The organism is Thiomonas intermedia (genome assembly GCF_002028405.1).
In the GTDB taxonomy this organism is placed as follows: Bacteria; Pseudomonadota; Gammaproteobacteria; order Burkholderiales; family Burkholderiaceae_C; genus Thiomonas; species Thiomonas intermedia.
The window spans coordinates 57672-173014 of record NZ_CP020046.1 but is presented as its reverse complement, the minus strand read 5'-3'; the positions used below and the strand labels follow the sequence as shown (position 1 = coordinate 173014).

Annotated in this window: 103 protein-coding genes and 1 pseudogene (2 of these 104 cut by a window edge); 52 read left to right on the top strand and 52 right to left on the bottom strand. The window is 65.7% G+C overall.

Annotated elements, in window-relative coordinates; all coding sequences use genetic code 11:
- Positions 1–13: the beginning of a LysR family transcriptional regulator gene (locus BVH73_RS00800; RefSeq protein WP_079415240.1), read on the bottom strand. It extends 923 nt beyond the left edge of the window; only the first 13 of its 936 coding nucleotides appear in the window; the start codon lies at positions 11–13; its stop codon lies beyond the left edge, outside the window.
- 124 nt (positions 14–137) lie between these two features.
- On the opposite strand from BVH73_RS00800, the gene BVH73_RS00795 reads away from it, so the two are divergent.
- The 3 genes from BVH73_RS00795 to BVH73_RS00785 all read left to right on the top strand — a co-directional run bounded on the left by BVH73_RS00795 (position 138) and on the right by BVH73_RS00785 (position 4689).
- Positions 138–1523 carry a ribulose-bisphosphate carboxylase gene (locus BVH73_RS00795; protein WP_079415238.1) on the top strand — a complete coding sequence of 462 codons (1386 nt, stop codon included), beginning with the start codon at positions 138–140 and terminating at the stop codon, positions 1521–1523.
- A gap of 72 nt (positions 1524–1595) precedes the next feature.
- Positions 1596–2417: a CbbQ/NirQ/NorQ/GpvN family protein gene (locus BVH73_RS00790; protein WP_425444126.1), complete on the top strand. Its 822-nt coding sequence runs from the start codon at positions 1596–1598 to the stop codon at positions 2415–2417.
- A 7-nt stretch (positions 2418–2424) separates the two neighbouring features.
- Entirely contained in the window at positions 2425–4689 is a 2265-nt protein-coding gene (locus BVH73_RS00785; RefSeq protein ID WP_245800373.1) for a nitric oxide reductase activation protein NorD, read from the top strand.
- Positions 4690–4704: 15 nt separating this feature from the next.
- Here the strand turns inward: BVH73_RS00785 and BVH73_RS00780 are convergent, their stop codons facing one another.
- Genes BVH73_RS00780 through BVH73_RS00770 form a run of 3 tightly spaced genes read right to left on the bottom strand, consistent with a single transcriptional unit; the run spans position 4705 to position 9221 of the window.
- Complete coding sequence (locus tag BVH73_RS00780) at positions 4705–5895, bottom strand: acetate/propionate family kinase (protein WP_079415234.1); 1191 nt, start codon at positions 5893–5895, stop codon at positions 4705–4707.
- 21 nt (positions 5896–5916) lie between these two features.
- A complete protein-coding gene (locus BVH73_RS00775; RefSeq protein WP_079415232.1) occupies positions 5917–7374 on the bottom strand; it encodes a bifunctional enoyl-CoA hydratase/phosphate acetyltransferase in 1458 nt (485 codons plus the stop codon).
- A gap of 20 nt (positions 7375–7394) precedes the next feature.
- Positions 7395–9221, bottom strand: a complete 1827-nt coding sequence (locus BVH73_RS00770) for a PHA/PHB synthase family protein (protein ID WP_079415230.1) — start codon at positions 9219–9221, stop codon at positions 7395–7397.
- Positions 9222–9378: 157 nt separating this feature from the next.
- On the opposite strand from BVH73_RS00770, the gene BVH73_RS00765 reads away from it, so the two are divergent.
- The 4 genes from BVH73_RS00765 (at position 9379) to BVH73_RS00750 (ending at position 13148) form a co-directional block, all read left to right on the top strand.
- Positions 9379–10704 (top strand): UDP-glucose dehydrogenase family protein, encoded by a 1326-nt coding sequence (locus tag BVH73_RS00765; RefSeq protein WP_079420201.1) that lies wholly within the window; start codon positions 9379–9381, stop codon positions 10702–10704.
- 284 nt (positions 10705–10988) lie between these two features.
- Positions 10989–11993, top strand: coding sequence for a toll/interleukin-1 receptor domain-containing protein (locus BVH73_RS00760; RefSeq protein WP_079415228.1), 1005 nt, complete (start codon positions 10989–10991; stop codon positions 11991–11993).
- A gap of 81 nt (positions 11994–12074) precedes the next feature.
- A complete protein-coding gene (locus BVH73_RS00755; RefSeq protein WP_079415226.1) occupies positions 12075–12524 on the top strand; it encodes a DUF6998 domain-containing protein in 450 nt (149 codons plus the stop codon).
- A gap of 87 nt (positions 12525–12611) precedes the next feature.
- The gene (locus BVH73_RS00750) at positions 12612–13148 is read left to right on the top strand and encodes a DUF1697 domain-containing protein (RefSeq protein WP_079415224.1); all 537 of its coding nucleotides are present in this window, start codon (positions 12612–12614) and stop codon (positions 13146–13148) included.
- Between the two features lie 153 nt (positions 13149–13301).
- On the opposite strand, the gene BVH73_RS00745 is transcribed toward BVH73_RS00750, so the two are convergent.
- Positions 13302–13685 carry a YccF domain-containing protein gene (locus tag BVH73_RS00745; protein ID WP_079415222.1) on the bottom strand — a complete coding sequence of 128 codons (384 nt, stop codon included), beginning with the start codon at positions 13683–13685 and terminating at the stop codon, positions 13302–13304.
- Positions 13686–13916: 231 nt separating this feature from the next.
- Here BVH73_RS00745 and fliO point away from each other — a divergent pair, with 231 nt between their 5' ends.
- The 15 genes from fliO to BVH73_RS00670 all read left to right on the top strand — a co-directional run bounded on the left by fliO (position 13917) and on the right by BVH73_RS00670 (position 27655).
- Positions 13917–14303, top strand: a complete 387-nt coding sequence (fliO, locus tag BVH73_RS00740) for a flagellar biosynthetic protein FliO (RefSeq protein WP_079415220.1) — start codon at positions 13917–13919, stop codon at positions 14301–14303.
- 8 nt (positions 14304–14311) lie between these two features.
- Complete coding sequence (fliP, locus tag BVH73_RS00735; protein ID WP_179947954.1) at positions 14312–15079, top strand: flagellar type III secretion system pore protein FliP; 768 nt, start codon at positions 14312–14314, stop codon at positions 15077–15079.
- Positions 15080–15092: 13 nt separating this feature from the next.
- Positions 15093–15368 carry a flagellar biosynthesis protein FliQ gene (fliQ, locus tag BVH73_RS00730; protein WP_079415218.1) on the top strand — a complete coding sequence of 92 codons (276 nt, stop codon included), beginning with the start codon at positions 15093–15095 and terminating at the stop codon, positions 15366–15368.
- A gap of 16 nt (positions 15369–15384) precedes the next feature.
- Complete coding sequence (gene fliR, locus BVH73_RS00725; RefSeq protein WP_079415216.1) at positions 15385–16176, top strand: flagellar biosynthetic protein FliR; 792 nt, start codon at positions 15385–15387, stop codon at positions 16174–16176.
- A 24-nt stretch (positions 16177–16200) separates the two neighbouring features.
- On the top strand, positions 16201–17322 hold the full coding sequence (flhB, locus tag BVH73_RS00720; protein WP_079415214.1) for a flagellar biosynthesis protein FlhB: 1122 nt from the start codon (positions 16201–16203) through the stop codon (positions 17320–17322).
- A gap of 6 nt (positions 17323–17328) precedes the next feature.
- Positions 17329–19431, top strand: a complete 2103-nt coding sequence (gene flhA / locus BVH73_RS00715) for a flagellar biosynthesis protein FlhA (RefSeq protein ID WP_079415212.1) — start codon at positions 17329–17331, stop codon at positions 19429–19431.
- Positions 19432–19448: 17 nt separating this feature from the next.
- Complete coding sequence (locus BVH73_RS00710; protein WP_079415210.1) at positions 19449–20957, top strand: flagellar biosynthesis protein FlhF; 1509 nt, start codon at positions 19449–19451, stop codon at positions 20955–20957.
- A gap of 20 nt (positions 20958–20977) precedes the next feature.
- Entirely contained in the window at positions 20978–21826 is an 849-nt protein-coding gene (locus tag BVH73_RS00705; protein WP_079415208.1) for a MinD/ParA family protein, read from the top strand.
- A 34-nt stretch (positions 21827–21860) separates the two neighbouring features.
- Entirely contained in the window at positions 21861–22613 is a 753-nt protein-coding gene (locus tag BVH73_RS00700; protein WP_079415206.1) for a FliA/WhiG family RNA polymerase sigma factor, read from the top strand.
- 27 nt (positions 22614–22640) lie between these two features.
- Complete coding sequence (locus BVH73_RS00695; protein WP_079415204.1) at positions 22641–23384, top strand: flagellar motor protein; 744 nt, start codon at positions 22641–22643, stop codon at positions 23382–23384.
- An 84-nt stretch (positions 23385–23468) separates the two neighbouring features.
- Positions 23469–23687 carry a hypothetical protein gene (locus tag BVH73_RS00690; protein ID WP_079415202.1) on the top strand — a complete coding sequence of 73 codons (219 nt, stop codon included), beginning with the start codon at positions 23469–23471 and terminating at the stop codon, positions 23685–23687.
- Positions 23688–23737: 50 nt separating this feature from the next.
- Positions 23738–24193: a DUF2802 domain-containing protein gene (locus tag BVH73_RS00685; protein ID WP_079415200.1), complete on the top strand. Its 456-nt coding sequence runs from the start codon at positions 23738–23740 to the stop codon at positions 24191–24193.
- Positions 24194–24380: 187 nt separating this feature from the next.
- Positions 24381–25613 carry a flagellar hook-length control protein FliK gene (fliK, locus tag BVH73_RS00680; RefSeq protein WP_079415198.1) on the top strand — a complete coding sequence of 411 codons (1233 nt, stop codon included), beginning with the start codon at positions 24381–24383 and terminating at the stop codon, positions 25611–25613.
- On the top strand, positions 25610–25945 hold the full coding sequence (locus BVH73_RS00675) for an EscU/YscU/HrcU family type III secretion system export apparatus switch protein (RefSeq protein ID WP_079415196.1): 336 nt from the start codon (positions 25610–25612) through the stop codon (positions 25943–25945). Before fliK ends, BVH73_RS00675 begins: the two co-directional genes overlap by 4 nt.
- A gap of 45 nt (positions 25946–25990) precedes the next feature.
- On the top strand, positions 25991–27655 hold the full coding sequence (locus BVH73_RS00670; RefSeq protein WP_079415194.1) for a GGDEF domain-containing protein: 1665 nt from the start codon (positions 25991–25993) through the stop codon (positions 27653–27655).
- A 13-nt stretch (positions 27656–27668) separates the two neighbouring features.
- On the opposite strand, the gene BVH73_RS00665 is transcribed toward BVH73_RS00670, so the two are convergent.
- The 12 genes and pseudogenes from BVH73_RS00665 to BVH73_RS00615 form a co-directional block, all read right to left on the bottom strand.
- Positions 27669–28064, bottom strand: a complete 396-nt coding sequence (locus tag BVH73_RS00665; protein ID WP_154048377.1) for a hypothetical protein — start codon at positions 28062–28064, stop codon at positions 27669–27671.
- Positions 28065–28078: 14 nt separating this feature from the next.
- On the bottom strand, positions 28079–32593 hold the full coding sequence (locus BVH73_RS00660; RefSeq protein WP_079415191.1) for an EAL domain-containing protein: 4515 nt from the start codon (positions 32591–32593) through the stop codon (positions 28079–28081).
- Positions 32594–32720: 127 nt separating this feature from the next.
- Complete coding sequence (locus tag BVH73_RS00655; protein ID WP_079415190.1) at positions 32721–34259, bottom strand: methyl-accepting chemotaxis protein; 1539 nt, start codon at positions 34257–34259, stop codon at positions 32721–32723.
- A gap of 34 nt (positions 34260–34293) precedes the next feature.
- Positions 34294–35259 carry a chemotaxis protein gene (locus BVH73_RS00650; protein ID WP_079415189.1) on the bottom strand — a complete coding sequence of 322 codons (966 nt, stop codon included), beginning with the start codon at positions 35257–35259 and terminating at the stop codon, positions 34294–34296.
- Between the two features lie 41 nt (positions 35260–35300).
- Complete coding sequence (locus tag BVH73_RS00645) at positions 35301–36659, bottom strand: methyl-accepting chemotaxis protein (protein ID WP_245800372.1); 1359 nt, start codon at positions 36657–36659, stop codon at positions 35301–35303.
- Between the two features lie 258 nt (positions 36660–36917).
- Positions 36918–37196: a CZB domain-containing protein gene (locus tag BVH73_RS16145; protein ID WP_245800469.1), complete on the bottom strand. Its 279-nt coding sequence runs from the start codon at positions 37194–37196 to the stop codon at positions 36918–36920.
- A 150-nt stretch (positions 37197–37346) separates the two neighbouring features.
- A pseudogene (locus tag BVH73_RS16140) lies at positions 37347–37688 on the bottom strand (methyl-accepting chemotaxis protein); the annotation flags it as partial.
- A 524-nt stretch (positions 37689–38212) separates the two neighbouring features.
- Positions 38213–38965 carry an oxygen-binding di-iron domain-containing protein gene (locus tag BVH73_RS00635; RefSeq protein WP_079415186.1) on the bottom strand — a complete coding sequence of 251 codons (753 nt, stop codon included), beginning with the start codon at positions 38963–38965 and terminating at the stop codon, positions 38213–38215.
- Positions 38962–39576 (bottom strand): chemotaxis protein, encoded by a 615-nt coding sequence (locus BVH73_RS00630; protein WP_079415184.1) that lies wholly within the window; start codon positions 39574–39576, stop codon positions 38962–38964. Before BVH73_RS00630 ends, BVH73_RS00635 begins: the two co-directional genes overlap by 4 nt.
- 4 nt (positions 39577–39580) lie before the next feature.
- A complete protein-coding gene (locus tag BVH73_RS00625; RefSeq protein WP_079415182.1) occupies positions 39581–41548 on the bottom strand; it encodes a chemotaxis protein CheA in 1968 nt (655 codons plus the stop codon).
- A 17-nt stretch (positions 41549–41565) separates the two neighbouring features.
- A complete protein-coding gene (locus BVH73_RS00620; RefSeq protein ID WP_079415180.1) occupies positions 41566–42138 on the bottom strand; it encodes a protein phosphatase CheZ in 573 nt (190 codons plus the stop codon).
- A gap of 5 nt (positions 42139–42143) precedes the next feature.
- Entirely contained in the window at positions 42144–42515 is a 372-nt protein-coding gene (locus tag BVH73_RS00615; protein ID WP_245800468.1) for a response regulator, read from the bottom strand.
- Positions 42516–42717: 202 nt separating this feature from the next.
- Between BVH73_RS00615 and BVH73_RS00610 the strand changes: the two genes are divergently transcribed.
- The 5 genes from BVH73_RS00610 to fliW all read left to right on the top strand — a co-directional run bounded on the left by BVH73_RS00610 (position 42718) and on the right by fliW (position 46526).
- Positions 42718–44802, top strand: a complete 2085-nt coding sequence (locus BVH73_RS00610; RefSeq protein WP_079415176.1) for an EAL domain-containing protein — start codon at positions 42718–42720, stop codon at positions 44800–44802.
- Positions 44803–44935: 133 nt separating this feature from the next.
- A complete protein-coding gene (flgM, locus tag BVH73_RS00605; protein WP_079415174.1) occupies positions 44936–45292 on the top strand; it encodes a flagellar biosynthesis anti-sigma factor FlgM in 357 nt (118 codons plus the stop codon).
- 10 nt (positions 45293–45302) lie between these two features.
- A complete protein-coding gene (locus BVH73_RS00600; protein ID WP_079415172.1) occupies positions 45303–45722 on the top strand; it encodes a flagella synthesis protein FlgN in 420 nt (139 codons plus the stop codon).
- Positions 45723–45756: 34 nt separating this feature from the next.
- Positions 45757–45996 carry a carbon storage regulator gene (locus tag BVH73_RS00595; RefSeq protein WP_079415170.1) on the top strand — a complete coding sequence of 80 codons (240 nt, stop codon included), beginning with the start codon at positions 45757–45759 and terminating at the stop codon, positions 45994–45996.
- Positions 45960–46526: a flagellar assembly protein FliW gene (fliW, locus tag BVH73_RS00590; protein ID WP_342746329.1), complete on the top strand. Its 567-nt coding sequence runs from the start codon at positions 45960–45962 to the stop codon at positions 46524–46526. The genes BVH73_RS00595 and fliW overlap by 37 nt, the downstream gene beginning before the upstream one ends.
- An 18-nt stretch (positions 46527–46544) precedes the next feature.
- Here the strand turns inward: fliW and BVH73_RS00585 are convergent, their stop codons facing one another.
- From BVH73_RS00585 to flgB, 17 genes are all read right to left on the bottom strand, one after another.
- Positions 46545–47285, bottom strand: coding sequence for a flagellar brake protein (locus BVH73_RS00585; RefSeq protein WP_079415166.1), 741 nt, complete (start codon positions 47283–47285; stop codon positions 46545–46547).
- 173 nt (positions 47286–47458) lie between these two features.
- Entirely contained in the window at positions 47459–48739 is a 1281-nt protein-coding gene (locus BVH73_RS00580; protein WP_079415163.1) for an EAL and HDOD domain-containing protein, read from the bottom strand.
- 100 nt (positions 48740–48839) lie between these two features.
- Positions 48840–53666 (bottom strand): glycosyltransferase, encoded by a 4827-nt coding sequence (locus BVH73_RS00575; RefSeq protein WP_169836728.1) that lies wholly within the window; start codon positions 53664–53666, stop codon positions 48840–48842.
- Positions 53663–54235, bottom strand: a complete 573-nt coding sequence (locus tag BVH73_RS00570; protein ID WP_079415159.1) for an acyltransferase — start codon at positions 54233–54235, stop codon at positions 53663–53665. The genes BVH73_RS00575 and BVH73_RS00570 overlap by 4 nt, the downstream gene beginning before the upstream one ends.
- Before the next feature lie 19 nt (positions 54236–54254).
- The gene (locus BVH73_RS00565; protein WP_079415157.1) at positions 54255–55379 is read right to left on the bottom strand and encodes a DegT/DnrJ/EryC1/StrS family aminotransferase; all 1125 of its coding nucleotides are present in this window, start codon (positions 55377–55379) and stop codon (positions 54255–54257) included.
- 25 nt (positions 55380–55404) lie between these two features.
- A complete protein-coding gene (flgL, locus tag BVH73_RS00560) occupies positions 55405–56658 on the bottom strand; it encodes a flagellar hook-associated protein FlgL (protein WP_079415155.1) in 1254 nt (417 codons plus the stop codon).
- A 19-nt stretch (positions 56659–56677) separates the two neighbouring features.
- Complete coding sequence (gene flgK, locus BVH73_RS00555) at positions 56678–58678, bottom strand: flagellar hook-associated protein FlgK (RefSeq protein ID WP_079415153.1); 2001 nt, start codon at positions 58676–58678, stop codon at positions 56678–56680.
- 42 nt (positions 58679–58720) lie between these two features.
- Positions 58721–59119 carry a hypothetical protein gene (locus tag BVH73_RS00550; RefSeq protein ID WP_079415151.1) on the bottom strand — a complete coding sequence of 133 codons (399 nt, stop codon included), beginning with the start codon at positions 59117–59119 and terminating at the stop codon, positions 58721–58723.
- A 38-nt stretch (positions 59120–59157) separates the two neighbouring features.
- Complete coding sequence (gene flgJ, locus BVH73_RS00545) at positions 59158–60264, bottom strand: flagellar assembly peptidoglycan hydrolase FlgJ (protein WP_079415149.1); 1107 nt, start codon at positions 60262–60264, stop codon at positions 59158–59160.
- A gap of 21 nt (positions 60265–60285) precedes the next feature.
- Entirely contained in the window at positions 60286–61413 is a 1128-nt protein-coding gene (locus tag BVH73_RS00540) for a flagellar basal body P-ring protein FlgI (protein WP_079420198.1), read from the bottom strand.
- 20 nt (positions 61414–61433) lie between these two features.
- Positions 61434–62126: a flagellar basal body L-ring protein FlgH gene (locus BVH73_RS00535; protein WP_079415147.1), complete on the bottom strand. Its 693-nt coding sequence runs from the start codon at positions 62124–62126 to the stop codon at positions 61434–61436.
- Positions 62127–62134: 8 nt separating this feature from the next.
- Complete coding sequence (gene flgG, locus BVH73_RS00530) at positions 62135–62920, bottom strand: flagellar basal-body rod protein FlgG (RefSeq protein WP_079415145.1); 786 nt, start codon at positions 62918–62920, stop codon at positions 62135–62137.
- 45 nt (positions 62921–62965) lie between these two features.
- On the bottom strand, positions 62966–63703 hold the full coding sequence (flgF, locus tag BVH73_RS00525; RefSeq protein ID WP_079415143.1) for a flagellar basal-body rod protein FlgF: 738 nt from the start codon (positions 63701–63703) through the stop codon (positions 62966–62968).
- Between the two features lie 35 nt (positions 63704–63738).
- A complete protein-coding gene (gene flgE, locus BVH73_RS00520) occupies positions 63739–64986 on the bottom strand; it encodes a flagellar hook protein FlgE (RefSeq protein WP_079415141.1) in 1248 nt (415 codons plus the stop codon).
- A gap of 58 nt (positions 64987–65044) precedes the next feature.
- The gene (locus BVH73_RS00515; RefSeq protein WP_079415139.1) at positions 65045–65740 is read right to left on the bottom strand and encodes a flagellar hook assembly protein FlgD; all 696 of its coding nucleotides are present in this window, start codon (positions 65738–65740) and stop codon (positions 65045–65047) included.
- A 41-nt stretch (positions 65741–65781) separates the two neighbouring features.
- The gene (gene flgC, locus BVH73_RS00510) at positions 65782–66198 is read right to left on the bottom strand and encodes a flagellar basal body rod protein FlgC (RefSeq protein ID WP_079415137.1); all 417 of its coding nucleotides are present in this window, start codon (positions 66196–66198) and stop codon (positions 65782–65784) included.
- A gap of 32 nt (positions 66199–66230) precedes the next feature.
- Positions 66231–66683 (bottom strand): flagellar basal body rod protein FlgB, encoded by a 453-nt coding sequence (gene flgB / locus BVH73_RS00505; protein WP_245800371.1) that lies wholly within the window; start codon positions 66681–66683, stop codon positions 66231–66233.
- Between the two features lie 594 nt (positions 66684–67277).
- Between flgB and flgA the strand changes: the two genes are divergently transcribed.
- The 25 genes from flgA to fliN all read left to right on the top strand — a co-directional run bounded on the left by flgA (position 67278) and on the right by fliN (position 93442).
- Positions 67278–68018, top strand: a complete 741-nt coding sequence (gene flgA, locus BVH73_RS00495) for a flagellar basal body P-ring formation chaperone FlgA (RefSeq protein ID WP_245800370.1) — start codon at positions 67278–67280, stop codon at positions 68016–68018.
- Between the two features lie 185 nt (positions 68019–68203).
- Positions 68204–69181 carry a GGDEF domain-containing protein gene (locus tag BVH73_RS00490; RefSeq protein WP_079415129.1) on the top strand — a complete coding sequence of 326 codons (978 nt, stop codon included), beginning with the start codon at positions 68204–68206 and terminating at the stop codon, positions 69179–69181.
- An 89-nt stretch (positions 69182–69270) separates the two neighbouring features.
- Positions 69271–70425 carry a histidine kinase gene (locus BVH73_RS15605; RefSeq protein WP_154048374.1) on the top strand — a complete coding sequence of 385 codons (1155 nt, stop codon included), beginning with the start codon at positions 69271–69273 and terminating at the stop codon, positions 70423–70425.
- A gap of 70 nt (positions 70426–70495) precedes the next feature.
- On the top strand, positions 70496–70993 hold the full coding sequence (locus BVH73_RS00475; RefSeq protein WP_245800369.1) for a chemotaxis protein CheW: 498 nt from the start codon (positions 70496–70498) through the stop codon (positions 70991–70993).
- Entirely contained in the window at positions 70990–72195 is a 1206-nt protein-coding gene (locus tag BVH73_RS00470; RefSeq protein ID WP_079415125.1) for a hypothetical protein, read from the top strand. The genes BVH73_RS00475 and BVH73_RS00470 overlap by 4 nt, the downstream gene beginning before the upstream one ends.
- Positions 72196–72362: 167 nt before the next feature.
- On the top strand, positions 72363–73853 hold the full coding sequence (locus BVH73_RS00465; RefSeq protein ID WP_079415123.1) for a flagellin N-terminal helical domain-containing protein: 1491 nt from the start codon (positions 72363–72365) through the stop codon (positions 73851–73853).
- Positions 73854–74055: 202 nt separating this feature from the next.
- Entirely contained in the window at positions 74056–75531 is a 1476-nt protein-coding gene (locus BVH73_RS00460) for a flagellin N-terminal helical domain-containing protein (RefSeq protein WP_079415121.1), read from the top strand.
- Between the two features lie 114 nt (positions 75532–75645).
- Positions 75646–76059 carry a hypothetical protein gene (locus tag BVH73_RS00455; RefSeq protein WP_079415118.1) on the top strand — a complete coding sequence of 138 codons (414 nt, stop codon included), beginning with the start codon at positions 75646–75648 and terminating at the stop codon, positions 76057–76059.
- Between the two features lie 80 nt (positions 76060–76139).
- A complete protein-coding gene (gene fliD / locus BVH73_RS00450; RefSeq protein ID WP_079415116.1) occupies positions 76140–78107 on the top strand; it encodes a flagellar filament capping protein FliD in 1968 nt (655 codons plus the stop codon).
- 89 nt (positions 78108–78196) lie between these two features.
- Positions 78197–78598, top strand: a complete 402-nt coding sequence (gene fliS, locus BVH73_RS00445) for a flagellar export chaperone FliS (RefSeq protein WP_079415114.1) — start codon at positions 78197–78199, stop codon at positions 78596–78598.
- Between the two features lie 77 nt (positions 78599–78675).
- Positions 78676–79281: a PilZ domain-containing protein gene (locus BVH73_RS00440; protein ID WP_079420192.1), complete on the top strand. Its 606-nt coding sequence runs from the start codon at positions 78676–78678 to the stop codon at positions 79279–79281.
- Positions 79282–79311: 30 nt separating this feature from the next.
- Entirely contained in the window at positions 79312–80172 is an 861-nt protein-coding gene (gene motD, locus BVH73_RS00435; protein ID WP_079415112.1) for a flagellar motor protein MotD, read from the top strand.
- A complete protein-coding gene (locus BVH73_RS00430; protein ID WP_079415110.1) occupies positions 80169–80990 on the top strand; it encodes an SPOR domain-containing protein in 822 nt (273 codons plus the stop codon). The genes motD and BVH73_RS00430 overlap by 4 nt, the downstream gene beginning before the upstream one ends.
- An 84-nt stretch (positions 80991–81074) precedes the next feature.
- On the top strand, positions 81075–82175 hold the full coding sequence (locus BVH73_RS00425) for a sigma-54 interaction domain-containing protein (protein WP_079420190.1): 1101 nt from the start codon (positions 81075–81077) through the stop codon (positions 82173–82175).
- Positions 82176–82309: 134 nt separating this feature from the next.
- Positions 82310–83761 (top strand): sigma-54-dependent transcriptional regulator, encoded by a 1452-nt coding sequence (locus BVH73_RS00420; protein WP_079415108.1) that lies wholly within the window; start codon positions 82310–82312, stop codon positions 83759–83761.
- Positions 83762–83868: 107 nt separating this feature from the next.
- On the top strand, positions 83869–84222 hold the full coding sequence (gene fliE / locus BVH73_RS00415) for a flagellar hook-basal body complex protein FliE (protein ID WP_079415106.1): 354 nt from the start codon (positions 83869–83871) through the stop codon (positions 84220–84222).
- Positions 84223–84282: 60 nt separating this feature from the next.
- Complete coding sequence (gene fliF / locus BVH73_RS00410) at positions 84283–85980, top strand: flagellar basal-body MS-ring/collar protein FliF (RefSeq protein WP_079415104.1); 1698 nt, start codon at positions 84283–84285, stop codon at positions 85978–85980.
- Complete coding sequence (fliG, locus tag BVH73_RS00405) at positions 85970–86986, top strand: flagellar motor switch protein FliG (protein ID WP_079415102.1); 1017 nt, start codon at positions 85970–85972, stop codon at positions 86984–86986. The genes fliF and fliG overlap by 11 nt, the downstream gene beginning before the upstream one ends.
- Positions 86987–87103: 117 nt before the next feature.
- Positions 87104–87838, top strand: coding sequence for a flagellar assembly protein FliH (locus tag BVH73_RS00400; RefSeq protein WP_079415100.1), 735 nt, complete (start codon positions 87104–87106; stop codon positions 87836–87838).
- A complete protein-coding gene (gene fliI / locus BVH73_RS00395; RefSeq protein ID WP_425444132.1) occupies positions 87793–89196 on the top strand; it encodes a flagellar protein export ATPase FliI in 1404 nt (467 codons plus the stop codon). The genes BVH73_RS00400 and fliI overlap by 46 nt, the downstream gene beginning before the upstream one ends.
- A gap of 89 nt (positions 89197–89285) precedes the next feature.
- Entirely contained in the window at positions 89286–89777 is a 492-nt protein-coding gene (locus BVH73_RS00390; protein ID WP_079415096.1) for a flagellar export protein FliJ, read from the top strand.
- A 110-nt stretch (positions 89778–89887) separates the two neighbouring features.
- Positions 89888–91147 carry a flagellar hook-length control protein FliK gene (locus BVH73_RS00385; protein WP_079415094.1) on the top strand — a complete coding sequence of 420 codons (1260 nt, stop codon included), beginning with the start codon at positions 89888–89890 and terminating at the stop codon, positions 91145–91147.
- A 164-nt stretch (positions 91148–91311) separates the two neighbouring features.
- Entirely contained in the window at positions 91312–91878 is a 567-nt protein-coding gene (locus BVH73_RS00380) for a flagellar basal body-associated FliL family protein (RefSeq protein WP_079415092.1), read from the top strand.
- A gap of 83 nt (positions 91879–91961) precedes the next feature.
- Positions 91962–92972 carry a flagellar motor switch protein FliM gene (fliM, locus tag BVH73_RS00375; RefSeq protein WP_079415090.1) on the top strand — a complete coding sequence of 337 codons (1011 nt, stop codon included), beginning with the start codon at positions 91962–91964 and terminating at the stop codon, positions 92970–92972.
- Positions 92973–93001: 29 nt separating this feature from the next.
- A complete protein-coding gene (fliN, locus tag BVH73_RS00370; protein ID WP_079415088.1) occupies positions 93002–93442 on the top strand; it encodes a flagellar motor switch protein FliN in 441 nt (146 codons plus the stop codon).
- Positions 93443–93854: 412 nt separating this feature from the next.
- Here fliN and BVH73_RS00365 read toward each other — a convergent pair whose 3' ends face one another.
- The 18 genes from BVH73_RS00365 to mutL form a co-directional block, all read right to left on the bottom strand.
- The gene (locus tag BVH73_RS00365; protein WP_079415086.1) at positions 93855–95354 is read right to left on the bottom strand and encodes a methyl-accepting chemotaxis protein; all 1500 of its coding nucleotides are present in this window, start codon (positions 95352–95354) and stop codon (positions 93855–93857) included.
- A gap of 95 nt (positions 95355–95449) precedes the next feature.
- Positions 95450–96532: a protein-glutamate methylesterase/protein-glutamine glutaminase gene (locus BVH73_RS00360; protein WP_079415084.1), complete on the bottom strand. Its 1083-nt coding sequence runs from the start codon at positions 96530–96532 to the stop codon at positions 95450–95452.
- A gap of 40 nt (positions 96533–96572) precedes the next feature.
- Complete coding sequence (locus BVH73_RS00355; protein ID WP_218919038.1) at positions 96573–97100, bottom strand: chemotaxis protein CheD; 528 nt, start codon at positions 97098–97100, stop codon at positions 96573–96575.
- Positions 97101–97120: 20 nt separating this feature from the next.
- A complete protein-coding gene (locus BVH73_RS00350) occupies positions 97121–97918 on the bottom strand; it encodes a CheR family methyltransferase (protein WP_079415080.1) in 798 nt (265 codons plus the stop codon).
- Positions 97919–97930: 12 nt separating this feature from the next.
- On the bottom strand, positions 97931–101182 hold the full coding sequence (locus BVH73_RS00345; protein ID WP_169836727.1) for a bifunctional diguanylate cyclase/phosphodiesterase: 3252 nt from the start codon (positions 101180–101182) through the stop codon (positions 97931–97933).
- Positions 101183–101298: 116 nt separating this feature from the next.
- Positions 101299–101838, bottom strand: a complete 540-nt coding sequence (locus BVH73_RS00340) for a chemotaxis protein CheW (RefSeq protein ID WP_079415076.1) — start codon at positions 101836–101838, stop codon at positions 101299–101301.
- Positions 101839–101864: 26 nt separating this feature from the next.
- The gene (locus BVH73_RS00335) at positions 101865–103478 is read right to left on the bottom strand and encodes a methyl-accepting chemotaxis protein (protein WP_079415074.1); all 1614 of its coding nucleotides are present in this window, start codon (positions 103476–103478) and stop codon (positions 101865–101867) included.
- Positions 103479–103603: 125 nt separating this feature from the next.
- The gene (locus BVH73_RS00330; RefSeq protein ID WP_079415072.1) at positions 103604–105973 is read right to left on the bottom strand and encodes a bifunctional diguanylate cyclase/phosphodiesterase; all 2370 of its coding nucleotides are present in this window, start codon (positions 105971–105973) and stop codon (positions 103604–103606) included.
- A 20-nt stretch (positions 105974–105993) separates the two neighbouring features.
- Positions 105994–107607 (bottom strand): methyl-accepting chemotaxis protein, encoded by a 1614-nt coding sequence (locus tag BVH73_RS00325; protein WP_079415070.1) that lies wholly within the window; start codon positions 107605–107607, stop codon positions 105994–105996.
- Between the two features lie 26 nt (positions 107608–107633).
- On the bottom strand, positions 107634–109859 hold the full coding sequence (locus tag BVH73_RS00320; RefSeq protein ID WP_079415068.1) for a chemotaxis protein CheA: 2226 nt from the start codon (positions 109857–109859) through the stop codon (positions 107634–107636).
- Positions 109856–110197 (bottom strand): STAS domain-containing protein, encoded by a 342-nt coding sequence (locus BVH73_RS00315; RefSeq protein WP_079415066.1) that lies wholly within the window; start codon positions 110195–110197, stop codon positions 109856–109858. Before BVH73_RS00315 ends, BVH73_RS00320 begins: the two co-directional genes overlap by 4 nt.
- Positions 110198–110235: 38 nt before the next feature.
- A complete protein-coding gene (locus BVH73_RS00310; RefSeq protein WP_079415064.1) occupies positions 110236–110604 on the bottom strand; it encodes a response regulator in 369 nt (122 codons plus the stop codon).
- Between the two features lie 48 nt (positions 110605–110652).
- Positions 110653–111648, bottom strand: a complete 996-nt coding sequence (locus BVH73_RS00305) for a methyl-accepting chemotaxis protein (protein ID WP_079415062.1) — start codon at positions 111646–111648, stop codon at positions 110653–110655.
- 30 nt (positions 111649–111678) lie between these two features.
- Complete coding sequence (locus BVH73_RS00300; RefSeq protein ID WP_079415060.1) at positions 111679–112056, bottom strand: response regulator; 378 nt, start codon at positions 112054–112056, stop codon at positions 111679–111681.
- Positions 112057–112196: 140 nt separating this feature from the next.
- Positions 112197–112832 (bottom strand): response regulator, encoded by a 636-nt coding sequence (locus tag BVH73_RS00295; protein ID WP_079420188.1) that lies wholly within the window; start codon positions 112830–112832, stop codon positions 112197–112199.
- Positions 112833–112845: 13 nt separating this feature from the next.
- Positions 112846–113946, bottom strand: coding sequence for a sensor histidine kinase (locus BVH73_RS00290; RefSeq protein ID WP_079415058.1), 1101 nt, complete (start codon positions 113944–113946; stop codon positions 112846–112848).
- Between the two features lie 48 nt (positions 113947–113994).
- Entirely contained in the window at positions 113995–114942 is a 948-nt protein-coding gene (gene miaA / locus BVH73_RS00285) for a tRNA (adenosine(37)-N6)-dimethylallyltransferase MiaA (RefSeq protein ID WP_079415056.1), read from the bottom strand.
- 3 nt (positions 114943–114945) lie between these two features.
- Positions 114946–115343 carry the end of a DNA mismatch repair endonuclease MutL gene (mutL, locus tag BVH73_RS00280; protein WP_079420186.1) on the bottom strand. The gene runs 1459 nt beyond the window's last position, so 398 of the gene's 1857 nt are visible here — the last part of the coding sequence; its start codon lies off the right edge, out of view; it ends in the stop codon at positions 114946–114948.

The window sequence follows — 115343 nt, the reverse complement described above, 5'->3', positions numbered from 1 at the left end:
TGATTTTGATCATCACAAAATAATATGAAAAATCTAAAAAAGTCTTAGTTTATCTTATTGAAAATCGCTCCTATAGTGCCGCCCAGTTTGAATCGCATCGGGCCGCGTTGGCCCCCCACTGCACTCTGAGGAACGACATGGCACACGATCAATCCAGCCGCTACGCCAATCTGGATCTGAAGGAAGAAGATCTCATCGCTTGCGGCAAGCACATTCTTGTGGCCTACAAGATGAAGCCCAAGGCGGGCTACGACTACCTGGCCACCGCGGCGCACTTCGCGGCCGAGTCGTCCACGGGCACCAACGTCGAGGTGAGCACCACCGACGACTTCACCAAGGGCGTCGATGCGCTGGTGTATTACATCGACGAAGCCACCGAGGACATGCGCATCGCCTATCCGATCGAGCTGTTCGACCGTAACGTCATCGACGGCCGTTTCATGATCGTCTCTTTCCTCACCCTGGTGATCGGCAACAACCAGGGCATGGGCGATGTGGAATACGGCAAGATGATCGACTTCTACGTGCCCGAGCGTGCGATCCAGATGTTCGACGGCCCGGCCACCGACATCTCCAACCTGTGGCGCATCCTGGGCCGTCCGATCAAGGACGGCGGCTACATCGCCGGCACCATCATCAAGCCCAAGCTGGGTCTGCGCCCCGAGCCCTTCGCCCAGGCGGCGTATCAGTTCTGGCTGGGTGGCGACTTCATCAAGAACGACGAACCCCAGGGCAACCAGGTGTTCGCCCCGGTGAAGAAGGTGATTCCGCTCGTCTACGACGCCATGAAGCGCGCGCAGGACGAGACCGGCGAGGCCAAGCTGTTCTCCATGAACATCACCGCGGACGACTATCACGAGATGTGCGCCCGCGCCGACTTCGCGCTCGAAGTCTTCGGCCCCGACGCCGACAAGCTGGCCTTCCTGGTCGACGGCTACGTGGGCGGCCCGGGCATGGTCACCACCGCCCGCCGTCAGTATCCGAATCAGTATCTGCACTATCACCGTGCCGGTCACGGCGCGATCACCTCGCCCAGCGCCAAGCGCGGCTACTCCGCCTTCGTGCTGGCCAAGATGAGCCGTCTGCAGGGCGCTTCGGGCATCCACGTCGGCACCATGGGCTACGGCAAGATGGAAGGCGAGGGCGACGACCGCAACATCGCCTACATGATCGAGCGCGACGAGTGCCAGGGCCCGGTGTACTTCCAGAAGTGGTACGGCATGAAGCCCACCACGCCCATCATCTCGGGCGGCATGAACGCGCTGCGCCTGCCCGGCTTCTTCGAGAACCTGGGTCACGGCAACGTGATCAATACCGCGGGCGGCGGCTCCTATGGCCACATCGACTCGCCGGCCGCGGGCGCCAAGTCGCTGCGCCAGGCCTATGAGTGCTGGAAGGCGGGCGCCGACCCGATCGAGTACGCCAAGGAGCACAAGGAGTTCGCACGCGCGTTCGAGTCCTTCCCGGGCGATGCCGACAAGCTCTTCCCGGGCTGGCGCGAGAAGCTGGGCGTCCACAAGTAATCCCGCGGCCTGATCCGCGCCCCCGGCAAGCCGGGGGCTTCTTTTTTGATGGGGTGTGCAGCCCCGATCGACATGAAGGCAGACGTCATGACCCGCCAGGCCGACCCATACCGGATCAAGAGCGAGCCCTACTACCAGGCGCAGGGCCGCGAAGTCGCACTGTTCGAGGCGGCCTACCGCAACCGCCTGCCGGTGATGGTCAAGGGCCCGACGGGTTGCGGCAAGTCGCGCTTTGTCGAATACATGGCCTGGAAGCTCGACAAGCCGCTGATCACCGTGGCCTGCAACGAAGACATGACCGCCAGCGACCTCGTCGGGCGCTACCTGCTGGAAGGCGGCGGCACGCGCTGGCTCGACGGCCCGCTCACCACGGCCGCGCGCATCGGCGCCATCTGCTATCTGGACGAGATCGTCGAGGCCCGGCAGGACACCACCGTGGTCATCCATCCGCTGAGCGACCATCGCCGCGTGCTGCCACTGGACAAGAAGGGCGAGCTGATCGAGGCACACCCCGATTTTCAGCTGGTGATCTCGTACAACCCCGGCTACCAGTCGCTGATGAAGGACTTGAAGCAGTCCACCAAGCAGCGTTTCACCGCCTTCGACTTCGATTACCCCGAGGCGGCGCTCGAAACCACCATTCTTTCCCGGGAGGCCGGGCTCGCCCCCGAGATCGCGGCCAAGCTGGTGCAGCTCGGCCAGGCGGCACGCAATCTCAAGGGTCACGGCCTGGACGAAGGCATCTCCACAAGGCTGATGGTGTACGCCGCCAAGCTGATCCAGGACGGCGTCGATCCGGCCGACGCCTGTCGCATGGCCCTGGTGCGCCCCATCACCGACGACGCCGACATTCGCGGCACCCTCGATCACGCCATCGACGCGATCTTCGCCTGAGACGGCAGTGAGCAGCCCGACGTCGGCCCTGGACGACACGATGCACGCCCACCGGGCGCGGCTCGACACCCGGTTCCCCCAGGTGGCCGAGGTGTTCGACGCCTGCATGGCCGACGCGCTCGCCGCGCTGACGCCGGAAGGCGTCGAGGCCTATCTCGAGGCGGCACGTTCGCTCGGCAAACTGGGGCGAGGCGCCGAGCCGCTGCTGGCCTTCCTGGAAGCCTGGCCCTCCACCGCCCGCAGCGTGGGCGAGGGCCTCCTGCCGCAGGTCATGGACTTCGTGCGCCGACTGCAGAAATCGCCCAACGGCAAGGCCATCGCCCCGTTCCTGCAAACGCTGGCCCCGGTGGCGCAACGCCTGCACGCGGGCGAGCAACTGCAGCACTACCTCGCAATCGCCTCCGGGCTGATGGAGCGCACCACCAGCTCCATCCACGGTTTTCATACGACCTATCCCAGCCCAGGTCTGCCGGACTTTTTCGCCCAGGCGCCGATCCTTCTGGCGCAGCTCGACGTCGGCGGACTGCGCAAATGGGTCGACTACGGCGTGCGCAACTACGCGACGCATCCCGAGCGGCAGAAGGACTACTTCAGCCTGCAGTCGGCAGACGCCCGAGCGGTGCTGCAGCGCGAACGGCACGGCACCCTGCTGGTGGACGTGGAACGCCAGCTCGACCTCGATCTGCGCGGCCTGTGGCGCGACGGCGATCTGCTGATCCCGTACTCCATGGGCTTCGACGAGCTGCGCAAACCCGTGCCGTATTTCGATGCGCTCGGCATCCGCCTGCCCGACGTGCAGGACGACGCACGCGGCGTGTCTGGGCTCGACCGCTACCGCGCCACGCTCGCCCACATGGTGGGCCATCGCCGCTGGTCGACGCCGCAGATCGCCGACAACTGGAGCCCCTTTCAGCGCATGGCGGTGGAGTTCTTCGAGGACGGCCGGGTCGAAACCCTGCTCATCCGCGAATTCCCCGGTTTGCGGCGATTGTTTCTTGCGCTGCACCCCAAGCCGGCGGAGGGCGCGTGCGACCCCGAAACCTGCTCCTGCCTGCGCCACCGCCTCGCCATGCTGTCGCGGGCCCTGCTCGACCCGCAGCACGGCTATCACGACGATGACCTCAGCGATTACGTCGCCCGCTTTCACGCGGCGATGGCGCACGGCTTGTCTTCGACCGAGGACATGGCGGCTCTGGCGCTGGCCTACGTGGCCCAAACGCGGCGCCCCAGCGACCAGTTCGCGAAGGTGTATTTCGATGACACGGTGATCGACTACCGCGACGACAACCGTCACCTGTGGCGCTTCATCGAAGAGGGCGACGAGGAGGAGAGCTTCGACCAGGAACGGCGCAGCGACGCGCAGGCCGAGCCCCAGCGACTGCCGCCGCGCCACTATCCCGAGTGGGACCACGCCAGCCACACCTACCGGCCGGACTGGGTGAGCGTGTACGAGGCGCTGCATCCGTCGGGCGAAGCGGCCGTGGTCGACCGCCTGCTGCAAAAACACGCTCCGCTCGCCAAGCGCCTGAAGCGGCTGCTCGACCTGCTCAAGCCGCAGGACAAGGTGCGCATCCGCTATCAGGAGGAGGGCAGCGAGCTCGATCTCGACGTGGCCATCCGCTCGCTGATCGACTTCAAGGCCGGCTCCGCGCCCGACCCGCGCATCAACATGAGCCACCGCACCGACGGGCGCGACATCGCCGTCACCCTGCTGCTCGACCTGTCGGCGTCGCTCAACGACAAGGCGGCGGGCGGCGGGCAGACCATCCTCGAACTCTCGCAGGAGGCCGTGTCGCTGCTGGCCTGGGCCATCGACCGGCTGGGTGATCCGCTGGCCATCGCCGGCTTTCAGTCCAACACCCGCCACGAGGTGCGCTATCTGCACGTCAAGGGCTTTGGCGAGCCGTGGGGCGATGCGGTGAAGGCGCGGCTGGCCGCGATGCAGGCCGGCTATTCCACCCGCATGGGCGCGGCGATGCGCCATGCCGCGCACTATCTGGGCGCGCGGCGGAGCGACAAGAAACTGCTGCTCATCCTCACCGATGGCGAACCGGCCGACGTGGACGTGCAGGACGAGCGCCACCTCATCGAGGACGCCCGCCAGGCGGTGAAGGAGCTCGACCGCGACGGCATCTTCACCTATTGCATCAGCCTGGACCCGCGCGCCGATGCCTATGTCTCCGACATTTTCGGCCGCCGCTACACGGTCATCGACAACATCCAGCGCCTGCCCGAGCGGCTGCCCGAGGTGTTCATGGCGCTGACGAAGTAGCCCGAGCGCCCGGCCTCAGCCCAGCAGGCGCGCGGCCTGCAGGGCCATCACGCCTTCCTCGTCGGTCGGCAGGGCGTAGGCCGGAACGCGGCTGTCGCCGTGGGTGATGCAGGCCTGGCCCGCGGCATTGGCCAGAGGGTCGAGCGAGACGCCAAGCCAGGCCAGCGCGTCGCACACCGCCTGCCGCACCCTGGCGCTGTGGGTGCCGATACCGCCGGTAAACACCAGGGCATCCAGACCGCGCAGGTCGGCGGCGAGCGCGCCGATGTGATGCACCACGCTGGCGACGAACAGGGCGATGGCCTCGTCAGCCTGCGCGGCCGGGCTGGCCTCCAGGGTGCGCAGATCGCCGCTCAGCCCGGAAACGCCCTTGAGGCCGCTGTCGTGATAAAGCATGGCGGTGACCTGCCGCGCATCGAGGCCGTCTTCGGTGATCCAGTGCAGCACCAGGCCCGGGTCGATGGCGCCGCTGCGGGTGGACATCATCAGGCCGTCCAGCGCGGTGAAGCCCATGGTGGTGGACACGCTGCGCAGGCCGCGCAGCCCGCACAGGCTGGCGCCGCCGCCGAGATGCGCGACGACCACGGCGCCTTGCGCCCGCGCGCCGAGCAGAGGGGGCAGCCTGTGGGTGATGGCGTCGTAAGACAGGCCATGGAAGCCGTAGCGCTTGTAGCCGCGGTCATGCCAGTGGCGGGGGATGGCGTAGCGGCGGGACGGCTCGGTTTGCGTCGCGTGGAAGGCCGTGTCGAAGCAGGCGATCTGCGGCACGGCGGGCAGCCTGCCGGTGGCCGCATCCACGCCGGCAAGGCCGGGCCCCTGATGCAGGGGCGCAAGGCTGCGCAGGGCGTCGAGGGCGGCGCGCACCGCCGGGGTGAGGCGCTGTGCCGAGGTGAAGGCCGAGCCGCCATGCACGATCCGGTGGGCCACCGCGGCGACCGGGCCAAAGCCGCCGGGAAGGATGAGCGTATCGAGCAGCGAGTCGATCTCGGCGGCCAGATCGCCCCGCGGGTCGGGCGAGGCGCTGCGGTGAAGGCCGCCGCGCGCGTAGGTCCAGCGCAGCGTGGCCTGGTCATCGTGGCTGTCGATCTCGCCTCGCAGAAGGGCGTTGGGCAGGGTCGGCCCACGGCAGTCACGCTGATCGAACAGCGCAAACTTCAGGCTGGCGGAGCCCGCATTGAGGCAGAGCAGGGTGGGCGTAGTGGACATGGCCGATGGGCTCACACCTGCTCAGGGCTGGGCGCCGGTGGGCGACGGCTCTGCCGCGACGGTGATGTCCGGGGCCATGGCGGTGCGCCGGGCCTGCCGTTGCAGGACGGCCAGCGCGCAGGAGGCCAGGCGGGCTTCCACGCCGTCGGCCCGGCTGGTGAGGATGATGGGCACGCGGGTGCCGATCACCAGCCCGGCAAGGGTGGCGCCGCCGAGGTATTCGAGCTGCTTGGCCAGCATATTGCCCGACTCCAGGTCGGGCGTGAGCAGGATGTCGGCCTGCCCGGCCACGGGCGAGTGGATGCCCTTGGCCTTCGCGGCGGCCAGGGAGATGGCGTTGTCGAAGGCCAGCGGCCCGTCGAGGATGGCGCCGGTGATCTGCCCGCGGTCGGCCATCTTGCACAGCGCGGCGGCGTGCAGCGTGGCGGGCATGCTGGCGTTGACCGTCTCCACGGCGGCGAGCACGGCCATGCGCGGCGTGGCGATGCCCAGGTCTTGCGCCAGATCGATGGCGTTCTGCGCGATGTCGCGCTTGGTGTCGAGATCGGGGTCGATATTGATGGCGGCGTCGGTGATGAACAGCAGACGGTCGGCGGCGGGGGCGTCGATGACGAAGACATGGCTGGCGCGGCGGCCGGTGCGCAGGCCGTTCTGCGCGTCGAAGGCGGCGTGCATCAGCTCGTCGGTGTGCAGCGCGCCCTTCATCAGGGCGCCGACCTGGCCGCTGCGGGCGAGTTGCACCGCGAGCGCGGCGGCGGCATGACTGTGCTCGGTGGGAAATAGGGGCCAGGCCGAGAGATCGATGTTGGCGGCTTCTGCTGCGGCGCGAATGCGCGCCTCTGGTCCGACCCAGACGGGCTCGATCAGCCCGGCGCGTGCCGCATCGACCGCGCCCTGGATGGAGACCGCGTCCACCGGGTGAACCACGGCCACGCGCATGGGATGCTGGCCGACACACCCGGCGCGGGCCCGGTCGACCAGGGCCAGCAGGCGCTGGCCGGGATCGATGAGGTGCAGTTGCGGCAGACGGGTGCGCGGCCGCTGGATCTTCTGCGTGGGCGCCTGCACCAGGGCCTGACCGACCGCGACCTTCTCGCCGCGCTGATTCACGACCAGACAGTCGAACCGGATCTGATGGGTCGGGGCGAATTTCTCGCGCGCGGTCACCGAGGCCGTAACCGTGTCGCCGAGCCTCACCGGCTGCAGGAACGACAGCGACTGCTCGACATAGACCGTGCCCGGTCCGGGCAGATCGGTGCCGAGCAGATTCGACAGCAGCGCGCCGCTCCACATGCCATGCGCCACGACCTGGCGCTGCGGCGTGCCGCGGGCGTACTCATCGTCGATGTGCGTGGGATTGGCATCCCCGGACAGGACGGCGAAGGTGTCGATGTCGGCGCGGGTGAGGGTGCGCTGCAGCGAGGCAGTCTCGCCAGGAACGATGTCGTCGAAAGTGCGATTGCAGAGCGCGTCGGTCATGGGGGGCTCGGTGAAAGGATTCAGCGTTGCAGAACATACTCGCCAGGCGCGGGGCCCAGGGCAGGGTCGTCCACGCTGCCCGGAGCGCGGGCAGCCAGCCGTTGCCCGCTGCCCTTGGCGATCAGCCATTGCGACCAGCGCGGCCACCACGAACCGTCTTCGGCCTGCGCGGCCTGCGCCCAGTGCGCCGGGTCGGTGTAGGGCCGCCCGCCCGGATGCACGGCCCAGCGGTAATGCCGGTGCGGGTGGCCGGGTTCGCTCACGATGCCCGCGTTGTGGCCGCCGCTCGTGAGCACGAAGGTGACTTCCGAGTCGGCCAGCAGGTGAATCTTGTAGACCGAGGGCCATGGCGCGACAGGGTCGGTCTCGGTGCCGACGACGAACCAGGGGGCCGTCACGTTCTCCACGGCGACCGGGTGGCCGTCCACGGGGTAATGCCCTTCGGCCAGGGCATTGCGCAGATAGAGCTTGCGCAGATAGTCGCTGTGCATGCGGTAGGGCAAGCGGGTGGCGTCGGCATTCCAGGCCATGAGGTCGTTCATCGGCGCGCGCTCGCCCAGCAGGTAGTCTCGCATCATGCGAGACCAGATCAGGTCGGACGAGCGCAGCATCTGAAAGGTGCCCGCCATCTGCGTGGTGTCGAGATAGCCCTGCGACCCCATGAGGTCTTCGAGAAAGCTGATCTGGCTCTCGTCGGTGAACAGCGTGAGCTCGCCGGCCTCGGTGAAATCGGTCTGCGCGGCAAACAGGCTGATGCTGGCCAGCGTCTCGTCGCCGCGGCGGGCGAGCGCCGCCGCGGCGATGGCCAGCAGCGTGCCGCCCAGGCAATACCCTGCGGCGTGCACCCGCTGGCCCGGCACGATGGCCCGCACCGCATCGAGCGCGGCGAGGGGGCCGAGGCGCAGGTAGTCGTCCATGCCCAGATCGCGATCTTCGGGGCCGGGGTTTTTCCACGACAGCATGAACACCGTGTGGCCCTGATCGACCAGATACTTCACCAGCGAGTTGCTGGGCGAGAGGTCGAGGATGTAGTACTTCATGATCCAGGCCGGCACGATGAGCACGGGCTCGGCCTGCACTTTGCGCGTCGTCGGGGCGTACTGGATCAGTTCGATCAGGGCGTTGCGCAGCACCACCTTGCCTGGGGTTGCGGCCACGTCATGGCCGGGGCGGAACTGTTCGACCCCAGCCGGAGGGCGCTTGTCGATGGCGCGCTGCACGTCGTCCTGCCAGTTGCGCAGGCCCTGGGCGAGATTGGCGCCGCCGCTGGTCAGGGTGCGTGCCAGGACTTCGGGGTTGGTGCCCAGAAAGTTGCCGGGCGACAGCATGTCCATCCATTGCCGGGCGATGAAGGCCACGACCTGCTCGTGATGGGGCGACACCCCGCGCACGCCGTGCGTGGCGGCATCGAGCCATTGCTGGCGCAGCAGAAAATGCTGCGCCAGCAGGTTGTAGGGAAACTGTCGCCATTCGGGCGAGGCGAAGCGCCGGTCGTTCGTCGGCGGCGTGACGCCATCGGCGCAGGGCGCATCGTCTGCGCGCAGCAAAGAGGCGCCGACGTCGGCTGCATCGCGCAGCCACTGGCGCTGCAGTTGCAGGGCCAGCGCGGCGAGACCGGCCTGCTTTCCAGGAGACGCAGCCAGATGGGCGCCCCAGTCCGCCAGGGCCAGGCCCATGGCCGTGGGAGACAGGCCCAGGCTGAACCTGGCCGCAAGCGCGTGCAGGCCACGGTCGATCAGATCGTAGGGCGCCAGACTGCTGTCGGGCGGCGGCTGCAAAGTGTCGCGGGCTGCGGCTGGCTGCGAACGCGGGTTCGTGCCGTGCCGTGGGCTGGGAGCCGGACTCATCGGACATCTCCTCGATAGATCAGTCTATTTGAATGTGGCGTCGCAGCAAACCCGTTGACATGCGTCAACCCAGGGATGCTGCGGGCACCCGTCACAGAGCCGACAGCGAGCATCCGGCAAAATAGCAGTCCATCATGACATCCAGAGAAAATTGATCATGCGCGTCACAGTCATTGGAGCGGGATATGTCGGTCTGGTGACCGCAGCGTGTTTTGCCGACGTGGGCAATCAGGTCACCTGCATCGAGCGCGATGCAGGCCGCCTGTCCGCGCTGCGCGACCGGGCCGAGGTGCCTTTCTACGAACCGGGCCTGAGCGATCTGGTGCGGCGCAACATCGAGCAGGGCCGCCTCACCCTGAGCCCGAGCATCGCCGAAGGCCTGCCGGGTTCGCAGGTGTGCTTCATCGCCGTGGGCACCCCCTCGCTGCCCAACGGCCAGGCCGATCTGTCGCAGGTGGAGGGCGCGGCCACCGAAATCGGGCGCGCCATGACCGGACCGCTGGTCGTGGTGCAGAAATCCACCGCGCCCGTGGGCACCATCCCCAAGGTGCGCGCCCTGGCCGAATCGGGCCTGGCCGCACGCGGCGTCAACCATCGCCTGGGCGTGGTGAGCAACCCGGAATTCTTGAAGGAGGGCTCGGCCATCGAAGACTTCACGCGCGGCGACCGCATCGTGCTCGGCAGCGACGACCCGCAGGCCATCGCCACCATGCGCGAGCTGTACCGTCCGTTCAACCGCAATCACGAAAAAATCATGGTGATGGACGCCGCCAGCGCCGAGCTCACCAAGTACGCCGCCAACGCCATGCTGGCCACGCGCATCTCGTTCATGAACGAACTGGCGCGCATTGCCGAGGCAGTGGGGGCCGATATCGAGCAGATCCGCAAGGGCATCGGCGTCGATCACCGCATCGGCAGCCATTTTCTGTATGCCGGTGCGGGCTACGGCGGCTCGTGCTTTCCCAAGGACGTGAAGGCCCTGGCGCACACCGCGCGCGAGCATGGCATCGACGCGGCGCTGGTGGAGGCGGTGGAGGTTGTCAACCAACGGCAGAAGCAGCGCCTGTTCGAGAAAATCAGCGACCACTATCAGGGCGCGCTCGCCGGCAAGACCTTCGCCCTGTGGGGGCTCGCGTTCAAACCCAATACCGACGACATGCGCGATGCGCCCAGCCTCGACCTCATCACCGCCCTGCTGCAGGCCGGTGCGAAAGTGCGCGCCTGGGACCCGGTGGCCGTGGAGATGGCGCGGCGTCTGCTGCCCGAGCATCCCGCGCTGACCTTCGCCGCCGATGCCCGCGCCACGCTGGAAGGTGCTGACGCCCTGGCCGTCATCACCGAGTGGCACGCCTTCCGCTCACCCGATTTCGCCGCGCTGTCGTCCACGCTGCGCGACCGCGTGGTGTTCGACGGCCGCAACATCTGGGACCCGGAATTCGTGCGCAGCACTGGCTTACGCTATTACGGCATTGGTCGCGGCTGAATTTTGGGCATTGGGAGTGAGGCGCGTGTTGAAATCAGGCAAGCTTGAGCGGCCCGACTCGCCCCCTGTGGTCTCTGACCTCCCCAGAGCCCCAGCCCTGTGGCGTGACCAGCAGGGTTGCCGAGTTTCTCGGCTTTTTATCCTTGTCTCAAAACCAAGAAGAGGCAAGTAAGCCCATGATTCATTTTGCTTTTCGGGCGAGTGATGCGACCAGAATATCCCACACCGCCCAGCTTATCCAGCATGATGGGTCGGATACATTACGTTATACCTAAGGAGCCACAATGGCCGAAGACCAACTAGACCAGGTAGCGAAGTCAGCAAACCCGCTTGTCTTCATCAGTCACGACACCAGAGACGCAGAGTTTGCTGAGGCATTCAGCAATCTATTGAAAAGCGTAAGCGCTGGCGTATTAAAGTCCTTCAGAACCTCGGATCGCCGAGGAAATCAAGGCATCGAATACGGTGTCGAATGGTATCCAGAAATCATTAAGAACATTCAGGGCGCATCTGATGTCGTATGCCTATTGACGAAGCGAAGCGTTGATAGGCCCTGGATACTGTTTGAAGCAGGAATGGCGAAGGGAAAATTAGACACTCCAATTCTGGGCGTTGCGCTAGGCATAGAGCTGAAGGAAGCGTCGTCCGGGCCCTTCGCCCAGTTCCAGAACTGCGGAGACGATGAAGACTCCCTGACAAAGCTCGTTTTTCAGCTTGTAAATCGAATACCAAATTCAGAACCTGATAAAGACACGATTAAATTCCAGGTGGGTAAATTCCGCCAATCAATTTCAGAAATATTGAAGAAATTGGACGGAACGCCAGCCGAGGGTGGTAAGAAGTCTTCGGCGAATGTTAAGGAAATCGAAAACTCTTCGGCCAAGCTGTTCGAGGAAATAAAGATAATGTTTCAGGATTTGCCCTCCAGAATTGAACGGGCTTCCCCACTGGAAGGACGGAGAAGGAAGCGCAGGTTTCATCCTGGCATGTTTGAAGAGATGATTCACTTTTCGAAAGACCCAAAAATCGGCGTAAAGATGGCTCTCAGCCTGTATCGAGAAAAAATGCCGTGGATTTACGACGAGGGAGTTCAGTTGCTTAGCAAGCTAGAGACTTCGAAGACGCCGGCCACCACCAAGCGCCTGCTCCATGACTTCGAAGAATTGTTGATGCGCAGTACTCGAAATCCATTTGTCGAAGAATTCCTTATCGATGACAAAGAAGAGTTTGTACTCTTTATGGAGTTACCTAGGATCATCCTTCGCAATCTTGAACACTTCGTTCTGTGATTGGTATAACTCATCATTCCACCGGCCTGCGCAAAAAGCCGCGCAGGCCGGTGAATTCAGACGTTATACCTGCTGGGACACATGATTACGTCAGAGCAAATTAGGCTTCTCTACGACAAGTATCTTGAGTTAATCAAACTTGAGGTCGATATATTTGGCGTAAGGCCAACTGAAGTTCGCCATCTGATAGGCAGGCTCGGTGAGTTCTACTGTGCATTAGAAGTAGGCGGCACGCTTGCACACACACCCAACCAGCATGGTTTTGATGTGGTCTGCAAAAATGGCAGAAGAATTAGCGTCAAAACTACGGCGCAGAAAACAGGCTTCGTCCCCATCTCATCAAAAACCGTTCATGTCGTTGACGATTTGATGATTATTCAGTACCTGGACGGAGAGCTTTCAACCGTTTACTACGGCGGTGTCAAAGCGGCCATTGAGGCCGCTCGCTTCTATGAGCAGGTTGGCAACTTTGAACTTGATATTGCAAAGGCAAGAAAACTTGCGCTCACCGAAAATGCATCGCAGGCATAACCCGTCAGTCGAGAGGGATAGCCCAAAGCGGGATGCCCCTCACTTTTACATTGAGCGTCTCATGACATGTGCTCCGGTCCGGCCTGAATGAATATATACTTCGCCTTTTTCCGGGGCATCAATGTCGGTGGCAACAATCCGCTTCCGATGAAGACGCTTGTTGCAGCCCTTGATAGCATCGGGGCGCGGAAGGTGCGGACATATATCCAGAGTGGCAACGCCGTGTTTGAAAGTGCCGAAATGAATTTGGCCCATCTTTCCAGGCAACTTTCCGCTGAGATCAACAAGCGTTGCAGCTTCGAGCCGCATGTTCACATCCTCACTCTCGAAGCACTTTCCAAAGCCATCGTGGAGAATCCATTTCCGGATGCCGTGACCGACCCGAGTAGCTTGCACCTCGGCTTTCTCTCTTCGTCACCAAAGAGTCCCAATCTTGAGAAGCTTGCCACCCTGAAAAAGGTTAGCGAGCGCTTTCTTTTGGTCGAGGGCGTGTTTTACCTCCACGCGCCGGAGGGAGTGGGTCGGTCAAAGCTCGCTGCAAACGCCGAGAGACTCCTGGGTGTTCCCATGACCGATCGCAATTGGAAAACGGTTTGCAAAGTCATGGAAATGGCGGGGTCGTAATGGTGGCGCCTTACCAATCAATCGAGCGGCCTCGCGCATAAAGCCGCGCGAGGCCGCTCATTTCAGACGCCATGCATCTCAAGCAGCCGATTTCTTCGGCTGACCATATCTTTTAATCGGCATCCAGCGATTTGTAGCCCTGGCCCGATGCTGTCAGGAGATTGGCACGATCTCCTTGCCGTAGGGGAAGAAGGCCAGCCCGGCCAGCTTGATGTGCTGCAGGGCGAACGGGATGCCGATGATGGTGATGGCGCACAGCACCGCTGACACCAGATGTCCCAGGGCCAGCCACCAGCCGAACAGGATGGCCCAGATCAGATTGCCCAGGGCGCTGATGCCGCCACCCAGCGTTCCCGCCGGTTTGTCGGCCACCTTGCGCCCGAAGGGCCAGAAGCTGAAGGTGCCGATGCGAAACGCGGCGATGGCCCAGGGCAGGCCGATGATGGTGATGGCGCAGACGAGCGCCGTGAACCACCAGGCCAGGCCCATGACAAAGCCGCCGAGCACGAACCACAGGATGTTGCCGATCAGTCGCATGTTTCAATCCGCGCCCGGCAGCACCAGGCGAAATGACCCGAACACAAAAATCAAACCCTCTTGTGGCTGCATTGTGCGTGAACCCAGTGACCGGCTGGCCCACGGTTTGCAATGACAGGGGCAGAAGTCCTGCCGGATGACGGGTCGAGAGGCAGCAAACAGGGGTTTTTCCCGTGATTGCGTCAATCGCCCGACGGCAGGGGAGCCCAACGTCAGGAAACCGTCGCCATCATGTCGCCCTCAGCCTTGCCCGATCCTTTGAGCTGGACCGAATTGCTGCGTGTCTTCGGCGGTCTGGTGGCGGTCATTGCGGTGTTCGTCGCCGCGCTGTGGCTGCTCAAGCGCCTGCAGCCCGGCATGCGCACGCCGAATGGGCCGATGCGGGTGCTGTCCACCCTCAGTCTGGCCCCGCGCGAGCGTCTGCTGCTGGTGCAGGTCGGGGAACAGCAATTGCTGCTGGGTTCGAGCGCCCAGGGGTTGAACTGCCTGCATGTGCTGAGCACCCCCATCGCCCTGGATCCGCCGCAGACGGGGCAGGGCTTAAGCGCGGCGCTGCCCGCGACCTTCCCTGAATGGTTGCGGCGCGCTGCCGAGCAGCGCGGAAAGGCCAAGCCATGAAGGCCCGCATGAGCCGAGCGGACTTGCGGTCTGTGGCGCGCTGGCTGCCGCGCGGTCTCGCGGGCGCATGGCTGCTCGTGCCGCTGTGGGCGAGCGCGCAGGTGTTGCCCGCTTTTACCTCCACGCCCGCAGCGGGTGGTGGCACCGAATACAGCTTGAGCGTGCAGACCCTGCTGTTCATGACGGCGCTGGTGTTCCTGCCGGCCATGCTGCTGATGATGACGGCGTTCACCCGCATCGTCATCGTGCTGTCGCTGCTCAAGCAGGCGCTGGGCACGACCACGGTGCCGCCCAGCCAGGTCATCGTCGGGCTGTCGCTGTTTCTCACCTTCTTCGTCATGAGCCCGGTGCTCAATCAGGTCAATGACGTGGCGGTCAAGCCGCTGATGGACAACCAGATCTCCATGCAGCAGGCGCTGCAGAGCGGCGCCGCGCCGCTGCGCACTTTCATGCTGGGGCAGACGCGGCAGGAAGACCTGGCGCTGTTCGTCAAGCTCTCGGGCCACAAGGCGCTGGACAAGCCGGAAGACACGCCCATGACGCTGCTGATCCCGGCCTTCGTGACCTCGGAGCTGAAGACGGCCTTCCAGATCGGCTTCGTCATCTTTATTCCCTTTTTGATCATCGACATGGTGGTGGCGGCGGTGCTGATGTCGATGGGGATGATGATGCTGTCGCCCGTCACCGTGTCGTTTCCGCTCAAGCTCATGCTGTTCGTGCTGGTGGGCGGGTGGGAGTTGGTGATCGGCTCCCTGGTGCAGAGTTTCAGCCATTGACCGCGAGGCCGCGATGACCCCCGAATCCATTACCACCCTCGCCCAGCAGGCCCTGTGGGTGACCTTTCTCGTGGCGCTTCCCCTGCTGGGCGTGGCGCTGGTCGTGGGCCTGGTGGTGAGCCTGATCCAGGCGGCGACCCAGCTCAACGAAATGACCCTGAGCTTCGTGCCCAAGGTGCTGGCCATGGGGCTGGCCGGGGTGTTTGCCGGGCCGTGGATGCTGCATGTGATGATGGATTTCACCATCCGTCTGTTCGAGAGCATTCCGCATCTCATCAGCGGCGGTTGACGCTGCCGCATCTGCCATGATCCATTTCACCAGCACCCAGGTCGAGCTGTGGATCGGCGCGTTCTTCTGGCCGTTCGTGCGGGTGCTGGCCATGCTGTCGGCCGCGCCGGTGTTCGGCATGGGCAATATGCCCACGTTGCTGCGCATCGGGCTGGCGGTGCTGATGGCCGTGGCCATCGCGCCGGCGCTTCCGGCCATGCCTCCGGTGCAGTTCGGCACGGCCACGGCGTGGATGCTCCTGCTGCAGCAGATGCTGGTGGGCGGAGCCATCGGGCTGTCGATGACCCTGATCCTCACCGCGGTGCAGTTCGCCGGCGGCGTGATCGGCCTGCAGATGGGCATGGGCTTTGCCACCCTGTTCGATCCGGTTCAGGGCGTGCAGGTCACCAGTCTGATGAGCTTCCTCAACATGATCACCTTGCTGCTGTTCCTCGCGGTCAACGGGCACCTGGTGTTGCTGGCGGTCATCGCCCGCAGTTTCACGCTGCTGCCGGTCGCGCCCAATCTCGGGCTGACGGCGCAGACCTGGTACGCCCTGGCGCAGGGCGGCGGGGCGATTTTCAGCCTGGGGCTGGCCCTGGCGGCGCCGGTCGTCGGGGTGTTGCTCATCGCCAACCTGGGGCTGGGTGTATTGACCAAGCTGGCGCCGCAGCTCAATCTGTTTGCCGTGGGTTTTCCGATGTTCTTCATCATGGGCTTTCTGGCGCTGTATCTGGTCATGCCGGTGATGCAGAACGTGGTGCAGCATCTGGTGGACGTGGGCCTGAGCCTGTCGAGCCAGGTGCTGCAGCAGGGCGGCGCGCGGTAGGAGCACCGAACATGAGAGTCAACCATGGCTGAAGACAGCGCCCAGGACAAAGACTTACCGGCCTCGCAGAAGCGCAAGCAGCAGGCGCGCGAGAAGGGGCAGGTGGCGCGCTCGCGCGATCTCACCTCCAGCCTGCTGCTTTTGGGCATGGCGGCGGTGGTCTATGTCGCGGGCGGCTGGTTTTTCGACATGGGGCGCGAATTGCTGCACACCGGGCTGACGGTGTCGGCGGCGGCTTCGCAAGACCCCACGGCCATGTTGCAGGCGGCGGGCAAGGTGATGGTGATCGGCCTCATGGTCCTGGTGCCCGTGCTGGCCTTCACCTTCGTGGCCAGCGCCGCGGGCGGCGTGGCCATGGGCGGCTGGGTGTTCAGCACGGAGGCGCTGGCGCCGGATTTCAGCCGCCTCGATCCGGTCAGCGGATTGCAGCGCATGTTCTCCATCCACGGTCTGGGCGAACTGGGCAAGGCGCTGCTCAAGGCCGTCGTCATCGCGGTGATCGGGGGCATCGTGCTGTGGAATCAGCGCGGCGCCCTGCTGGGGCTGCTGCAGGTGGAGCCCGACCTGGCGCAGATTCAGCTCGGCCAGATTACGGCGCATGCCTTTCTGTGGATGGCCGCGGGCACGCTGCTGGTGGCCGCGGTGGACGTGCCGTGGCAGCTGTTCCAGATGAACAAGAAGCTCAAGATGAGCCGCCAGGACCTGCAGGATGAAATGCGCGAGAGCGAAGGCAATCCGCAAATCAAGCAGAAGATGCGGGCGCTGCAACGCGAGCGTGCGCGCCAGCGCATGATGGCGGCCGTGCCCAAGGCGGATGTGGTCGTGACCAACCCGACGCACTACGCGGTGGCGCTGGCCTACGAAGAGGGCCGGAACCGCGCCCCCGTGGTGCTGGCCCTGGGCGCCGATCTGGTGGCGGCCCGCATCCGCGAGGTGGCGGCCGAGCACGGCGTGCCGGTCATCGAGGCGCCGCCGCTGGCGCGGGCGCTGTTCCATCACGCCGAACTGGAGCAGGAAATTCCCGTGGCCTTGTACAACGCCGTCGCGCTGCTGCTGGCCTATGTGTTCCAGCTGCGCGCAGCCCCGCAGATCGCTCAGGCGCCGGACGACTGGGCGATTCCCGCAGACTTTGCAGTGAACGAGTAAACCGCCATGGCGACCTCCGCTTCCTCCCAACCTTCCGGCCTGCCCGCCTGGCGCACCTTGCTGCGGCGCATGGACTGGCGCATGCTCACCGCCCCCATTCTGGTGGTGCTCATCCTGATGATGCTGGTGGTGCCCCTGCCCACCTTGCTGCTGGACATGCTGTTCACCTTCAACATCGTGTTGTCGCTGATCATCATGCTGGTCACGCTGTATCTCACCCGGCCGCTGGATTTCTCGGCGTTTCCCACCGCGCTGCTGTTCACCACGCTGCTGCGGCTGTCGCTCAACGTGGCCGCGTCCCGCGTCATCCTGCTGCACGGGCAGAACGGCGAGGGCGCCGCAGGGGCCGTGATCGAGTCGTTCGGCAAGTTCGTGGTGGGCGGCAACTACGCGGTGGGCATCATCGTGTTCGCCATTCTGGTGGTGATCAACTTCGTGGTGATCACCAAGGGGGCAGGGCGCATCGCTGAAGTGAGCGCCCGCTTCACCCTCGACGCCATGCCGGGCAAGCAGATGGCCATCGACGCCGACCTCAACGCCGGCCTGATCGATCAGGAAGAGGCGCGCAAGCGCCGCGCCGACGTGGCCCAGGAAGCCGACTTCTACGGCGCGATGGACGGCGCCAGCAAGTTCGTGCGCGGCGACGCGGTGGCGGCCATTCTCATTCTGTTCATCAACCTGATCGGCGGTCTGATCATCGGCGTCTTCATGCACGGTCTGGGTCTGGGCGAAGCCGCGCAGAACTACACCCTGCTGTCCATCGGCGATGCGCTGGTGTCGCAGATTCCGGCTCTGGTCATTTCCATGGCCGCGGGCATCGTCATCAGCAATGTGTCCACCGGGCAGGACATCGGGCGGCAACTGGTCGGCCAGTTGTTCACCCACCCGCGGGTGCTTGCCATCACCGCGGGCATTCTGGGCCTGATCGGTCTGGTTCCGGGCATGCCCCACCTGGCCTTTCTGGGGGCTGCCGCCGTCTTGGGCGGGGTGCTGTGGTGGCAGCACAAGCGGCAGCAGGCGACCGCCGCGCAGGCCCAGGCCGCGCCGGAGGCGGCGGCGCCGACCGAGCCCGAGGAGGTGAGCTGGGAGCAGATCGAGCCGGTGGACACGCTATCGCTGGACGTGGGCTACCGCCTCATTCCGCTGGTCGACCGCAATCAGGGCGGCGAGCTGCTCGGGCGCATCCGCGGCGTGCGCAAGAAATTCGCGCAGGAGATGGGCTTTCTCGTCGCCTCGGTGCATATCCGCGACAACCTCGAACTGCGGCCCGGCGGCTACCGCATCGCCCTCAAGGGCGTGGATGTGGGCAGCGGCGAAATCTTTCCCGACCTGCTCATGGCCATCAACCCCGGGCAGGTGATGGGCGATCTGCAGGGCACGCCCACCAAGGATCCGGCCTTCGGCCTGCCCGCGGTGTGGATCAACAAGGAGCAGCGCGAGCGGGCGCAGACCCTGGGCTATACCGTGGTCGACCCCAGCACGGTACTGGCCACGCATCTGCACCATCTGTTGCAGACCCATGCCGCCGAGCTTCTGGGGCGCGAGGAAGTCGAGGGGCTGCTGGCGCACCTGTCCAAGCGGTCGCCCAAGCTGGTGGAAGACCTGGTGCCCAAGCTCATCTCCGCCGACCGGCTGCGCAAGGTACTGCAGAACCTGCTGACCGAGGGCGTGCCCATCCGCGACATGCGAACCATTGCCGAAGTGCTGGCCGAGCATGCCGCGCAGGTGAACGACACCGACGAACTCACCGCGCGGGTGCGGCTGGCGCTGGGCGCCTACATCGTGCAGAGCCTGTCGCCGAATGGGCAGGAACTCTCCGCCGCGGTGCTCGACGGCCAGCTGGAACAGATTCTGCTTTCCAGCCTGCGCGCCGACCCGCAGCAGGCCGCGGTCGAACCCGGGCTGGCGCAGCGCCTGATGGACAAGGCGCGCGATCTGATGCAGCGGATGGAAGCGCAGGGCGCGACCGGCGTGCTGCTGGTGAGCGCGCCGCTGCGGCAGTTTCTTGCCCGACTGCTGGCGCGCAGTGCGCCGCGGCTGCGCGTGCTGTCCTATGCTGAAATTCCCGACCAGAAACAGGTCAAGGTCACCGCCACGCTGGGCGCATAAAAGCTGGAGCCTCAATCGTGAAAATCAAACGCTACACCGGAACCCATACCCGCGAAGTGCTGACCCGCATCCGCAACGACCTCGGCGCCGATGCGGTGATCCTGTCGAATCGGGAAATCGTCGGCGGCGTCGAATTAATGGCGGCGGTCGACTTCGATGCCAGCCGGTTTCCGTCGGAGGAGCATGAGCCCGATGCAACCGCGTCGGCCACAGCTCCCCACCCCAACCCTCCCCACAAGTGGGGAGGGAGCGAACCGTCCCCCGCGCAGGACGGCGCTGCCGAATCGCCGACTGGCGAGAAGACCACCTCTCCGATCCACGGAGGACGTCCGGAAGGGCATCCGAAACAAGCGCCAGGCGCAGCTTTCACCTCCCCCACCCGTGGGGGAGGCTGGGAGGGGGAGGACCGTGCCGCCCAAAAGCCGTCCGGCGATCTGCCCTTGCCCGCAGTGGCGCGCGTCGCGGCGCCTGCAGGCGGAAGTCCCGTCGTGAAGGCGGCGCCGATGGCGCCGATCACCCTGGAGCAGAAGGACGCTGCCGCCCTGGCTGTCGCGCCGAGGCTTCCCGCGCAACCTGTCGGCCGAGCCGACGTCCCCCCGTCTCGGCCCGATCGCCACGCCGAGCCGAAAGACGAGCTGGGCGCCATGCGCCACGAATTGCAGGATCTGCGCCAGTGGATGCAGTCTCAGATGTCGGGCCTGGCCGATGCCGGGCCGCTCACCCCGACGGGCGAGCAGTTGCAGGCCCTGGGTTTTTCCACCGCGCGGGCACGGCAACTGGGCAGCCAGGCCTTGAATCTGCGCGGTGCGCTGGCCGCGTATCTCGGCAAGGGCTTGCAGGTGGCGGCCGATCCGGTGTCGGCGGCTGGCATTTATGCCCTGGTCGGTCCGACAGGGGCCGGCAAAACCACCACCATCGCCAAGCTCGCCGCGCGTCTGGTGCTGCGCCACGGCACCGGGGCGGTGGCGCTGATCACCACCGATACCTACCGCATCGGCGGTGTGGAACAACTCAAGATCTACGGCCGCATTCTGGGGGTGCCCGTGGCGGTGGCGCGCGACGGCGAGGAGCTGCAGCAGCATCTGCGCGATTTTGCCGACCGGCGCTATGTGCTGATCGACAGCATCGGCCTGAGCCCGCGCGACGTGCGCATGGCCGAGCAGATGCAGTGGCTGCAGGCGCTGGGCGATGGGGTCACCCGCCTGCTGGTGGTGGGCGCGGGCCTGGCGCCTTCGGCGTATGCCGAGCTCTGGGCGCTTTACCGGCGCCTGCCTGTTGCGGCGGCCATTCTCACCAAGCTCGACGAGAGCCCGAGCTTCGGCGCCGCGCTGCAATGGCTGGTGGAAAGCAGCGTGCCGCTATGGTTCTACACCGACGGGCAGCGCGTGCCGGAAGACCTGCACGTGCCGTCGCTGGCTAAGATCACGGCTTTGCTGGAACACGACCCTGTGACCCGTTTCGACTCCGCCCCCGTCATGCCCGCTGCCGTCGCTGCGGCTTCGGCGGCGGCATCTCCTTCCGCTTGACTCTCATTCCGGACCGCATCATGGATCAAGCCGAAGGACTGCGCCGCCTGCAGCGCCCCCCGACCAAGGTCATCACCGTCGCCAGCGGCAAGGGCGGGGTGGGCAAGACCAATGTGGTCGCCAATCTGGCCATCACCCTGGCGCGTGGCGGCCAGCGGGTGATGGTGTTCGATGCCGACCTGGGGCTGGGCAACATCGACATCCTGCTGGGACTTACGCCGCGCTACAACATCAGCCATGTGCTGTCGGGCGAGAAGCAGCTCAGCGACGTGCTGGTGCGCGGCCCGCAGGACATTCTGGTGCTGCCCGCCTCCAGCGGCGTGGCCGGGATGGCCGCGCTCGACGTGGCCACCCAGTCGCGGCTGATCGACGCGGTCAGCAGCATGGACATTCCGCTCGACTACCTGCTGGTGGACTGTGCCGCCGGCATCGCGGGCGATGTGCTCACGTTCAGCCGCGCCGCGCAGGATCTCATCGTTGTGCTGAACAACGAGCCCGCCTCGGTGGCCGATGCCTACGCGCTCATCAAAGTGCTCAGCAAGCATCACGGGCTCAAGCGCTTTCACCTGCTGCCGAACATGGTGCGCGATGCGCGCGAGGGCCAGGCGCTGTTCGCCAAGATCACCGGCGTGGCCGATCGCTACCTCGACGTCTCGCTCGATCTGCTGGGCAGCATTCCGCTGGACGCGGCGCTGCGCGCGGCGGTGCGCAGCCAGCGCGCCGTGGTCGAATCGGCGCCGCAGAGCGCCGCCGCCGCCGCCTTTGCCGCGCTGGCCGCCCGGGTGAAAAACTGGCCGCTGCCGCAGGGGCCGAGCGGCCGCATCGAATTCTTCATGCAGCAGTGGCTGCGGGCAGAGCAGGCCGCTTGATGCGCGCTGCACCGACAACACGGCCCCCGATCGGATGAAACCCGGCCTCTATCCCGCCCCCGAAACCCGCGAGGAGCGCCTTGCCAAGCATCTGCCCATGGTGCGGCGCATCGCGGGCCAGATGGCGGCGCAACTGCCGGCCTCGGTCGATTTCTCCGATCTGGAACAGGCGGGCATGATCGGCCTCTGGGACGCGCTCGACCGCGGTGAAATGCAGTCGCCCGCGCAGTTTGCCACCTACGCGGCCATCCGCATCCGCGGCGCGATCTACGACGAGCTGCGCAAGCTCGACTGGCTGCCCCGCCGCAGCCGCGCCAAGGAGCGCCAGATCGAGCGCACCGAGGCGCTGCTCACCCAGCGTCTGGGCCGTCACCCCATCGATGCCGAGATCGCTGCGCATCTGGGCTGGGAGCTGGCCGAGTATTACGACGCGCTGGCCGAGACCAGCATGCAGCTGGTCTACCTCGAAGACCTCACCCACGACGACGGCAGCTCCGTGGCCGACCGCAAGGCCGACGAGGCCAGCCTGCTGCCCGAAGACCTGCTGCAGGACGCCGAGCTGGAGCGCGATCTGCAGGCCGCCATCCGCGATCTGCCCGAGCGCGAGAAGCTGGTGCTGTCGTTGTATTACCAGGAAGACCTGCAGCTCAAGGACATCGGGCGCGTGCTCGAAGTGAGCGAGTCTCGGGTCAGTCAGCTCATGAAACAGGCGGTCATGCGGCTGAGGGCGCGGCTGCAGGCGCATCAGGCGCCAGCCGGCGGAGCGAGCCGCCGCGCCGCGCGATAACAAGCCATACAGGGACGGGGAATCTTCATGGATATTCTGAGTGTCATCGGCATCGTGGTTGCGCTGGGCTCCATCCTGCTGGGGCAGATGCTCGAAGGCGGCCACATCAGCTCCATCATCCAGGGCACGGCGTTTCTCATCGTCATGGGAGGGACCACGGGGGCCACCATGCTGCAGTTCCCGCTCAAGGTGTTCATGCGGTCGCTCAAGATGCTGCCTTGGGTGGTGCTGCCGCCGAAGGGTGACCCGCAGGAGACCATCAAGCAGATCCTCGAATGGAGCGACACCGCGCGCAAAAACGGGCTGCTCGCACTCGAAGCCGTGGTCGAGTCGGTGCCCGATCCGTTCGTGAAGAAAGGCCTGCAGATGCTGGTGGACGGCACCGATCCAGAGAAGATCCGCTCCACCCTGGAGCAGGAAATTGGAGCTGTGGAACATCACGACACGCAGGCCGCCAAGGTCTATGAATCGTCGGGCGGCTATTCCCCCACCGTGGGCATTCTCGGTGCCGTGCTCGGCCTGATCCACGTGATGGAAAACCTGGCCGATCCGAGCAAGCTCGGGGGCGGCATCGCCGTGGCCTTCGTCGCCACGGTGTACGGCGTGGGCGCGGCCAATCTGTTTTTTCTGCCGGTGGCCAACAAGCTCAAGGGCATCGTGCACAATCGCGCCAAATTGCAGGAAATGCAGGTGGATGGCCTGGTGGCGATCGCCGAGGGTGAAAACCCGCGCATCATCGAGGGCCGTCTGCAAAGCTATTTCGCGCATTGAGGCAACGCCGAACAGGCGCCCGCCGCGCGGCGGGCGGCAGAGCCCGGCGTGTCATGACCCGGGCCTGCCGGAAGGAGCGTGAAGATGGACGAGGCGACGATCAATCCGGTGGGGGCCTATGACCCGGTTTCCCGGCTGCCCGATGGCGGCGGTCGAGGACGGCAAGATTCGCCCGGGCGCAAACCGGGGCCGGGGCGCACGCCCCCCGAGGATTCCACGCCTTCGAGCCAGCCCGATGCGCCCCCGGCCGCGACGCCCGATCCCGACGCGCCCCGCGGCAGGTACATTGATGACCGCGCCTGAGCCCGGCTCCACCTGAACCTCTTTTCCGTCTGCCCACTTTTCGCGCCATCATGACCCTCATCCTTCTCGTCTTCGCCGCGCTGATCGTGGCCCTGCAGATCGCGCTGACCCTCACCCTCAAGCGCATGCTCGACCTGCTCGCGGCCACGCGCGATCAGGTCCACGGTCTTCAATTGCGCGTCCAGACCCTGGAGCAGGAGCGCGACGCGGCGACGCCGCCGCCTTCGGCGCTGTTCACCTTGGCGCCACGCGCGGAGGCGGCGCCCGAGCCGGTATCGGTTTCGATCCCCGACCCGGTCTCCCCCGCGTCCGCGGTCGAAACCGTCGGGCTCTCCGATTTTCCGGTGCTGCACGAATCGGCCGATCTGCCTTCCGCTGACGAGGTGGGCGCGAAAGTGCGCAACCTGGCCCGCCAAGGCCTGCCCGTGCGTGAAATCGCCGAGCGCTGCGGTCTGAGCGAAGCCGAGGCGGAGCTGATCATCCACCTGCGCCAGGAGCCGGTCTGAGGCCATGAGCGCGCCGGGCCGCCCCAAGCGCTCATCCCGCAGCGCGCAGCGCGGAGGGTCGTCCTGTGAGCGCGCCGGGCCGCCCCAAGCGCTCATCCCGCAGCGCGCAGCACGGAGGTTCGTCCTGTGACCGCGCCGGGCCGCCCCAAGCGCTCATCCCGCAGCGCGCAGCGCGGAGGGCATTGACGTGAGCCTGCCGCCGGTTCTGAGCGGCGTTGCCACGGTTTCCCCCGTTGGATCGACTGGCCCCGCCCGCGCCGAGAGCGGTGCTTTCTCGGCAGCGCCGGGCACCGCCTTCGAGGCCGAAGTCGTGCAGGTTCAGCCGGTGGCTTCAGGGGCCTCGGCGGCAGCGGGCGCCGCAGCCGACGGACGCATGCAGACCCAGGTGATGCTGCGTCTGGGCAACGCGCTGGTCGCCGCGACCCTGCCCGGCACGGCGCCCCAGGTCGGCTCGCGTCTGCCGCTCATCTATCTCGGTTCGCAGAACGGTCAGGCGCAGTTTCTGCTGGCGCCGCAGCAAGGACAGACGGCGGCCGTGCAGGCGCAGTTGTCCGGTCCCGGGCAGTTGCTCGGTCTGTTGCAGCAGATGCAGGCGGCCAGCGTTTCGCAGGCGGGCGCGGGGGCCGCAGGCGCACCCGGCGCGCGTTCTGCAGCCGCGACGCCCGTGTGGCCTGACCCCACGATGCCCACGCCCCAGGCGGCGCAACGGCTCGCAGGCGCGCTGAGCGACAGCGGGCTGTTCTACGAAAGTCATCTGGGCGCGTGGGCGCAGGGCCAGCAGCCGCTGTCGGTGCTGTTGGCGCAGCCGCAGGGCAGGCTCTCGCCTCTGCTGCAGACGACGCCTGCGCCGCAGACCACGGCTTCTCCGTCGGCCACGCCCAACTCACAGCCCAGTGCCTCGACGGCGACTTCGACGGCGAGCCCTGCGCCGCAGATGCCGGACGTTGTGCCGATCCCTCGGCATGCCGCCCTGGCGGCGTACAGCACGGTTCAGAGCGGGCCGCAGGTCGCGAGCGATCCGGCCGCGCTGGCCTCACGCCTGCCCGCCGAGCTGCACGGCGTGGTCCAGCAACAGCTGCAGGCGCTGATGCAGGGGCAGGTGATTTGGGAAGGGCTGCTGTGGCCGGGCCAGACCGCGCGCTGGAGTCTGCGGCCCGATCCGGAAGATCGCGGCAGACCGCAGACGCCCGCCGAACGTCCGTGGAGTACCCAGATCGACCTCGACCTGCCGCAGCTCGGCCCGGTGCAGGCCCGGCTACGGCTGGACGGGCACCGCGTGGATGTGGTGCTTCGCCACGACACCAAGGCGCAGGAGCGTGTCGATGCGGCCTTGCCGCAGTTGCGCAGGGCCTTGCAGACGGCGGGTCTGGAGGTGGGTGTGCTTCAACTGGATCGGTCTTCCGGGGGAGAACCGGCGTGAGCACGCAGCCGCCGCCAGAGAATAGGCCGCGTGCCGAGCGGCGCCAGGCCGTGGCGCTGCGCTACGACGCCGATGCGGCGGGGGCGCCTGAAGTCGTCGCCAAAGGACAGGGCTTGATGGCCGAGGCGATTGTGGCCCGCGCCAGGGAGGCCGGCGTGTATGTGCACGAGTCGCCGCAATTGGTGCAACTGCTCATGGCCGTGGATCTCGACAGCCAGATTCCCCCGGCGCTGTATACCGCCGTGGCCGAGCTGCTGGCCTGGCTTTGGCGGCTCGAGTCCGCGTCGGCGCCCCCGGAGCCTCCGACTTTACATTTGCCTGGATCGACCTGAAATACGATGCCGTAGAAACAAATCTACAAACTAAGAATTCCTCCCATGACCACCATTGCCGATCAGGCGCGCGCCACGCTCAAGCGCTTGCTCGAACTCAAGCTTCAGCCCACCCCGGACAACTATCGGCGAGTCTTCGAGAGCCTCCAGGATGGGGCCTTGCCGCCATCCGAACCCTTGGCGGCGCCGCACTCGGCGCCAAACCCGGAGCCCGCAGACTGGGGCCGCTCCTTGCAGCGGCTGATCGAACAATGGGAGCGTTCGCAGCAGGGGCTGTCGCAACTGCAGAAGCGTCAGCAGCTCGGCCATCTGGGCAGCCTGCCTTCGGCCGATGCGCTCTGGGCCGAATTTGGGCAACTGCTCGATCGCTGGAGCGCGCTGCCCGCACGCAACGGAAGCCCGCCCGCATCCCGCCCGATCGAGCTGCGCGAGGCCGATACCCGGCGCGACGGGAGTGATTGGCGTGCCTTGCTGTTGCAGAGCCTCAAACATGGCGTGCAACCTTTCTGCGATCCCAGCGGTGCCCAGCCTCTGCTGCGGGCGCTGATCGCCGCGGTGGACGATGCGGCCGCGCAGCCCTCCGAGCTGGGAGCGCAGGCGCGCGAGGTCTGGCTGGCCATCGACCGCGAACGGTCCAGCGAAGACGCGGTGCGCAACGGCCTGATCGAGCTGGTCAAGCTGCTGCTCGGGCATCTTGGCGATCTCGTGCCCCAGGCCTGGGTGGGCGTGCAGGCCACGGCCATCAGCGAGCAGTTGCAGCAGCCGCTCGAACCCGAGCGCATCGAGCAGGCGCAGAACGCGGTGCGCGATCTTCTGGTGCGCCACAGCGTGCTGCGCAAGAGCGAAGACGACGCGCACAACACCGCCAAGGCGCTGATCGACCTGCTGGTGCGCAAGCTGGGCGACTATGCGGCAGAAGGGGGCGAGTACAACCAGCGCATGGAAGGTCGGCTGAACCAACTGCAGAGCAGCCGCGAGTGGGACGAAATCCGCGATCTGGTGCAGGACGTGCTCGAAGACAGCCGCAGCATGCAGAAGCGCAGCGGCGAGCTTGGCGTGCATCTGGCCGAGGCCCAGCGTCAGGCCCAGGCGGCGCAGGAGCGCATTCGCTCGCTGGAGGGCGAGCTGGAGCAGGCCAGCCAGCAGTTGCAGGAAGATCCGCTCACCGGCGCGCTCAACCGTCGCGGTCTCGATGCCGAGTTCAGCCGCATGCAGTTGCGCGCCGTGCATCAGCACGCGCCGCTGACGCTGGCGCTGCTCGATCTCGATCATTTCAAGGCGGTGAACGACACCCATGGCCACGATACGGGCGACGAGGTTCTCAAGGCCCTGGTCACGCTGGCCCGCCGCCTGGTCAGACCCAGCGACCGCGTGGCCCGCATGGGAGGCGAAGAGTTCATGCTCATGCTGCCGGACACGCCGGTTCAGCAATCGCTGGTGGTGGTGCAACGCCTGCTGGCCGCGTTCAGCGACCAGACCCTGGTGCACGATGCGGGCGGGCGCCGCATTCCTCTGAGCTTCAGCGCCGGGGTCGGCGAACTGTGCCCCGGAGAAGACTTCGCGGCGGTCTATCAGCGCGTCGACGCGGCCTTGCTGCAGGCCAAGCAGGCGGGGCGCAAACGGGTCGAATTCGCCGTGCCCTGCGACGGTGCCAAGGCAGGTGGAAGCCTGCCCAAAAGCGCGTTGCGCTACTTCACGCTGCGGGGCTGAACGGCCGCCGGGGTCAGCCCCGCGGGTCGCCGCGCCCGCATTCCAGGCGGGAGATGAACACGTCTTTGCCCGCATCTTCCGGTCGCTGGCCCGCATGGCAGGTCTGGACCTCGCAGGTGAAGTGCGCCAGCGTGCCGAGTTCCTCCAGCACCTGCCCCACCGTCAGGCCCATGCCCGGATCGAGGGGAAAGTCGGTCAGCACCACCCAGCGTGGCCCGTCCTGCCCGACTAAAGTGCCTGAACCCAGCACGCGAGCCTCGGGCCAGAAGGTGCGGATGATCACCGGGCGGGGCTGAAACAGGCCGGGACGGGCCAGCCGAGCCCAGTCGGCCTGCTTGAGCAGCGCGTCGACCGGATCGGTCGCATGGCTTCGGAAAACCGCGCTGTCCTCGGAAGGGTTGTGGTTCATGGTGCGGCCTGCGGTCAATGCAGTCGCGAAGGCGGCTGCTGGGTGAGTGGACTCCATTCGGCCCGATGGCGTTCCGCATGGGCACGCACCCAATTCAGCGCCCGCTGGCCCAGCTCGGTCTGCGGCTCCGAGGCCTGGGTGACGCAGAGAAAGGTCCGCAGCCAGCCCGGCACCTCGCTGGCGGGCATCGGCTTGGCCAGCGCATAGCCCTGACCGACATCGGCGCCCAGCACCGCGGCGACTTCCACCAGGGCAGGCGTTTCGAGCCCTTCGACCACGACCTTCAGCCCCAGGGCCTGGGTCATGCGCACCAGGGCGCCAATGAAACCGATCATGCCGTCCGCCTCGGATTGCGCCTCCGAAGGAATCTGACGCACCAGACCCTGATCGATCTTGACCGTGTCGAACGGCAGGGTGCGCAGGCGCAGCAGGCTGCTGTAGCCGCTGCCCAGATCGTCCATCACCAGCCGCACGCCGGTCTGGGCCAGGCTGCGCACGGCGCGGTCACGTTCGGCATCGTTCTGAAAGTCGGCATCTTCCAGGATCTCCAACCTGAGCCGCTCCGGTGCGATGTGCCGGGCGCGCAGGGCGTCGGCCACCCAGCGGGCGCACTCGGGCATGAGCAAAACCTCCAGGGGCAGGTTGACCGAGAGATCGAGCGGGTGATCGGCCGCATCCCACTGGGTCAACTGGTTCAGCGCCTGCTCGAGCCCGAGGGTGAACAGACGGGTGAGTTCGGAGGCGCCAAAGGAGGGCAAAAACTGTCCTGGGCCGATCAGCCGACCGTCGTCGAGACGCAGGCGGGCCAGGGCTTCCATCGCGGTGGGTTTGCCATCGGACAGATTCACCAGGGGCTGGTAGTGCATTTCCAGGCCGCCGCTGAACAGCCGGTGCCGCCAGGCACGGCGGTCACGAACCGGCAGGAGGGCGGTCTCCCGCCGTGTCATGAGCCCGTAGAGCCCGCGTTCGAACAATTGTTCGAGGCCGCGCAGGAAGCTGAGCATGCTCTGGGTGTTGAACATGCCGGGGTAGCGTCCGTACAGACCCATGACCGCGAGCATGCGGCCGCGGCTGTCCTTCACCGGCACGGCGGCCGAGCTGCGAATGCCCACGCTGTGGGCGGCCGCACGCCAGGGGGCCATGCGGGGGTCGGTGACGTAGCTGGCGTTGGTTTCGATCTGTTCGCTGCGCCAGCTGCGCGGGTGCGGGGTCTGGCCGAATTCGCTCCTGGGGTCGATGGCGAGATTGGCCATGTCGACCTGTTCCAGGGCTTGCCAGTAGTCGTCGAACATGCCGGCGGTGAACTCAGGCACGAACTCGCCCTGCGCATCAGGCTTGTAGATGACGGTGGCGGCCATGCCGGGCAGCTCGACGACCGAGTCGAGCACGGTGCGCGCCAGATCGGCCCATTGCGTCAGCTCGGGCTGCATCTGTTCCAGCCCGAACAGCATCTGCTGGTACTGGTCGCGCAGGGTCTGGGCGCCCTCGCTTTGCCATTGAAGTTCGCGCTGCAGCCGCGCGGTGACCAGCTGCCCGAGAAGGGCGCGGTCTTGTCCGCGCGCCGGGGCCTCGGCCATCAGATCATGCAGGCTCTGCAGATAGCTGCCCATGCTGTTGACCAGCGCTCCCGTGTTGAGACCGACCAGGGCGTGAACGCCGCCGGTTCGCCGCGCGTCGTCCTGGTGGGTTTCAGCCGACAGTTCGGGCAGCAGAATCTGACGGAGCCGAAGACTCTGCCGCTCGCTCAACTGAGCCATCTCCTCGGGCGAAAGCGCCGCCAGCAAGGCCGCCGCCTCGGGGTCTTGCCCGAGCGTGGCGTAGAAGCGATCGACGAAGGCCGTGGCCTTGCTCGTGAGCAGGTCGCCGACCAGGCCGAGCAGCCGCGCCGCGCCGTCTCCGTAGGGGTCGATCTGCACCGGCAGGTCGGCCGGCTTGCCCGCGACGTGCTCCACGCTGTCGTTCCAGCGTTGCCACCAGATCGTCCGGTCGCGCTTGTGCGCCTTGCTGGCATAGAGTGCCGCATCGGCATGGCGCAGCAGCACCTCGGCCTGGGCGTCGTCGTCCGGGTAGAGCGTCACACCCAGGCTCATGCCGACCTTGGCCATGACACCGTCGCCCAGATCGAACGGGATTTCGACCGCGCTGTGGATGCGGTCGAGCACGATGGGCAGATCGCCGGCCTGCGCCACGCCTTCGAGCACCAGCACGAACTCGTCGCCGCCCAGCCGGGCCACCAGATCGGTTTCGCGCACCGCGACCCTCAGACGTTCGCCCAGCTGGCGCAGCAGCTGGTCGCCCGCAGCGTGGCCGTGGGTATCGTTGACGGGCTTGAAGTCGTCGAGATCCATCACGCCCACCGCAAGCAGTGTCTTGTGCCGACGGGCTCTGGCCATGGCCAGGGGCAGGTGATGCTCGAGAGCGAGGCGGTTGGGCAGGCCGGTGAGGGCGTCATGGCGGGCCAGATGCCGCTGCTGCGCCTGCTCGGTTTCCAGGTCGGCCTTGAGGTCGATCTCGCCCAGCGCCTGCTCGATCAGGCTGGCCACCCGGCGCAGCAGGGCGTGCAATGCGTCGTCCAGGTCGCCGCCATTGAGCACGACCAGAACCAGCACCGCCCATCGCGTGCCGTTGCGCCGCAGCGGCAAGGCCAGCGCGAGCTGCCGCCACTCTGGCGGCGAGAACTCGCTCCAGGGAGCCAGTAAGGGCGAGGGGTCGTGGCGGTCCTGCTGCTCCTGGCCGGTGCGCCAGGCGCGCGCAAGCGCGTGCGCGGCGTCGGCACTGACGGCCAGCGGCGGCTGGGCGGCGAGAACGTCCAGCGCATGTCCCCCCGCGGCGATGGCCCGGACGATGTCTTGATCGTCGGGCCGGCCCACCCACACGGCGGCAAACAGGCCGGTCTCCAGCAGGCGGGTGCAGGCGTTGTCGAGCACTTCCTGGTCGTGGCGCGCGCTGATCAGAATGTCGATCTGCGCCAGCACCGACCGCACCAGCTCCTGCTGGCGCTCGCGGCTTTCGCGCTCCTTGCGTTCGGCCGCGGCGAGGTCGAGGCGGTCGAGCCCCCGTCCCAGGCTGCGGGCCAGTTCTTCCAGCAGGCCGCGCTGGTCGCGGGTGATGCGCGAGGCGCTGACGCGATAGATGCTGAAGATGGCGTTGAGCTGTCCCTGCCGCAGCACGGGCAGGGCGGCCATGGTGTGCAGGTCGAACCGTTCCATGCGGTCGGCCCAGGGGATGATCAGTAGGTCGGATCGATCACCCTGGATAAACACGGCGCCCGCATCGCGCCAGGCCACACCGAAAGGGCCTTGGCCGCTTTTTTCGGTCGCGTGGATGGAAAGGTGCAGGCCGTCGAGATAGCCCGTCTTGCCCGATGCGGCGAGCACTCGGGCCTGCCCTCCGGCGTCGGGTCGCCCGATCCAGGCCAGCTGCATGCCGCCAGGGTCCACGCTGAGGTCGCAGATGCGCTGGAACAGCGCGGTTTCATCTGTGGCCGCGGCCGCGGCCTGATTGGCCTGCGCGAGGGCGGTGTTGATCTGCACCAGCCGGTGCTGCCGCTCCATGCTGCGGCTGATGAGCACGCCGCCCACGATCTGCAGCAGCAGGAGCAAGCCCCAGCCGACGAGCACCGGCCATGACTGCCGCCACCAGATCACCGTGAGCGCCTCGGTGGGCAGGCTGGTGAAGGCCACGATAGGGTGCTCCTCCAGCCTCTGCCAGGCGCCGAAGGTGCTCGCGCCTCCGACGGCCTGGACCGGCCCGCTGAAGACGCCGAAGCGCTCGGCCGGCTTGGCCGCGATCTCGCGCGCGAGAATGCCGCGTGCCGGGGCGCGGGCCAGATCGCCGCGCGTATGAGGCAGCGGCGGGGGCAGCCGCGCGAGCAGGTAGCCGTCGGCACGCAGCAAACCGACCGCGGGCACCCAGCGACCCTTGCCGTCCAGACTGGTCAGATGGGGATGCAGGCCCAGGAGAGCCTGTTGCAGCCCCATGTTGAACTCCAGCACCACGTTGCGCTGAGGCGAATCCGTCTGCAGTGCGCAATAGACCGGAGAAACCGTCTTCGCAGGTTGGAGAGGATCGGGCATGGCGAGGCCGATCTGAATGTGGCCCGGCGCATTCAAGGCCTGATGGAAGCTTGCCCGTGCGAGCAAGGCGGACGGCGTCTTCAGCGCGAGGGCCCGGCCGGGCACCACCGCGAGCAGGTCGCCATTGGCGGCGACCAGAGACACCCCGGCGATGAAGGGCGCCCGGTCATCGAGATCGCGCAACCACGGCGAAGGGGCCAGCAGCAAGCGGGGATCGCGCTGGAGCTGTCGCTGGGCCAGGGTGCAGGTGGACTGCAACTGGTCGAAACGCTGGTTCGTGGCATCGGCCCAGAAGGCCACTTCGCTCTGCAGAATGCGCTCAATGCCACGGACATTGCGCTCCCAGCCATTCCACAGCACGGCGGCGACGGCTGCGGCCAGCAGCAGGTTGGCGATGATCGCCACGATCAGGATGCGACGGCGATCGCTCGAAAAGCGGTGGTTGTGGGGCATGCGTGACACGATTCGGAGACTGTCATGCATTACAACAGTTGGCGTGCGAGCTGGCGTAAATCTCGTTTCTATTTGTGAGGCATGTGCTGAAAGATTGACATGGTGTCGGGTTTGGCACCTTGGTCAATCAAATGAACGCGAGCCGCACCGCGCCCCAGTGGCGGTCGCCCACCCGGATCGGGCGTGAGAGCTCCTGCATGATCTCGCCGGTATCGCGGGCATAGACCTGCAAGAGGTAGGGGTTGGTGTTGCGCGCGGCGCCCAGGCCCACCGGATCGTTGAACAGCCGCATGGAGCGGTTGCCCGCCAGATCGGTGGCGTAGTCGCCGGTCAGAGGGCGGTCGAACGCGCTGTTGTGCGCGGCCGCATAGCCATTGCGATCCACCAGCAGCACGTAGCGGTATTGCTCGCTGTGCGCCAGCCAGGCGTCTTCGATCGGCTGGATGCGAGATTTGATGAACTCGGTGAAGCGTGTGCGGAATTTCTGCGGCTGGGTGCCGGGCACCGGCTCGTACTGCTCGTCGAAAAGGGCCTGACCGGAGAGCGCGCCGCTGGCCAGGGCCTGCTCCAGAGCACCTTCGATGTCCCTGCAGGCCGCATCGAGATCGCGCATGACCTGGCTGGTCTTCGAGGCCGTGACGAACTGCGTGGCGGCTTCGAACAGCGTCTGGCTGGCATTGAGCGACTGCTGCACCTCGTTGGCAATGCGCTCGCTGGCGGCGATGGTCTGGTTGGCGCTGGTCTGCACCGTGCTGGAAAGCGCCGCGAACTGGCCGTTGACGGCGCGTGCAGTTTCCACCTCGTGGCCCAGTTGGGTGTAGACCTTGTTCACCCCGCCATTCATGGCTTCGATATTGCGGGCGATGTCCTGAAAATTGCTGGACATCGCCGTGGCCAGCGCCTTGCCGCTGTCCATCTGGGTGGCGAACTGGGCGGTCGATTGCGTCACGATCTGCAGACTTCGGCTGACCTCGGCGGCAAACGTGGCGATGCTTTCCACCGATTTCTGCGTGCTCATGGCCAGCTTGCGGATTTCGTCGGCCACGACGGCAAAGCCGCGCCCGGCCTCGCCGACGCGGGCGGCCTCGATATTGGCATTGAGCGCCAGCAGGCTGGTCTTCTGCGCGATGTCCTTGATGACCTGCGTCACCGCGGTGACCTGCGCAAAGCTCTTGCCCAGGGTCTGGATCTCGTTCTGGTTGCTGCCAGTGGCCTGGGCGAGCTGCTCGAACACGCCGCTGGCTTCATGGGCCTCGCGGGCGCCGCGCGTGCTCAGCAGGGTGATGCCCTGCGAGTCGGCGCGCAGGGCCTCGGCCTGCCCCTGCACGGTGACGATGCCGCGGATGAACCGTTCCAGGTTTTCGCCCATGGCGCCGATGCGTTCGGTCTGCGCCTGGGCGTTTTTCTGCGCATCCTGCGTGGCGGTGCGCGCCTCGAAACTGATGCGGGCAATGCCGTAGGCCACGCCGGTCGCGTTGTGCGTGGTGGTGTCCACCAGATGCGTGACCATGGACAGGAAGCCGTCCATCCCGGGACCGCATCCTTCGGGCGCGGCCTGGTTCAGGTCGATCGGGCGTTGCGTGAGCAAATGCTCCAGGAACGCCGCAGGATCGGAGGCTGACGCCGCTGCGTCGACCTTGGCGGCTGGAAGAGAGGCTGCGTCCATCGGTCGGTCCTGGTGAGGGGACAAGGTTGAGCGTTCAGGCGTGCGCCGAAAGCACACGGCGGATGGTCTGGGCCAGTTCGTCGGCGACGAACTTGGCCACATAAGCGTCGGCGCCTACGCTGCGGGCATGGTCTTCATTGGCCGAGCCCGACAGCGAGGAGTGGATGACCACCGGAATGTTCTTGAACCGCTCGTCCTTCTTGATGTGGCGGGTGAGCGTGAAGCCGTCCATCTCGGGCATTTCCAGGTCGGTGAGCACGAGCTGCACCTTGTCTTCCACCCGCTTGCCCTCGGCCTGCGCCTCGGCTGCCAGGGTCTGCAGACGATCCCAGGCCTCCCTGCCGGTCTTGGCGCTGACAAAAGGAGCCTGCAGGGCCTGAAGCGCCTTCTCGATCTGGGAGCGGGCGACGAAGGAGTCGTCAGCGGTGAGAATGACGGCACCGGGTTTGAGCCCCAGGGCCGGGCCCATGTGATGGGTATCCTTGACCTCGTGCACGCGCGAGGGCAGCACGTCGCGCAGCACCTTCTCGACGTCGAGCACCAGCGCCAGCCGGGTGGTCTGATCGTCTTCGAGCCGGGCGATGCTGGTCACCATGCCGCCCACCGCATTGGCTTCGGCCGAGAGCACCTTGCTCCATTCCAGCCGGACGATTTCTTCCACTTCTTCCACCGCGAAGCCCTGCACCGAGCGTTCGTATTCGGTGACCACCAGAATGTTCAGGCCGGTCTTGGGCGTGCAGCCCACGACGGCCGGAAGGTCGATGACCGGAATGATCTGTCCGCGGATGTTCGCCACGCCCAGGACATGCTTGGGCGCGCCCGGCATCACGGTGACCTGCGGCATCACCAGCGCTTCGCGCACCTTGAACACATTGATGCCGAACAGCTCGCGCCGCGACGATTGCGGCTCCTCGCCGAGGCGGAACAGCAGGAGTTCGAATTTATTGGTGCCGGCGAGGTTGGAACGCTCATCGACTTCTTGCAAAACATTGGAGTTCATGGTGTAAGTCCTGTGGGCTTAATCGAGCAATCTGGGGTCGATCAGGGAATCTGGCGCATCAGCGCCTCGAGGCGCTCGGTGATGGTGTCGCTCAGGCTTTCGAGGCGGGCGGCCAGTTCGGTCGTGCGCTGGGTGTTGTCGGTGCGGATGGCTTCCACCAGGGCCTGACCGGTGCGGTGCACGTCCTGGTGGACGGAGTCGACGCCGACAAAGCCGGCATCGCTGCCGAAGTAACCGGCGCCAGCGCCGAAATACCACTTGCCGAAGAAGCAGCCGTGGAAGTTCGACACGTCCATATCGACTTTTTCCTGCTTCTGCGCCGCGGTGAGGAGCTGGCCGATCCATTGGTAGTGCATGGCCAGCGAGACCCGCAGGGTGACGGCGGTGTCGGGCCACTTGGAGACGGCGGTGACGCCGGTCTTGAGCTGCTCGCGCGAGGTGCGGATCAGGCTCATCATGGCTTCGAAGCGCCCCACCAGCACCTGCATTAGTTCGGCGGCCTGTTCGGCGTCGAGCCGCTGGCGGTCGGCGTCGCTGACGAGCTGGCGCATCAGCCCGGTCTGCTCCGCGGTGACGGTGCGCACCTTGCCGAGCATGGCCTTGACTTCGCCCAGCGTGTCGCCGGTATTGGTGACCAGCGCGCCGACGCGCTGCACCCGCTGCACGGAGCGGGCCATGTCGGTACCGACGTCGGACGACTGGTCGCGTAGGCTGTGGGTCAGGGCCTCGATCTCATGCGTGATGCGGGCGGTCTTGCGCGCCAGATTGCGCACCTCGTCGGCGACCACGGCGAAGCCGCGGCCGTGTTCACCGGCCCGTGCGGCCTCGATGGCCGCGTTGAGCGCGAGCAGGTTGGTCTGGGAGGCGATTTCGCTGATGCCGGCGGTGAGCGCCTCGACCGAGCGCACCGCGTCGACGAAGCCGGTGAGCTTGGTCTCGGTACTGGCGATGAAGCGCGAAACATCGGCCACTTCCCCCAGGGTCGTTTCGATGGCCTGGCCGCTGCGTTCGACAGAGGCGGTCGTGGCCTCCACGTTGGTGCGCAGATCGTCGAGCTGGGTCTGGGCTGTGTGGGTGTGCAGCGCGGCGCTCTGCAGTCGCCCAGCCATGTCGCCCACGCGTTGCGACAGACCGTGGATGTCGTGATCGAAGCCCGCGGTGCGGCTTTCGGCAAAGGCCAGCGACTGGGTGGTGGCGCGCAGGGCATCCACGCCGTGCAGCAGCATCTGGCGCACGCCGCCGAGTTTCTCCGCCCAGGCTGCCGCGTCGATGAGGTCGATATTGCGCAGAGCGCCGTCGCCATGGCCGCTGAGCAGGTCGAGTACGGCCTGGAGCACCCGCTCGCGGTCTTCGCGCACCCGTTCGAGCAAGCCACCGGGCGGGATGTTGTTGGCCCCCACGCTCGCGTTCGCTCGCTGCCCCCCGAGGGGGCTGCCCTCGCCTTGAGGTGGCTCTGCGGCGCGGGCGGGCGCCCCCAGGCTCGCGTTCGCTTTCGTCCCCTCACCCCAGCCTTCTCCCACCGGGGGAGAGGGTTGATCTCCTCCCCCATGCAGTGGGGGAGGTTGGGAGGGGGAAGATTCGGCCGCATCTACCAGGGCGGTCATGTCGGGGCGCTCGGGTTCCACTGACGGTCTCCAGTTGTCGTGTCGGGCAGGGCTTCAGCGTGTGGTGCTGCTGGCGTCGATGGCGTCGCTTAGCGCCCTGAGTCGGTCGATGATGAGACTTTCCTGGTCGCTGAGTGAGGCCGAGAGCCGCGCCACCTGATCGCGCTGGCCGCCGTGCACGGCTTCGAGGAGTTGTTTGGCGGTGGCGTGAATCTGCGCGTGCGGTGCCTCGAGCGCGCGGAAGGCCGACAGCCCCCCAAAGGTTGCCTGTCCCTGGCTGTCGTACCAACGGCCGAGTCGGCAGCTGTGGTGATCGCTGACTTCGGTCGGCATCTTGGCCTGCCTGTCCTTGGCGGTCTCGGCCAGGATGTGGTTCACGAAGTCTTTGTGATCTTCCTGGGCCGATTGCAGCATCATGCGCGTGGCGCTGGACTGCATATTGGTGACTTGGTTGTTCATGCGCACGACGACCGACTGCACCAGTTCGAGCTCCTTGCTGGAGCTGGCGCTGGTGACGGCGATGTCTTGCGCCTGTTGGCCGATGGCCGTGGTGTTGGATTCGACTTCGGCGGTGGCCGCCTGCACCCGGCGGGCGAGGTTGCGGACCTCGTCGGCCACCACGGCGAAGCCACGGCCGTGCTCGCCGGCGCGTGCCGCCTCGATCGCGGCGTTGAGGGCGAGCAGATTGGTCTGATAGGAGATCTCGCGGATGTTGCGCACGATGGTGCTGATCGCGTCGACCTGTCCCTGGAGCTGTGACACGGCGGTGCCGTTGCCCTGGATCGCCTGTCCGACGTTGCGGATGGCGGTGTCCACCGAGGTCATGGACTGGCGGATCTCACCCGCTGCCCCGTTGAGGGTGCTTACCACTTCCTTGAGCCGGTCGCTGACGTTGGTCACATCCTTCAGGTGAGAGATGTCGCGCCAACTGGCGTGGAAGGCGATGACCTTGTCGGCCGCATCGCGCACGGCGACCAAGGTCAGCGTGAAAGTGATCTTGCCCAACACCATCTCTTCGGTGTGCTTGGTCATGCCGCCTTCGGCGAGTCGGCGCAGAGTGCCGCGCAGATGCTCAGGATCCCGGTGGAGCGAGGCCAGGGGCCGATGCAGTGCCTGCCGGACATCGCTGCCCAGGAGGTCGGTGAAGGAGGTGTGGAAGCGCTCCAGCGTTTCTCGTGCGGTGCGGTTCATGAAGCACACGGGGTTGTCCAGGCCCGCATCGGCCTCGGCCAGCATTTCGAGGCTGTCGAGCGGTTCGAGCGCTTGTTGCAGATAGTGGAGGGCGGTGGCGTCCATGATGCGTACGGAAGAATCGTTGGGTCGGAGAAAAAGAGGCGGCCTCAGAAGCCTTACTCGATGGCGGAGCCCACTTTGAGGGCGTCGAACCAGTCGATGAATCGCTTGACGTTTTCGCCGGTGTAGATCGCGCCGTGCTGCGGCGCGAGGAAGTCGATGTCCATCTTGGACACGCGTTCGCACCAGTTGCGCTTGGCGGCCATCGAGGGCATCCAGCGTTTGTGGAAGTACTCGGCGGATTTGATGTGTTCATCGAATGCCGCAGGCGTCTCGATGTTGCGGCGGTCGACGAAAGGGGCGTGACCCACCGGGAGAATGGCCGCACCGACATCGCCGCTGAACAGCACCTTGGCGAAGGCGTCGTACACGTGGAAATTCGCCGACGAGTGCAGGTAGTGCGCGGGCACGAACTGCAGGCGTGCCGAGCCCAGGGTCATTTCGCCGCCTTCATCGGGGATGTCGCGCAGGTCGGCGTCGAGCGCCCCGTAGTGGCGGATGAAGCCGCTCCACAGCTTGGGCACGTACCAGGCGATGTCGGGATTGCAGGCATTCCACAGCGGCAGGCTGGAGGCGATGTCGGGGTCTTGATGGCTGACGAAGGCGGCCTTGAGCGATCCGGGCGGGGCGACTTCGACCAGGGCGCTGAACACCTGGGGGAAGATCTCGAATCCACCCGGATCGAGCACCATGGTCTGATCGTCCACGCTGAGCGCGTAGACGTTGGAGTCGATGACGCGGCGCTCGTCCTGGTCGTAGATGATGTGCCAGTGGTGGTTGCCCTGGCTGAAGAATTCCAGCGATTTCATTCGACGATCCTTTCAATTTGTTCGCGGTAGGCACGCAGCAATTCCTGCACGCCGTTGACGGAGCGATCCATTTCCAGAGAAACCTGGGCGAGCGGCGCGTTGACCGCGCCCTTGAGTGCGGCTTCGATGCGGCCGTTCACGACCACGTAGTCGAGTTCGGCGATGACGGACTGGAAGCGGTCGAGAGCCGAGTTCAAGGCCAGCCCGGCGCGGCGGCTGCCGGCGGCGTGGCGATCCTGCATGTCGGCATGGCGGCGCATGCGCTCGGCCAGCGCAGGGCATTGCTCGTTGGCGATGCTGTGAATGCTGCGCAGGCTCTCGATCTGCTGCACGTCGCGCAGCGTTTCCATGAAATGCAGCATCAGCGGGTTGATGAGTTTTTGCACCTGCTCGGCGGCGGTCTGCATGGCCTGCGCACCTTCGCGGAAGGCTTGGGCCACCACGCCGTAGCCCGCGAGTTCCTTGCCGTGGCGCTTGACCAGCACCTGGGCATTGAGGGCCTTGCGGTCGATTTCGCGCAGGCGGCGCTTGAGCGCGCCCTGGAAGGCGTAGGTGGCGTCGGCCACGGCGATGAAGTCGCGGCGCAGGGTTTGAAGCGATTGGTCGTCCATGGCGTCAGCTCTTGCGTTGCACCCGGGCCAGCGCGGCGCCGTCGAGGATCAGCACCACTTCGCCGTTGCCGGAGATCGTGGCGCCCTGGTAGAGGGTGTCGTGGGTGGAGATGTCCAGGGGCTTGACCACCGAGTCTTCCGTACCCATGGCCTCGGAGACGACCAGCAGGCCCTGCTCGATCAGAATGCCCTCGCTCTGATCCTTGCTCAGGTCGATCGGGCGGTTCTGCAGCAGGTGGCCGAGGTCGATGTAAGGCACGACGCGGCTGCCGTCGACCTGCACCATCAGGCGGCCGGAGATGGAATGCACGTGCTCGGGGTCGATGGCCAGCAGGTTCTCGATGGCCGCCACCGGCAGGGCGTAGGTCTCGCGCCGCAGGCGGAAATAGAGCACCGGCAGCACGGCCATCGTCAGCGGCAGTTCCATGGTGATGGTGCTGCCCTTGCCCAGCGCGGTATCGATGTCGATGCGGCCGCGCAGGGAGGTGACGGTGGAGCGCACCACATCCATGCCGACGCCGCGGCCGGAGAGTTCGCTGACCTGCTCCTTGGTCGAGAATCCGGGCAGGAAGATGAGGTCGAGCATTTCACGCTCGGAAAGGCGGGCCCCCTCCTGCGGTGTGATCACGCTCTTGGAGATGGCGTGCTGCAGGATCTTCTGCGCATTCATGCCGCGGCCATCGTCGCCCACGAGAATTTGCACTTTGTCGCCGAGGTGGTGCGCGGCGACGCGCAGCACTGCTTCTTCCGCCTTGCCGGCCTGCTTGCGGCTGGCGGGGTCTTCGATACCGTGATCGAGCGCGTTGCGAACGAGGTGGATGAGCGGACCGGAGAGCGCATCGACCACGGTCTTGTCGATCTCCACATCTTCGCCTTCGAGCTCAAGCCTCACTTTTTTGCCCAGGCTGCGCGAGGCATCGCGCACCACGCGCGGCAGGCTCTGGAACAGGCGTTTGCAAGGCTGCATGCGCAGGCGCATGACGGTGTTCTGCAGATCGTTGACCGCCAGATCGGTCTCGCGAGCCAGACGGGCCAGGGCCTCATCTTCCTGGCCCATGCGGGCCACGGCGGCGCTCAGTCGGTTGCGCAGCAGAACGAGTTCGCCGACCTGATTCATGGCCTGGTCGAGCCGGGTGGAATCGACCCGGATGGAGGTTTCTTCGGCCGCACCGCCGTTGCCCGCCCGCGGGGCCGAGGCTTCGATTTTCTGCGGCGCAGCGGCCGCCGGCGTACTGGCCTGGCCCGGGGCGTGCCCTGGGCCGTGCAAGGCGTCGAGCACGCGCTCGAACTCGTCCTGGGTGATGTCGTCTGCCGAGGCGGCGGGCTTGGCCGGGGCGGGCATGGGGGCAGCGCCCGGGGCCTGGCCCTGGCCGTAAAGATTGTCGAGCACGCGCTCGAATTCGTCCTGGGTGATGGCGTCGCTGTCCGTGGTCTCGGCCGCAGTCGGGTCGCGACGCTCGGCAAAGAGCCCGGTGCTGCCACCGTCGCGCTCGGTCTGCGTGACCCACAGGCCCGGCACTCCGGCGTCGGCCCCACCGCCAACGGCCTGCGGTGAGGGCGTGGCCTGGGCGGGTGCCGCGGAGACTGCGGGCGACTCTCCGCGTGAAAACGCCTGGATGTCCCGCCCCAGACCCGCGGGACCGGCGGGCGGATTTTCGCCCCGGGCCATGTCGTCGAGCATGGAGGTGATGACGTCGGTGGAGCGCAGGATGGCGTCGATCATCGGCGCCGTGGCGCGCAGCTTGCCGCCTCGCATCTTGTCAAACAGATCTTCGAGGTGATGGCACCAGTCCACCATGTTCTGCGCTTCGAGGAATCCGGCGCCGCCCTTGAGGGTATGGAAGGCGCGGAAGATCGCGCTGAGCACCTCCGGGTTGTCGGGCTGGGACTCCAGGCGCAACAGCTGGTCTTGGGCCTGGCTCAGCAGCTCGCGCGATTCGGCGAGGAATTCCAGCAGGATGTCGTTGTCCATGATGGCGGGCGTTGGGTTCAGATGCCGAGGTCGCGCAGCAGGGCGTCCACATCGTCCTGGGCAAAGGTGGGTCCGGCATAGGCAGGAACCCCGTTGAGTGGCGCCGCGCTTTCTGTGGGCGCGGAAGTCTTGGCGCTCGGCTCGGACTCAAGATGCGGGCCGAGTTGTTCCACCGCGTTGCGGATGCGCTGTTCGACGGCCTGCAGAAGATGAATGGTCTTCTTCAGGCGCTGACCCGCCAGATCCTGCCCCTGCTGACTGGCGAGGATGGTGTGGAACTGGAGTTCGAGGCGGTCGAGACGGTCGTCGATGAAGCCGCCGTGCGTGGCCCGGATGGCGGCGATTTCGGAGAAGCCGTTCTCCACGGCTTCCAGCGTGGCCATGGCCTGGGTTTCGGTCAACCGCAGGGCCTCTTCCAGAGGATGGCTGGCTTCGGGCAGATCGCTGGAGGCGGCCATGATGCGGCGCACGCCTTCGTGCAGCAGGGCATCGGCCTCGGTCAGGCTGTGCAGCGCATGGTGGACCACGCCGACGCTGGCTTGCTCCGCGCCGTCGAGGGTGTTGCCGTCGACCGCGGGGCTTGTGCTCATGCGACTCATTGGGCGGCTCCCGCGGCGGCGTTCAGGCGTGCCATGATGGCGTCGAGCTTTTCCTTCAGCGTCTGCGCGGTGAAGGGTTTGACGATGTAGCCGTTGACACCGGCCTGCGCCGCGGCAACGATGTTCTCTTTCTTGGCTTCGGCCGTGACCATCAACACCGGCAAACTGCGGATGGCCGGGTTGTCGCTGGCGCGGATGAGCTTGAGCAGGTCGATACCCTGCATCACCGGCATGTTCCAGTCGGTGACGACGAACTCGATGCCGCCCGCCTGCAGTCGGCGCCAGGCTTCTTCGCCGTTCTCCGCTTCGTCGATATTGCCGGTCACATAGCCGGTCTGCATCAGCAGGCCGCGCACGATGCGGCGCATGGTGGGGAAGTCGTCAACAACCAGGAATTTCAAGGTGGGCCTCGCGAGGGTTCGTCTTTCGTGTGGTGTAACGGCACGAAAGCCGCGAACTTGAATCGGAGGCGGAGCCTTTGCGCATGAAGGATGAGACGGGTTTGCCTCAGGTCAACCCCACCTGTTCCTGTGCTTGCCGGAGGCCGGGCTTGATCAATAGCATGGCGGCATGTATGAAAAGTTGAATGTCTCCAAAGGCTCGGACCCGCCCGAGCAGCAGTCGGCCCTGCGCGCCTTGCTGGTGGCCGTGCAGCCTGAGCTGCAGGGCGTCGTGGAGACCTTCATTCAGCAGTTCTACGAAGAGCTGTTGAGCCAGGCCCGTTTTTCCCGGGTGCTGGGTTTGCTGTCTGAGCCCGAGTTTGCACGTCTGCGCCAGAGTCAGGAGCGGCATCTGCGCAGCCTGTTCGTGCCGCGCAACGAGTCGGCCGCCCGGATTGCCCGGCATGTGGGCCGGGTCCATGCGCTCATCGGTCTGGACGCCTCATGGCTGGTCGAGGCTTACGGGCTCTATACCCGTTTGCTGATCACGCACTTCGCCGGCTGGGTCGAGGCCTCCGAGCGGGTGGCGCTGTTGAGTTATTTCATCGCCCGTCTGCAGGACGAGCTGCAGTGGCAGATGGAAGGGCATGAGGAAATCGGCCGCCAACTCGACGCGGCCCTGGTTCGCATCGATGCGGCCATTCTGAGCGCGCACACCCTGAGCGATCTGCTGCGCTCGGTGCTGGGCGCGCTGGAGAACATCGAAGGCGTCATCGCAGGCACCCTGGGCCGGCCCGACGCGGCGGGCGTGCTGCAGTTCGAGCACGCTTTCGGCAGCCGCTTCAAGTCGCTCTACCTCGACCGGATCGGCACGGATGCCGTGGCGCTCACCACGGTGCGCGGTGATGCGGCAGAGGGGCTTGGCGCCTCGGGCCGCGCCTGGCGCAGCCGCGAAGTGCAGTACACCGCGGCTTATGCCGCCGATCCGGCGATTCAGCCCTGGAGGCAATTGGCCGGCGAGCTGGGGATCCGCAGTGCCGTGTCCATTCCCATACTGGATGTGTCGGGGCAGCCGATGGCCCTGATGGACCTCTACAGCAGCTATCCCGGCTTTTTCACCAGCACGGCCCGCAGGGTCTTCGTCGAGCATCTGCAGAAAGTGCTCGGTCTCGCGTTCGCCCGTTATGCCAGCAGCCCTTCGGGCGTGGTGCCCTATGCGCGACGCCAGTTCTACGTCGATCTTCTCGATCGTGGCGGCCTGCAGATGCTCTATCAGCCGATCATCAACCTCAGCACGGGCACGCCCGAGAAATTCGAGGCTCTGGCCCGGCTGAAGCGGCCGGGTGGCGAGGGCCTTATTTCACCGCTGGAGTTTCTTCCGGTGTTGGGCGCGCAGGATATGTGGCATCTCTTCAGTCGTGGACTGGAGCAGGCTCTGCATGCGCGTCATCGCTGGGCCGCCGAGGGCGTCGATATCGACGTCTCGGTGAACATGCCTCCTGTGGCGCTGAGCGATCCGCGCTACGTCGAGCGGGTGGAGCAGTTGCTGCGCAGTCATCCCATGGACCCGCAGCGCCTCACTCTGGAGTTGCTTGAAAGCAGCGATCTCGACATCTCGGAGCGGCGCGACGCCCTGCTGGCACGATTCCGCGGCACCGGGGTGCGACTGGCGGAAGACGATCTGGGCTCGGGCTACAGCTCCCTGCTGCGGCTCGACAGCTTTCCGTTCGATGAGGTCAAGATCGATCAGGGTCTGCTCGGCGGTCTGGGCAAGGCGCCACGACGGGCGCTCGATTTCATTCAGCATCTCACGCGGCTGGCGCACGATCTGGGCAGCACCGTGGTGGTCGAGGGCCTGGAGTCGGCCGGACTGGTGGAGGCCGCCATCATTCTGCAGGCAGATGCGGGGCAGGGCTATGGTCTGGCCCGACCCATGCCAGCCGATGCGGTGGTGGAGTGGGTTCGCGGCTTCCGTCTGCCCATCGACCGCGATCGCCCGCGCACGGCCCTGGGGATCTACGCCGCCCATCTGCTGTGGGAGCGCCGATTGGCCTATATGAGCCCCTGGCCCGATGTGCTGCCGCTGGCCGCCCGCGCGGCGACAGCGCTGCACCACTATATCGAGCGGGAAGGGCTTGAAGGCGGCCCTTTGCACCTGGCCTATCTCCGTCTGATCAACGCGCTGGCAGATGGCGTGGACATGCCGGCCTTCACCCAGGCGCAGGAGGACATGCGCAGACAGCTCGATCTGCTGGTGAGGGCCGAAATGGGGTGAGCAGGGCAGGTGTTCAGCGGTGCCCTAACATGGTGTCTCCTGCGGTTTGGCGCGATTTGCCAAAAAAGTCACACTTCCCCTAAAGTTCGCCTCAAGCGTGACGTTGAGCTCTCCAACAGGAGAGAATGCCACCATGATTCCCATCCAGAATTCAGCCATTTCCAGTGCTTCGACCGCGACCAGCGGTACCACGGCAGCATCGCGCCGCGCAGGCGCTGCGCCCTCGGGCGCCTCTGGCTCTGGAGAAGCGGGGCAGCTCAACCCCTCAGCCGCACCGTCCACCGAGCAGGTGTCCATCTCGGGTGCCGGGCAGATGCTCAATCTCGCAAGCACGCAGGGCATCACCCCGCCGGCGAGCGATACGCGCATCAACGAACTGCGCAGTGCCATCGAAAGCGGGCAATACGTCGTGGATCCGCAGCGGATTTCCCAGGGTTTGCTGCAGGACAGCCAGGCCCTGATCGGCGCCAGCAAGCCAGCCGCCAACTGAGTTCATCATCATGCCGCAGACTGTCGACGACCTTCTTCGTCACCAACTCGACAGGCTGCAGGCGCTCGACCGTCTTCTGGCGGAAGAACACGCCTGCCTGCTGAAGGCGGCTGCCGATCAGTTGCCAGCCTTGACCGAGCGGAAAAACGCGCTGATGGCCGAGCTCGAAACGCTCGAACGCGAACGCGTGATCGCCTTTGCCGACACGGCAGGGGCGACGACCCGTGCCGCCTGGGCCTCGGTGCAGACGATGGCCAGGCAGGTCGCCGAGGCCAATCAGCGCAACGGCGTCATGATCGCGGCTCTGGTGCGCAGCACCGAGGGCGCGCTGCAGATTCTGCGCGGCGACCCCGACGGGGTCGACCTCTACGGTTCTCATGGACAGGGCCAGTCAGGCAGTGGTTCAGCACGACTGCTGGTCAGCGCCTGAGGCGGCCGTTCGCGCTGATTTGACGGATTGATGCATGCTGATTCTGACGCGCCGCCCCGGCGAAGCCATCCGCATCGGGGACAACATCCGATTGGTCGTGCTCCAGTCCGCGCCCGGCAAGGTCCGGATCGGTATTGAGGGGCCGCTCGATCTGCGCGTGCTGCGCGAAGAGCTCTATGCCCAGATCCTTCAGGGCAACCAGTCGGCGGTCGCGCCCCAAGGACTGTCACTTGAACAATGGGTGAGCACAGCTTCCACGGGAGAGTCACGTTGAACCCAGCCATGCAAGACGCCAACCTGGCGCGGGCAGGTGTGCAATCGCCTCCTGCCCAGACAGCGGGTCCACAGGACGCTGCGCCCCAGGTGGTACAGACGCGTTTCGGACCGCTACCGGTTCAAGCCCATCAAATCTGGCGGAGCACCTCGCCTTTGCCAGGGTTCGAGAGTTTGCAAAGCCATGCGTTGATCGGTCTGGAGAATGAGCGCCCCTTCTTGTGGCTACAGTCGATCGACGATGCCGCCGTCAGTTTCCTGCTGGCGCCAGCGGCGCAGTTCGGTTTGCGCTATGGGCGGGTCAGCGCAGCATCGCTGCCCATGGTGATGGTGCTCTTGCCCGGCCAGGTCGGGCAACCCTTGCGGGCCCATGGGCAAGCTCCCTTGGTGTTCGATGCTCAGACTGGCCAGTTCGCGCAGCACATCATCGAAGCGGCCGAGGTGGAGGGTGACGGTGTGTTTGACCCGCAGGTCGTGGTGCCGCTGCCATCGGGCCTCGCCGCTCGAATGCTTGCATTGGGCACGTCCTGACGCAACACTGAACCAGGCTCAGCGGCGGGCGTCCCTGAGCAGTTCACGGTCGCGCCGTTGCACATAGTGCTGCAGACGCTGTTCGAATGCCGGTGCCATGTTCAGGAACTGGAGGCCGAGTTGGCGTACGGGTTGCCGTGTCTTGGTGTCGCGCAGATGACCCACATAGCGCACCTCGGCTTCGACGGCCAGTTCCACCCCTTCCAGGCTGAAACGCACCAGGGGGATGAACTCACCTGTGGTCAAGGCATAGTCGAGGGCGGAAGGGACAAGTAGCCGCATGCCGTTCACGCTCAGGTCGTGGCATTGGCCGTAAAGCGGTTTGGCGCCTCGACGCTGAATATCCACGGTGCCGAGATCGCCCGGGGCCACGGAGACGCGGAAGAAGTTGCGCCGCTGCAGGTAGTAGATGAGTTCGGGATAGGCAACGCGCAGTGCGCCGTAGCCTTCGTACATGATGCGCTCGATCAGCTTGGACTGAAAACCGACGAACACCCCTTCGTACCGTCCTATGGTGAAGAACGGTGCGCCGTTTTCCAGGCGGCGGTTGCCGGTATCGGGAGTGAGTTCGTCGATGATCAGCCAGTGCTTCGGGCGGTTGATCTCCAGCAGCGTGGAACTGAATTCCTCGGCACGGTCATGCGGCAACACGGCCAGCGGTTCATGTCGCTCGATGATCTTGTGCAGGACGTGATCGGTCTTCTGTTCGGAATTGACCTGATATTCCTCGCGGAACAGCTTGGCGGTGACCTCTTTCATCGCGCGCCTTTTCAGAGCTTGTGAATTTTTTGGGCATGCCCGAAAGGCGCGTCAAAACGCGCCCGATCGAGGCGCAAAGCACAGCCATAGCGCGGGCTATGGCGAGCATTTGCAACGGAGAGCGGGGGTGTTTTGGCGAGCAAGGCGGGCATGGCTGAAAGGTTCACAAGCTCTCAGATGCCGAGTTCTTCCACCCAGGCCAGCGCCGCAAGATGGACAGAACTGACGCGCCAGCCCTGAATGCCCAGCGCCGAAGCCAGGAAATCGAGGTTGTCGAAGTCGCGTTGCTCGACGGCGCGGGTGAGCTGCAGATAGCTGCCGAACAGACCGCTGTTGTCCTTGAGCGCCATGACGATGGGCTCGGACAGGGTGATCTCGGCCAGCGCCTTCTCCATGGGGACGCCCAGCATGACATCGAGCATGGAAAAAATGCCCACGACAAAGGCGTTGTCGCTGTCCTCGTCGGACAGGGTGCCCTTGGCCAGCAGCTCCATCATGCGCCCGCGGGTGATGGCGGTGCGGGCCACGGCGGGCGATGCGGCGCTGCCCGGTACGGTGGCGAGCAGCAGCGCCAACCAGCGAAACAGCTTCTTGTAACCGAGGATGGCCGCGGCATGTCGAAACGACGTGACCTCCGACATCAGCCCGAAGCCTGATGAATTGATGTAGCGAAGCAGCTTGAAGGACAGCGCCGGATCGCGCTTGAGCACCCCTTCGATCTCGTTCAGTTCGGCCTGGCGCATGACCAGATTCATCAGCTGCAGCACATTGGCGTGCGCGGGATTGATGACCTTGGCACTGATGGTCTGCGGCCGGGCGAAGTAATACCCCTGGAAGAAGTGAAATCCGGCGTCGAAATAGATCTTGAACTGCTCAGGCGTTTCCACTTTTTCCGCCACGAGGCGCAGATTGCGATGACTCTCGGCCTTGCGTTGCAGAGCCACGGCCACGTTGGCGGAAATGCCTTGGACGTCGGCCTTGATGTAGCTCAGAAAGGGCAGCCAGGCGGCGTATAGCGAGGCGGCGGCGAAGGGGCCGGCCGCAAGCTGGAATCCGCGTTCCTTCAAGGGCTTGAGCGCCGCGGCGACTTCGGCGATGCCGGTGGCGTCGTCACCGTACACGCGCGGCACCTCGAGCACGATGCGATCCGGGAAGACGATGTCGAGATGTTCGGCCTTCAGGTCTTCGACCACGCAGTTGATGAAGGCGAGCTTCTCGCCAAACAGCTTTTCGGCACCGATATTGGACAGGGCGTTGAACAGCAGCACGCTATCGGTCTCCGCACTGTGCTCGGCCGGCGCGCGATCGGCTGTGCCGCTTTCCCGCGCAAACAACTCGTAGCCGACGATCTGCTGCTTGCGGTCGACGATGGGCTGCCGCGCAATGTGCGCTTGCATGATGGCGCTCTGCTCTTCGGGCGGTGCGTTTTCTGGCGTAGGGGTGGTGCTGGTCATGGGGGGAGACAAGGCCGTTGGCGTTGCTTCGATGCTAGCAGCGGCCCACGGGATGAAGCGGTCGGTGTGGTGTAAAAGTTGTGGCGTTTGCGCAAAGGCCCTAGGGCAGCCAGGCTTTCAGCCAGCTTTCCAGATGATCTTCCATCATCCAGTCGCGTCGCACCGTGGCCCTGAGCGCATCGCCCTGGTCGCGGAGCGCGGCGCGATCAGACACGGCCTCGCGCAAGGCGCGAGTCCAGTCGCGATAGCGGTTGGCCACACGGGTCACCGGAAACGGGCCCTGGTAGGGCGTGAGATCGGAACAGATGACCGGATAGCCGAGGATGCCGTATTCCAGCAGGCGCAGATGACTCTTGGCTTCGTTGAAGGCGTTGTCCTCCAGCGGAGCGACGGCCAGATCGAGGTCGAGCGCCGCCAGCTTGGCAGGGTACTGGTCGAGCGGCACCCCAGTGTGGAACTCCTTGACCAGGGGTTTGAGCGATTCCGGGCACATGCCGAAGAACACCCAGTCGACCTCGGCGGCCGTGTCGCGCACCAGATCGGCAATCAGATCGAGATCGCCCGTATGCCCCACACCCCCGGCCCAGCCGACGCGAGGCTTGCTGCGCTCGGCACGCGCCGGCTGCAGGTGAGCCCAGCGCGCAGCTTCCAGATAGTTCGGCTGCACCACGACCTCATCGGAGAAATGCGCATAGGCCTTGGCCAGCGGCTCGGTGGCCACGACCAGCCGGTTGCACAGGCTAGCCGCCTTGCGGAAACGCTTGGCGATGTCTTTGTGGATGGTGCTCTTGTGCACACTCTTGTGCGGCAGATTGGTGATGAGATCGTCGATCTCGAACACGCGGAACGCGCGGCTGGTGCGCGCGTGGCACTCCAGCGCCTCGATCTGCGGCCACTCCATCTGTCGCTGCACCACCAGGCTGTCGGGCTGCATGCGCTCCATTTCGGCGGGCTCGTACAGGCGCATGGTTTCCCAGCCCTGCGTGAGCCCAGCGCGGTTGAGGGCGCGCATGGGCGCGATGATGCGGTATTCGCCGCAGCCGTCACGATCGGCCGGATGCACCAGCACGCGCGGCCGTGGGCGCCAGGCCGGGCCCCAGCTCAGAGGCGGCTGGTCTTCGAGCAGAAAGTCGGTACTGGCGAGACTGAGGTGGCGGTTGTAGGCCGGGTCGAAAGCGAGCTGGGGCAGCCATTTGGCATACATGGCGTCTTTCTCGGCGGCGAAGCGCTTGAGCTTGGCCTCGTCGGGCTTGCTCTCGGTGCCCCCCTTCTGGCTGGCCGAACCCTCGTGCATCAGCAGTGCATACGGCGTGAACACGATGCGCAGGCCCGCCTCGCGTACCTTCAGGCACAGGTCGATGTCGTTGTAAGACACCTTGAAAGCCTGTTCATCCAGCCCGTCAAGCTGCTCATAAACGCTTTTGCGGATGAGCAGACAGGCGCCGGTCACGGCCGAGAGGTTCTGCGTGAGTTGGGCGCGGCCGAAATAGCCGCGGTCTTCCGGCGGGCGGCCGATGAAGGGATGTTCGGCCGGGCCGCGCATGCCCAGAATGACGCCCGCGTGCTGGATCTTGCCGTCGGGATAGAGCAGCTTGGCGCCGACGATACCGACATCCGGCCGCACGGCGTGGCCCATCATGTCGTCCAGCCAGTCGTCGTGCAGCGCGGCGGTGTCGTTGTTGAGCAGCAGCAGAAAGTCGCCGCGCGCCAGCTTGGCCGCGGCGTTGTTCATCGCGGAGAAGTTGAAGGGGCCAGGCTGGCGAACCACGCGCAGGCGGCCGCCGAGTTCGGCTTCCTTCGTCTCGATGGCGGCCAGATAGTTGCGGGCTTCCGCGGTCTGGCTGTCGTTGTCGATGATCAGGATTTCGTAGGCCGGATACTTGGTCTTTTCGATCACCGATTCCACGCAGCGCTGCAGCAAGGGCAACTGATCGCGCGTGGGGATGAGGATGGATACCAGCGGCTTGATCTCGGGAAGCGGCCAGCGTACCCGGAACGAGGGCGGAAAGGGGCCGGGCTGCACCTGGGCGGCGATGCCCAGGCGCGCGAAATGACGCTCCAGCGCGGCATGGCCCGCGGCGAGAATCTCGGGCACCGATTTCTGCGTATGGCCCGAACCTTGCAGCCGGTGGTAGAGGACTTCGGGCACATGGCCGATGGCGGCTTCCCCGGCGCCGGTCTGCTGCAGATGCTCCCAGGCGCGCAGCAGCAGGTCGTAGTCTTCCGCGCCTTCGGCTTGGCGGTTGAAGCCACCCAGCGCCTCGAACAGATCACGCCGGATCAGCAGCAGCCCGCCGATATAGGGAAGGCTGCGCAGATAGTCGAGGTTGAAGTCGGGCTTGCAATGCGGGTGAAGATGCTGGCCGTCCGGGGTGATCTGATCTTCATCGGTATAGACGAGTTGCCACTGCGGATGCGCTCGAAGGGCCTGACTGACGCGAAACAAGGCGTCAGGGGCGAGCTGGTCGCCAGCGTCCATCAGACCGAGCCAGTCGCCGTCACTGCCGAGCAGCGCCGGGTTGGCGGCAGACAGGAAGGCATCGCCCGGTAGATCAGCGGGCAGTTCGATCAAGGGCTGTGCGGCCAGCCATTGCGCCGCCAGGCTCGCCCGCGAGGGCTGTGGCGGGAAGTCGGCGTTCGCAGCCAGCGCCAAGGCGATTCTGGGCGCGACCTGCCCAGCCTGCCGCCATGCCGTCATGGCCTGCTGTGCCCAATCCTGTTCGCGCGGCGCCCAGCGGTCCTCGGGCAGCCAGGGCAGGTTGAGTCTGGGCGGAGCGGCAAGCGTGGTGCCGGCGGTGTCGCAGACCTCGAACCCGGCCCGCTCCGTGCTGAGCGTGAATAGCCGTTCCACCACGTGGGCCAGGGTGGCATCCGTCTGCCCGGCTTCATCCTCGAAATCCCCGGCTTTCAGATCCAGCGCAAGCAGAGGGTCAAGCGCCTGGGGGCGGCACCAGAACATGGAACCGGCGAAATAGCCATGCCGCGCGAGATCTGGCGCGATGCCCATGCGCTGGGCCACATGAGCCAGACGCGGCACGTTCGCGTCGCCCCGTAGCTCGAGCCAGAATCCGTGGGGACCGATCAGTCCGACTCTGGGGTTTTGTGCGAAGGTGGCGATGACGCGTTGCGGTGAGGCCAGGAGGTCGGCAAGAAGCTCCTGACGCCAGCGATTCCCATCCTTGTGCTGAAGGAAGGGAATGTGAATGTGCTCGATCTCCCTCAGATGCGGCGATTTCTTGCCGTGCAGGAAGAGCAACTGGTCATAGTGCTGCGCGCGCGCCATGCGCAGCAGCGCTAGGCGAGGCGCAATGTCGCGGCCCCGGTTCGGATGGCGGATCACGGTGGCGTCCGGCAGGTCGCGGGCGATGTCGGCGAGCAGGTCTTCCCGTCCTTCGCTCAGCGAGATATAGACATCGAAAGGCTTGGGCAGGGATCTGAGCAAAGGGAGAAATTCGGCCCACAAATCCGGGTAGAACAAGTGAAGCAGGACGGCGGTGCCCGAACCCAGGGGGCGTCCGGATCGAATCAGAGAAGGCTCTGGGCTTGAGTCCGACAAGGCCGGGGTCGGCAGAGGAACTGCTCCCGCTTCGATGGGCGACGGCGGCTGAGGTTGAAGGGCGATGCCCAGACGCGCGCCTTGCTGTCGCAGGTACTGCCAGTTGGCCATGCCGAGCGTGTGCGTCTGTTGTTGCCGCTGTGTTTGAGCGGAATGGATGCGAAGCTTCGCAAGGGGGTCTGCAACGTAGGCGAGATCGCCTCGGGAGAGCATATGCAGCGCCAGACAGACGTCGCCCACGCCGACGCAAAGATGGCCGAACAGGCTCATGACGTTGGGTTCGTCAATCGCCAGCGCGTCGCTACGCCGGAACATCATGCAGGTCGGCTCCCCCAGCAAATTGAGGCCGCGCGCCAGGATGTGGCCAAGCACTTCGGTGCCGCGCAGACGGCCTGTCAACTGCGAGAGCGGCGGTAGCAGCGCCTCGTCAAGGGGCTGGCCAGCCGCATCCATTGGGAGTCGCCGAACTGCGGCGAGCCGCACACCTGGATGGGCACGCCATGCTGCAAGTAGCTGTTCCACCGCGTCCGGAGCAAGCAGATCATCGTCGTATAGAGGCTTGATGAACTCTCCCCGAGCAAGACGAATGCCTTGGGTAAGGTTTTCGGGCTCGCCGAGCGGCTGGGCGTTGCGTCGATAGGTCACTCGCGGGTCGCGTTGTGCGTAGGCCCCGCAGATTCGGGCCACGGCATCGGAGGGGCTGTCGTCGAGGACGAGGATCTCGATTTGATGGTGGGTCTGCGCCAAGGCGCTGTCGAGACAGGCGGCGAGGAAGTCCGCGCGGTACGCCGGGATGACAATGGACACGAGCGGCTGGTCGTCCACGGCATCCGCGGCGCGGACGTATTCCATGATCAGCGTCGATTCAAGGCGGGTTTCCAGTCCGGACAAATGAGGATCGGTGCTCTCATTGAGCTTGACGCGCTGCAGACGCTCAAGGCCTGCCCAGCTCGCCAGACGCGACAGTTCCTCTTCGTCGACGACCCACGCATGTCCCCATTCGCGCAACGACACATTGAGGTATTCAGCGCGGTTCTTGATCCATTGATATCCGTATTTTTCGAGCCACGGCTGACGCCAGTTGTTGTCTGTGAATTGCGTGATGATGGCGTCCAGATCGGGTGTCGCAATTCGTGCCCGCCCTCCCGGTTTGAGAACCCGGCGGCATTCCCGGAGAAAACCCAGGATGTCCTTCTGGCTCAGATGCTCGATGAAATGTTCGCTGTAGATACCGTCGACCGTGGCATCGGCATAGGGAAGCCCCTGCGTCACGTCGCATTGGATGTCCCCTCCTGGTTCCAGATCGATATTGACGAAGCCTGGTAGTTTGACCTTGCCGCAGCCGACATTGAGGTAGAGGGATGAAGTCATGGGTTCTGGGACGTTTGACTGGCGACGTAGCGCGCCTCCAGGTCGAGAAGCGCGCGACTGCGCTCCTTGATGCGTTTGGCGGGGCATCCGGCGTAGATGCCGAACGCTGCGCAATCTTGATTGACCAAAGAGAGGGCGCCTATCGCAGCGCCATCGGCAATGGTGATGCCGGGGAGAATCACGCTGCCACAGCCGACGATGACATGTCGGCCCAGCCAGACCGGTGCGTGGTTGACGTGGGTGAATTCGGCGGGCACTGTGGGGTTAGTGAGACTGGCGCCGGAGTAATCGTCGCTGCTGCTGTAGATGGAGACGCGCGAAGAGAGATTGGCGAAATCCGACACGTTTATCTCCCCCTGCCCAATCAGAGAGCTGAACACCGCGATATGCACATGGTGTCCGATGCGGATGCCGCCCGTACCCGCTGAAAGGACGCAGAAATCGTCGATGCGGACGTGGTCGCCAAGAACGATCCGATGCGCGCCATAGAACCGGACCTGATCCGATATCCGCACGTCCTTGCCCACCTCGGCGAAGCCAATGGCTTCCAGCTCGGAACGAGTCAACATGGTCGTTACCTTTGGGTTGTCATTCCGCAATGATCGCGACAATGTCCTCGACGGTCTGGTGATCGAGCGCCGGGAAGATGGGGAGGCACAGCACCTGCTCGGCCATCTGTGTGGCTACGGGCAGATTGTCGCGGCGAGACGAGGGAAATCCGCGGTACATCGGGAAATCCGAAATCAGTGGATAAAAGTAACGGCGCGCGTGATAGCCACGCGTTTTCAGCTTGTCGTAGAGCGCGTCGCGCGTGAGCGGATACTCGGGCCCCACGAGCACGGGGAAATAGCCGTGATTACGGACCGTTTCTCCGTTGTCGGGCACACAGCGTATGCCGGGTACCGCCGACAGCAGGCTTCGGTATTGCGCGTCCAGGGCGGCTCGCCGCGAAAGGGCCTCGCCGATGTAATTGAGTTGCAGCAGGCCCAGCGCAGCATTGAACTCGCTCATCTTGCCATTGATGCCCGGAGCCACGACCGTCGTTTCATCGACGAAACCGAAATTCTTCAGGTGGTCGATGCGCTGCTTGGTCTTCGCGTCGGGGCAGACGATGGCGCCGCCTTCGAAAGTCGAAAAGGTCTTGGTCGCGTGAAAACTCAGCACGGACAGATCGCCATGCCGCAGGATGCTGCCACCTGCATCCTCAACCCCGAAGGCGTGCGCGGCGTCATAGATCACCTTGAGGTTGTAGATGTCCGCGATGTGCTGGATGGCCTCGACGTCGCAGGGATGGCCGTAGCAGTGAACGGGCAGAATCGCTGTCGTCTGCGGCGTGATGGCGGCTTCGATTTTCGAGGGATCGAGGTTCAGCGTCCTGGGGTCGACGTCTACGAAGATCGGCCGGATGCCGTTCCACAACAGCGAATGCGACGTGGCGACGAAAGAGTAGGGCGTGGTGATCACTTCTCCGGTGATCCGGAGCGCCTGCAGCGCCGTCACGAGCGCCAGCGTGCCATTGGTGAACAGGGCCACATGTTCGACGCCGAGGTGCTCGCACAGCGCACGTTCGAACTGGACATGAAAGGGTCCGCCGTTGGTCAGGATCTTGTTGTCCCAGATCTGCTGGAGGTAGGGCAGAAATTCCTCAAGAGGGGGCAAAAAGGGCTGGGTGACAAAAACCTTGGACTGAGGTTTCACAGGATTGTTGGCCATCAGAGGCGGGTCGATCGAAGCTTGGTTAGAGGTATTGGAACAAGCTTAACCCCTGCGCCTGCGTAAACGCTTTCTGTGCGGCCTGGAGTGCCGTGAGGCTGGACTGGTAGTCGGTGATGACCTGGGGGTAATTGATGCTGGTGAGCTGGGTCTGCTGGGTTTGCAGTTGCAGCGTGAGGCTGGCGTTCTGCGTCTGCACGGCCTGCACCTGCTGCAGGCGGCTGCCGATGCTGGCCTGGGTGCTGAGCAGGCTGGTCTGGTTTTGGTCGAGGCTGGCCAGCGTGTTGCTGATGGACTGCGCGCGCAAGGCGTTCGAGCCCGAGGTCTGTGCCGAAGCCGAGAAGGCCTGCGCCAAGGCGTGGAAGGTCTGGAACAGGCTTTGCGGCGCGGAGGCCCCGATGGTGAAGCTGTCGCCCGCCGCCGGGGTGCCGACGATGGGCACGGTGATGGCCGGGGTGTTGCCTGGGGGCAGGCCGATGCTCATGCCCGCGGTGAAGGCGCCGCTGGCGACCGGGCTTGCGGAGAACGTGCCGCCCGTGCCGCTGGTCACGGCATAGGTCATCGAGCCGCCGCTTCCGCTGAAACTGATCTGGTATTGCGTGCCGTCGACCTGCAGGGTTTGCTGGGCCAGGGCGGTGTTGTTGACGGTGCCGGGGCCCGCCGTGGCGCCGCCCGTATTGCTGCTGGAGGCATTGACGGTGAAGGTACCGTTGCCCGCGCGGGTGTTCATGAACAAGGCGCTGCCCGGATCGCCGATGGCCGTGCTCAGGCTGGGACCGAGCGCGAGCTGGTTCTGTCCGCCATCGCCCTGGTATTGCACCGTGCCGTCGGCCTGGATGATGAAGGGCTGCGAACCGCTTTTGCTGCCAGCGAACAGGTAGTTGCCCTGTCCGTCCTGCGTGTTGGCGTACTGCGCGAGTTGCTGGATGTAGCCCTGCATGGTGGAGGCCGCGTTGCTCAGGTCTTGCGAGCTGACGGTGCCGTTGTTCATCTGCACCGCGAGCTGGCGTACCTGGCTGACCAGGGTGGAGACGCTCTGCACCGTGGCACTCTCGAGCTGCAGGGCGTTCTGCGCGTTCTGGCCGTTCTGGGTGTAGCCGGCCAGCCGGTTGATCTGCCCGGTCAGGCTGACGTTCTGGGCCGCGGCGACGGGCTGGTCGGATGGGTTGACCAAGGTACTGCCCGTGGAGAGCTGCTGGCTCAGGGTATTGAGCGTGTTTTGCTGATTGAGAATGCCCGTGAGACTGGCGGCATAGAACTGTGAGGTGCTGATGCGCATGGCGGCGCTCCTTCTTTCTTTACTGCACGGCCTGCAGCAACGAGGTGAACAGGCTGTTGCCCACCTGAATGGCCTTGGCCGCAGCCTGGTACGCCTGCTGGTACTGGATGAGGTTGGTCGCTTCCTCGTCGAGATTCACGCCGGAGACGGATTGTTGCGCAGCCGTGGCCTGGGCAGCGACCGAGGTTGCCGCACTGAGCGCGCTCTGCGCCTGATTGCCCTGGGTCGCGACCTGACTGACGAGCTGCGAATAGGCGCCTTCGAGCGAGGTGCTGCCCTGGCCCAGCGTCTTGGCCGTCTGCAGTGCGGCCATGGCCTGGGCGTTGCCGCCATTGCCGCCGCTGGCCGCGCTGAGGGTGAAGGTATCGCCCGAAACGGCGGTGCTTCCCGCCAGGGTGACGTTCCAGTAGCCGCCTGGCGGGTTGTTGGCGTAGGGGATGGACAGCACCTGCCCGCTACCGCCCAGGCTCAGGCTGCCGGTTGCCAAGACGGTGGCCGAACCGGGTTGGGTCACCTGGAAGCCGACGCTGCCGCTCGTGCCGCCGCTCGTCATCGTGATTTGCAGGGCGGTGGGCACGCTCGCCCCGGTGATGAGCGTGGCGCCCGCGCCGCTGGTGGCGCTGTATTGACCGGAGGACAGCGTGAGGTTGCCGAGGTTGGTGTTGACCAGACTGCCCGACTGCATCTGACCGGCGCTGGACACGTAAGGCGAGGCCGCTGCGATTTTCGTGGGATCGGTGAGGGTGGACTGGAAGTTCAGCGCGCCATAGCGGGTCGGCAACACCTCGAAGCTGTTGCCGGCCTGGGCGCCGCTGACGTTGAGCTGCACGCCGTCGAAGTTGAGCGTGGTCGTGGCACCGGACACGCTGGTGCTGAGCGTGGCCGCCTGCCCTGTGGACAGATTGGTGGCGGTCCAGGCGCTGCCATCGAAATTCAGACGATAGTCGGCCGTGGTGAGCGCGTTGGCATCGACCACCGTGCCGCTGATGACCGCGTTGCCGGTATTGCCCGCGTTGCCCAACACCTGTACCGGGCCGGACTGGAACATCGCGGCGCCGAATTGTCCGTTGAGATCGAGCCCCTGAGCCTGCTGGCTGTTCATGGCCGAGGCCAGGCCGTCGGCAATGCGGCCAAGCGCGTTCTGCGCGGGCTGCAGCACCTGGCTGCGGAACTGCAGCAGACCGCCCAGCGTTCCGCCCTGAAGGCCTTGTGACAGGACGGCGCCATTGGCGGCGTAAGCCACCTCCAGCTGCGACGGATCGTAGGCGTTGGGCGTGGTTTTCAGATCGAAGGACTGCGCCCCGGCCACCAGCACCTGTCCGTTGCCGGTGAAGACATTGACCTGATTGCCGTCCTGCGCCAGCACGGTGATGCCGACTTGTGAGGAAAGCTGCGTGATGAGCTGGTCGCGCTGATCGAGCATCGAGTTGGGCGTGCTGCCCGCGCCCGACATCGAGTTGATCTGGACGTTGAGCTGGGCGATCTGCTGCGTGAGGCTGTTGATGGCGGTTACGCTCTGGCCCAGTTGTTGATTGACGCCGTCGGACGCGTTTTGCAATTGCTGCGCGGAAGACTGGACCGACTGCGCGAGGGCCTGCGACTGGCTGATGAGGTTCTGTCGCGATGGAATGTCCGACGGGTTCGCGGCGACCTGGGCCACGCCGCTGGCGAAGAACTGGTTGATCGATGTGCTCAGGCCGGCGTTCGTTCCGGCCAGCAGATTGACGATGGACTGGAGCTGGGTGTTGACGGTGCTGGCGCCGCTGGCGGTTGCGGTCGTGCTCCAGACCTGCGATTGCAGATAGCTGTTGTAGCTGCGGGTGATCGCGTCGATCTGCGTGCCGTTGCCCAGATACTGGCCGCCGTACAGGCTGGGCGTGAGGGTGGACTGCACCGACGTCTCCCGGCTGTAGCCCGGCGTGTTGACGTTGGCGATGTTGTTGCCCGTGACCTGCAGCGCCGATTGCGCCGCCTGCAGGCCGGTCAAGGCGTTGTTGAGAAGTCCGCTGATGCCTGACATGTCCGTTCCTGCGTTTGGGTCTGGGTCTGAGGGCCGCGCCGCTCAGCCGCGGCCAAGGGTCTGGCGCTGCGTGCCGCCGTAGGCCTTGGAGGCACCTGTCGCCGGACCATAGGTGGGCTCGGTCGTTTGCCGCTGCGACTGGGTGATGGCCTGTTGCAGCGCCGCGCTCCAGACCGTGAGCGTGTGTTGCAGCGCCAGGGTTTCGTCGCGCAGCGCGGTGACTTCGGCGGTCAGCTCGGGCGATCGGTCGAGCGCCGGATCGGCCGACCGGCGCCGGTCGGCAAACTGGTCCAGCGCCTGAATCAGCGGCTCCCAGATGGGGGTGACGGGCAGGGCGCCCTCGGTGCCGGTGTTCACCAGCGCCCGGCGCTGCTGGCGCAGCACCTCGGTCAGCGCGGCGACGAGCTGGCGTTCGTCTTGGGGAATCTGGGGCTGGGACATGACGGCAGGAGCGGACGCAGGAGGTACTAGCCTTAACGTCACTGCGTGCTGAAACTTGAGCCTACGCCCAGTTGCGCCAGAGCCTGCTGCATCCGTGGGCTTCGGGCAATGGCCACGATCTTGGCGGCGTAGTCGGGGTCGGTCGCGTAGCCGCTGCGCTGCAGCGCCGATGCGAAGGCCGAAATGTCGTGGCCCTGACCGCGGGCCGACTGGTAGCGCGGGCGCGAAAGCAGCGCGGCGTAGTTGTCCACGCTGTCGGCCACGTTCTGGTAGGCGCGGAAGGCCGCGGCGCCCACGGTCGAGACGCCGTTCTGGAATTCCCGGGTGAGGGTCTGCACGGTATCGCCGGACCAGCTGCCGCCGGCTTTCACGCCGAAGACATTGTTCCCCGGCGTGTGCTGGCCCCAACCGGTTTCGAGCGCGGCCTGCGCCAGAATGGCCACGGGGGCCACGCCGAGCTGTTTCGCCGCGGTCTGCACGCTGGGGAGGATGCTGGCGATGAAGCTGCGCGCCTGCTCGGCCGCAGACTTGTCGCTCTTGCGCTGCGCGGCGGGTGTGGCTGCCGCGGCATTCGGCGCATCGATCGTGCTCATCGAGGGCATTGTTGCGGGCGCCGCGGCAAGGGCGGGCAGGGCATTCTGCCGATAGGTGCTCAAAGGCTCAGGCAACGCGGCGTTGCCGCGGGCGTCCAGGGGCAGCGCGGCGGCGTTGGCATCGGCGGCCCGGGCGCCGGGGACCGTGGCCGCCGCAGATGCAGCCGTAGATGCCGCCGCGGATGGCGTGGCTGCTTGGGCCGTGGCGCCATAGCGGCTGGACAGCTCGCGGGCGATGAAGCTCGCCAGACCGATGCCCTGGCCCTGGCTGAGTGTGGAGGCGAGTTGCTGCGTGAACATCGACTTGAACATCGGCCCCGAGGTGTCGCCCAGCATGTCAGGGCCCAGGCTGGTGGCGTTCATCGCGTTGAGCATCTGCTGCATCAGCAGCGCCTCGAACTGCTGCGCCACCGCCTTGATGGCCTGCGGACTGCGCGGATTGGCCTCGGCGGCGGCCTTGAGCTGGTTCAGCCCCTGGAACGACAGGCTGTTGCTGGCGGCGTTGCCACTGGGGGGCGGGGGCGCGGCGGGAAGGGGGGGCAGGGTCGCCATGGCGGACGGGCTCGGAACGGCTCAGATCACGTCGAGCTGCGCATGCAGCGCACCGGCGGCCTTCATGGCCTGCAGAATGGCGATCAGATCATGCGGCGCGGCGCCCACGGCATTGAGCGCGCGGACCACGGCTTCAAGCGTGACGCCGGGCTTGAACATGAGCAGATTGGCCTTGTCCACCTTGGCTTTCACGTCGGTCTTGGGAACGACGGCCGTCTGGCCCGCGCCCAGCGGGTTGGGTTGGCTGACTTCGTACTGCGTGTTGATGGTTACCGACAGATTGCCGTGCGCCACGGCGCAGGCGCCCAGGGTGACGTTCTGACCGAGCACCACCGTGCCGCTGCGGGCATCGATGACCACCTTGGCCGGCGGGGACTCGGGCGAGACGTCCAGCGCTTCGACCTGGCCGAGAAAGGCCGTGCGGTCTCCCGCGGTCAGCGGCGCCTGCACCTGAATGACGCCGGCGTTCATCGCCGTGGCCGTGCCTGCGCCGAAGCGCTGGTTGATGGCCTCGGCGACCCGGCTGGCGGTGCCGAAGCTGGGCGTGTTGAGCGCGAGCGCCAGCGGGCCGGACTGGTCGAAATTGCTCGCCACGGCACGCTCAACCGTGGCGCCGTTGGCGATCATTCCTGCCGTGAGGAAGTTGACCTGGGTGCTGTTGCCGCCCGAGGATGCACCGAAGCCGCTGACCACCACATTGCCCTGGGCCACGGCATAGGTCTGGCCGTCCGCGCCCTTGAGCGGGGTCATCAGCAGGGTGCCGCCGGCCAGGCTGGAGGCATTGCCCACGGCGGACACGGTGATGTTGATCTGCTGGCCCGGCTGCGAGAACGGCGGCAGGTTGGCGGTGATCATCACGGCGGCCACGTCCTTGGGCTGCAGATTGGAGGCCACGCCCGGCGGCAGGTTGATGCCCAGACGCTGGAACATGGAGAGCAGCGACTGGGTGGTGTAGGGAACCTGCGTGGCCTGGTCGCCGGTGCCGCCCAGGCCGACCACGAGGCCGTAGCCGACGAGCTGGTTGACGCGCACGCCCTGCACGCTGGTGAGATCGCGAATGGCGGCGGCCTGCACGGGTGCCCATGCCGAGACGAGCAACGCCAGCACAGGGGCCAGACGCAGAAGGAGGCGGAGCGGGAGGTAAGGCATGATCGTGGATGAACGCAAGGTCAGAATGGCCACAGCGAGAGGAAGAAGCTCGCCAGCCAGGGTACTTTGGCCGCCGCGTAGACATCGCCCGTGCCGCTGTATTCCACGCGGGCGTTGGCGATCTGGGTGCTCAGCACGGTGTTCTGCGGGCTGACGTCGGCCGCGCGCACCACCCCGGCCACGCGGATGTATTCGTGCCCGCCATTGAGCATGACCTCCTTCTGGCCGGAGACCTGCAGATTGCCGTTGCTCATCACCTGCACCACGGTGGCTTGCAGCGTGGTGGTGAAGGTGTTGCTCTGCGACGTGGCGCCGTTGCCGCCGAACTTGGTCGACGAGGTCATGCCCAGCGAGGGCGAATAGCCCCCGGCGGTAAGCGGCTTGCCGAAAAAGCTCGACAGCCCCGCGCTCACATCGTCGGACTTGTTCACCGTGGTGTTGGTCGATTTGGTGGCGTTGGCGTTTTCCTGGATGAGCACCGTGATCAGATCGCCCACGCGGTGGGCGCGGCTGTCCTCGAACAGCGACACATTGGTGCCGGGCTGCCAGATCGCGCCGTTGGGCGCGTGAGCGTTCATCGCCTCGGGCTGTGCCGGAATGGGCAGTGGCTTGAGCGCCTCGCTGCTCATGTGCTGCTGCGGCATGGCGCAGGCGCCCAGCGCCAGCATGGCGACTGCGGCCAGACCCGAACGGAGACGATGCAGCACCTTCATGGCCGTGCTCACAGATTGTTGTTCACGTACTGCAGCATCTGGTCGGAGGCCTGCACCGCCTTGCTGTTGACTTCATAGGCGCGCTGCGTCGAGATCATGTCCACCAGCTCGGCGACGACGTTGACGTTCGACGATTCCAGATAGCCCTGCTGCACCGAACCCAGGCCGTTGAGCGTGGGCTGGCCGGTGCTGGGCGCGCCGCTGGAGCCGGTCTGCAGGTAGAGGTTGTCGCCCACGCTCTGCAGGCCCGTGGGGTTGACGAAACTGGCCAGCTGCAGCGCACCGACCTGCTGCGGCGCGGCCTGGCCCGGCAGCGTGACCGACACGGTGCCGTCGTTGCCGATGGTCACGGTCTGCGCGCTCGCCGGAATGGTGACCGTGGGCTGCACCAGATAGCCGTTGGCGGTGACGAGCTGGCCCTGATTGTTGAGCTGGAAGGTGCCGTCGCGGGTGTAGGCGATGGTGCCGTCGGGTTTGAGCACCTGGAAAAAGCCCTGACCGTTGATGGCCACGTCCAGCGAGTTGCCGGTCTGCGTGAGGTTGCCCTGGGTCATCAGGCGTTCGGTGGACACCGGGCGCACGCCCGTGCCCAGCTGCAGGCCGCTGGGGTATTGAGTGCTCTGCGAAGACTGCGCACCCGGCTGGGTGAGGTTCTGGTAGAGCAGATCCTGGAACACGGCGCGCGAGCTTTTGAAGCCGCTGGTGTTGACGTTCGCCAGATTGTTGGCGATCACGTCCATCTGGGTCTGTTCGGCCTGGAGCCCGGTGCGGGCGACGTAAAGCGAGCGGATCATGGCGTGGTTCCGGGATGCGGGGTGAATGTTGGAGGTGCAGGCGCGTCAGCTCACATTGAGCAACTGGGTGGAAGCCTGGTGATTCTGGTCGACGGTCTGCATGAGCTTGGTCTGGATTTCAAACGCACGGGTGTTGTCGAGGATCTGGATCATGGCCTGCATCGGGTTGACGTTGCTGCCCTCCAGGGCGCCCACGGCGAGTTGCACGGTGCCATCGGCCGGCGCCGGGCCCTGGGTGTCGCGGAACAGACCATCGGCGCCGCGCTGCATCTGACCGGCCGGCGGGTTGACCAGCTGAATGCGGTTGACCACGACCAGGGCATTGGGCTGGCTGCCCACCGGAACGCCGGAGATCGTGCCGTCCGAGCCGATCTGCACCGACTCCAGCGGCGGCATGGAGATGGGCGCGCCGCTCTGGCCCAGCACCGGCCGACCGTCGCTGGTGGAGAGAATGCCGCTGCTGTTGATCTGCAGATCGCCGTTGCGGGTGTAGGCCGTGTCGCCATTGGGCGCCTGCACCGCGATCCAGCCCTGGCCCTGGACGGCCACGTCGAGATTGCGCCCGGTGTGAACGATCGGCCCTTCCTGCAGATCGGCGCTGTGACCCTGCACCGCGGTGTAGGCGCTGGTCGGCAAGGTGTTGCCGTACACCGGCAAGGCCCGGAACTGGGCCTGCTCGCCGCGGTAGCCGGTGGTGTTCACATTGGCGAGATTGTTGGCCGTCACCGCCTGCTGCTGCAGGACGGCGCGTGCGCCGGTGGCGGCAATCCATAAGGTATCCATGGCTCAGTCTCGGGTGGGGTCGCGGGCGGTTTTGCTTACAGGCTAAGCAAAGTCTGGACCACCTGGTTCTGCGTCTTGATGGTCTGGGCGTTGGCCTGATACGCCTGTTGCGCGACGATCAGATTGACCAGCTGCGACGACAAATCGACGTTGGACTGCTCCACCGCGCTGGCCTGCAGCACGCCCAGCCCGCCGCCGCCGGGCTGCCCGGTGAGCGGCTGCCCCGATTCATAGGTGGGCACGAAGTAATTGCTGCCCAGACGTTGCAGGCCCTGCGGTGCGGTGAAGTTGGTGAGGGTGATCATGCCCAGCGTGGCCGACAGGCCGTTGCTGTAGCGTCCGTAGATGATGCCGCTCGGATCGACCGACAGATTGCTGAGCTGGCCCACGGCCGAGCCGTCGGTGGTCAGCGCATTCACCACCGAAGTGGCGTTGTAGTTGGTCGAGCCGGCAAAGTTCAGCGCGATGTTCGAGGCGGCGGCGCCGTCGGCCCAGGTGATATTGGGGACGGACAGTGTCGCGGTACCGCTGATGGCGCCGGTGGACGTGAACTGAATGGTGGACGGGCCACCGCTGGTGATGCCCCCGGCCGCGCTGGTGCCGTCGACCGAGTAATACACATTCCACGCCTGGCCGCTGGCCGTGGCGCCGGTGGAGGGCAGGGCGTAGTAGGTGGTGAGCAGATGCGCGGAGCCCAGGCTGTCGTAGACGGTGCTGGTCGTCGAGTAGTTGTAGCTGGTGGGGTCGCTGGTGCTGAAGGCGGTGCCGCTGGCGATCGGGGTGACCGAGGCATTCAGGTTGAGCGCCAGGGTGCCGCTGGTCGTGGCCTTGGGGGCCAGCGTGGTGGCCGTGATCTGCAGCGGGCCCGAGCCGCCGGTCAACACGCCGCTGACGGCCGGTGTCCCGACGAGCTGGCCGCCCGAGGCATCGACGATGTAGCCGTTCTTGTCGAGCTGGAACTGGCCGTTGCGGCCATACACGGTGGAGCCGTTGTAGTCGAACTGGAAGAAGCCCTGGCCGTTGATGGCCACATCCAGCGGATTGTCGGTGGACTCGATATTGCCCTGGGAGAACTGCTGCGCCACCGTCGAGACGGTGGTGCCGATGCCCACCTGCCCATACTGCGGCGAGGTGCCGGCGATGGCGGCGGCATAGGTGTCGGCGAACTCGGCGTTCGAGCCCTTGAAGCCGACGGTGCTGGCATTGGCGATGTTGTTGCCCATCACCTGCAGGTCGGTGGAGGCGGCCTTAAGGCCGGACAGGGCGGTTTGAAACGTGCTCATGGAATCCCCCGGAAAAAAGGATGTGGCTGAATGTGTTGAATGGGTGGGGCGGGGCGGTTTACATCACGCCCAACAGGCTCGACAGGGGCACGGTGCCGCTCTGTCCTTCCATCTGGAGTGCGGGTCCGTTGCTGCCGCTCAAATAGACCGACTGCACCTTGCCCGTGCCGAAAGGCACGGCCGCGACAGCCTGGCCGCTGTTGTCGGTGGCCGTGATGTTGAAGCTGTAGTTGCCTGCCGGGGCCTGCTGGCCGTTCGCGGTGGAACCATCCCAGGTGAAGGTCTGCACGCCCGTGGGCAGCGCGCCGAGCTGCAGGGTGTCGACGGTCTGCCCGGCGTTGTTGACCACCTGCACCTGCACGTTCTGCGCCGCCGAGGCCAGGGTGAAGCCGCCGGCCGCGGTGCCGCTGGTGCCCAGGCTGATACTGTTGTTGTCGAACACCACGGTCTGCCCCACCAGATTGGCGGCTTGCAGACCCTGGGTCTGGGCGAGTTGGGCGGTGAGCGTGGCCATGGACTGCTGCATGCTCTGAATGCCGCTGGCCGTGCTGAACTGCGCGAGCTGGGCCGAGAGGTCCTGGTTGCTCATCGGGTTCATCGGGTCCTGGTTGGTGAGCTGGGTCACCAACAGGGTGTAGAAGGTATTGACGTCCGCCAGACCCCCCAGGCCGCTGGTGCTGCTACCGGAGGTGCCACTGCTGCTCGTTTGCAGCGAGGTCAAAAAGGAGTTGGAGCTGATGGGAGAGGTGCTCATGGCGGGGTTCTTTCAGGCAGAGGCGGGGCGTTCGGAAGGGATCATTGGCCCAGCGTGAGGGTCTTCAGCAGCAGGTTCTTGGTGGTGGTCATCACGTTCACGTCGGCCTGATAGGCGCGCGAGGCGGAGATCATGTTGACCATTTCGTCGACCGGATTGACGTTGGGATAGCTGACATAGCCGTCCTTGTTCGCCAGGGGGTTGCCGGGTTCGTAAACGAGTTTGAGCGGGCCGGGCTTCTCCACCACGCCGGCCACCTGAACGCCGTTCACCCCGGCTGGCACGCCCGGACCCGACAGCGGCTGCGCGGCAAACACCACTTCGCGCGCACGGTAGGGCTGGCCGTTGGAGCTGACGGCGGAGTTGGCATTGGCCAGATTGCTGGCCACCACGTTGAGACGGTAGCTCTCGGCATTCAGGCCGGAGTTGGCGACATCGAGGGCGGAGAACAGTGACATGGCGTGGCGCGGTTCGGGCGTGGAAGATGGGCTCAGTTGCCGGTGATGGCCGAGGTCAGGGTCTTGATCTTGCCGGTGAGGAAGGTCAGTTCGGCTTCGTACTGGATGCTGTTTTTCTGGAACGCCGCCTGTTCGCGGTTCATGTCCACCGAATTGCCGTCCAACCGCACCGTGTTGCCAGCCTGATACGCGACGAAGTCCGAACCCGCGGGAGCGACGTTGCCCGCGAGTTGCCTGGCGTGCTCGGTCTTGAGCGGCAGGCCGCCGCCCGTCTGGCCCGAGAGTGCGGACTTGAAGGCGGCCGAAAAGTCCAGATCCACCGCCTTGTAGCCCGGCGTGTTCGCATTGGCGATGTTGGCCGAGAGCAGTTGCTGCCGCTGCGCCCGCAGGTTCAATGCGGTCTGCAGCGGGGCGAATTCACGGTCGAGGGCGGAGGTCATGGCGGGTTCCTGGGTGTTGCTGGCCTGGTTGACTGCAGATTTCATGCCAGGCGGAAAAGGCGGTTTCGTACCCGTATTCGCCTCGGAAGATGCCTTCGCCGCGCTCAGCGGCAAGCGCCCGGCGGCAAGAGTTTGCCGGTCGGCGGAGCTGCCGTTTTGCTCCTCCACAGCCGTGGGGTGGGCCGTGGAAAGAGCCTCCCCCTCCCAACCTCCCCCACGCCGTGGGGGAGGCGTGTTGGCTCCCTCTCCACTTGTGGGGGGGCGGGGTGGGCGTCTCTTCCTCCCAACCTCCCCCACGCTGTGGGGGAGGCGTGTTCCCTCCCTCTCCACTTGTGGGGAGGGTCGGGGTGGGCGTCTCTTCCTCCCAACCTCCCCCACGCCGTGGGGGAGGCGTGTTCCCTCCCTCTCCACTTGTGGGGAGGGTCGGGGTGGGCGTCTCTTCCTCCCAACCTCCCCCACGCCGTGGGGGAGGCGTGTTCCCTCCCTCTCCACTTGTGGGGAGGGTCGGGGTGGGGCGCTGTCGATCCTCAATCCATCGGAGCCGCGCGGCAAGTTGGAACAGGCCCAGTCGCCCGAGCTGGTATGAACCTTGCGGTGCCAGGGCGTCTTTATCGTTTCCTGCCTGATCGGCTTCACGCCATGTTGCGCATTTCAATCCGTATTCGCCAGGCCCGGCCCGGTGCAGTCCTCTGGGCTCTGGGTCTTGTCCTGGCTTGGGGCGGGGTACCGTCGGCCTGGGCGGCTCCGGCCGCGGAAAGCCCGGCCAGTATTCGCGCCGCGGTGGAGGCTTTCGTGCGCGCGGGTCTGCCCGCGGGGGGCGGGAAGGTTCAGGTCGATGTTCAGGGGCCCGCGCCCGGACTGCGCTTTCCACAATGCGCTGAGCTGCGTACCGCGTACTTCGGCAATCCCAATCCCTATGGCTCACAGACGGTGGAAGTGCGCTGCGCCGCGCCTTCGGTGTGGTCGCTCTACCTGCCGGTTCGCGTCGACCGGCCGCAGGGCGTCGTGGTCGTGGCGCGTGCCTTGCAGGCCGGGCATGTGCTGACGGCGGCCGATCTCACCACGGTCGAGCGCGACGCCACGCATCTTCCCCCGGGGGCGGTGAACGACGCCCAGGCGCTGGTCGGTCAGGTGCTGCGTTACAGCGTGGCGGCGGGTCAGCCGCTGGTGCAAAGCATGCTCTCCGGCCCGCAACTGGTCCACTACGGCCAGTCGGTCAGTCTTGTCGCCCAGGGGATGGGGGTGCGACTGGTCGCCCTCGGCCAGGCCATGGCCGATGGCCGGGTGGGGCAGTCGGTGCTGGTGCGCAATGTGCAGTCGGGTCGCGTGGTCAGCGGGGTCGTGGATGCCCAAGGCCAGGTGGTGGTGCCGCTGCAGTGAGGCGAGGGCCACGAAGACCTGGTGTCAAAAAACCGTCTTCCCCAGGTTCCAAGCCAGGAATGAGACCTATTGCTCTTGAAATAGGTTGTTATTTTGGCCATCAGTGGCTCGATCAGTGTCAAAAAATGGCCTAAAAGGGTGGCACCGCGTTTGCTATGCAGGGATCAACCTTGTTGGAGATCCTCATGCGTGCCCTTGCCTTGTTGCCCCTTGCCGAATCGCATTCGCCGTTTGCGCCGCCCTTGAGCGTGCTTGAGGGATGGCGGGCCGAGGCGAGTCCCTCTGGGTTTCAGACGGCCTTTGCCGCCGAGACTTCGGCCTTGCGCCTGGGGCGTCAGATCTACGCCGCCTGGTTGCAGCGCTGTTTGCGCCTGGGCGCCTATCGCAGGAATCCCGGCGCGGTGGCGGCGCTGCCGCGCGCGGCGATCGAACACCAGCTCGATCGGGCGCTCGATGCCTGCGGACCCGATGCCGCCGATCTTCCGCCCCTGCGCGAGGCGCAGCAGCAGCGTCTGGACGAACTCTGTTTGCTGATCAGCGCCCTGGCCGCCACCGACAAGCATCAGGTGCGTGCCGTGCAGACCTGGGACCGCCTGATCGATCTCGGCCTGGAGGTGCTGCAGGGTTTCGCCGATCTTGAGGTGGCTCTGGCCGCCCAGCGCGCGGCGCAGGATCCGCTCACCGGGCTGCCGGGCCGGGCGGCGCTGCAGCAGCGCCTGCAGGGCGAACAGTCCCTGGTCTCGCGACAGGGCCGCATGTGCGCGGTCGTGATGCTCGATGTCGATCATTTCAAGCGTGTCAACGACGAGCACGGCCACCAGACCGGCGACCGCGTGCTCACGGCGCTCGCCCGTCTGATGCGCGGCGCCCTGCGCCCCTACGACGGGGTCTATCGCTATGGCGGCGAGGAGTTCGTGCTCGTGCTGCCAGGTGCCACGGCGGCGCAGGCGGTAGGCATCGTCGACCGCATGCGGCAGGCCATTGCCGACCGCCCCGTGGTGCAGACCCAGACCGGCGGACTGCACATCAGTATTTCCGCCGGCGTGGCGGCGCTGACCGAGCGCGCGATCTCACAGACGCTGCGCTGTGCCGATCTGGCGCTCTACCACGCCAAGGCCGAAGGGCGCGATCAGGTTCATGTCGAACGCGGGACCTGCCGATGAAACCCGCCGCTGGCGCTCCGCGGGCGACCGTCGCTGCCTTACAGGCACGGCGTGGCCCCGTCGACTGAGACGGCTTGAACGCATCCACCATGACCGCGACGTCTCCCGGCCCCCGACCGCCCAGCAGCCTGCGCCTGGCCAGCGCGCAGGAACTGCAGGCGGCCTTTCGCGTGGATGCGGAGGAGTTTCTGCGCCTGTTCGTGGCGGGATTGCAAGCCCAGGCCACACGCGAGGACACCCTGCAAGCCCTGGGCAATGCGGCCGAAGCGCTGCGTGGCATACGCATCGGTGCCGACTTCCTGCAGCTCGAAGCCGTCAGCACGCTATGCCGACGCGGCGAGCAAGACCTGCTGCAGCAGCTGCCCTCGATGGCTGCGGGTGCCGCCTTGCAGTGGGGAGAACTGCAGGCCGTGATTGACGGCCTGCGCCGCCACCTATCGGGTTCCGAGGAGACGATATCGCTGCCTGAGTCGGCCGCACCGGAACCCTTGACGGTCGATGCGGCGCGTGAGCCAGAGCCAGAGCCAGAGCCAGAGCCAGAGCCAGAGCCAGAGCCAGAGCCAGAGCCAGAGCCAGAGCCAGAGCCAGAGCCAGAGCCAGAGCCAGAGCCAGAGCCAGAGCCAGAGCCAGAGCCAGAGCCAGAGCCAGAGCCAGAGCCAGAGCCAGAGCCAGAGCTTGCGCCGCCAGACGCGGGCACTGAGGCAGAACCTGCCGACGATCCACCCGGCCAGACCGTCCCCGCGCTTGCGGCCGCTCTCGAAGCACCCGACGAATCGACCCCGGATGAGCAAGAGGGCGGCCAGATCGTGGCCGTGCAGACGGCCACAGTCGGCCCCTGGGTCGTGGCCGTTCCTGTGGCTTCGACGCCGAGGGCGCTGGCACCCGGCACGCCGCAGTGGTCCGGCCCTGGCGGAACTTTGCTGGTGCTGCACGACGACGAGGCGCTGCCCGCGCTCGATCTTGCCGTGTGCTGGAACCAGCCGGACGTCGCGCCCTCAGACCGCAGTGCCGCGTTGTTGCTGCACCCGCCGACGGGTGAGCCGCCGTTTGCCGTGCGGGTCGATGCCATCGGCCAGGAGCGGGAGCTGATCTTCTGGCCCGTGCCCCCTGCGATGCAGACGGCATGCGGGGTGCAGGCCGCGGCCTGGCAGGGCGCGCCCTGGTCGCTTGATGCCGGGCAGCCCGTGCTGCTCATCGATCTTCCCTGGTTCGGCCGGCAGTTGCGCTCGGGGTTGCGTCCATGACAGCGCCGGGTCGCTTCCCAGAATGCATCCCGATGCGCACCGCGCGGAGGGCCATGCCGTGAGCCAAGGCATGTCCTGGTTGACGTTTCATGTGGGCGGCCAGATGCACGCGCTGGAGGCGGCACCCGTGCGTCAGATTGTGCGGTCGCCCAGGCTGCTCGCGCTGCCTCTGTCGGCGCGTCAACCGCATTGCGCCGGTCTGATGGCGTGGCAGGGCAGGCCGCTGTTGGTGCTCGACCTCGGCGCCTGTCTGCTGCGGCGCTCCAGCCTTGCGGGCGGCGACGCCCGGTTTCTGGTGTGGAGCCAGGCGCGGCAGGCCGGCGTGTTGGCCGTGGACGGTGTGGATGGACTCCTGCGGCTGAGCCCCACCACGCTCACGAGGCACTGGGCGCCAGCCCGACCGGGGCTGCCCGCGCCGTGGAATGCCATTCAGGGCTTGCTTCATGCGGGGAAGGCTGCGAACGAACAGAGCCTCGACCCGACGCTCGCCACGGCAGATCCCATCGCCGTGTTCGACGTCGTCGGCTTGTGGCAAGCCTGCTGGGCAGGCGCGGGGGGCGCGCGATGAAGCGCACCCCGCAACGCAGCCTGCTGTGGCTGAGCCTGCTGGCCCTGATCTGGGGCGCCGGTCTGGTCGCGCTCGTCTGGGTCGATACCGAACCACCACTTCTCTTGACCGCCTGGTGTGCCGGAGCGGCGCTGCTCGTGCTGCTGGCTTTCTACCTGGGATTGCTGTTCCGGCTGGATTTGCTGCAAGTGCAGCAGATCTTGCGCGAAAGCGCGCTCGACCCCGTATCGCCGCCTCGCGACAAAACCCTCGTGTCGGCCCTTTGGCAGCCGCTGATCGACGCGGCGGCGACAACCCGCCCTGCCGTGAACGAGACCCGACGCGACAAGGCGCGTCTCGATGCCCTTGCGCTCGCGCTCGAAGCCGAGCGGGCGCAGGGTCTTGCCTGGCAGCGGCAGGCCGCGCAGGCCGAGTCCCGGCTCGCCGCGCTGCGCGGGCAGGTGCAGGACGCCGCGAAGGCGCTGTCGTCCATCGAGTCCGCCTGGGGGGGCAGGCCGTCATGGCCGACGGCGCCGACCGCGCAGCGCGACGCCGACGCATCTGGCACAGACGCAACAGATCCCCCGGGCGAAGCGGGGCAGGCCTACCTTGCACAGCTTCAGGCGCTGGCTTCGGCTGCTGACGAGACGATGTCGGCGCTGGATGCCCAGGCTGCGGCGATGACCGAGAGGGAGGCTGCGATCCAGACCGATGTCGACACCCGTGCGGCGCGAAGCGCGCAGCAGGCGCTTGAGCAGCACCGCGTCGCCGCACAACTCGCCCAGACCGCCGAGGCGCTGAGCTTGCTGGGGCTGAACCTGCGATTGCAGCTCTCGCATCTTGCCGCCAGCCCCACGGCCGACGGTTCGCGGCTCGAACAGACCGAGGCCGATCTGGACGCTTTGCTCGCGACGCTGGGCTCCACGAACCCGCTCAGTGAGTCCGTGCAGAACGAGGCGCCCCCCGCATCGGCGCCACGGCCGCCCGCGGAAGCGCCAGAGCGCCATGCCGCGCAAGCCCGGCTACTCTCGACGCTGCAGCGCTTCGCCCAGACGATCCAGGCGGCGAAGCTCGACTGTGAACGCCAGCAGCGGTCGCACGAGCAGTGGCGGCAATGGCAGACGGCGGTTCGGCAGCAGGCTGTGGACGAGGCGACGCTGCAGCCCGCCCTGAGGCAGCTCCGCGAGGCGCTGGCGCGGGCGGTCCAAGAGACGATTGATTGATCGGATATGCCGCCCTCACGGCGACTCCGTCTCTCGCCCGCACCATCGCAAAAATTGCTGCAACATCGCCCTTAAGTTTCGTTACATCGTGACGTCAAGCGATTCGTGGACAAGGACGTCCGCGTCCGGCGTGCATGCCGGAACGATCAAGGCAAGGGAGCCGCACCATGGCCATTTCCGGCATCATCAACACCAACGTCAATTCGCTGAACTCGCTCAACGCGCTGAACAATACGTCGAGCAGTCTGAGCACCTACATTCAGCAGCTGTCCACCGGCAAGCAGATCAACGGGCCTGCGGACAACCCTGCGGGCTACGCCATTTCGCAGCGTTTTCAGACCCAGATCAACGGCTTGAACCAGGCCGTGTCCAACGGCAACCAGGCGGTGTCGCTGGTGCAGACCGCCACCGGCGCGCTGCAGAACGAAACCAACCTGCTGCAGCAGATTCGCACCATTGCGGTTCAGTCGGCCAACGGCTCCAACACCTCGCAAGACCGGGCCTCGCTGCAAGGCGTGGTGTCGCAGTTGCTGGCGCAGGTCTCGACCATCGCCACCCAGACCCAGTTCAACGGTCAGAACCTGCTCGACGGCACCTTCAGCGGCCAGCAGTTCCAGGTGGGCGCCAACGCCAACCAGATCATCAACGTCTCGGTCTCCAACGCCAACTCCAACGCCATCGGCAATAACACCATGGCGGCTGTGCCGTTCGGAACCTATTCCATTGCCAACGGCACAGGCGGTGGGGCCACGAACAATGGCTACGACGCCGGCAATGCCTTCAGCATCAGCAGCGGCGCAGGCAACTTCACTTCGGGGTCGGTATCCGTTTCTGGCTATGCGGGGTCGGATTCCTTCGGGGTGACGCAGGATGAATCGGCCGCGAGCATCGCCGCCGCCGTCAATGCCATCGCGCAGAACACCGGGGTGGCCGCCACGGCCAACACCAGCGTGGCCTTCACCGTCACCACCGGCAGCTTCAGCTTCAGCATCGGCAACGGAGGCTCGGGCGGGCAGACCAACGCGGTCAATATCTCGGCCAACGTCACTGACACCACCCCCACCGGTCTGAGCGGCCTGGTTTCGGCCATCAATGGCTCGACCGCCCAGACGGGTATTGCCGCCAGCGTCAATGCCACCGGCAATCTGGTGCTGACCCAGAGCCAGGGGCAGAACATCACGGTGTCGGGTTTTGCCGGCACCGGCACGTTGAAAGCAGGGAACACGACCTTGAGTGCTTCGGCCGGCACGGCGCTGGTGCAGGGCTTCACCCAGTTGCAATCCACCCAGGGCTACTCGCTGGGTAACGGCGGTGCCATTGGTCTGAGCAGCATCAGCTCGCTGTCGGCGGTGTCCACGGTGGACGTGTCGACGGTGCAGGGTGCGAACCAGGCCCTGTCGGTGATTGACCAGGCGATCAACACGCTGAACCAGCAAGGCGGCTCACTCGGCGCGATCCAGAACCGGATCCAGGCTTCGGTGCAGAACGTGCAGACCACGTCGACCAATCTGCAGGCTGCGCAGTCGGTGGTGCAGGATGCGAACATCGCCGATGCGACCACGCAGCTGTCGAAGTATCAGATCCTGCAGCAGGCAGGCATCTCGACCCTGGCCACGGCCAACTCGCTGCAACAGAGCTACCTCAAGCTGCTGCCGTAAGGGATTTTTTCTGGCAGCCGCGGCCCAGCTCCGTCTCGCACGGGCTGGGCCGCGCTGCTTTTCCGCGACGGCCCCGCCGCTGCAGAACAATTTTCACCGGCAAGCCTAAAGTCCCTCGCAGGCGTGCCGTCAAGTGGAGTGCGGACAGGGTTGTCCGTATTCGGCACGGATGCCGGATGTCCCATAGCAAAGGAGCTCCATCATGGCCATTTCCGGCATCATCAACACCAACGTCAATTCGCTGAACTCGCTCAACGCGCTGAACAACACGTCGAGCAGTCTGAGCACCTACATTCAGCAGCTGTCCACCGGCAAGCAGATCAACGGGCCTGCGGACAACCCTGCGGGCTACGCCATTTCGCAGCGTTTTCAGACCCAGATCAACGGCTTGAACCAGGCCGTGTCCAACGGCAACCAGGCGGTGTCGCTGGTGCAGACCGCCACCGGCGCGCTGCAGAACGAAACCAACCTGCTGCAGCAGATTCGCACCATTGCGGTTCAGTCGGCCAACGGCTCCAACACCTCGCAAGACCGGGCCTCGCTGCAAGGCGTAGTGTCGCAGTTGCTGGCGCAGGTCTCGACCATCGCCACCCAGACCCAGTTCAACGGTCAGAACCTGCTCGACGGCACCTTCAGCGGCCAGCAGTTCCAGGTGGGCGCCAACGCCAACCAGATCATCAACGTCTCGGTCTCCAACGCCAACTCCAACGCCATCGGCAATAACACCATGGCGGCCAGCGGCACCATGTACAGCACGACCGGCGCGGCAGGCAGCAATGGTTACGCTGCAGGTCAGGCTTTCACCATTTCGGCCAGCGCAGGTGCCTTCGCGGCAGGCAGCGTCTCGGTATCGGGCTATGCGGGTTCGGACAGCGTGACGGTGGCCGCGACGGATTCCGCCGCCAGCATTGCCGCCGGCATCAATGCCATCAGCCAGAACACGGGTGTGACCGCCACGGCCAACACCAGCGTGGCTTTCACCGTCACCACCGGCAGCTTCAGCTTCAGCATCGGCAACGGTACGACGGGCAGTCAGACCAATGCGGTCAACATCTCGGCCAACGTCACCGATGTGTCGCCTACCGGCCTGAGCGGCCTCGTCTCGGCCATCAATGGCTCGACCGCCCAGACCGGCGTTGCCGCCAGCGTGAACTCCAGCAACCAGCTCGTGCTCACCCAGAGCCAGGGCGACAATATCTCGATCAAGGGCTTTACCGGAGGCGGCACCCTGGCCGCAGGCGGCTCCACGGTGTCGAGCACCAACGCCACGGCGCTGGTGCAGGGCTTCACCCAGTTGCAATCCACCCAGGGCTACTCGCTGGGCAATGGTGCCAACATTGGTCTGAGCAATATCAGCTCGCTGTCGGCGGTGTCCACGGTGGACGTGTCGACGGTGGAAGGTGCGAACCAGGCGCTGTCGGTGATTGACCAGGCGATCAACACGCTGAACCAGCAAGGCGGCTCACTCGGCGCGATCCAGAACCGGATCCAGGCTTCGGTGCAGAACGTGCAGACCACGTCGACCAATCTGCAGGCTGCGCAGTCGGTGGTGCAGGATGCGAACATCGCCGATGCGACCACGCAGCTGTCGAAGTATCAGATCCTGCAGCAAGCGGGCATCTCGACCCTGGCCACGGCCAACTCGCTGCAACAGAGCTACCTCAAGCTGCTGCCGTAAGCACGCCTGAGTTTCTCCAGAGGGTTTCCCCGGGCCGCCGTCAGGTGTCCCGGGGGTTTTGCCATCTGTTTTGTGCGTTTGTATTGGGGCGAATCTGCCTGATATGGGGGCATCATGGACGTTCAAAATTTGGTTGGCCTGTCTGGCTTCGGAAAGCCGCAGACGGTGACGCCGACCCAACCGGGGGCGACTTCGGTGCAAGGTAACAATGCGTTACCGCAAAGTGGCCCCGCTGCAGCGGGCACGGTCACAAAGGCCGCGGCGCCCACGGTGCCGCCCTCCACGCTGGCCCAGGCCGCCGATACGCTGCAAAAACAGGTCAGCCAGCAAGCGCCTTCGGTGGCGCTGAGCGCCGGGCTGGACCCAAGCGGCGATCACCCGGGGCAACTGCTCGTGGAGCTCAAAGACAAGACGACCCAGCAGGTTTTCGTGCGCTACTTCGTGCCCTCGGAGCAGGTGGTCAAGGCGGCAACCCAGAGCCCGGATCAACCGATGCCACCAGGCAGTCTGCTGCAGGAAAAAGCCTGACGCTTGCCGTCCCTTGGCCCTACAGTTCGGGTCGGGTGTGTCGTTAAATCTCACAAGCGGTAACGCGTTCGGAGTCCAGTATGTCGTCGGTATCCATTTCAGGGTTGGTGAGCGGGATCAACGTGCAGTCGTTGATCACATCGCTGTCGGCGGCCTACCAGCAGCCCATCACGCTGCTGCAGAACCAGGAGCAGTCGTACCAGTCCACGCTGAGCGCCTGGGGGTCGGTGCAGAGCAGCCTCTCCAGCCTGCAGTCGACCGTGGCCGGCCTGCAGAACGTCACCAGTCTGAACAATCGCACAGTCAATCTGAGCAATTCCAGCGCGGTGTCGGGCACGGCCAGCTCTAACGCGCCGCTGGGCACGTACTCGCTGAGCAACATCGTTCTGGCGCAGACGCAGAGCGTCTATTCCGGCGATTTCGCCTCGGCCACCAACACGGCCGTGGGCACAGGCTCGCTGCAGATCCAGGTGGGCAGCGGCGCCGTCACCAATATCAGCATCGATGGCAGCAACAACTCGCTCAACGGCATTGCCGCGGCGATCAATCAATCCAACAGTGGGGTGAATGCCGCCGTCATTTTTGATGGCACCGGCTATCGCCTGACGCTCACGGGCAACAACACCGGGGCGGCGAATGCCTTCACGGTCAGCACCAGCGGGGCCACAGGTTCGCTCGCGAACCTGAGCTACAGCGCCAGCGCCTCGGGCGGCATGACGGAAAGCCAGACCGCCCGCAACGCCTCGGTGAGCATCAACGGCCTGTCGGTGACCAGCGCGACCAATGCGGTGAGCGGTGCCATTCCGGGCGTGAGCCTGAATCTGCTGCAGGCCAGCGGATCGACCACCCTGACCGTGGCGAACGACACCAGCGCCTTCGTCACCTCGGTGCAGAGTTTCGTCACCGCCTTCAACACCACGATGGGCACGCTGAACCAGCTCACCGCGTTCAACGGCGGCTCCACCTCCAGCGGCGCTTCGGGTAGTGGACCGCTGATCGGCAATGCCGGCATCCAGACGCTGCGCACCCAACTGCTCAACCTGATCAGCGGCCAGGGCATCGGCACCACGCCGGGCAGCGCCTACACCTCGCTCGGCGCCGTGGGCATCAGCCTGGCGCAGGATGGTTCTCTTTCGCTCGATACGGGCACACTCGGTACGGCCCTTCAGAGCAACTACAACGCCGTGGCCGGCTTGTTCGGCCAGGTGGGCACCGCGACCAACGCCAATGTGCAGTACGTGGGCGCGGGTAACAACACCCAGCCGGGCACCTACGCGGTGAATGTCACCTCCGGGGCCACGCAAGGCACGTTCACCGCAGCCAATGCGGTGGCCAGCGGCGGCATCACCAGTTCCGAGACGCTGGTGTTCGGTTCGGGAGCCACCAGCGTCTCGGTGCAACTGGCCTCGGGATCGACGGTCGACAGCATGGTGGCCACCATCAACGCCACGCTCAGCCAGCAGGGTCTGGGCGGCATCAGCGCCGTCAACAACAACGGCAGCCTGGAGTTTCAGACCTCGGGCTACGGCAGTGCGCAGAGCTTCACCGTGGTGTCCACGCAGGCCGCATCCGCAGGCAGCACCGGCGTCGGTACGACCTTGCAGACCGTCAAGGGTACGGATGTGATTGGTTCGATCAACGGGCAGGCCGGCACCGGGGCAGGGCAGCAGCTCACGGTCACCGGTCCTGGCGCGGCCTTGGGTCTGCAGGTGAACATCACCGGCCAGGCCACGGGCAGCCTGGGCTCGGTCACCGTCAGTCAGGGCCTTTACCAGCAGATGAATGCCATTCTGACGCAGGCGCTCAATACTCAGAGCGGGTTCGTTTCCGCCGCGACCAGCGGCCTGAACAACACGATCAAAGGCATCAACCAGCAGATCACCCAGTTGCAGAACAGCGCAGCGGCGCAGACGGCGCTGCTGCAGCAACAGTTCAACGCCATGCAGACGCAGGTGGCCCAGCTGCAATCGGTGGGCCAGTATCTGACTGCGTATTTCGATTCGGCCAACGGCAGTTCCAGCAGTTCGAGCAGTTCCAGTTCCACTTAAATCGACGTTGGACCGTCGTCACTTCGGGAGATTTTCATGAGTGCAGCAGCCTTTGCCATGCGCGCCTATCGTCACTTCGGGAGATTTTCATGAGTGCAGCAGCCTTTGCCATGCGCGCCTATCGTCAGGTGGAAACCCAGGGGGTCGCTGGCGACAAGCTCTACGTTTTGGGGCTCGACGGCATTCTGGAATACCTGCGTCGTGCGGAAACTGCGCTGCGCCATCCGGACGGCAAGGATTTGCCGCTCAAGGGCCAGTCGCTGGGACGCGCCTATCAGCTCGTCGAGCATCTGCTCGCGGCGCTGCCCGATGGTCAGCAGCTTGCCGAGCAGCCCGTGGGCGAACGGCTTTCCCGCATCTACACCTATCTGCTGGGCCGTCTGGCGCAGGCCAATATTTTCGATGATCTGCAAGCCATCGACGACTGCAAAACGGTGGTGACGGCGCTGCGCGATTCCTGGCATCAGGGGCTGGAACAGGCCGCAGCCTGAGCTGGCGCCGTGCGCGCGAGCACTGGCCCGCCTTTTGCAGCAATGGGACAATGCCTTTGATTTTCAAGGAGAGCGCCATGTCCCAGCCCAGCGAATCCACCGATTTCCCCGACTCCCGATTTTTCGCCAGCCACCCCGACGCGCTGCACGGCGCAGTTGCGGCGGTGCAGCTCGACGGCGTCTTTCCGCTGGACTGGGTGGACGAACTGAGCCCGCCTCAGGCCCGCGCCGAGGTCATGGCCGACAACAACACGCTGCTGCGTGCGCTGCTCATGCTCGACGAGCCCTCGGTATCGCACGACAGCGAGCATGGCCGCTCCGATCCCATCCACAACCTGGAGCGGCGCGTCGATCTGCTTCTGTTGATGGCCAGCACGGCTTTGCGAGGGCTGGGCAGTCTGCCTTCCGAGCGGCCCTGTGCCCTGTCGTCGCGCAAATTGCGCTGGGCCAGCGAGCAGCCGCTGGACGTAGGCCGCCGCCTGTGGGCGCGCATCTACCTGCGGCATCGCATCGCCTTGCCGCTGGTGCTCTCCGGGCAGATCACGGAGCAGCGCCCCGACCGCGGCCAGTTCTGGCACACGCTGGATCTCGATCCGCTCGATCAGCAAGTGCAGAACGACCTCGACCGGCTCATCTTCCGTCACCATCGTCGCCAGGTCGCGCGGCAGCGCAAGGGCGCGTGAGCGCCCAGGTTTCCAGAGAACCAATTTTCCATGGCCCGCAAAAAAGCCCACGAAGAGCACGAGAACCACGAACGGTGGCTGGTGTCGTATGCCGACTTCATCACCCTGCTGTTCGCCTTCTTCGTGGTGATGTATTCGATCTCCTCGCTCAACGAAGGCAAGTACAAGGTGCTGTCGCAGACCATGATTGCGGCCTTCACCGGTCAGCCCACCACGCCCAATCCGGTTCAGGTGGGGCAGCCCTTCAACAGCATGCCGTCGGCCATCGACCTGCCGCCCATTCCCAAGCAGCTCAAGCCCGAAGTCGTGCCGCCGGGGCGCGGCGGGCCGGCGGCCAAGGAAGTGCAGAAAACCCTCGAAGGCGTGGCCCGACAGATCGAATCGCTGCTGGCCGGCGCCATCCGCAAGGGCGATGTGCAGGTGCGCATGACGCCACTGGGCGTGGTCATCGATATTCATGACACGGTGCTGTTCGCCTCGGGGCAGGCCGAACTGACGCCTCAGGCGCAGGACTTGCTCGATCAGATCGCCGGGGTGTTGCAGGGGGTTGCCTATCCAATCCAGGTCAACGGGTTTACTGACGACCGGCCGATCAACACGCCGCTGTTCCGGTCCAACTGGGCCTTGTCGTCGGCCCGGGCGGTGTCCGTGGTGGAAATGTTCATAGCTCAGGGCGTTCCGCCTGAGCAACTTGTCGCCGCGGGGTATGGTCAATATCATCCGGTCGCATCCAACGACACAGCCAAGGGACGCGCCGCCAACCGGCGTGTCAGCGTGGTGATCGTGTCGCCCCTCAGCAATGCGAACGTGAACGAGACCCCCATCGTGCCCACACAGGCGCCAGCCGCACCGGCCGCCGTCACGCCGCCCAGCCCCGGAACGCACTCTTGAACGACGATCTCCAACCCCTGAAAAACCGTCTTCGCTGGCTCAATCGCAGCATTCTCGTTCTCGGCGTCGCCATGCTCCTGGGCGTGATCGCGTGGGCCGTACTGGGCTTGCGCGGGCCTGATTCCGGCACCAAGAGCACTGTCGTCCATCCGGCATCGAGCGCCTCCAATGTCGCCACGCGGGCCGCGTCGGCGGTGGCGGCGGCTCAGCCGAAGCCGGCGCTGAGCACGGCGCAACAAGAGCGTGCGGCAGCCGCGGCCATGAATGCGCTGTCTTCGGCCAGTGCTCCCGCTCCAGGCGCGTCCACCCCGGCAAGCGCACCCGCCGTATCCACCGTATCCAGCAAAGCGTCAAGTCTGGCAGCCGCTTCGGTTGCCGCTTCGGCTGCTCATTCCGTCGCCTCGGCACCCGCAACGCAGGCTGTGGCCCCGCAGACGACAGCCTCGGCGGCCGCCCCATCTTCGACCGTCAAGCCCAAGCCCAAGGCGCCGGAGCGCAAATCTGCCGCACCCGCGCGAACGACGCAGGCTTCCACCCCATCTGCCGGGAAGCATCGCCAGGCCGGCGCGGTTGGCATCTGCCGTGCGGCGGGCTGGTATGTGCAGGTTGGCGCCTTTGGCAAGCAGCAGAGCATCGACCGCCTCGCCCGCAAGCTGCACGGCGCGGGCTACACCCGGGTCTGCGTGGCCGGGCAGGATGTTCGAGGGCTACGCCTGTTTTACGTCGGACCTTACCGGAACGCCGACGCAGCCCGCGCTGCGCGAGACCCACTGCGCAAGCAGACGGGCACGGATGGCATTCTGCGCAAACTGCCTTGAGCGGCGTCACGGCCCAGACCTGTCGCGTCAGCCCCGGCGTCGCAGGGGCGTTCGGTGGGTGGAACCACTGCGAGAATGTCGGCCATGTTTGACGACCCGATCTCTGCGCACGCCCTGACTGCCGATGTGCCGCTGCTGGGCGAGAGCGCGCCCATGCGCATCCTGCGTGAGCAGGTTCGCCGCGTGGCGCAGACCGACAGCACGGTCTTGGTTCTGGGAGAGTCGGGCACGGGTAAGGAACTGGTGGCGCGTGCGGTCCATGCATGGTCGCCCCGCGCCGCGCGGCCTTTCGTCGCGGTGAACTGCGGTGCGATTCCGGGCGAGCTGATGGAGAGTGAACTCTTCGGCCATGAGCGGGGCGCCTTCACCGGAGCGCTGAATGCGCGCAAGGGGCGCTTCGAGCTGGCCGGGCGCGGCACGTTGTTTCTCGACGAAATCGCCGAGATGAGCCCGCCTTTGCAGGTCAAGATTCTGCGCGTGCTGCAGGAGAAGAGCTACGAGCGCGTGGGGGGCAGCGAGGTGCTGGCTTCGCAGGCGCGCATCGTGGCCGCGACGCACCGCGATCTGGAGCAACAGATCGGCCTGGGCCGGTTTCGCGAGGATCTCTACTATCGGCTGAACGTGTTTCCGGTACAGGTGCCGCCCTTGCGCGAACGCGGCGATGACATTCTTCAACTGGCCGAGCATGCGCTGCAACGGCTGGAAGCGCAGGGCCTGGGCCGGGTGCGATTCGGCGAAGGCGTGCAGCAGGCTTTGTTGCGTTATCGCTGGCCGGGCAATGTGCGCGAGCTGCAGAACCTGATGGAGCGCCTGCTCATCCTGCATGCCGGGTCCATCGTGCGGCTGGCCGATCTGCCCCCCAAACTACGGGCGGGGTGCGATCTGGGCCTTGCAGAGACTGGCTTGGACGAACAGGCCGCGATTGCCGCGCCGCAAGAAGACGAGCAAGACGGCCTGCACGCGCTGATGGAAGCGATGGCCGAACCCGCGCTGGCTCCCGTTCTGCCCGAGGAGGGCATGGATCTGCGCGCCTACCTCGAGCAGATCGAACGCAGCCTGATCGAACAGGCCCTGCAGCGCAGCCGCCACGTGATTGCCCACGCCGCCCAGCATCTGGGTTTGCGCCGGACCACTTTGGTTGAAAAGATCCGCAAGTACGGACTGGGCGCCGAAGCGAAGGAATGAGCTTTCCCGCCGCGCCAAGGTGACGGAAAATCGTCACCCGGCGGGCCTCGGATTTGCTAACTTCCCGCTTGAGTTTCTTCTTTTTCGCATGCCGCACCCGCCGCACGGCAATCCACCCCAGGCGATCCACCTCCATGACGTCCCCGAGAATTCTGCTGCTCGACCGCGATGCGTCGCGGGGACAGCGCCTGTGCGACGAACTTGCGGGCGCGGGCTGCGTCGTGGCGCTGCAGACGGAAGAGGAGGGGGCGGTGCGCGCGGTCGAGCAGGGCTGGTCGCCCGATCTGGTGTTTTGCGACGGGGATGGGGGCGGCATCGACGCCACGCGCGTGCTGACTCGACTGCATCGCCTGCGTCCGGGCCTGCCGGTGCTGGTAATGGCGCGTCACGGCTCGGTACAGGCGGCCGTGCAGGCGCTGCAGAGCGGCGCGGCCGACTACCTGAATGCGCCTCTCGAACTGTCGCAGGCGCTGGCCAAGATTCGGCAGTTTGTTCCCGCTGCGGTGCTGCTCGTCGCGCCCAAGGCCGCTCCGGGCCCTGCGCCGGTTGCCCCGCCAGCGGCGCCCAGGGTCAAACCGAGGCCTCAGGGCGAAGGCGAACTGGTGGCCGAGTCCGCCGCGATGCAGCAGATCCTCGGCATCGCCCGCAAGGCTGCGCAGACCGATGTCACCGTGATGCTGCTGGGGGAAAGCGGGGTCGGCAAGGAGGTCATGGCGCGATATGTGCATTCGCAATCGCCCCGCGCTTCGGGGCCGTTCATCGCCATCAACTGCGCGGCCATTCCCGAAACGCTGCTGGAGGCCACGCTGTTCGGCTTCGAAAAAGGCGCTTTCACCGGGGCGGGCCAGTCGGCGCCCGGCAAGTTCGAGCAGGCGCAGGGCGGCACGCTGCTGCTCGACGAGGTGACGGAAATGGCCCCGGCGCTGCAGGCCAAACTGCTGCGGGTGCTGCAGGAGCGCGAGATCGAGCGGCTCGGTGGGCGCAAGCGCATCGTGCTCGATCTGCGCATCATCGCCACCAGCAACCGCGATCTGCAGCAGGCCGTGCAGCAGGGCGTGCTGCGTGAGGACGTGTATTACCGGCTCAGCGTGTTTCCGGTCCAGATTCCGCCGCTGCGCGAACGTCGTGACGACATTCTGCCGCTGGCCAGCGCCATGCTGAAGCGGCATGCGGCGGCGTTCGCCATGCCTGCGCCGCCCCGGCTCGACGCTTCTGCGCAGCAGGCTTTGCTGGTTCATCGCTGGCCGGGCAATGTGCGTGAACTCGACAATGTGATGCAGCGAGCCGCCATCCTCAGCCAGGACGGCGTGATCACTGCTGGCGATCTGCTGTTTCCGCCGTCCTCCGGTGATCGGCCCATGCGAGCGGCCGCGTCTGCTCAGCCACAACTCGCGCCGCAGGCGGCCATGGGAGATCTCGACAGCGAACTCGCGCTCAACGAGCGCCAGTTGATTGCCGAGGCGCTGCAGCACAGCCAGGGTTCGAAACAGCTCGCGGCGCAGCGACTGGGCATCAGCCCGCGAACCCTGCGGCACAAGCTGCAGAAGCTGCGCGAGGCGGGTCTGGAACTGCCCGATAGTCTTTGAGCCTCCGGCTTCCGGGATGAGATCGGAGCTGGAACGCGTTTTGCTTCAAAGGGTCAAAACACCGGTTTTTCAACCGGATGGAATGAAAGCTCAAAGTCGGAGGCCCCATGCAGATCGATCCCATGCAAAGCGTGCTCGCCCAGATGCGCAGCCTGACGGCGCAGGCGGCGGCGCGGCCCGCCGACGCGATAGGCGGCAATGCCGCCGCGGCCCTGGGCGCCACGGCGGCCGGGCAGCAATCGGACTTCTCGGCCACGCTCAAGAGCGCCCTCGACGGTGTGAGTGGGCAGTTGCAGCAGGCCAATGCCCTGCAGCAGCAATTCGTCTCGGGCACGGGCGATGTGAGTCTGAGCGATGTGATGCTCGCCTCACAGAAGGCCAGCCTGTCCTTTCAGGCGGTACTGGAAGTGCGCAACAAGCTGGTGTCGGCGTATCAGGACATCATGAACATTCAAGCCTGACACGTGCCACTCGCTTTCAGACGACGTTTTTTTGACGCCTCTTTCACCTGACGCCCCCTCATGGCCACGACCACCGCCGCCGCGCTGCAAGATCCCTTGGGCGCCTTCCGCCAGATGAGCATGAACCAGCGCTTCACCTGGCTGGCCGGACTCGCGGTGCTGATCGCCCTCGTCGTCGTCACGCTGATGTGGACAAGCCGGCTCGACTATCAGGTGCTCTACACCAATCTTTCCGAACGCGACGGCGGCGCCGTGATCGGCGAGCTGCAGAAGCTCAACGTGCCCTACCGCATCACCGGGGGCGGTGCGGTCATCGAAGTGCCTTCCGCGCAGGTTTACGCGACCCGCATGAAACTGGCCGCCAGCGGCCTGCCCAAGGGGGCAGGCGTGGGCTTCGAGGTGCTGGACAAGGAGCCCATGGGCACCAGCCAGTTCGTCGAGCGCATCAATTACCAGCGTGCCTTGGAGGGTTCGCTTGGCCGGACCATCGAGTCACTCTCGGCCGTCGATTCAGCCACGGTGCATCTGGCCATTCCCAAACCCTCGGTGTTCCTGAGCGAGTCGGAGAAGCCCTCGGGTTCGGTGCTGCTCAAGCTCTATCCGGGCCGTGTGCTCAGCGGCGCGCAGGTGGCGGGCATCGTCCATCTGGTGGCGTCGGCCGTGGCGGGTCTGGGCGATCAGGACGTGAGCGTGGTCGATCAGGACGGCAATCTGCTCACCGCCGGGCCGCGCGCCGACAGCGGCATCCAGCCCGAACAGCTCGCCTACCGCAGTACGGTCGAACAGCAATACCGCAAACAGATCGAGGCGCTGCTTGCCCCGCTGGTCGGGCGCGACGGGGTGCGGGTGGCAGTGTCAGCCGACATCGATTTCGCCAAGACGGAGTCCAGCTCCGTCGTCTACGGACAGGGCCATCTTCTCAGCCAGCAGCAGCAGAGCACCAGTTCCAACGGCAGCGCCAGTCTGCCCGCCGGGGTGCCTGGGGCGTTGACCAATCAGCCGCCGGGCGGCGTCACGGCGCCATTCGCCGTGGGGTCGGCCTCGGCACCGCTCACGCCCGAGCAGTTCGCCCAGATCACCCCCAGCCTGAAAACGCTGGCGCCCACCGCCGCGAGTTCGTCGGCCACGAACAATTACGACCTGGACAAGACCGTCAGTCATACGCAACTGCCGGTCGGCTCGGTCAAGCGGCTGTCGGTCTCGGTGCTGGTCAACGATCAGGCCAAGGGGGGCAAACCCATTCCCCTGAGTGCGGCGCAGCTCGGCCAGATGAAGCAACTGGTTGAAAACGCGATCGGCTTCGACACCAAGCGGGGCGACACCGTCAGCGTCGTCAATATGCCCTTCACGGCCGCTCAGACCGAGGCTGAGAAGGCATTGCCGGTGTGGCGGCAACCCTGGATCTGGGATGGTGTGCGCCAGGCCGTGCCCTACGTCATCGCGCTCATTCTTGGCCTGATGGCCTACCGCGCGATGCGCAAGGCCGCCACCGGCGGCGGCAGGCGCCCCAAGGGCGGGGCGGCCGAGCCGGCCTTGGCATCAGCCGACGGCGCACCGCTCGGCGGTGAACCGGGATCGTCGGGACTGGGCGCGGGAATCGAGCGGGCGGCTGCCGGCATGCCCGGCACGCTGGCGCCCGATACCGTGCATCTGAGCAACACCCTGGAGACGGATGCGGCGATTTCGCGCGAATTGGTCAAGCAAGACCCGCGGCGCGCGGCACAAGTCGTGAAGGAGTGGCTGTCCGATGGCCAGTGAAAACGCCGATTTCAGCGGGCTGGACCGCGCCGCCGTGCTGCTGCTGAGCCTGGGCGAAGACCAGGCCGCGGAGATCATGCGCCATCTCGGCCCGCGCGAGGTGCAGCGCCTGGGCGTGGCCATGTCCAAGCTCAGCCGGGTGAGCGCCGATCAGGCCCATGCGGTGATGCGGGAGTTCCGCGACAAGCTCGAACAGCAGACGGCCCTGGGGCTGGGCGCCAATGAATTTCTTCGCGGCGCCCTGACCAAGGCGCTGGGCGGCGAGCGCGCCAACTCCCTCATCGAGCGCATTCTGCACGGCGGTGAATCGAGCGGCCTCGAGAATCTCAAGTGGCTGGAACCGCGCGCCATCGCCGAACTGATCAAGCTGGAGCACCCCCAGGTGGTCGCTCTCGTACTGGCCAATATCGAGCCGGAGCAGGCCGGCGAGGTGCTGCATTTTCTGACCGAGCGTCAGGCCGGCGAGGCCATGCTGCGCCTGGCCGCGCTCGACGGGCTGCAGCCCAGTGCGCTGCGCGAACTCAACGAAGTGCTCGAAGAGCAGCTCTCGGGCGATTCGCAGAGCGTGCAGGTCAGCGCCGTGGGCGGACCGAAAGTCACCGCGGAAATTCTCAACCGGGTGGAAACCGCGCTGTCGTCGAGCATCATGGAGCACCTGCGTTCGCAGGACGAGGAGCTGGCGACCAAGGTGCAGGACCAGATGTTCGTCTTCGACGATCTGATCAATGTGGACGACCGCAGCATGCAAACCATGTTGCGCGAGATCTCGTCCGAAACCCTCATCCTCGCGCTCAAGGGCACGAACAACGCGCTCAAGGACAAATTCCTCGGCAATATGTCCAAGCGCGCGGCCGAGATGATGCGCGACGACATGGAAGCCAAGGGCCCGGTCAAGCTCAGCGAAGTCGAGGGTGCGCAGAAGGAGATTCTGCAGATCGCCGCCAGACTCGAGGCCGCGGGCCAGATCCAGCTTGGCAGCGGAGGTGGCGAGTCTCTCGTCGGCTGAGATGAAACAGCCCCCTGACTCGCTGCGCTCGTTCCCCCCCGAGGGGGCGTCAGTTCCTTCGGAACGGCCGTGCGGAACTGACGTGGCTGAACAGGCGCTTGCGATGGATCTCCGGCCATGAGCGGCATCATTCCCAAGGAAGACGCGCAAGCCGCCCGGCGCTGGCAGCCGCAGAGCGTCGATGCGCCGGGTTCAGCTCAGGCGCCCGCGCCGCGTCCGAGCTTTCAGACGCCGCCGACCGCACAGCAGTTCGAGGCAGTCTATGCGCAGGCCGAAGCCCAGGGGCGCCAAGAAGGCCGACAGACGGGACACGACGAAGGGCACCAGGAGGGCTACGCCGCCGGGCACGCCGAGGGCTTGGCCGCAGGCCGCTCTCAGGCGCAGCAGGAGCGGGAGACTCTGCAGGCCCTCGTCACCCGCCTCACCAGACCCGTGGCGGCGCTCGATACGGAGGCCGAGACCGCGCTGGTCGCACTGGCGCTCGAACTGGCCCGGCAAGTCGTGCTGCACGAGCTGCAAACCCAGCCCGAAGCGCTGCTGCCCATCGTGCGCAAGGCGCTGGCGGCCTTTCCGGCCCAGGCGGGAGCGCCGATGTTGCGCCTGCATCCCCACGATCTGGAGGTGCTGCGCACCGTGGCGCCCGACCTCGAGGCCCATGGCGTCGGGCTGGCGGGAGACGAGGCGCTTCAGCGCGGCGACGTCATCGTTGCGTCGGCCGGTTCGGGGCTGGCGGCCGTGCCGGATCGACGCTGGCGCGTTCGCAATCGCGATGCGGTGAGCGAGCTCGATCTGCGCGTCGAGGAGCGCTGGCGCCAGATCATGGCGCGTCTGTTCGAGGAAGGACTGCAGTGAGCTTTGCCCAGGTCACCCGTCATCTGCAGACCCTGCAGCATCGGCTGCAGTCGGGCGGGCCCTTGCCGCTGGTCTACAGCGGCAGTCTGGTGCGCGTGCGCGGTCTGATTCTCGAGGCCCAGGGGCTTGAGGCCAGTCTGGGCGAACGCTGCCGCATCAGCACCGAGCAGAACCGCTCGATCGATGCCGAGGTGGTGGGGTTCAATGGCGATCATGTGCAGCTCATGGCGCTCGGGGAAGTGCAGGGCCTCACGCCGGGGGCGCGGGTGCATCCGGTGCCGGGCGACATCCGCATTCCGGTGGGACCGGAACTGCTCGGGCGCGTGCTCGACGGCAACGGGCGGCCGCTCGATGGCGACGGCGCCCTGCTGGCCTCGAACTACACCACGCTTTCGACCAAACCCATCAACCCTCTGGAGCGTGCGCTGGTGCGGCAGCCTCTCGACGTGGGCGTGCGCGCGATCAACGCGCTGTTCACCGTCGGCCGTGGCGCGCGCATGGGCCTGTTCGCGGGCAGCGGGGTGGGCAAGAGCGTGTTGCTGGGCATGATGGCGCGCAACACCAATGCCGATGTCATCGTCGTCGGTCTCATCGGCGAGCGGGGCCGGGAAGTCAAGGAATTCATCGAAGACATCCTGGGCGTCGAAGGGCGGGCGCGCGCCGTCGTCGTGGCCGCACCGGCTGACGCGCCCGCGTTGACCCGCATTCGCGGCGCACGCCTGGCCACGGCGATGGCCGAGTATTACCGCGACCAGGGCCAGAACGTGCTGCTGCTGATGGACTCGGTCACCCGCTATGCCCTGGCGCTGCGCGAGGTCGCGCTGGCGGCGGGCGAGCCGCCGGCCGCCCGGGGTTTTCCGCCGTCGGTGTTTGCCAAACTGCCGGCGCTGGTGGAGCGGGCCGGCAATGGGCCGGAAAGCGGGGGAAGCATCACGGCCTTCTACACCGTGCTGATGGAGGGCGACGACCAGCAAGACCCTGTGGCCGACAACGTCCGCGCGATTCTCGACGGCCATATCGTGCTCAGCCGCCGTCTGGCCGAGCAGGGTCATTTCCCCGCGATCGATCTGCAGGCATCGATCAGCCGCGTCATGCCGGCCATCGCCAGCCCACTCGAACTCCGTCGCATGCAAAAGCTCAAGGAGATGCAGTCGCGCTATGCCAGCCAGCAGGATCTGATCGCCGTGGGCGCCTACACCCCGGGCGCCGACCTGCAGCTCGACCAGGCCGTGCAGGCGCACGAGAGCATCCGGCAGTTCCTGATGCAGGGCATGCACGAGGCCGTCGGTCTGACGCAGAGCCGGCAAGAATTGGCCGACCTCATGACGCCTTATCTGCCGGAAATGTCGAGTTTTTGACGCTCTCTCGGAGGTGATGGGCAGGGCATTGCCCTGGCCCCATGGCGTCGGGTTTACACTTCCGCTGGATTCCATTCGTCAACCGGTGCATGACTTACGACAACACACTCAGCCCCCAAAGGCTGGAAACGCTTCAGGCTTTGCATGCACAAGCCGTTGAGGCCTGTCAGAACGCTGGCCAACTTGTTGGAAAGCAGCAGGAAAGTCTGCGCGCCGCGCAGGCGAAGCTGGTCCAGCTGCAGAGCTATGCGGCGCAATATCGTGAGCAGATGCAGACCTTGGGCTCGGCCGGCACGGCCTGGAGTCAGGTCCGCGATCTTCGCGGCTTTGTGGACCGCATCGAGTCGGCCATCGCCGCTCAGCACCAGGAGCTGGGCCGTCAGCAACACGTTCTGGCGGAGCTGACGGCGCAGTGGACCGGCCTGCGTCAGCGCGAAAAAGCCTTTGAAGTGCTGATCGGCCAGCACGAGGCCCAGCAGCGCCAGGGGCAGAAGCGCAGCGCGCTCAAGAATCTGCAGGAATGGGCGGTGCGCCGTGCCTCGCAGTTTCTGCCCAGTTCGCAACAGCGATCGGATCTGTAAGCCCTGACCAAGCGCGTGTGCGGGGCCTGTCGCGGGCAGGGTGGTGACATCGCCATCAGGTTGGCGCAGGTTTTGCTTTGAATGGGTGTACCGTTCATCGAATCACGACCATGCCGCTCATCGTCCCTGTCGCGTCCATGCCCGCAGCACCGGCACCTGAACCGTCCGCTGCGCCGGCCTCGACCTCCCCAACGGAATCGACGCCCCGGTTTGCCGACGCGCTTTCGCGCGCTGGGCAATCGCAATCGGCGGCCCAGGGCAAAGACGTGGGCACACCCGGCAAACCCGTGACCTCGCCACAGCATGCGGCGAGGGATGGTGAGACCCAGATGCCGGGCAAGGATTCGACGCAACAGACGCAGGGCCAGGACCCTGCCGCCGCCAGTCCGGCCGCCGCTGCGCTTGCCGCGCAGACCGGCGGCGTGCTGGAAGCGGCAATGGCGGCCGCCCAGGGCGGCAAAGCCTTGCCGCAGGACGCGCACAAGGCCGATGGCGCCGACGCGGCGTCAACCCCGCCTGGCGCCATGCTCGCCGTCATGCTGCAGGCGCCGCTGGCGCCCGCGGCGGCGGCCGCGGCCCGGGATGCCAAGCCTCTTCCCACCGCCACGGATGTTGCCTCAAGCGCGGACGAGGCCCCGGGCCTCGGTCAGGCCGCCATCGCCCCTCGAGGCGGGCGCTCCAGTGGTGCCGACGGCGTCGCGCAGCGTTTGCCGCTGTGGATGCAAGGTCAGGCGGGCAGCGAAACCGAGGGCGTTCAAACCAGCCGCTTCGCCACCGTCCAGCGGGCCATGACGGCGGGCGTCGACCTGCCGACCTTGTCCCCCGCGTCGTCCAATCATAGTGATGCCGCGTCCAGCGCGACTTCCCAGCCCGGCCAGATCGGCCAGACGTTGACGCTGGGCCTGCCAGCGACAAACCCAGCAGCGCAGGCCACTTGGACCAGTACCGTGCCGGCCCACGTGAGCTCGCCCGACTGGGGGCAGGCGATGAATCAGCAGGTGCTGCTCGCAGCGCAAGGGCAGCAGCAATTCGCGACACTGCATCTCAATCCGCCTCAACTGGGTCCGCTGGAAGTGCATCTGCAGATGCACGACGGGCAGATTCAGGCCCAGTTCGTTTCCCAGCACGCCGTCGTCCGGCAGGCGGTGGAAGCGGCATTGCCGCAGCTTCGTGATCTGTTCACGGGGGCGGGCCTTTCGCTCAGTCAGACCTCGGTGGGCACTCAAGGCGGACAGGGCGAACGTCAGCAGACCCGTTCGCAGCGAGGTTCGTCCAGAGAGGCCACCATGGTCGACGCGGGCGGATCGCTCGGCGCATCCTCGGCGCTGCCTTTGCGTTGGCAACAAGGACTGGTGAACACCTATGTCTGAACTGCGCGCCAGCCGCTCCCCCTGCCGCGTCGCGCTTGATGGCGGGGCCCTACAAAAACCCTGGCTTTGTGTCGTTAAACCGACCAGTGAAGAGGCATTGAACGCCCTTCATGGGCACAGGGCGCGCGGCATGCGTGCCAAACTCAGCACATCGGGAGTGGGGTATGGCGGAACAAGAGTCCAAGGAAAAGGGCGGCGGCAAGACCAAGTTGATCATCATCATTCTGGTGGCGGTGATCGTGTTGATGGCGGGCGGCGGAGCCGCAGCATTTTTCCTGATGAAGCCCAAGGCGCCCCCTTCGGCTGCGGAAATGGCGGCAGCGGCAGCGGCCGAAAAGGCCAAGAACCTGAGGTTCATCAGCATGGAGCCGTTTGTCACCAATCTGCAGAGCACCGATGGAACGGTGCACTATCTTCAGGTCAAGATCGATCTGAAGACCTACGATCCGTCGGTTGAGGCCAAGGTCAAGCTGATGACACCCGAACTTCGCAACAACATCCTGCGCATCCTCGCCGCCGAATCGGCCGACAAGATCGAGTCGGTGGAATCGCGCGATCATCTCAGCCACGAAATTCTCAAGTCGGTGAACAAGGTGCTCGAAGGCGCGCCGGCCGTCGCAGGTGGCGGCGGAGGTCATGGGGGTGAGGGCGGCGCGGCTCCCGCGTCAGCGCATGGCCACGACGGTGCGCCGGTCGACGGCGTTTACTTCACGGCTTTTGTGGTGCAGTGAGATGAATCAGCGCCCGCGTCCGCTTTGCTCGTTGCTCCCCACAGGGCGGGCCAGTGCCTTCTGGACTGGCGCGAGGAACTGACATGGTTCAGGACGTCCTTTCCCAAGACGAAGTCGATGCGCTTTTCGGCGGCATATCGGGCGAAGATCCGGTGGCCGAGCCGGATGCGACGGACGAGGGTGGGGTGCGTCCTTACGATCTGGCCAGCCAGGACCGAATCGTGCGCGGGCGCATGCCCACGCTGGAGGTCATCAACGAACGCTTCGCCCGGCTGTGGCGGGTGAGTCTGTTCAACTTTTTACGGCGCGCCTCCGAAATCTCGGTGTCGTCGGTGCGGCTGACCAAGTACAACGAGTTCATCCGCGGCCTAGTCGTCCCCAGCAACCTGAATCTGGTGCAGATGAGGCCCTTGCGCGGCACCGCGCTGTTCATCTTCGATCCGCGACTGATCTTCAGCGTGGTCGACAACTTTTTCGGCGGCGATGGCCGTTTCCACGCCCGCATCGAGGGCCGCGATTTCACCGCCCTGGAGCAGCGCATCATCAAGCGCATGCTCGACATGGTGTTCAAGGAATACAAGACCGCGTGGGCGCCCGTGCTGCCGCTGGAGCCCGAGGTCACGCGATCCGAGGTCAACCCGCAGTTCGTCAACATCGCCACGCCCACCGAGGTGGTCATCGTCTCCACGTTCGATGTCGAGATCGAAGGCGGCGGCGGCAGTCTGCACGTCTGCATTCCCTACAGCATGGTCGAGCCCATCCGCGACCAGCTCACCACCGGCATGACCACCGACCGCAGCGAGGTCGATCACCGCTGGGTCAAGGCCCTGCAGACCGAGATGCGCGAGGCCGCAGTGGAAATGCGCGTTGAACTCTTGCAGCGACAGATCCTGGTGCGGGAACTGCTGCAGTTGCGTGTCGGCGATGTTCTTCCGGTCGAGATGCCCGAAACCGTGGTGGCCCGGGTGGATGGCATTCCCGTGCTGCTGGGTGAATACGGGCGGCACGACGACAAGATGGCGCTCAAGATCCGGCAGCAACTCTTTCCAGACGCTCCCGAGAAGGCGCAACTTCTGGGGCACGGCGCGCACTGATACCGAACCCTCCATCCGCAGGACATTCCATGGCAGAAGACACCTCAACCGACACCGCCGCAGCCGACGATCTGGCCGACTGGGGCGAAGCCATGGCGGAACAGGGCGTGGCTGCCGAGCCCGCTGCAGCGGCGGCGCCCGAGACACAGCCCAGGGTCCAGCCCGCGCCCTTCGCCGAACTCCGCGCCGACCAGGGCGGAGCGGCACCCGGCAATCAGCTCGATCTGGTGATGGACATCCCCGTCACGCTCTCGGTCGAACTCGGGCGGACCAAGATCCAGATCCGCGAATTGCTGCAACTTGCGCAGGGCTCCGTGGTCGATCTGGATCGCCTCGCCGGAGAGCCGATGGACGTTCTCGTCAACGGCTTTCTCATTGCCCGCGGCGAGGTCGTGCTGGTCAACGACAAGTTTGGCATTCGGCTGACCGACATCGTCAGCCCGACCGAACGCGCCCGCCGTTTGGGCTGATACTGACGCGCGCTGGACCAGCTCTGATGGCTTGATCCGGCATTGAGACATTTGAACGGATCTGGGCAGGGGCGTGTAGCAGCCTTCCCCCTCCCGACCTCCCCCACGGCGTGGGGGAGGAGAAGACAGCGCTACGCGCGATCTGCGTGAGCCCCTCCCGACCTCCCCCACGGCGTGGGGGAGGAGAAGACAGCGCTACGCGCAATCTGCGTAAGCCCCTCCCGACCTCTCCCACGGCATGGGGGAGGAGAAAACAACGCCAAGCGCGATCTGCATAAGCCTCTCCCAACTTCCTCCGCGGCGTAGGGGGAGGTGTGTTTTCTCCCTCCCCACCTGTGGGGAGGGCCGGGGTGGGGAATCGGTTAAACCATCAACACGCCGGATCATCAGTCTTCTTAAGCCCATCCCTGGCTCAGGCCAGCTTGAAGTGCTGCATGCTTTGCTGCAACAGGTGCACCTGCGCATTCATTTCCTCGGCGGTAGCGGCGAGTTCTTCGGAGGCGGAGGCATTTTGCTGGGTGACGGCCGAGAGCTGGGCGACGGCCTGATTGATCTGCTGCATGCCCGTGGACTGTTCCTCGGAAGCCGCGGTGATCTCCTGCACCAGATCGGAGGTCTTGGAGATGGCCGGGGCCATCTGCGCGATCAGCGAGCCCGCGGCATCGGCCTGCTTGACCGTGGAGGTGGCCAGATCGCCGATCTCCTTGGCCGCGACCTGACTGCGCTCGGCGAGCTTGCGCACCTCCGCGGCCACCACCGCAAAGCCCTTGCCATGCTCCCCGGCGCGAGCGGCCTCGATAGCCGCATTGAGCGCGAGCATATTGGTCTGATAGGCGATGTCATCGATGATCGAGATGCGCTCGGCGATGCTCTGCATGGCCGAGACCGTGCCCTGCACCGCGGCGCCGCCCTCCTGGGCCTGCGAGGCCGCCTGCTGCGCCATCGCATCGGTGAGACGGGCGTTGTCCGCGTTCTGGCGGATCGAGGCCGTGGCCTGCTCCAGGGTGGCGGAGGTTTCCTCCACCGAGGCCGCCTGCTCCGAGGACGACTGAGACAGGCTTTGCGAGGTGGCCGAGACCTGGGTGGAGGCCGAGAGCAACTGCTCGGCCGAGGAACGCACCGAGCCGATGACCGAGGTGAGCTGCGCCACCATCTGCCCCATGGCGGCGAGCAGCTGACCCGTCTCATCCTTGGACCGCGCCACCACCCGCACCGACAGATCGCCCTGCGCCACACGCTGCACCGCGTGCACCGCTTCACTCAAAGGACGGGTGATGGAGCGGGTGATCCAGATGCCGCCGATCAGGGCCACGACGATGAAGCCGACGGTGATCCACAGCGCTCGGCGCACCGCGCTGGCATAGGCCTGCTGGCTTTGCGCATACGCGGTCTGCATCTGCGCCTTCTGCCGCTTGATCATGGTCTGGATGCGTTGGTGCATCTCCAGCACGATGGGCGAAGCCAATTGGGTGTAGATGGTGCTGGCCTGTGGATAGAGCCCCTGCTTCATGAGGCTGATGACCTGCTGTTGCACGCCGCGATTCTTGCCCATGAGCGTTTGAATCTCGGCAAGCTGTGCGTTGTCTTCAGCGTCGGGAGGCAGGGCGTTCAGGTTCTTGAAGACTTGCGCGGTGCTTTCGCGGTTATCTGCCAGCTGCTTCTTCAGGGTTTGCTGCGCCTCGTCATGGGCCGGGTTGAGCAGAGCCTGGTAGAGCGCGGAGGTCGTGCCCTGAAAATTGGTGAAGAAGGCGTTGAGCAAGCCGATGCGCTCGCTTTGCACATGAACGATGGCATCGAGACGGGCGTTGGACTGCGCCAACTGCTGCTGCGCCAGGAAGGCATTGAGCACGATGACGGCCAACATGCCCATGAGGCCCAGGGTCATGCGGGTACGGATGCGAATATTGTTCATCAGGAAGGGGGGTCTCTTGTGCGTAGGAATGCCCTATGCAACGACACGTCAGAGTGTCGCTATATCAGGGAAGACCCGGACATTTCAGATCGCAATCAGCCGCGGCCGTACTCCACCATCGCGGCGCCGATGTCGCCCAGGGCCAGGCTGCGGTCGACGGCACCGAGCTTGACGGCCTCCTTGGGCATGCCGTAGACCACGCTGCTGGCCTCGTCCTGCGCGACGGTGCGGGCGCCGGCGTCGTGCATCTCCTTGAGGCCGCGAGCGCCGTCATCGCCCATGCCGGTGAGGATGATGCCCAGCGCGTTGCGCGCTGCGCATTGCGCCACCGAACGGAACAGCACATCGACCGAAGGCCGATGGCGATTGACGGGCGGGCCGTCGCGCACCTCGACGTGATACTGGGCACCACTGCGCCGTACCTGCATGTGGCGGCCGCCAGGTGCGATGAGCACCAGGCCCGGAATCAGCCGGTCGCCATCGCGCGCCTCGCGCACGTCGAGAGCGCACACCGTGTTCAGGCGCTCGGCAAAAGTGGCGGTGAATTTTTCCGGCATGTGCTGCACGACGGCGATGCCGGGCAGGGTGCGGGGCAGGGTGGTGAGCACGCGTTCGAGCGCCACCGTGCCGCCGGTGGACATGCCCATCGCAATGATCTTCTCCGTGGTGTCGGTGAGGATGTGCGCGCTGGGGGCGATCGTGGTCGGCACCGGCGCCTTGACGGCGCCAGTCGCGGGCCGCGCGGGTGGACGCAGGCTGCGGGTATTGGCGCGCGCCGCGGCCTTGATGGTCTGGGTCAGTTCGGCGGTCTGCTCCACCAGGAAATCCTTGAGCCCCACGCGCGGCTTGGTGACCACGCTGACGGCGCCGGCTGCCAGCGCGTCAAGGGTGATCTGCGCGCCCTTCTCCGTCAGCGTGGAACAGATGACCACGGGCAGCGGCCGCTCGGCCATGAGCTTCTTGAGGAAGGTGATGCCATCCATGCGCGGCATTTCGACGTCGAGCACCAGCACGTCGGGCCAATCGCCCTGCTGCATGCGCTGAAGCGCGAACAGCGGGTCGGGCGCGGTGCCGATCACGTCGATGCCCGGGTCGCGCAGCAGCACGGCCTGAAGCACCTGCCGCACCACGGCAGAATCGTCGACGATGAAAACTTTGACCTTGTCGGGCCGGATCATGGGGGCTTCTCCCGGTGGGGATGGGTTGGGGGATTGCACATCAGCGGGCGGTCTGCTCTGCGTTCTGGCCCCAGAACTTCAGATAGGCATCACCGCTCCAGATTTCGAACAGCAGGTTGCGGTGGCCTTCGCCACCGAGGTGCTCCGCCTTGAGGCGCAGGCCGTGCTGACGCACGAGCTCGCGGCCGCGAAGCACGTTCTTGCAGGGCACATCGGCGCAGCCAGCATGCACGTGCGGCGGCTTGTCCTGGGTGAACATGCGTCCCCCGCCGAAGAGCTTGGCTTCGTACTCTTCCGCACGGGTGCCCGCGGCGCGCATGTCGCGCAGGAACAGCAACATGGCCTCATCGGCGTAACGACCGTCAAGGGCCCGATGGGCGCCATGATGCGCACCGCGGCCTGGCAACATGTAGTGGCACAGGCCACCGATTCGCAGGTGGGGATGCCACACCGCGATCGCCACGCACGATCCCAGCAAGGTGCGCACACGGGTGCGTCCCTCCCCAAAATACAGTTCGCCGGGCTGCAGAAAAATTTCCAGCGGCTCTTCCTGGGCCTCATCGGCCATGGGTCGGACCCGCGCGGTATTCATTGCGGCTTGAGATAGACGGCGGGCTGAATGCTGCGGACCGGCAGATCCAGACCGTTCAGGCTTTCGGAGTGGCCGATGAACAGGTGACCGCCTGGCCGAAGCACCTCGAGCAACCTGCGGCAGACGGCGCGCTTGGTGTCGGCATCGAAATAAATCATCACGTTGCGCAGAACGACGAGGTCGAACTGACCGATGTCGGGCAGCGTCGAGTTCAGGTTGATGACCTGGAACCGAACCCGCTCGCGGATCGACTGCTGCAGGGCGAAGCTGCCCTCCTGTGCGCCCGTGCCCTTCAGGCAGAACGCCTTGAGATACGCCTGGGGAATCTTCTCGGCGCGTTCCATGGGGTAGATGCCTCGCCGCGCCTGGTCGATCACCCGGGTGGAAATGTCGGAGGCGACGATCTCCCAGGGCCGCTGTCCCATGCGCTCGGCCAGCACCATAGCGAGGCTGTAGGGCTCTTCACCGCTGGAGCAGGCCGCGCTCCACACGCGAAGTGGCCTCGCGGGATCGGCGGCTGGAATGATCTGCTCCGACAGATAGGCGAAATGACGCGGCTCGCGAAAGAAATAGGTCTCGTTGGTGGTCAGCAGGTCGATGGCCTGCTGGCGCTCGGTGGCATCCTGACGCAGGTGCTGAAGGTAGTCGGTGAAGGTCGCCAGCCCGAGCGCATGCAGGCGCTTGGACAGCCGACCTTCGACCAGAGCCTTTTTCGAGGGAGCCAGGGTGATGCCCGCAGCTTCGAACATCAGGCGGGAAAAGCCGTTGAGCTCGCTGTCAGTGAGAGTGTGCATGGTGGATTTTCTTTAATCGAGGGTGCGAGTGGCGGCATTGGCATCGGCCAGATAATCTGCAAAGCGCCTGGCCGGCACTGCAGGGCTGAACAACCAGCCTTGGTAGGCCTCGCAACCCAGGTGTTGCAGGAAGTCGGCCTGTTCCTGGGTTTCGACGCCTTCGGCGACGACGTTCAAGTGCAGGGCTTTCGCCATCGACATGACGGCGCGCGTGATGGCGGCATCGTCAGCATCGGTGGGCAGATCCTTGACGAAGGCGCGATCGAGCTTGAGGGTGGTCACGGGCAGACGCTTGAGCGAGGCCAGGGAGGAATATCCCGTGCCGAAGTCATCGATGGAGGTGTTCACCCCCATATCGCGCAACTGCACGATCAGCCCGCTGACATGCTCGGGGTCGCGCAGCATCATGCTCTCGGTGACTTCCAGTTCGAGAAGACCGGGCGCGATGCCCGAGTTGTGCAGGGCCGAAGAGACCTGCCGCAGAATCAGATCGCCCTGCAACTGCCGCATCGAGCAATTCACGGCGATGGGCAGGGTCGTCTTGCCCTGTTCTTGCCACTCATGCAGTTGCCTGCATACGGCATTCAACACCCACTGACCGACCGGGACGATCAGACCCGTCTCTTCGAGAAGGGGGATGAAGGTGGCGGGAGACACCAGGCCATGCTGCGGATGTTGCCAACGCAACAAGGCTTCAGCCCCGATCACTTGGCCGGTCTGCAGGCACACCTTGGGTTGGTAGACGACGAAGAACTGTTCCATGGTGAGGGCATGGCGCAGATCGGTTTCCATCTCGATGAGCTCACGTCCCCGGTGGCTCATGTCGGCGGTGTAGAACAGCGCGCGGCCGGGGCTGTTGGCCTTGCAGCGGTACATGGCCAGGTCGGCGCGGCTGAACAGCTGGGTCGCCGAACGCCCATCGCGCGGGGCGCGGGCGATGCCCAGGCTGGCGGTGATGAAGATGGTCTGCCCGTCGAGCAAGAAGGGTTTGCTCAGGCTGTCCAGAAGATGGTCGGCGTCTTCCTGGACGGATTGATAGTCTGCGGTGCAGGGATGGAGGACGACGAAGGCATTGCCGCCCCATCTCGCCAGCAGATCGTCCTGCGAAATTGCGGCTTTCAGCCTCGCGGCCGTTTCGACCAGGAGATCATCGCCCAGAGCATGGCCGAAACTGTCATTGATCTGTCGGAATCGATCGATGTCCAGCAGATAGACCGCGAGCTCACGCGCGTCGGCTTCGGTCTGTGATTCGAGCCAGCGTTCAAGAGACTCGATGGCCAGAGTCTGATTCGGCAGTTCGGTCAGCTCGTCGTGTTCGACCAGCCATTTGAGGCGTCGTTCGGCGGCACGGATGTCTGTCAGGTCGTGAGAGATGGAAACGGCGCCCAGCGTGCGGCCCTGATCGTCACGCAAGGGGTAACCCGAGAACTGGAAATAGCGCCATTCTCCGTTGTCCGTCGGCGAGCAATATTCCAGCCCCTGAGTCGATTCGCCCCGCAGGCCGCGCTCGAGAGGGCGGCTCTCCATGGCGAGCGGCTTGCGATCAAGCGTATAGATGGGGCGAAAGGTATCGAGGTTGCCCAGGCCGCCGAGAGCATGGAGGGTCAGCCCCTCGCGCGTCGCCGGGTGGTTGGTGTAGATGATTCGGCCGTCCTGATCGCAGGCATAGATCACCTCCTGCAGATTGTCGAGCACGGCATTCAGAAAGGCGGTCTGCCGGATCGCCGCTTCCTTGTGTTCGAGCGCATCGGTCACGTCCAGGGCATAGCACACGATCGAGCTGATCTTTCCATCCGCGTCCTTGACCGGGGAAACATGCCACTGCAGCATGCGGTACGCCCCGTTCTTGTGGCGATAGCGGCGATGCGCGCAGTAGGCGCCCACTTCGGCCTGGGCCATGCCTCCCAGCTGGGCGTTGACGGTGCCACGGTCTTCGGGGTGCAGAAAATCGTCGACGATGTGGTGGTGAGCCAATTCTTCCCGTGTGTAGCCCAGCATGTCGCTGAAGGCCGGATTGAAATCGAGGATGTCGCCCTGGCCGCTCACCAAAAGGATGCCGATGCCGGAATACTCGAAGGCGCTTTGAACCTGGGCGTTGGCTTGATGCAGCTTCTGGGTTATCGGGCGCAGTTGCCACCCAAGGGCCAGCAGGCCCAGCAGCACCAGGCCGGGCACGAGCAGCAAACCGGCCTCCAGCGTATCGACCACGGGCGCGTAGAGCTCGGCGGATGGAACTTCCACGGCGAGGCCCAGTCCGGTCTTCCCAAGCGGGCTGTAACTGATGAGCCATTGTTCACCGTCGATGTCCTGGAAAGCGGTGCCGCTTTTGCCTTCAGACCACTGCGCCTCGACAGGGTGGTTGTTTGCGGTCAGGACGGTGGTCTGTTGCGACTCGCCAAGCCGGCTGGGAAGACAGGTCCACAAGGTGCTCGAAAGACTGCAGACCTTGATGACCGTGTTTTTCGCGCGCCGTGTCAGCTCGCGGGCGATGCGGCTTGAAGTCGGGAGCGCCAACGAGGCGCTGAAATGGCCGATGGTCTGCGTGCCGTCGCGGATCGGCAAGTGCAGGTGCAGGTAGAAATCGAGTGTTGTCGGGTCGCGCTGCAGGATGACCTGGCTGGGGAACGACATCGCCGGAGCCAAGCTGGGAAGGCCTGGATGGTGAACCGTGGCCGCTTCGCTGGACAGCACGGTGGCACCCCAAAGATTGGTGATGCTGTACTCATGGGGCGCCAACAGATCCATCATGATGCGCAGGTCATCCAGACGGGTCTTCAGGGGCGACGAGGGCTGAGCGATGCTGCCGACGCTTCCATTCTGCAAACTCTGCAGGGTGCTGACCAGCAATGGATTCTCGGAGAAGCGCTCGAGCTCTTTGCCGCGTACCTCCATCGACATCAACAAGCCCCGGCCAAGCGCATCGCGATCGTTTTCCATGCTCAGCGTGAGTCGGTGGCGTTCATGTTCGGCCATGACCAACGCGGTGAACAGCGCCGTGAGCGAACTGGCCAGCAGCAGGATGACGGCCGCAGTCAGCATGAGCTTGCGATCCGGGCGTTGGCGGTAGGCGCGGCGCATCCACGGCAGGCGGTGGCGTACCGCCGAGGCGATGCCGGCGGTGAACAGGAGGGCAGCCGGCGGATAGGCGCTCGCCGCCCCGGAGCCCCACAGGTGTTGGACTAGCTTCAAGGCGAGCAACAGGACGCCCAGGATCGCCAAGGCGATGATGCTCAGATCGACGAGAAGCGGAGAGACGAGTTGCATGAGCGTAAGGATCGGCCAGAAAGGTTCCAGAACGGGACGCTCACCCATTTGGGAAATAGGTCATTGGAGCAGCTGTGGGCACTGAGCTCCGGACACAGCGTCAGCGCCCGATGGCCTCAGACATTCGAGCCGGCCACCTGGGCCAATCCCGCCATGTCTTCCACCGACAGCACGCGGCCGACATCGAGCAGGATGATGAAGCCGGCCTCGGTGCGCGCCATGCCGCGGATGAACTCTTGTTTGAGCCCGGTGCCGAAGCTGGGGGGCGGCTCGATCTGCTCGGCTTCCATGTCGAGCACGGCGTTCACGGCATCGACCAGCACGCCAATGGCCAGCGGCCCGTCTTCGCCTTCGATTTCGATGATGACGATGCAGGTCCGGGCCTGCAGGGCGGTGGGCGCGCGGCCAAAGCGCTGCGCCAGGTCGATCACCGGCACCACATTGCCGCGCAGATTGATCACGCCGTGCACGAAGGCCGGCATCATCGGCACGGTAGTCGGCCGGCTGTATTCCAGAATTTCACGTACCCGCAGGATGTCGAGGCCGTAGATCTCGTTTTGCAGGGTGAAGGTCAGGTACTGGCCGCTGGTGGGCTGAGCATTGCCAATGAGTTGCAGCGGATTGACTTGAGACGGATGGGCTAGAGCGGTGGTCATGGAGGGCTCCTCGGAAAATGGGGGAATCAGAATTTGACGAAATCGCCTGTGCCAGCGGCAGCCAGGGTCGGGCTCGACATCACAGGAGGTCGGCGGGTTGGTGCGGGCGACAAGGGGGACGGTGCAGCAGGGCGGCTCCCTGCCTCGATCTTGAACTGGCCGATCAGATCCTGCAGCGCCGTGGCCTGCGCATTCATTTCCTCGGCGGTAGCGGCGAGTTCTTCGGAGGCTGAGGCATTTTGCTGGGTGACGGCCGAGAGCTGGGCGACGGCCTGATTGATCTGCTGCATGCCCGTGGACTGTTCCTCGGAAGCCGCGGTGATTTCCTGGACCAGATCGGAGGTCTTGGAGATGGCCGGGGCCATCTGCGCGATCAGCGAGCCTGCGGCATCGGCCTGCTTGACCGTGGAGGTGGCCAGATCGCCGATCTCCTTGGCCGCGACCTGACTGCGCTCGGCGAGCTTGCGCACCTCCGCGGCCACCACCGCAAAGCCCTTGCCATGCTCCCCGGCGCGCGCGGCCTCGATGGCCGCATTGAGCGCGAGCATATTGGTCTGATAGGCGATGTCATCGATGATCGAGATGCGCTCGGCGATGCTCTGCATGGCCGAGACCGTGCCCTGCACCGCAGCGCCGCCCTCCTGGGCCTGCGAGGCCGCCTGCTGCGCCATCGCATCGGTGAGACGGGCGTTGTCCGCGTTCTGGCGGATCGAGGCCGTGGCCTGCTCCAGCGTGGCGGAGGTTTCCTCCACCGAGGCCGCCTGCTCCGAGGACGACTGAGACAGGCTCTGCGAGGTGGCCGAGACCTGGGTGGAGGCCGAGAGCAACTGCTCGGCCGAGGAACGCACCGAGCCGATGACCGAGGTGAGCTGCGCCACCATCTGCCCCATGGCGGCGAGCAGCTGACCCGTCTCATCCTTGGACCGCGCCACCACCCGCACCGACAGATCGCCCTGCGCCACACGCTGCACCGCGTGCACCGCTTCACTCAACGGGCGGGTGATGGAGCGGATTTGCAGCGCGGTGAACACGATGCCCAGAACCAGCGCGATAGACCCCCCCACGGCACCCCAGGTCCAGGCCGAAGTGGCCATGCGGTCAACCTCGGCCTGGGTCTGTTTGCCCTTGGCGCGCTGTTGGGCGACGAGATTGAGAATCTGCTTTCTGACCTGGCGCCACAGCGGGGTCTCTTCCTTGCTGATGACTATCGATGCGCCCATCTGATCTTCTTTGGCGACCGAGATCACGTGGGGAAACACCGCGACCTGCGCCTGCCTCAACTTGGCGATTTCAGCCAGGGCTCTGCTTTGCACCGGGTCGTTGGCGGTCATCTTCTGCGCCTTTTGCAGGGCGGCATCGAATTCGACCTGCGCCGCCTGGAGGTTGGTGTAGCTCTGTTGGTTGGTGGGGTCGAGCACCACATTGCGAAGGGCCTGGCCTGATTGCAGACCCTGGGCATACATCTCCTGCAGATTGTGCTCGTAGGCCACATCGTTGTGGATGTAGCTGTCGAACTCGCCCTGGATGCGCATCATGCCCGTCAGGCTGACACCCATCGCCACGATGAAAAGGAGGAACACCAGACCTGAGGACAGGGACATCTTGGTGCGGATTCTGAGGTTCTGAAACAGGGCGTTCATGGCATTGATGAAGAGGTGTCGGTGGATGGAGGAGGCGTGCAGGCGACGGCCTGGCGGGTCACAAGGTCGGCTCCGGGTTGGCGGACCGTGTCCGGCGCGCACACGCGGCGTTGAGGGCAGGGGCTTCAAGCGTCATGCGTCGGACTCGATGTGTTGGACAGATTCGCCAGCGCCGTCATCAACGGTTCGGGTCTCCCCACGCCATAGCCTTGAACAGCATCCACGCCGTGGTGGCGCAGCATGTCGATGGTGGCAGCGTCTTCCACGAATTCGGCCACGGTACGCAGGCCCATGCTGCGGGCCACGGCGCAGATGGCTGCGACCATGGTCTGATCCTGCGGTGAGCGAGCCAGATTCTTGATGAACAGGCCATCGATCTTGAGCATGTCGAAGGGGAATGCCTTGAGATAGGCGAAACTGGCCAGCCCAGTGCCGAAATCATCCAGAGAAACCGCGCAGCCCATCTCGCGAAGCCCGCGCAGCAGGGCAAGTGCCTTGTCGGGATTGGGAATGGCCATGGTTTCGGTGATTTCAAAGCACAGCCTGTCCGCGGCGATGCCGCTCGACAGCACCGCTGCCCGCAGATCGCCGAGAAGCTGCACGTCCGATAGGCTGGAACCCGACAGATTGATCGATACCTTGCCGATATGGGCCAGCGCCGCCGGGTACAACGCCAGTTGACGCAAGGTGTGGTTGAGCACCCAGCGGTCTATCGCTGGCATCAGCCCATGGCGTTCGGCAAGGGGCAGAAATGTGGCCGGGGCCCGCAGTTCGCCGTCCACCCGCCAGCGCAGCAGGACCTCGAAGGAGATGAGGCTCGCATCGTGCAGATCGACGATGGGTTGAGCAAAGAGTTGAAAGCCGCTGATGCCGCCGTTTTCCGGCAGGGCATTCTCCCAGGGCGCTGCGTGCAGGGCGGTCTCCATCAGGCTGATGACGCGGCGCTGCGCCCGCCGTTCCTCGATGAGCGATTCGCCCTCCTCGTGTGAGAAGTGAATGCGGTGGTCGAATCGGTCGCCCGCCACCTGAGTGGCCAGTGCCAGCAGCGCCATTTGTTCGCTGGCCGCCAGCTCTGGTCGCAGCGGCACCGCGCCAATGGCAACGTGCAGCCACACGCCGTGCTCTTCGAACTGGAAGCGTCGGCCATCGAGCGACTTCCAGACGTGCTCGGCCAACTGCCGGGCCTGCTCCCGTGTCGGGGCCACCAGGGTGAAGTAGCCGTCATGGGGGCGGGCCAGGCTGCAGTCGTCGTTGCAGACCTCTTGCAGCGACAAGGCCACTGCGCGTTCCACCTCCTGCCGGTGGGCCAGCCCGACGAGCTCTTCAATGGCGCCAAGTTGCATCACCTCGATGGCCAGCAGATGCGCAGAGGGACGTGGGCGGGTGTTCTCGATGGCGCGGGCATAGCCACGGTCGTTGAGCAGCCCGGTCAGCAGGTCTTCGTGCGCCTGCCGGGCGAGTTGACGCTGCGCCCAGCGCTGCTCCGCGATCGTCGCAATGCCCAGCAGACTGATCACGCCAAACACGGCGACCATCACGGCTTGATCGGCCCAATATTGAACGACGGAAGTGCTGTCTCCGAGCGCTTGCTGGGCCAGCGCGATCTGCGCAACGCCGGTGAGCATCAGACCCAGATGGGCAAACCCGGAGCTGAATCGAAACACCACGATGGCCAGGAGCAGAAAGCTCAGGTAGCGCAGCGCATTGCCGTAGGTAAATTCGCCATGTTCGATGAGTACGGCGCAGGCCAGGGTGAACGAGGCCCAGACGACCAACCACAGCGCCGCCGCCTGTCGCCGCTGTGTGGAGCTGGTGCATTCGAAAAATCGCCGGACCGCCTCGAAGGAGCGCAGCGCGGTGGGGCGACGACCGGCAGGGCGGGGTGCGAACCCGGACGCGTTCATCAGTCGTGCCTCGACATTTCGAATGGTGAGTTCGGTCAGTCGGGTGAAAAACAACACGCCAAACGCGGCGGAAAGCCCATAGATGAACAGCAGATTGTGCAGGGACAGCGCGTTCCAGACCTGGGTTTGCGAGTACTGCGCAATGCCCAGGGCAAGGTCGATGGGGATGCAAAGCCCAATCAGAATGCCGTAGTACTGCAGGGCGTCGCGCACGGCGGTGCGGTTGTCGTCTGGCGCACTGCGCAGGCGGCGCAGTGCCCAGGCGGCCAGGAGCATGGAAAGACAGAAACTCAGGGTGCCCAACAACCCGTCGACAAGAGGCTGCTGTTGAACCGCCAGATTCCAGACCAGCACGCCCAGTGCCGCGGGTGCCACGGCGGCTACGCCATAGACCGCCACGAAGCCGTAGGCCATGCCATTGGCTGGCCAGATGATGGAGAACGGCAGCGGGCCGATGTGGAACCACTGCACCGTCATCTGCGCTGCGATCATCCAGCTCGCCGCAATGATCAGGCCGCGCAGCGCATCCACGCGCAGCGGCTTGGCTGCGCTGTGTGGTGTGGCGTCGAGCGAGGCGGGCAGGGTGCTCACGTTGCGGGATCCGAAAGGCGTCAGAACTTCACGAATTCGGGGGTCAGGCCCGCAGAGGTCGGCATGACTTCGGCCGACCGAGGCGGCTGCTTGCGGGGGCGCTGCGCGGTTTGCTGAGTGGCTTGCGGCGCGGGATGTTCCGCTGTGGTGCGGAAGACCGCCATGCTTTCCTGCAGCGCCGTGGCCTGCGCATTCATTTCCTCGGCGGTAGCGGCGAGTTCTTCGGAGGCCGAGGCATTTTGCTGGGTGACGGCCGAGAGCTGGGCGACGGCCTGATTGATCTGCTGCATGCCCGTGGACTGTTCCTCGGAAGCCGCGGTGATCTCCTGCACCAGATCGGAGGTCTTGGAGATGGCCGGGGCCATCTGCGCGATCAGCGAGCCCGCGGCATCGGCCTGCTTGACCGTGGAGGTGGCCAGATCGCCGATCTCCTTGGCCGCGACCTGACTGCGCTCGGCGAGCTTGCGCACCTCCGCGGCCACCACCGCAAAGCCCTTGCCATGCTCCCCGGCGCGAGCGGCTTCGATGGCCGCATTGAGCGCGAGCATATTGGTCTGATAGGCGATGTCATCGATGATCGAGATGCGCTCAGCGATGCTCTGCATGGCCGAGACCGTGCCCTGCACCGCGGCGCCGCCCTCCTGGGCCTGCGAGGCCGCCTGCTGCGCCATCGCATCCGTGAGACGGGCGTTGTCCGCGTTCTGGCGGATCGAGGCCGTGGCCTGCTCCAGCGTGGCGGAGGTTTCCTCCACCGAGGCCGCCTGCTCCGAGGACGACTGAGACAGGCTTTGCGAGGTGGCCGAGACCTGGGTGGAGGCCGAGAGCAACTGCTCGGCCGAGGAACGCACCGAGCCGATGACCGAGGTGAGCTGCGCCACCATCTGCCCCATGGCGGCGAGCAGCTGGCCCGTCTCATCCTTGGACCGCGCCACCACCCGCACCGACAGATCGCCCTGCGCCACACGCTGCGCCGCGTGCACCGCTTCACTCAACGGGCGGGTGATGGAGCGGGTGATGAGCACGGCGGCCACGACGGCGAGCAACAGGGCCAGTGCGGCCAGGCCCAGGCTGGCGTTTCGGGCGGTGGCGTAATCGGCCACGCTCTGGGCGTAAAGCGCATCGGTCTGCCCACGCAACAGGGTCTGGATGGAGGCGGCCTCCGTGCGGACTTGCTGCGTGGCGACCAGGCCGGACTTGAGGTAGTCGGCTGCCGCGGTGCCAAAGTTGTTCTGCTGCATCTCCTGCACCGCAGATTGCTGTGCTGCGCGTCCTTTCACAATGGTGGCTCGGAGCGCATCGAGACGGGTCTGTAGCTCGGGCGTGGGGTGTAAGTCGGCGATGGTCTTGAATGCCGCCTCGGTGTGGACGCGCTGCTCGGCGATGGCCGCCTTGTCCGCATCACCGAACTGTTGGGCGAGCAGGCTGCGCAGCACGATGCGAGTGGCGTTCTGATTGCTGGTGGCGATGGTGGAGACCGCGCGCTCCTTGGCCACGCGGTTGTGCACCACTGTCTGCATGTGATCCTGAATGCGCGACGCTTCAAAAAGACCGAAACCTGCGTTGGCGAGCAGGAGAACGATCAACAGGCCGAAAGCCAGGCCAAGGCGCTTGCCGATGCGGAGATTCTTGAACATAAGGTTTCTTTCTATCCGGACAGGGGTCAATGGTTCAGGGCGGGTGCCGTGCGGCCTTGCGCGCCGCGGCTGGCGCGGCCAATCAGGGTGGCGGCGTCGAGGATGAGCGCCACTTCGCCGTTGCCCAGAATGGTGGAGCCGCTGATGCCTTGCAGGTGGGCGAACAAGGCGCCCAGCGGTTTGATGACCGTCTGATATTCACCGAGCAGCGCATCGACGACGATGCCCGCGCGTTGCCCGCCGATCTGCGCGACCACAACGTTGCGGCGGGCGCTCTCGACCTCATCGCCCGAGTCCGTCAGGCCCAGCGCCTGGCACAGATGCAACAGGGGCAGCACCTCGCCGCGCAGATTGATATAGCCCTGTTGCGGCTGCGCGGGCGCAAACTCCATGCACTCGATCACGGCGTCGAGCGGCAGCACGAAGGTGCGCTTGGCGGCCTGGACCAGGAAGCCGTCGATGATGGCCAGCGTCAGGGGCAGGCGCAGGTGCATCTGCGTGCCCATGCCGGCACTGCTCTGGATGTCGATGGTGCCGCGAATGGCTTCGATATTGCGTTTGACCACGTCCATGCCCACGCCGCGCCCTGACAGGTCGGTGATGGCGTCGGCCGTGGAGAACCCGGGCTCGAAGATCAGGGTCCAGACCTCGGCATCGGGCAGGGCCGCGGCGCCTTCGGGCGTGATCAGGCCGCGCTCGATGGCTTTGGCCAGAATGCGCTCGCGGTTCAGGCCGCCGCCGTCATCCGCCACGGTGATGAGAATGCTGCCCGAGTCGTGCCGGGCGGCGAGCTTGAGCGTGCCCTGGGCCGGCTTGCCGCGCGCGACGCGAACTTCGGGTGACTCGATGCCGTGGTCCATGGAGTTGCGCACGAGATGCATCAGCGGATCGGCGATGCGCTCCACCAGGGTCTTGTCCATCTCGGTGTCGGCACCCTCGATGACCAGGGCGATGTCTTTGCCAAGCTCGCGCGAAACGTCGCGCACCACGCGCTGGAAGCGGGCGAAGGTCTCGCCGATTTCGACCATGCGCAGCTTCAGCGCCCGCTCGCGGATGTCTTCGACCAGGCGGGTGATCTGGGCGGCGGCTTCGAGCTGCGTGGCGTTCTGGGCGTGCAGGGCATTGCCGGCGCTGGCGATGACGAGTTCGCCCACCAGATTGATGAGGGCATCGAGCTTGTCGGCGGCCACGCGCAGCATCTGGTTGTCGCGGCTGCGCTTGTCTTTCACGAGCTTTTGCTTGTCGAGCGCGGCCTGCACGATGGGCTGATGGGTCGCACCCTCGCGAACCAGAATCTCGCCCAGGGGCGATGCTGGGGAACCCGTCGCCTGGGCGTCCTGTTGGGTGTTGAGCGCGTCGGCGAGTTCCTTTTGCGTGAGCGTGCCGATCTGTACCAGGATGTCTCCGAGTCGGAGGTCGTCTTCGGGCAGGGTGCGGATCAGTTCCACATAATCGGCAATGCGGCTGTGCGCTGGCAGGATGCGGATGATGCTGTCTTCCTGCACGAACTCGAACACCGAGGCGATGTCCTCCTTGCTGGCCTCGCTCTTGAAATTGATCTCGAAGCCGAGGTAGCTGGTCTCGGCATCCATCACGTCCAGCGCAGGCAGGGCGTCGGTCAGGGTCACGAGCCCGACGATTTCGCCCAGGCCGCGCAGATAGCGAATGAAAGCCAGCGGGTCCATGCCGTTGCGCAGACTGTCGGCGCCGAAGCGCAACGAAAGGTGCCAGGACGCCGTCAAGGCAGCCCCTTGCGCAAGCACGGTCACGGGGGGGATGCCTTCCGTCGCCGGGGCCGGGACGACCGCCTCAGCCGCGACCACCAGCGCGCCGCCGGGCTGCTGTGCGGCCTGCAGTCGCGCGACCAGCGTCTGCTCTTGCGGGGTGTCGCTGATGCACGAGCCCTGGCTGTCGACCTGATCGATCAGTTGCGCCAGATGGTCGCGCCCCTGCAGCAGCAGGGCCACCAGATCGGGGGTGACCGCAAGTTTGCCCGCACGCATCTGGTCGAGCACACTCTCCAGGTGATGGGTGAAGCGCACGATGCCGTCGAGGCCGAACAGGCCGGCCGAGCCCTTGATGGTGTGAGCGCCACGGAAGAGGGCGTTGATGCGCTCGCCATCGTCCTGCGCCGCCGGGCCGGCCTGGGGCTGATCCAGCTCCATCAGGCCTTGTTCCATGCTTTCGAGCAGCTCCTGCGCCTCGACGATGAAGGAGCGCATGGCCTGCTGCATCTGTTGTTCGAAACTCATGCTTGCTCCTTGGATTGCGCGGTGTGGCCGAACTCGACCACCGGGTCGCCGAAATAGGCCAGCAGACCGCAGAGTTCGAGCGCGTCGATGACGGCCGGGCTATGCGCGCTGAGCTTGAGGCTGTGTTCGAGATTGCTCGCCTGCTGCTTGGCCGCCAGGAGAATCTGCACGCCCGAGGCGTCGATCTCGTCGATTGCGGCCAGCTGCAGTTCGACCAGCGGGTGCTGGGCGATCAGCTCGGCCAGCCGGGCGCGCACGTCGGCCGCGGCGTAGATGTCCAGCGCGCCCTGCAGCACCACGCTGCAGGCCGGGCCGGATTGGTGTTCGAGGATGTCCACTGAAATCTCCTGCGGGGTCGTGGGACGGTGAGGCGCGATCAGGGCGCGATGAGCTTGGACACGGCGGCCAGCATCTGCGCGGGCTGGAAGGGCTTGACTACCCAGGCGCGGGCACCGGCTGCCTGGCCCTGCGCCTTCATGTCATCCTGGCTCTCGGTGGTGAGCATGATGATGGGCGTGAACTTGTAGTCGGGCTTCTGCTTGATTTCCTTGACCAGGGTGATGCCGTCCATATTGGGCATGTTCACGTCGCTGATGATGAGGTGGATCTTGCGTCCGTCGAGCTTGGTCAGGGCGTCCACGCCGTCGCAGGCTTCGATGACTTCGTAGCCCGCGCTGGCAAGGGCGATGTTGACCACCTGGCGCAGGGAGGCGGAGTCGTCGACGATGAGAATGGTTTTGGCCATGGCAATGTGCAAAAAAAGGGGTTGAACGAGAGGAGTGGTTTGCCGGTCTTAGAAAAAGGTGATGTCGCCGCCGTCCTGCGCGTCCACGGTGGACTGGCCGCTGTGGTTGAGGCGCTGCTCCTGCGTGGTGTAGCCGTTGGCGATGCGATGCATGAAGGCGGGCGCGTCGAGCGGGGCATCGGGGCTTGCGGCGCGGCGGGACTGATAGCTCTGCAGTTCGACCACCAGGGCGTCGAGGCTGTCGCGGCTGTGGGTGAGTATCTGGCTGACCCGATCCTGGAATTGCAGGGAGACGAGCACGTCGCCGATCTCCTCGCGGATGCCGCTGCTCTCGCGCTGCAGCAGATCGGAAGATTCCGATAGCCCCGTGGCCACGGCGCGCAGGCGACCCAGCACCTGATCGATGGACGACTCGGAGCGGACGAGGAACTGCTGTTCCTCGTTCTGCGATTGTTCGGCCGAGCGCGTCAAGGTTTGAATCGCGCCGGTGATGATCTTCACCTGCTCGCCCATCTTGCGGCCCGTATCGCGCGATTGCGCCGAGAGCTTGCGCACCTCGTCGGCGACGACGGCAAAGCCGCGGCCATTTTCGCCCGCGCGCGCGGCCTCGATCGCGGCGTTGAGGGCGAGCAGATTGGTCTTGGCCGCCAGGGCAGCCACCTCGGCCGCCATCTTCTCCAGCGCCTCGGTATAACGCGACATGCCCAGCACTTCGCCGACCATGGCCGCGCGCTTGGCCAGCGCGGCGCGCAACTGGTCGAGCATCTCGCCGAGTTCGCCTTCGCTGCGCTGGAACACGGCCACCACGCCTTCGCCGCCGTCCATGCCGGCGGCCGCCTGCTGCGAGGCTTTGACGGCGTTTTCCAGACGACTGTGCAGGCTGGAGAAGCGCTGGCTCAGCGCCAGGATGGCCGTCTCCATTTGCGCGCGTCCGGCGTCGATCTGCTGGCCGAGCACCGGGAGCGCCTGGGTGCACAGACTGTCGATCTGCAGTGCGGCGTCGGTCTGCAATGGGGTTTGGGGTTCGATCGCGGCTTGAGTCATGGCAAGGTCCGGTGCGGTTTCAGGGGGGGGTCAGTGGGCTTGTGCCGCGAGTTGGCGCACGATGGTTTCGAGCCGATCGATGTCGGAGCTCTTGTCGAAGAAGAAATCGGCGCCGCCGTCGAGGCTGCGCGCGCGATGCTGCGAGTTGGCGTGCTGGGTGAACATCGCGATGCAGATGTCGCGCCGGCTGGACTTGATGCGCTGGAGCAGTTGCAGCCCGCTCTCGCCGGGCATCTCGATGTCGAGCACGATGAAACGCACCGCACCCGAGGTGTCGTCACGCAGGAGATCCAGTGCCTGCTTGCCGCTGTCGGCTTGCAGCACGGCCTGCACGCCCGTGATGCCGCAGAGCAGGTTTGCCAGGCGCTCGCGCACCAGCGAGGAATCGTCGACCACCATCAGTTGCATGAATCTGCTCTCGGAGATTGGGAGAAAGGTGCTGGCATTGTGGGTTGGCCATCGGCTTGCGACCATCGGTCAGCGGCGTGCCGTTGACTCGGATGACGCCGCAGCGTGCTGTCGGAAAATTCTGATGTCTGAAACGGGCCTCACAGCAAATCGTGGTCGAGGACGTAGCGCACCAGTTCGGCGTCGCGCCGGGCGCCCATCTTCTGCATCAGGCGGGTCTTGTGGGCGCTGATGGTCTTGACGCTCAGATGCAGTTCCTGCGCCACTTCGCCCACGGTGCGCCCGGCGCCGATGCGCCGCAGCACCTGCAGTTCACGGTCGCTCAGAGCGTCGTGCGTCGGGGCGTCGGATGCGGCGCCGTCCTGAAAGTGTTGCGCCAGTTGCTCGGCGACGGACGGGGTGAGGTAGCGCTTGCCTTGCGTCGCGGTGCGGATGGCGTCGACCAGAATGTCCGGGGCGCTGTCCTTGGTGAGATAGCCGGCGGCGCCGCCACGCAGGGCCCGCAGCGCGAACAGGTGCTCGGCATGCATGCTCAGCATCAACACGGGCAGTTGCGCGTGGGTGGCCTTGATGCGTTTGAGCAGGTCGAGGCCGTCGCTGCCGGGCATCGAAACATCGAGCAGCACCACGTTCCACGAGGTCTGGCGCAGGGCGTCGAGCGCCGAGGCGGCGTCGCCGCACCAGTGCGGCTGCAGCCCTTCGGCTTCGAGCATGCGCGCGAGCCCGGCGCCCACGAGGGCGTGGTCGTCGACGATGAGGACACGGGCCGCTTCCATGATCGATTCGGGTTCAACGCAAGGCGCGTCTGCCAGGGGCGTCGGGCGCATCGTCTTCATGGCGCTCGGCGCAGGGCACGCGCAGGCGGATGGTGGTGCCGTGGTTCGGCACGCTGGCGCAGTCGAGCGTGCCGCCGAGCAGATGGGCGCGCTCGCGCATGCCGCGCAGGCCGAAGGACGGGGCGCTGCTTTGCGTATCGGGCGTGAAGCCGAGGCCGTCGTCGACGAGGTCCAGGGCGATCAGCCCGGGTGTGCGGCTGACGCTGAGTCGTACCGATTTGGCCTGGGCGTGGCGGGCGATATTGGTGAAGGCTTCCTGGGCGATGCGGAAGATCTGGATGGCAGTGAGGTCGTCAAGCTCGCCAGCGGCGTCTAGCTGGTGCACCACCGGAATGTCGTAGCGTTTCGTGAACTCCTCGGCCAGCCAGAGTAGACCTTCGGTCAGCCCCAGATCGAGCACGGCCGGGCGCAGTTGCGCGGCCACGCGCCGACCGGCGGCCGTGGCTGCGTCCACCAGGCTGGTCATGCTGTTGAGCTGAGCGTCGTCGGGGCCGAGGCGCCGACGCAGCAGGCTGATGTCCATCTTCAGCGCGGTGAGCAACTGCCCGAGCTCGTCGTGCATGTCGCGGGCGAGGCGGGCGCGCTCCTGCTCGCGGGCACGTTCCATGTGCGCGGCCATGTCGCGCAGATCGGATTCGCGGCGGCGGGCATGGCTGATGTTGATCATGATGCCGTTCCACTGCACCTGGGCCGCATCGAGCCGTTTCACGGCGGCGCGGATATTGATCCACTTGACTTCGCCTTCGGTGAGGATGCGGCCTTCCCAGTTCCACGGTTCGCCGTGCAGGGCGCTGGCTTGCAGGGAGGCCTGGAAGTCGGCCTGATCGGCCGCATGCAGCCGCCCGACAAAGGCGCTGCTCGACCGCAGCAGCGCCTGAGCACTGAGCCCGCAGACCATCTGCGCCGATTCGCTGGCCTGGGTGAACTGCAGTTGCCCCGAGCGCTGGCTGAGCTGGAACACCAGACCGAAGCCGGACAGCGGATGCGGGTCGTCCTGCGGGACGGCCGCAGCGGCGTCGTCAACGGACGAAAGGGAAGGCGGGTATGGGGTCACGGCAGGCCGACATCAAGTGGAACGCACAGTCCACTTAACGGCGCCGCTTCAGAAAACTTGAATCTTCTGCGGGGTCAGGCCGTCGTGAATCTCACGCTGCGGCATGGATCGCAGCCAGGTGATCTGACGTTTGGCAAGTTGCCGGGTGGCCGCGAGGGCTTGTTCCCGGAACTGCGCGGCGTCGATGTCTCCGTCGAGAAAGCTCCAGGCCTGGCGATAGCCCACGGCTCGAATCGAGGGCAGGGCGGGGCTGAGGTCGCCGCGTCGGCGCAGGGTTTGCACTTCGTCGAGAAAGCCAGCGGCCAGCATCTGATCGAAGCGCTGTGCGATGCGGGCATGCAGCACGCTGCGGTCAGAGGGTTCGAGCGACAGCAGGCGCAGGGGCGGGTTGCCGGGCGCTACGGCCGAAGGCTGGGATGACGCGCCGCTGGCGAAGTGTGCGGAGAGGGGCTTGCCGGTGAGCCGCCACACTTCCAGCGCGCGCTGGATGCGCTGGGCGTCGTTGGGCGCAAGCCTGGCGGCGGTGACGGCATCGACCTCGGCCAGACGGGCATGCAGCGCGGGCCATCCGAGAAGTGCCGCGTCGGCGTCGATTTCCGCGCGCACGGCCGCATCGGCCTGCGGGAGTTCGGACAGGCCGGTTTGCAGCGCTTTGAGATACAGCATGGTGCCGCCGACGATCACGGGCCGGGCGCCCCGGCGGCGGATGTCGTCGATCAGCCGACGCGCGTCGGCTGCGAATTGCGCCGCGCTATAGGCCTGCGCGGGATCGAGAATGTCGAGCAAATGGTGCGGCACCTGGGCGCGCTCCTGGGCACTGGGCTTGGCCGTGCCGATGTCCATGCCGCGATAGACCAGCGCCGAATCCATGCTGATCAGCTCCACGGCCTCGCCCTGACGTCTGGCCTGCTCGGCGATCTGCAGGGCCGCGGCGGTCTTGCCGCTGGCGGTCGGCCCGACGATGCACAGGACCGGCTGATGGGCTTGCGGCCTCACGGCTCAGCGTCCGCGCAGAAACAGCGCGTCCAGGTCCGCTAGGCCGATCTGGCGCCAGGTGGGTCGACCGTGGTTGCATTGATCGGCCCGCTCGGTGCGCTCCATGTCGCGCAGCAAGGCGTTCATCTCGGCGAGCGTGAGCTGGCGATGGGCTCGAATGGCGCCATGGCACGCCATACTGGAGAGCAGGGCGTTGCGCCGCTCCTGAAGGCGGGCGCTGGTGCCCTGCGTCACCAGATCTGCCAACACCCCCTTGGCCAGGCGAACCGGGTCGGCGTGGGCCAGCAGGGTGGGCGTGGCGCGCACCACCAGGCTGCCCGGTCCGGCGCGGTCGAGCTCGACGCCGAGGGAGCGCAGGGTGTCGGCGTGGTCTTCGGCGGCACCGATCTCGGCGTCGGTGG

Excerpts from the sequence above, each read along its gene's own strand:
- BVH73_RS00795 (WP_079415238.1), top strand. The coding sequence starts at position 138 with ATGGCACACGATCAATCCAGCCGCTACGCCAATCTGGATCTGAAGGAA.
- BVH73_RS00790 (WP_425444126.1), top strand. The coding sequence starts at position 1,596 with ATGAAGGCAGACGTCATGACCCGCCAGGCCGACCCATACCGGATCAAG.
- BVH73_RS00780 (WP_079415234.1), bottom strand. The coding sequence starts at position 5,895 with ATGTCCACTACGCCCACCCTGCTCTGCCTCAATGCGGGCTCCGCCAGC.
- BVH73_RS00775 (WP_079415232.1), bottom strand. The coding sequence starts at position 7,374 with ATGACCGACGCGCTCTGCAATCGCACTTTCGACGACATCGTTCCTGGC.
- BVH73_RS00770 (WP_079415230.1), bottom strand. The coding sequence starts at position 9,221 with ATGAGTCCGGCTCCCAGCCCACGGCACGGCACGAACCCGCGTTCGCAG.
- BVH73_RS00765 (WP_079420201.1), top strand. The coding sequence starts at position 9,379 with ATGCGCGTCACAGTCATTGGAGCGGGATATGTCGGTCTGGTGACCGCA.
- BVH73_RS00760 (WP_079415228.1), top strand. The coding sequence starts at position 10,989 with ATGGCCGAAGACCAACTAGACCAGGTAGCGAAGTCAGCAAACCCGCTT.
- BVH73_RS00755 (WP_079415226.1), top strand. The coding sequence starts at position 12,075 with ATGATTACGTCAGAGCAAATTAGGCTTCTCTACGACAAGTATCTTGAG.
- BVH73_RS00750 (WP_079415224.1), top strand. The coding sequence starts at position 12,612 with ATGAATATATACTTCGCCTTTTTCCGGGGCATCAATGTCGGTGGCAAC.
- BVH73_RS00745 (WP_079415222.1), bottom strand. The coding sequence starts at position 13,685 with ATGCGACTGATCGGCAACATCCTGTGGTTCGTGCTCGGCGGCTTTGTC.
- fliO (WP_079415220.1), top strand. The coding sequence starts at position 13,917 with ATGTCGCCCTCAGCCTTGCCCGATCCTTTGAGCTGGACCGAATTGCTG.
- fliP (WP_179947954.1), top strand. The coding sequence starts at position 14,312 with ATGAGCCGAGCGGACTTGCGGTCTGTGGCGCGCTGGCTGCCGCGCGGT.
- fliQ (WP_079415218.1), top strand. The coding sequence starts at position 15,093 with ATGACCCCCGAATCCATTACCACCCTCGCCCAGCAGGCCCTGTGGGTG.
- fliR (WP_079415216.1), top strand. The coding sequence starts at position 15,385 with ATGATCCATTTCACCAGCACCCAGGTCGAGCTGTGGATCGGCGCGTTC.
- flhB (WP_079415214.1), top strand. The coding sequence starts at position 16,201 with ATGGCTGAAGACAGCGCCCAGGACAAAGACTTACCGGCCTCGCAGAAG.
- flhA (WP_079415212.1), top strand. The coding sequence starts at position 17,329 with ATGGCGACCTCCGCTTCCTCCCAACCTTCCGGCCTGCCCGCCTGGCGC.
- BVH73_RS00705 (WP_079415208.1), top strand. The coding sequence starts at position 20,978 with ATGGATCAAGCCGAAGGACTGCGCCGCCTGCAGCGCCCCCCGACCAAG.
- BVH73_RS00700 (WP_079415206.1), top strand. The coding sequence starts at position 21,861 with ATGAAACCCGGCCTCTATCCCGCCCCCGAAACCCGCGAGGAGCGCCTT.
- BVH73_RS00695 (WP_079415204.1), top strand. The coding sequence starts at position 22,641 with ATGGATATTCTGAGTGTCATCGGCATCGTGGTTGCGCTGGGCTCCATC.
- BVH73_RS00690 (WP_079415202.1), top strand. The coding sequence starts at position 23,469 with ATGGACGAGGCGACGATCAATCCGGTGGGGGCCTATGACCCGGTTTCC.
- BVH73_RS00685 (WP_079415200.1), top strand. The coding sequence starts at position 23,738 with ATGACCCTCATCCTTCTCGTCTTCGCCGCGCTGATCGTGGCCCTGCAG.
- BVH73_RS00670 (WP_079415194.1), top strand. The coding sequence starts at position 25,991 with ATGACCACCATTGCCGATCAGGCGCGCGCCACGCTCAAGCGCTTGCTC.
- BVH73_RS00665 (WP_154048377.1), bottom strand. The coding sequence starts at position 28,064 with ATGAACCACAACCCTTCCGAGGACAGCGCGGTTTTCCGAAGCCATGCG.
- BVH73_RS00660 (WP_079415191.1), bottom strand. The coding sequence starts at position 32,593 with ATGCCCCACAACCACCGCTTTTCGAGCGATCGCCGTCGCATCCTGATC.
- BVH73_RS00655 (WP_079415190.1), bottom strand. The coding sequence starts at position 34,259 with ATGGACGCAGCCTCTCTTCCAGCCGCCAAGGTCGACGCAGCGGCGTCA.
- BVH73_RS00650 (WP_079415189.1), bottom strand. The coding sequence starts at position 35,259 with ATGAACTCCAATGTTTTGCAAGAAGTCGATGAGCGTTCCAACCTCGCC.
- BVH73_RS16145 (WP_245800469.1), bottom strand. The coding sequence starts at position 37,196 with ATGCCGACCGAAGTCAGCGATCACCACAGCTGCCGACTCGGCCGTTGG.
- BVH73_RS00635 (WP_079415186.1), bottom strand. The coding sequence starts at position 38,965 with ATGAAATCGCTGGAATTCTTCAGCCAGGGCAACCACCACTGGCACATC.
- BVH73_RS00630 (WP_079415184.1), bottom strand. The coding sequence starts at position 39,576 with ATGGACGACCAATCGCTTCAAACCCTGCGCCGCGACTTCATCGCCGTG.
- BVH73_RS00625 (WP_079415182.1), bottom strand. The coding sequence starts at position 41,548 with ATGGACAACGACATCCTGCTGGAATTCCTCGCCGAATCGCGCGAGCTG.
- BVH73_RS00620 (WP_079415180.1), bottom strand. The coding sequence starts at position 42,138 with ATGAGCACAAGCCCCGCGGTCGACGGCAACACCCTCGACGGCGCGGAG.
- BVH73_RS00615 (WP_245800468.1), bottom strand. The coding sequence starts at position 42,515 with ATGCGCCGCATCGTGCGCGGCCTGCTGATGCAGACCGGCTATGTGACC.
- BVH73_RS00610 (WP_079415176.1), top strand. The coding sequence starts at position 42,718 with ATGTATGAAAAGTTGAATGTCTCCAAAGGCTCGGACCCGCCCGAGCAG.
- flgM (WP_079415174.1), top strand. The coding sequence starts at position 44,936 with ATGATTCCCATCCAGAATTCAGCCATTTCCAGTGCTTCGACCGCGACC.
- BVH73_RS00600 (WP_079415172.1), top strand. The coding sequence starts at position 45,303 with ATGCCGCAGACTGTCGACGACCTTCTTCGTCACCAACTCGACAGGCTG.
- BVH73_RS00595 (WP_079415170.1), top strand. The coding sequence starts at position 45,757 with ATGCTGATTCTGACGCGCCGCCCCGGCGAAGCCATCCGCATCGGGGAC.
- fliW (WP_342746329.1), top strand. The coding sequence starts at position 45,960 with ATGGGTGAGCACAGCTTCCACGGGAGAGTCACGTTGAACCCAGCCATG.
- BVH73_RS00585 (WP_079415166.1), bottom strand. The coding sequence starts at position 47,285 with ATGAAAGAGGTCACCGCCAAGCTGTTCCGCGAGGAATATCAGGTCAAT.
- BVH73_RS00580 (WP_079415163.1), bottom strand. The coding sequence starts at position 48,739 with ATGACCAGCACCACCCCTACGCCAGAAAACGCACCGCCCGAAGAGCAG.
- BVH73_RS00575 (WP_169836728.1), bottom strand. The coding sequence starts at position 53,666 with ATGACTTCATCCCTCTACCTCAATGTCGGCTGCGGCAAGGTCAAACTA.
- BVH73_RS00570 (WP_079415159.1), bottom strand. The coding sequence starts at position 54,235 with ATGTTGACTCGTTCCGAGCTGGAAGCCATTGGCTTCGCCGAGGTGGGC.
- BVH73_RS00565 (WP_079415157.1), bottom strand. The coding sequence starts at position 55,379 with ATGGCCAACAATCCTGTGAAACCTCAGTCCAAGGTTTTTGTCACCCAG.
- flgL (WP_079415155.1), bottom strand. The coding sequence starts at position 56,658 with ATGCGCATCAGCACCTCACAGTTCTATGCCGCCAGTCTCACGGGCATT.
- flgK (WP_079415153.1), bottom strand. The coding sequence starts at position 58,678 with ATGTCAGGCATCAGCGGACTTCTCAACAACGCCTTGACCGGCCTGCAG.
- BVH73_RS00550 (WP_079415151.1), bottom strand. The coding sequence starts at position 59,119 with ATGTCCCAGCCCCAGATTCCCCAAGACGAACGCCAGCTCGTCGCCGCG.
- flgJ (WP_079415149.1), bottom strand. The coding sequence starts at position 60,264 with ATGGCGACCCTGCCCCCCCTTCCCGCCGCGCCCCCGCCCCCCAGTGGC.
- BVH73_RS00540 (WP_079420198.1), bottom strand. The coding sequence starts at position 61,413 with ATGCCTTACCTCCCGCTCCGCCTCCTTCTGCGTCTGGCCCCTGTGCTG.
- BVH73_RS00535 (WP_079415147.1), bottom strand. The coding sequence starts at position 62,126 with ATGAAGGTGCTGCATCGTCTCCGTTCGGGTCTGGCCGCAGTCGCCATG.
- flgG (WP_079415145.1), bottom strand. The coding sequence starts at position 62,920 with ATGATCCGCTCGCTTTACGTCGCCCGCACCGGGCTCCAGGCCGAACAG.
- flgF (WP_079415143.1), bottom strand. The coding sequence starts at position 63,703 with ATGGATACCTTATGGATTGCCGCCACCGGCGCACGCGCCGTCCTGCAG.
- flgE (WP_079415141.1), bottom strand. The coding sequence starts at position 64,986 with ATGAGCACGTTTCAAACCGCCCTGTCCGGCCTTAAGGCCGCCTCCACC.
- BVH73_RS00515 (WP_079415139.1), bottom strand. The coding sequence starts at position 65,740 with ATGAGCACCTCTCCCATCAGCTCCAACTCCTTTTTGACCTCGCTGCAA.
- flgC (WP_079415137.1), bottom strand. The coding sequence starts at position 66,198 with ATGTCACTGTTCTCCGCCCTCGATGTCGCCAACTCCGGCCTGAATGCC.
- flgB (WP_245800371.1), bottom strand. The coding sequence starts at position 66,683 with ATGAAATCTGCAGTCAACCAGGCCAGCAACACCCAGGAACCCGCCATG.
- flgA (WP_245800370.1), top strand. The coding sequence starts at position 67,278 with ATGTTGCGCATTTCAATCCGTATTCGCCAGGCCCGGCCCGGTGCAGTC.
- BVH73_RS00490 (WP_079415129.1), top strand. The coding sequence starts at position 68,204 with ATGCGTGCCCTTGCCTTGTTGCCCCTTGCCGAATCGCATTCGCCGTTT.
- BVH73_RS15605 (WP_154048374.1), top strand. The coding sequence starts at position 69,271 with ATGACCGCGACGTCTCCCGGCCCCCGACCGCCCAGCAGCCTGCGCCTG.
- BVH73_RS00475 (WP_245800369.1), top strand. The coding sequence starts at position 70,496 with ATGTCCTGGTTGACGTTTCATGTGGGCGGCCAGATGCACGCGCTGGAG.
- BVH73_RS00470 (WP_079415125.1), top strand. The coding sequence starts at position 70,990 with ATGAAGCGCACCCCGCAACGCAGCCTGCTGTGGCTGAGCCTGCTGGCC.
- BVH73_RS00465 (WP_079415123.1), top strand. The coding sequence starts at position 72,363 with ATGGCCATTTCCGGCATCATCAACACCAACGTCAATTCGCTGAACTCG.
- BVH73_RS00460 (WP_079415121.1), top strand. The coding sequence starts at position 74,056 with ATGGCCATTTCCGGCATCATCAACACCAACGTCAATTCGCTGAACTCG.
- BVH73_RS00455 (WP_079415118.1), top strand. The coding sequence starts at position 75,646 with ATGGACGTTCAAAATTTGGTTGGCCTGTCTGGCTTCGGAAAGCCGCAG.
- fliD (WP_079415116.1), top strand. The coding sequence starts at position 76,140 with ATGTCGTCGGTATCCATTTCAGGGTTGGTGAGCGGGATCAACGTGCAG.
- fliS (WP_079415114.1), top strand. The coding sequence starts at position 78,197 with ATGAGTGCAGCAGCCTTTGCCATGCGCGCCTATCGTCAGGTGGAAACC.
- BVH73_RS00440 (WP_079420192.1), top strand. The coding sequence starts at position 78,676 with ATGTCCCAGCCCAGCGAATCCACCGATTTCCCCGACTCCCGATTTTTC.
- motD (WP_079415112.1), top strand. The coding sequence starts at position 79,312 with ATGGCCCGCAAAAAAGCCCACGAAGAGCACGAGAACCACGAACGGTGG.
- BVH73_RS00425 (WP_079420190.1), top strand. The coding sequence starts at position 81,075 with ATGTTTGACGACCCGATCTCTGCGCACGCCCTGACTGCCGATGTGCCG.
- BVH73_RS00420 (WP_079415108.1), top strand. The coding sequence starts at position 82,310 with ATGACGTCCCCGAGAATTCTGCTGCTCGACCGCGATGCGTCGCGGGGA.
- fliE (WP_079415106.1), top strand. The coding sequence starts at position 83,869 with ATGCAGATCGATCCCATGCAAAGCGTGCTCGCCCAGATGCGCAGCCTG.
- fliF (WP_079415104.1), top strand. The coding sequence starts at position 84,283 with ATGGCCACGACCACCGCCGCCGCGCTGCAAGATCCCTTGGGCGCCTTC.
- fliG (WP_079415102.1), top strand. The coding sequence starts at position 85,970 with ATGGCCAGTGAAAACGCCGATTTCAGCGGGCTGGACCGCGCCGCCGTG.
- BVH73_RS00400 (WP_079415100.1), top strand. The coding sequence starts at position 87,104 with ATGAGCGGCATCATTCCCAAGGAAGACGCGCAAGCCGCCCGGCGCTGG.
- BVH73_RS00390 (WP_079415096.1), top strand. The coding sequence starts at position 89,286 with ATGACTTACGACAACACACTCAGCCCCCAAAGGCTGGAAACGCTTCAG.
- BVH73_RS00385 (WP_079415094.1), top strand. The coding sequence starts at position 89,888 with ATGCCGCTCATCGTCCCTGTCGCGTCCATGCCCGCAGCACCGGCACCT.
- BVH73_RS00380 (WP_079415092.1), top strand. The coding sequence starts at position 91,312 with ATGGCGGAACAAGAGTCCAAGGAAAAGGGCGGCGGCAAGACCAAGTTG.
- fliM (WP_079415090.1), top strand. The coding sequence starts at position 91,962 with ATGGTTCAGGACGTCCTTTCCCAAGACGAAGTCGATGCGCTTTTCGGC.
- fliN (WP_079415088.1), top strand. The coding sequence starts at position 93,002 with ATGGCAGAAGACACCTCAACCGACACCGCCGCAGCCGACGATCTGGCC.
- BVH73_RS00365 (WP_079415086.1), bottom strand. The coding sequence starts at position 95,354 with ATGAACAATATTCGCATCCGTACCCGCATGACCCTGGGCCTCATGGGC.
- BVH73_RS00360 (WP_079415084.1), bottom strand. The coding sequence starts at position 96,532 with ATGATCCGGCCCGACAAGGTCAAAGTTTTCATCGTCGACGATTCTGCC.
- BVH73_RS00355 (WP_218919038.1), bottom strand. The coding sequence starts at position 97,100 with ATGGCCGATGAGGCCCAGGAAGAGCCGCTGGAAATTTTTCTGCAGCCC.
- BVH73_RS00350 (WP_079415080.1), bottom strand. The coding sequence starts at position 97,918 with ATGCACACTCTCACTGACAGCGAGCTCAACGGCTTTTCCCGCCTGATG.
- BVH73_RS00345 (WP_169836727.1), bottom strand. The coding sequence starts at position 101,182 with ATGCAACTCGTCTCTCCGCTTCTCGTCGATCTGAGCATCATCGCCTTG.
- BVH73_RS00340 (WP_079415076.1), bottom strand. The coding sequence starts at position 101,838 with ATGACCACCGCTCTAGCCCATCCGTCTCAAGTCAATCCGCTGCAACTC.
- BVH73_RS00335 (WP_079415074.1), bottom strand. The coding sequence starts at position 103,478 with ATGAACGCCCTGTTTCAGAACCTCAGAATCCGCACCAAGATGTCCCTG.
- BVH73_RS00325 (WP_079415070.1), bottom strand. The coding sequence starts at position 107,607 with ATGTTCAAGAATCTCCGCATCGGCAAGCGCCTTGGCCTGGCTTTCGGC.
- BVH73_RS00320 (WP_079415068.1), bottom strand. The coding sequence starts at position 109,859 with ATGAGTTTCGAACAACAGATGCAGCAGGCCATGCGCTCCTTCATCGTC.
- BVH73_RS00310 (WP_079415064.1), bottom strand. The coding sequence starts at position 110,604 with ATGGCCAAAACCATTCTCATCGTCGACGACTCCGCCTCCCTGCGCCAG.
- BVH73_RS00305 (WP_079415062.1), bottom strand. The coding sequence starts at position 111,648 with ATGACTCAAGCCGCGATCGAACCCCAAACCCCATTGCAGACCGACGCC.
- BVH73_RS00300 (WP_079415060.1), bottom strand. The coding sequence starts at position 112,056 with ATGCAACTGATGGTGGTCGACGATTCCTCGCTGGTGCGCGAGCGCCTG.
- BVH73_RS00295 (WP_079420188.1), bottom strand. The coding sequence starts at position 112,832 with ATGGAAGCGGCCCGTGTCCTCATCGTCGACGACCACGCCCTCGTGGGC.